Below are 115343 nucleotides of genomic sequence, written 5' to 3' on the forward strand. Positions count from 1 at the left end.
AAAGAAGCCGTCGCTTCATGGCTTGATACACGGCACGGCTACCGGCCAGATCCCGCAAGCATCACGTTCAGCCCCGGAGTTGTGACGGCGCTCAGCATGGCCGTCCAGGCCTTTACCGAACCGGGAGATCAGGTGTTGATCCAGTCACCGGTATATACGCCTTTTTATCAGATGATCGAAGAAAACAAACGGCAGGTTTTACATAATCCTTTACGGGAAGAAAACGGAATCTACCGCATGGATTTTGAGGACCTTGAGAAAAAGCTGAGCGATTCCGGGGTTAAGCTGATGATTCTCTGTAATCCGCACAATCCGTCCGGCAGAGCGTGGAGCCGGGATGAGCTTTTGAAGCTCGGATCGCTGTGCGCCGCCCATAACGTCACCGTCGTTTCTGACGAGATTCACTCCGACTTGATGCTGTACGGAAAACCGCATACGCCTTTTGCTTCTCTGTCTGAGGATTTTGCGCGGATTTCCGTTACTTGTGTCGCGCCGAGCAAGACGTTTAATATTGCCGGCATTCAGGCATCGGCCATTATCATTCCCGACCGGTATAAGCGGGCGAAATTCTCCGCGGCATTGCATCGGAACGGGATCTCCAATCTCAACACATTTGCGGTTGCAGCAATCGAAGCGGCTTATACAAAGGGAGGCCCTTGGCTTGACGCGCTGATTCCTTACATTGAGGGGAATATGAAATTAGCTGAGGACTTTTTAAAAAAAGAATTGCCGAAAGTCCGCATGATGAAGCCTGATGCTTCCTATTTGATCTGGATGGATTTCAGCGAATACGGATTTTCAGACGCCGAGCTCAAAGAAAGAATGCTCAAAAAAGGGAAAATCATTTTAGAGCCGGGAACGAAATACGGACCTGGCGGCGAAGGATTTATGAGACTCAATGTCGGCTGTTCGGCCGCAGCTGTAAAAGAAGGGCTTGAGAGAATCAAAGCAGCGCTTGCTTCATAACGTAAAGAACGCCTTTATCAGAAGAGATAAGGGCGTTCTCTTTAGAGAAATATATACTTTTTTTGCCGGTAAAGATGTTATAATAGGTTCATATTTACATAAGAAAGGATTTCGCATAAATGGAGATTGTAAAGGATTATCTGCTTCACTTCTCTTTTCTTTTATTTCCTATTTTTCTCTATCAAGTCTTCTGGCTCAGCAAGCCCGATTTGCTTGTACCGAGAGCGAACCGTCTGCTGGTCGCCGTATTTGCAGCGGCATCTTCATTATTATGTACGGCTTTTCCCATCCAGGAGCTTCATTCCGTCCGTTACGGATTGCAGCTGATTCCCATTATCGTCTGCCTGCTTTATTCCGGAACTGCCGCGGGACTTGCCGCAGGAGCAGCGTCTGTTTTGTTCCAGCTCATATGGTTTGAACCTTCCGCTCTTTTTTTCTTATCCTTAATTCCTTTTTTAATCATCATCTCTATCCAGCTCCAAACGAAATGGCCCTTTTTTTCAAAGCGGAAGAAACTGATTTTCGCTCTTCTCATCGGCTGTACTGAAGCCGCCTTATTAACCGCATCTGTCTTCATCTATTCCGTGACCAATTTTTTCAACTTTCAAAATCTATCTTCCGTTTATTATGAGGCGGGAGTATCCGTTTTTTTTCAGGTCAGCGCTCTTTTGCTGTGCATTTATTTGATTGAAATCATTGATGAGAATGCGTCCATGCGGGCAAGGCTGATTCATTCAGAGAAAATGGCTGTCGTCAGCGAGCTTGCGGCAAGCGTCGCACACGAAGTCCGCAATCCGCTCACGGTCGTCAGAGGTTTCGTGCAGCTGCTGTTCAGCGGCGATCAGCTTCAGGATAAATCACACGCCGGGTATCAGAAGCTTGTGCTGTCCGAACTTGACCGGGCTCAGACGATCATAACGAATTATCTCGATATGGCGAAGCAGGATGATTACGAAAAGGAAAGGTTTGATATTTCTCTGCTTGTGAAGGAAACAGGTTCCTTAATGGAGTCATATGCCAATTTTAAATCGGTGACCGTTACTGTTCGAAGCGAGCCGGATTTATATGTGTTCGGGGATGTAAAAAAACTGAAACAAGCCTTCATTAATCTGATTAAAAACAGTATTGAAGCCGTGCCTTCTGAAAACGGCCGAATCGAGGTCTCCGTCCAAAAACAGGAACAGATGATTCTCATTCAGATTACGGATAATGGGATCGGCATGTCCGACGAAGAACTTCAAAAACTCGGCAAGCCGTATTATACGCTGAAGACTAACGGCACTGGGCTCGGGCTTACTGTGACATTCTCCATTATTCAGCATCATGAAGGCTCCGTCTATTTCACCAGCGGAGAGCATTCGGGCACCACGGCCTCTGTCAGGCTTCCGGCAGCTGTTCTCTAGCCAATCGCGTTGATCTTATATAGAATAAACAGAGAGGTGAACGCAATGAATTCATTTGAAATCGGCACAATCGTAAAAGGGTTTTATAAAACAGGAGTATACATAGGGGAAGTGACAGACGTCAGACCCAATCACTATTTAGTAAAAATTAAAGCCGTTCTGACGCATCCCGCTCAAGGAGATCTTCATCATCCGAAGCAGGCGGATGTTCCGTTTTTTCATGAAAGAAGAGCGCTGGCATACGGAGAACAGACAAACATACCGCATCATATGGTCAAACCGTTTGAAGGCGAAGTTCCTGATTATACGGCTTCCTTACAAGCGGCAGCTGCCCGGCTGAAAGATCAGCTCACAGCGGACGGCTCAGAATGGGCGGAACGTTCACTCGCCAACTTGGCCGCGTTAGAGCGCGACTATTTTAAAAGACGATGACCCAGTCGGCATGATTGGGTTTTTTTATGTGGCCCGGCGAAACAGTTCAGTCAGATCGACGCGATCGCCGATCGTCGGAGGTTTCGGTTTTTCAAGGTATTGTTTATCCCGTTCGACAAGCTTGAATAATTTATAAGTCGTCTGCGCATCATCAAGCGCTTTATGATGTGTGCCCGTCCCTTTATCGCCATACTCTTCAGCCGCTTTCCAAAGCCCGGTCAGTGTTCTGTCTCCGAAGAAGTTTTTATATTCAAGGGACAAATCCCGGAGTTCTCCTTTAAATGGAAAGGGGATGTGGTTAAACATGCAATTTTGCTTTAACACTTTCATATCCATATTGCCCCAGGTGACGATCGTGCAGTTTTTATCAGGGTCAAGCTCATTTAATTTGCGGATGAATTCATTAAACGTAATTCCGCCGTCCACGTCTTTTTGGGTGATGTTCAGAAAGGTTTTGCATCGTTTTGTCAGCTTCGGAAATTTTTTCGGTTTGATATAACTCGAAAACGTTTCAGTCACTTCATCATTCACTGTCTTGACAATCCCCGCTTCAATAATTTCGGGAAAGAAATTTTGCGGGCTGTATTTTCCGTCAGGCATCGTAAATTCAAAATCAATAATGAGCAGACTGCGCTGATCCACTTTTTTTACACCTGCCTTTCCTCCGATCAAAAATGATATTTTATGATAGTATATCAGTTTCCCCTCTGAAACTTTCTTCATTTTCTAAAAATAATGAATTTTCCTATATCCGCATCGGAAATACAAATACCGGATTCATTCCTATATACTTATAATTAGACGCACGAAAAGTAAAGAAGGTGATGTTATTTCTGTCCGTAAGAAGAACTTCGTTGTCATTTGGATTACAAATTTCTTTATTTCCGCCAGCATGACCATGATTGTTCCGTTTCTTTCGTTATATATCGAAACGATCAGCCCCCATTCGGGCGGGTATGTGCAGAGATGGAGCGGTTATGTGTTCGGCGTCACGTTTTTAATGGCGTTTGTGATTTCCCCGTTTTGGGGAAGATTCGGCGATAAGCGAGGCTACAAAAAAATTCTCTTGATTACAGGAACCGGCATTGCCGTCAGCATTTTATTGATGGGGTTTGTGACATCGGTTTATCAGCTGTTTGTCCTCCGGCTGCTTATGGGCCTTGTCACGGGCTTTGTTCCGACATCACTTGCGATGATTTCGGCGCAGACACCGAAAGAGACTGCCGGGAAAACACTCGGCACGCTGCAGATGGGTCAGGTGTCAGGCACTTTATTCGGACCGATGCTGGGCGGGCTGCTGGCTGACAGCTTCGGGTTTACGTACACGTTTTTTATTACGTCTTTTGTCATTTTCGCATCTGTGCTTCTCGTTTTATTTCAGGTTAATGAGCAGCCGCTCGGCGAGAAACAAAGCAAGCGGAAAACCTACTCCAGAAAACAGGTGCTCTCTTATATTTTTCACCAGCCCGCGCTTTGGGCGATGATGGTGCTTACTATGATCGTGCAGACCGGCAATTTCAGTATTCAGCCGCTGCTCGCTTTATATGTCAATGAGCTGCACGGGCCTGTTAATTTAGCTTTTTTCTCCGGAATGGCGTTTTCAGCGACCGGACTCGGAAGCTTACTGCTTGCCCGGAAATGGGGAGACCTCGGCGACCGCTTCGGCCACAGCCGGATCTTAATCGTGCTTTTGATTGCCTCAGCGGTGTTTTTTATTCCGCAGGCGCTCGCCTCCTCCCTTTCCATCCTTTTAGTCTTCAGATTTCTGTTCGGAATGGTCATGGGCGGGACGCTGCCTTGTATTACGGCAGCGATCCGCGTCAGGGCGCCGGGCAGCATTCAGGGGGAGGTGCTCGGCTATAACGTCAGCTTTCGTTTTCTCGGAAACGTAATCGGCCCTCTGCTCGGCGGTGCGGTGTCGAGCGGTTTTTCCATTTCGGCCGCTTTCTACGTCACCGCCTTTCTCTTTTTGGCAGGCGCGGGGCTTTTATGGCTGGCCGGACATTTGCAAAAAGATACAGCGTCTGATGCGGGCTGACCGATCAGCAATTACGATTTCTTCTAAATTTAACCTTCTCGTATTCTTAAAAGAATGATACGATATGGCTAGAAATCAGGAGAAAAGAGAGTGACCATGGTACGTAAAATAATCGGATGGATTTTGCTACTCGGCATTATCCCGTTGTTTGCATTTACAGTTATTGCTTCCGGCAAAGAGGTAAAACAAATCAAACCTTTTGATCAGGTGCTCGATAAACATATTGATTTAAAAGCGATCAACCTGGTTCAAAACAGTTACATGTATGACAGGGACGGAAGCCTTGTTTCTGAGATTGTCAGCGATCATGAGAACCGCGTGATCGTGCCCTTTAATAAAATACCGAATGAGGTAAAACAGCTGTTTTTAACCTCTGAAGACCGTCATTTTTATGAGCATAAAGGGTTTGACTTTATGGGGATGGTCAGAGCGGCCGCCTCCAATTTCAAAGATCATAAAATTGACCAGGGCGCCAGCACCATTACCCAGCAGCTGGCGAGAAATGTGTATTTAAGCCATGAACGCACCTTCAGCCGAAAACTGACGGAGCTGGCCTATTCCTATCAGCTTGAGAAAAAATACAGCAAAGATGAGATTTTGGAAGGCTACTTAAATACGATTTATTTCAATAACGGTGTATACGGTGTCGGTTCGGCGGCACAATTTTATTTCAGCAAGCCGCTGAAATCTCTCACCTTGGGAGAAATGGCCTTTATCTGCGCCATCCCTAATAACCCTACATTATATGATCCTCTCAAGCATTTTGACTATACGAAAAAACGACAAGTCAGATTGCTTAACGGATTAAAAAAAGCGGGTGTCATATCAGGAAAACAGCTGAAAAAAGCCGAAAAGGAAAAGATCAAGCTTGATATAAACGAAAAAACAAACAAATATCCTGACTATGTTTCCTATGTAAATGATGAATTCACACAGCTTGTTTCATCATCTGAAGGCTATGACAAACGCCTTGAAAAATCTTCAGGAAAGGCGAAACAAAAAATACAGAGTGAGCTTTCCGATAGAGTCGGCACATTGTTAAAAGACGGTGTGAAGATTTATACGGCGCTGAATCCGTATATGCAAAATCAGGTCGTCGCCCAAGTGAATCAAAATCTGCCGTATGCAGGCGTTCAGGGCGGAGCGGCCGTGATTAATCATCAGACGCATCAGATTATCGCGCTTTCAGGCGGGAAAGATTATCATAAATATGATTTCAACCGCGCCTATCAGGCATACAGACAGCCAGGTTCATCAATTAAGCCGCTGCTTGATTACGGGCCTTACATTGAAAAGACCGGCGCAACGCCGCACAGCAAGATTGACGCAAGCAAATTCTGCAGTTCGGATTACTGTCCGCAGAACTATAATAACCGTACGTACGGCACGGTTACGCTGGAAACGGCGTTTAAATACTCGTACAATACACCGGCCATCAGAATCATGGACCGCGTGGGCGTCAATAAGGCGTTCAGCTACCTTGAACCGTTTCATTTCGCGAAGCTGGTCAGCGCGGATTACCGTCTGCCTGCGGCGCTTGGCGGTTTTACAAACGGCATGACACCGCTTGAAATGACCAATGCGTACACCACGTTCGGAAACAACGGCGTTTATACGCCGAGTCACGCGATTACGAAAGTGACTGATTTAAAAGGAAAAACGATATTAAAATGGAAAGATGAGCCGACGCAGGTATTCAGCGTGCGGACCAACATGCAGATCAAAGAAATGATGAAAGCCGTCGTGAAAAGCGGAACAGGGAAAAAAGCGAACTTTAAAGCTCCGTACGTCGGCGGAAAATCAGGGACGTCAAATGACTATCACGATATGTGGTTTGTCGGCCTGACGGATGCTTATACGATGGGGGTATGGGTCGGCAAGGATACACCGTCAAGCGTCGAATATCTTCATGACGCAAGCCCTCAGCTTTCGATCTGGAAAAACACGCTGCAGGCAGCTTATTAAAGATAATGGAGGGGATCCGACTTGAAACCAGCTCAGCTTCCGGACCGCGTGCTTTTGTTTGACGGCGTCTGCAACTTATGCAGCGGCGCCGTTCAATTCATCATTAAACGCGATCCGGCCGGCCTGATCTCATTTGCATCATTGCAATCAGATACCGCCCGGGAGCTTTTGGCATCAGAAGGACTTCCGACAGAACAATTTGACAGCATGATTTTTATCGAAAACGGGCGGATATACAGAAAATCCGCAGCCGTATTAAAGGCTGCCCGGCATCTCTCCGGGGCCTGGCGGCTGTCAGCGGTTTTTTTTGCAGTGCCCCGCCCTCTCAGGGACAGAGCTTATTCTTTCATCGCCCGGCGCCGTTATAAATGGTTCGGAAAAAAGGAAGCATGCATGCTCCCCTCCCCTGAGATCAAAAACCGATTTCTATCCTAATAAAAATGGCTAGCTTACACAGGTAAGCTAGCCATTATGCTATTATAAAGCTTGATAAAGATGTACAAAATACCGATAACAAAAGTAAACCAAAACAGAATCTCAAGCAATATGAAACCGATCAGCGAAACGACCGAGAGCGTTGAATAGATTCTGTACACCATGAAGATCAAATAAACGAGCGTGACAACGGCAAAAAACGCCGCAATCCAGAAACCATTCTGCACAAGCGCAAAGGAAAGAATTCCGCCGCCTACATAAATTAAAGAGCCTAATCTGATTTTTTTCAGGTTTTCCCCTTCAGGGTCATTTGTGAAAAACAATAGAGACAGCTCTGTCACTGTGTTTGCAATCAGCTTCAAAGCCGAAAAAAGCATAAAATACACAAGGGCGAACGCTGCAAAAAGCGCCAGTCTGATCCCTTTCTCAGAGAAATAATCCAGCATTCCCTGATACATGCCGAGCGTCTGAAGCATCTTCATGACATAAAGCGAGGTAGAAATGGATAATGACGAACTAAAAAGCAGAATCGCAACGAGCGGAAAATAACCCGTCCAATAAGTATTTTTCATATAAAAAGTCCCTTTCTGTAATCTACTTCACTTATTATGGAGGACTTAAAACACATTGACAAGATAAAAAATTCCATTTTTCCTCACTTTTACGAAATAAGAGCCCGATCTTCACAAACCGGCTTTTTCGGAGTAAAGTAGAACGCGGGAATGATAAACGTAAGGAAGGCTGTCATGAAAAAAACATTAAAATTGCAAACCCGATTAACGATATTCGTCTGTATTGTCGTTCTTATCGCACTTTGTATCACCTTTTTCACCATCAGCGTCCAGACCGCAGACCGCGTGAAAGAAGAAGAACGGACAACCGCCCTGCGCACCGCAAAGCTGGTCGCGGAAACACCGAGTGTCGCGCAGGCATTGCAAACAAGAAAAGGGCTGAAAGAGCTCCGGGACTATACACTGGATGTCCAGCATACGACAGGAACCGAATTTGTCGTGGTGATGGATATGAACAGCATCCGTCTCACCCACCCCGACGCAAATAAAATCGGTAAGAAATTCACCGGCGGAGACGAGCAGCCGGCGATGCACGGCCATATCAAAACGAGCACATCAGCGGGAACGCTCGGGAAATCCATGAGAGCCTTCGTTCCGATCTACGGAAAAGATAAAAAACAAGTGGGCGTCGTTTCGGTCGGAATTTCGCTTAACAAAATACAGGATGTCGTCAGCCACAGTTTGAGACCGCTTTATTTCATTATCTGCGTAAGTATTTTTGTCGGTGTCATAGGAGCCGTTATTGTCGCCCGCACCGTTAAAAACATTATGTACGGTCTTGAGCCTTATGAAATTGCCACTTTGCTGGAAGAGCGGAGCGCCATGCTCGAATCCACGAAGGAAGGCATCCTCGCGGTTGACGCGCGGGGAAAAATTAAGCTTGCCAATGCCGAAGCGAAACGCCTCTTTATTAAAATGGGTATTCCGACTAATCCGGTCGATCAAGATGTGAACGATATTCTTCCGAAAAGCCGGCTGAAGCAGGTGATTGAAACGAAAAAACCGCTTCAGGACAGAGATATCCGCATTAACGGACTTGAGCTTGTTTTTAATGAGGTTCCGATTCATCTGAAGGGACAAACCGTCGGAGCGATCGCCACTTTCAGGGACAAAACGGAGGTCAAACATTTAGCAGAACAGCTGTCCGGTGTTAAAATGTATGCAAACGCATTAAGAGCACAGTCCCATGAATTCATGAATAAGCTTCATGTCATTTTAGGACTTGTCCAGTTAAAAGAATATGATGATCTCGGCACTTATATTAAGGATATCGCCATTCAGCAGAAGACGGAAACAAGCGAGATTATCAGCGACGTCAAAAGTCCGGTTCTTGCAGGGTTTCTACTAGGAAAACAAAGCTATATACGCGAACAGGGCGCTGACCTGGACATTCAGCTCGGCAGCATGATTCCGAATGCGGCGGATCCCGCCGTCATCCATGAGCTCATTACGATTATCGGAAATCTGCTGAACAATGCGCTTGACGCGGTGGCGCAGATGCCGAAAAAAAACATTACGTGTTCGATGCGGTTTCAGGACCGACTGCTTGATATAGAAATTACGGACACCGGGGCCGGGATGTCCGCCGAAGACCAAACCCGTATATTTGAACAAGGCTATTCCACGAAAGGGACAAACCGGGGATTCGGTCTCTATTTTACCCAGCAGGCAACAGAAAATTTAAAAGGCCACATGATTGTGACAAGTGAAAAGAATGAAGGAACGACTTTCAGTCTTCGCATTCCGTATGAACCGAAGGAGGAAAATGATGATTAATGTACTCATAGTTGAAGACGACCCCATGGTGGGTGAATTAAATAAACGCTATCTCAGCCAGATTGAAGGCTTTCAGCTGAAAGGGATCGCTTCATCCTTTCAAAGCGCGCTGCACGTGTTAGGCGAGCATCATATCGACCTCATCCTCCTTGACATTTATATGCCGGGAAAAAACGGTCTTGAGCTTTTAACGGAAATCCGCAAACAAAATGAATCGGTCGATGTCATCGTCATTTCAGCCGCAAGCGAGCTGGATGTCATCAAAAAAACACTTCGGTACGGCGCCGTCGATTATTTAATCAAACCATTTGAGTTTGACCGCTTTCAAACCGCCCTTTCCGACTACAGACGCAAGCAGAAGGTTTATCAATCACACAGAAGCATGACACAGAAAGAATTAGATGCGGAGCTTTTTCAAAAGAAAGTAGCGGCGGAAAAGGTCCACCTTCCGAAAGGACTGACAAAAAGCACGCTTAAACTCATCTGGGCGAGCATCGAATCTTTCGGCGACAGCTCTTTTACTACGGAAGACCTCGCCAAGCATACTGAAATCTCGCAAGTCTCCATCCGGAAATACCTTAAATTTCTTGAAGACATTCAAGTGCTGAACGTAGAAATGGCGTACGGCACGATCGGCAGACCCGTCTTTCAATACCATATCAACACCGGCAATGTCAGCACCATAAAACAATATTTATAATGTCAAAAAGCGCCGTTCCGCCGTGAACGGTGCTTTTTACTGTCATATCCCCTGACAAAAGGCTTGAGATTCCGTTTTGATATGCTATATAAGAATAATGACCCGAGGGAGCCGCCGGTGATTTATCCAAATGAGGAAGTAGATTCATAATATTGATATTTTTTTAAAAATAAGCAAATTTCTATTTATTTATGCCGGGTAAAATGATAAATTATGATTGGTTAGCTGATCTTTTCAGATATGACATAAGTCCCGGACTAACATGAGAGAGCCGCTCGAAGCGGGAAAAAGAGAGACGTCTCATCACTATTATCAGAAAGTTTTTTCGATTCTGTATCCTGTCGGCGGCTCAAGTCTGAAAAAACGGCATCATCCATATTTTACAGGGGGGTTATATCTTTGAAAAAACGCAAAATCGGAATGGCGGTTGCGCTCATTGCAGCGGCCGGAACCCTATTAAGCGCATGCGGTTCGAGTGACAAAGCAAACGGCTCCGGCAGCAAAAACTTTACCGTCGGCATGGTCACGGATATCGGCGGGGTCGATGACAAATCATTTAACCAGTCCGCCTGGGAAGGCATTCAGGCATTCGGAAAAGACAAGGGGCTTACAAAAGGCAAAAGCGGGTTTGACTATCTCCAATCAAAATCAGATGCAGATTACACAACGAACTTAAATAAATTAGCACGGGAACACTTTGACCTGATTTACGGCGTCGGGTACCTGATGCAGGATTCCATCAGCGAAATCGCCGATCAGCGCAAAGACACAAATTTTGCGATTATTGACGCCGTTGTCAAAAAAGACAACGTAGCGAGCCTTACATTTAAAGAGCAGGAAGGTTCATTCCTCGCAGGAGTAGCGGCTGCGTTATCGAGCAAAACGGGAAAAGTCGGATTTGTGGGCGGAATGGAGTCTGAATTGATCAAAAAATTCGAAATCGGCTTCCGCGCCGGTGTACAAGCCGCAAATCCGAAAGCGGCCGTCGAAGTGAAATATGCGGGCGGATTCGACAAAGCCGATGTCGGCAAAGCGACGGCTGAAAGCATGTACAAATCAGGCGTTGACGTCATTTATCACGCGGCCGGCGCAACGGGTACGGGCGTCTTCACGGAAGCCAAAAACCTTAAAAAAGAAGATCCGAAACGCAACGTATGGGTCATCGGCGTTGATAAAGACCAGTATGCGGAAGGTCAAGTTGAAGGCACAAAAGACAATGTCACGCTCACATCAATGGTCAAAAAAGTGGATACAGCCGTGAAGGACTTAACGAAAAAAGCAAGTGACGGCAAATTCCCGGGCGGCAAAACATTAACTTACGGATTGGCACAGGATGCAGTCGGCATCTCGGATCACAAAGAAAACCTTTCTGACGATGTCATCAAAGCAACAGACGATTGGAAGAAGAAAATCGCGGACGGACTCGAAATCCCTTCAACTGAAAAAGAATTGAAATCCTTCAAGGCTGAGTAAGAATCAGGGGATAAGGAGACTTCGTGCTTATCCCCTCTCTTTTTTGGAAAGAGCGGTGAAGGAAAAGCTGCATCTCTTGCAGCTTTTCTTTTGCCAAGCTTTTTCACCAAAGCATCTCTGAAAAGGAGCGTCAAATCGTGGATTATATCATTGAAATGCTTAATATACGCAAAGAGTTTCCCGGAATCGTTGCCAATGATGACGTCACGCTTCAAGTGAAAAAAGGCGAAATACACGCCCTGCTCGGGGAAAACGGCGCGGGGAAATCGACACTCATGAACGTTTTATTCGGCCTGTATCAGCCGGAAAAAGGCGAAATCCGGGTGCGGGGTGAACGTGTTCACATCAACAGTCCGAACAAAGCCAACGATCTCGGCATCGGAATGGTGCACCAGCATTTTATGCTTGTGGATACCTTTACCGTCTCAGAAAATATTATTCTCGGAAAAGAGCCGAAAAAATTAGGACGGATTGACAGACAGCGCGCCGACCGGGACGTACGCGATATTTCCGACCGTTACGGCCTGCAGATTGATCCTGAAGCTAAAGTTGCCGATATTTCTGTCGGTATGCAGCAGCGGGCGGAAATATTAAAGACCCTCTACCGGGGCGCGGACATTCTCATTTTTGACGAGCCGACCGCGGTGCTGACCCCGCACGAAATTCAAGAACTGATTCAGATTATGAAAAACCTGGTCAATGAAGGAAAATCCATTATCCTCATCACCCACAAATTAAAAGAAATCATGGAAGTCTGCGACCGTGTCACCATCATCCGGAAAGGAAAAGGCATTACAACACTTGATGTCGCACATACGGATCAGGATGAACTGGCAAGCCTTATGGTCGGACGCGCAGTTTCATTCAAGACGGATAAACAGCCGGCTGAACCGAAACAGGAGGTGCTTTCGCTTTCTGATGTAACGGTGAAAGACGCGCGCGGAGTTGAGGCAGTCAAACAGCTCTCCCTCTCTGTCAGAGCCGGTGAAATCGTCGGCATTGCGGGCGTTGACGGCAACGGCCAATCTGAATTAATCGAAGCCATTACAGGCCTCAGAAAAACACATGCCGGCACGATCACGTTAAACGGCAAACAGCTGCAAAACATGCCGCCGCGGAAAGTCACTGAAGCAGGAATCGGGCATATCCCCCAGGACAGGCATAAACATGGACTCGTTCTGGATTTTCCGATCGGAGAAAATATCGTCCTGCAAAGTTATTATCAAAAGCCCTACTCTTCTTTCGGCATATTAAATAAACACGCGATTTATGACAAAGCGCGAAGCCTGATTGAAGAATACGACGTCAGAACGCCTGATGAATATACGCCCGCGCGCGCACTCTCGGGAGGAAATCAGCAAAAGGCCATTATCGGCCGGGAAGTGGACAGAAATCCCGATCTATTAATTGCCGCCCAGCCGACGCGGGGGCTCGATGTCGGCGCGATTGAATTCGTCCATAAAAAGCTCATTGAGCAGCGTGACGCCGGTAAAGCTGTGCTGCTGTTGTCTTTTGAGCTTGATGAAATCATGAATCTCAGCGATCGCATCGCCGTCATCTTTGAAGGCAGCATCATCGCAAACGTCAATCCGCCGGAAACAGACGAGCAGGAGCTTGGCCTTTTAATGGCGGGAAGTAAGCAAATGGAGGCAGGGAACATACATGATTAAGCGACTTTCTCATCTGGCTGTGCCGCTGATTGCCATCATTCTTGGTCTGGCTGCGGGTGCGGTCATCATGCTTGCCAGCGGCTACAATGTCGCAAGCGGGTATTCCGCTCTTTGGAACGGCATTTTCGGTGAAATGTATTATCTCGGGGAAACGATCCGGCAGATTACGCCTTATATTTTATCCGGATTGGCCGTGGCGTTCGCATTTCGGACCGGCCTGTTCAATATCGGTGTTGAAGGACAGCTCCTTGTCGGCTGGACGGCCGCGGTTTGGGTCGGGACTTCCTTTGACGCCCCCGCTTACATCCACCTCCCGCTTTCGTTATTGGCGGCGGCTGCCGCGGGAGGCATTTGGGGGCTGATTCCCGGATTTTTAAAAGCCCGTTTTTTTGTTCACGAAGTGATTGTTACGATCATGATGAATTATATCGCTCTTCATTTAACCAATTACCTCATATCCGATGTCATGACGGACCACAGGGACAAAACAGACAAAATTCATGAAAGCGCGTCGCTCCGCTCGCCGTTTTTAGAGCAGCTGACAGACTACTCCCGCCTTCATTTGGGGATACTGATCGCTTTGTTTGCGGCAGTCTTCATGTGGTTTATCATTCATAAAACAAAAAGCGGATTCGAGTTTCGGGCTGTCGGCTTTAATCAGCACGCGGCACAATACGCCGGAATAAGCGTCAGAAAAAATATGATGTATGCCATGATGATTTCCGGCGCCTTTGCGGGGCTTGCCGGCGCGATGGAAGGACTCGGAACCTTTCAATACGCGGCGGTTAAAGGCGCATTTACCGGAGTCGGCTTCGACGGCATCGCGGTTGCGCTTCTAGGGGGCAGCACGGCAATCGGCGTGGTTCTTGCGGCCTGTCTTCTCGGCGGCCTTAAAGTCGGCGCCTTAAATATGCCGATTGAATCCGGTGTGCCTTCTGAAGTCGTTGACATCGTCATCGCCATTATTATTTTGTTTGTGGCATCAAGCTACGCCATCCGGCTCATCCTTGATAAATTGAAGAAAAAGGGGGCGAAGTAAGTGGACTTCCTCCAGATTTTATCCATTATTGTCCCGGCCACACTCGTTTATGCGGCTCCGCTTATTTTGACCGCTCTCGGCGGCGTGTTTTCTGAAAGATCGGGGGTTGTCAACATCGGTCTGGAAGGCCTGATGATTATCGGCGCCTTTACAAGCGTCATGTTCAACTTATTTTTCGGACGTGAGCTCGGCGCCGCTGCTCCGTGGCTCGCCCTGGCTGCGGCTATGATTGCCGGCGGGCTGTTCTCGCTGATTCACGCGGCTGCCGCGGTTTCTTTCCGCGCCGATCAGACGGTAACCGGGGTGGCGATCAATATGCTCGCGTTAGGAGCGACGCTGTTTATCGTTAAGCTGATATACGGCAAGGCGCAGACTGATAAAATCCCGGAGCCCTTTTACAAAACGAACATTCCGGGGTTAAGCAATATTCCGGTTTTAGGAAAGATCTTCTTTTCTGACGTATATTATACTTCGATTTTAGCCATTGTACTGGCCTTTGTTTCTTGGTTTATTTTATTCAAAACACCGTTCGGCCTTCGCATCCGTTCTGTCGGGGAACACCCGATGGCGGCAGATACGATGGGAATCAACGTGTTCGCCATGCGCTATATCGGCGTCATGATCAGCGGGCTGTTCGGCGGGCTCGGCGGCGGTGTATATGCTTCCACGATCGCGCTTGATTTCACGCACTCCACCATTTCCGGACAAGGCTTTATCGCTCTTGCCGCGCTTGTTTTCGGCAAATGGCATCCGATCGGCGCGCTCGGGGCTGCGCTGTTCTTCGGATTTGCGCAGAGTTTGAGCATTATCGGCTCGCTTTTGCCCCTGTTCAAAGACATTCCGAATGTATACATGCTGATGGCTCCTTACATTCTGACCATTCTCGCGCTTGCCGGCTTCATCGGCCGCGCGGATGCGCCTAAAGCCAACGGCATCCCTTATATTAAAGGAAAACGCTGATCAGCATACAAAAAGAGTTCCGCGCCCTGATGCCGGAACTCTTTTCATCTATAAACGATTCTGATATATTCACGCGGCTGAAACGGCTTTTGCATTGATTCAGCCGCACTCAGCTTGTCGTGCGCGTATTCTGTCCCGAGAAAAAAACACTCCCATTCATCTGCCTCCGTCTCCTGCCTCCCTTTGCAGAAATCGTCCGCTATGAATGTTCCTGCGATAATAGAACAAAATATTCCAATACAGGCTGCCGCCTTTCTTTTCATCTGACCAGCTCCTTTTGTAAAGCTTGATCTGAAAGCTAAATGTATATACAAAGATCCGGATATTTGATAAATTTATTTTAGGTTCAAAAGACCACAAAAACATAGAGAGGAATACATTATGCCATAGCAGGGTAAAAAAAAGTGCGATATAATTTGTACTGGGTCCTATGACCGTGAATTGATTTTTCACTCTTACATAAAGCAGTTGCTTGATGAAAAACAAGCAAAGGAGGTCTTCTGTTGCAGCTGTTACATTTCGCGATTTTGGCGCCTTTTTTATTTGCATTTATCGTTCCCTTTCTTTATAAACGGGTAAAACAAGTCCATACAGGCTGGTTTGTGCTGATATTGCCCGTTGTGCTGTTTGTTTACTTTATCAGCAAGCTCCCGCTGACAATGGCGGGAGAAACCGTCCGGTATGCGGCCGAATGGATTCCTTCCCTCGGCATTAACTATACCGTTTATATTGACGGACTCGGGCTGTTATTCGCTTTATTGATTACGGGCATCGGCTCTCTGGTGACACTTTACAGTATTTTTTACTTATCGAAAGACAAAGAAAAGCTCGGCCCCTTTTACGTGTACCTGCTGATGTTTATGGGCGCGATGCTCGGCGTTGTGCTCGTCGATAACGTCATTGTGCTTTATATGTTCTGGGAGCTGACAAGCCTGTCATCCTTCTTATTAATCGGGTATTGGCATAAGCGGGAGAAATCACGCTACGGTGCGGAAAAATCACTGCTGATTACCGTCGGCGGCGGACTGTGCATGCTCGGCGGCTTTATCCTGCTGTATCTGATGACGGACTCATTCAGTATCAGGGAAATGGTCAACCAGGTGCATATTATCGTCGGCCATCCGTTCTTTATTCCGGCAATGGTTCTCCTGTTATTGGGGGCCTTTACGAAATCAGCGCAGTTTCCGTTTTACATCTGGCTTCCTGATGCCATGGAAGCCCCGACTCCTGTCAGCGCCTACCTGCACTCGGCAACAATGGTGAAAGCGGGCATTTATCTGATTGCCAGATTCAGTCCGGTTTTTGCGTTTTCACCTGTCTGGTTTTGGACGGTTGCCTCAGTCGGTCTGATCACGATGGTATGGGCTTCCTTCAACGCGATTAAACAAACCGATTTAAAAGCGATTCTGGCTTTTTCCACAGTCAGCCAGCTCGGTATGATTGTATCGATGCTCGGCGCAGGAGCCGCCGCGCTTCACTTTCAGCATTCGGAGTATTTCACGGCGGCTGTGACTGCGGCTGTGTTTCACTTAATTAACCATGCTACTTTTAAAGGAAGTTTATTTATGGCGGTCGGCATTATCGACCATGAAACAGGAACGAGGGATATCCGCAGGCTCGGCGGACTGATGGCGCTCATGCCGATAACGTTTACCGTTTCATTGATCGGAACGTTTTCCATGGCCGGCCTCCCTCCTTTTAACGGCTTCTTAAGTAAAGAAATGTTCTTTACAAGTATGCTGCGGATTGCTCATGCAGATATTTTCAGCCTGGATACGTGGGGCATGCTGTTCCCCGTTCTCGCATGGATCGGCAGCGTCTTCACGTTTATCTACAGCATGAAGCTGTTTTTCAGAACGTTCAGTGGCGCGCGCAAAACGGATCAGCTTGAAAAGACGCCGCATGAAGCTCCGCTCGGCATGCTGATTTCGCCGGTGATTCTTGCCGCTTGCGCCGTCAGTCTGTTTTTCGCACCGAATGTTTTATCCTACAGCCTGATTGAACCGGCGATGAATTCCATTTATCCGGCTCTGTTAACCGGCGGGGATACATTCCATGTCCACATTTCCCAGTGGCACGGTTTGACCGCTGAAGTGCTGATGACCGTCGGCATTATCATTGTCGGCACGATCGGTTACGTGTCTCTGTCTAAATGGGAGCGGGTATACGGTCTGTTTCCGAAAAAACTGACGCTGAACCGGCTTTACAATGCGGTGACGGGCAGTATGGAAAAAAGATCTTACCGGCTGACGTCATCTTATATGACCGGATTTTTGCGGGATTATCTGCTGTATATTTTTGCGGCGTTTATCATTCTCATCGGAGCGGCGTTCGTGATGAAAGGCGGCTTTTCCATGACAACAAAAGGAATGGCTGAGATCGGTCTGTATGAAATCGTGCTGTCGCTCGTTATGGTGAGCGCAACGATTGCGACTGTGTTCGCCAAATCGCGGCTGACGGCCATTATCGCACTCGGAGTTGTCGGGTATACGCTCGCTCTGTTTTTCGTGATTTTCAGAGCGCCCGATCTGGCGCTTACGCAGCTTGTCATTGAGACGATATCCGTCGCCTTGTTTCTTCTTTGTTTTTATCATCTGCCGAAAATGCGGCGGAAAAAGAAGACCAGAACATTCCGGCTGACGAATTTTATCATTTCTCTCGGTGTCGGCGTCATCGTGACAATGCTCGGAATCGCATCTTCCAGCGAAAAAACACAAGACAGTATCGCCTCTTTTTTCACGGCTTACAGCCATAAGCTTGGCGGAGGCAATAATATCGTCAACGTCATCCTCGTTGATTTCAGGGGATTTGACACGATGTTTGAAATCACGGTGCTGTCGATTGCTGCACTCGGCATTTACGGCATGATCAGAACGAAAGTAAAAGAGGAGGGAGAAGAGCGTTGAGACAGCAAAAAACAAACGACATCATCCTTCAGACGGCAACGAAACTTGTATCTTTTATCATTCTGCTTTTCTCTTTCTATTTATTTTTATCGGGGCATAACGCTCCCGGCGGAGGATTTGTCGGCGGGCTGATTACATCTTCGGCCATTGTGCTTTTGCTTTTGGCCTTTGATTTAAAAACCGTCAAGTCGATTTTGCCCGTCAATTTTATTTATGTAGCGGGCGCGGGTCTGCTTATCGCGATTGCAACGGGTGCAGGTTCGTTCTTATTCGGAGCGCCCTTTCTCACCCATACATTCGGCCATTTTCATCTCCCGGTGCTCGGAAATACGGAGCTTGCGACGGCCACTTTGTTTGATTTAGGTGTGTATCTCGTTGTTGTCGGCGTGACGATGACCATTATTCAAACGATTGGAGAGGAAGAATAGTGGAAATCTTAATGTCTGTCATTGCCGGTATTTTGTTTATGGCGGCAACCTACCTGCTGCTTTCTAAAAGTCTTTTGCGCGTGATTATCGGCACCGCGCTTTTAAGCCACGGCGTCCATTTGCTGCTTCTGACCATGGGCGGACTGAAAAAAGGCGCCCCTCCCATACTGGGCGGAAAAAGCACATCGTTTGTCGATCCGCTGCCGCAGGCACTCATACTGACGGCGATCGTGATTTCGTTCGGCGTCACGTCCTTCCTGCTTGTGATGGCGTTTCGCGCCTATCAGGAACTGAAAACGGACGATATGGATCGAATGAGGGGAAATGATCAACATGAATAACTTTGTGATATTGCCTATTCTGGTGCCGCTGCTTTGCGCAGTGCTGCTGATTTTTATGAACAGGCACGTGATGCTGATGCGGATATTCAGCACTGCCGCTTCCTGTGTCTCCATCGCCATCAGCGCCGTTCTCGTTCAAACGGTTTTTACACACGGAATTCAGACGCTGACACTCGGCGGATGGAAAGCGCCGTACGGCATTGTGCTCGCCGCTGACCAGCTTGCCGCACTGCTTGTTTTGACAACCGCCATAATCGGGTTGCTCGTCATCCTTTACTCCTTCCGCTCTATCGGAGAAAAACGGGAGCGCGCTTTCTATTATTCAGGGGTGCAGTTTCTTCTGGCGGGTGTAAGCGGAGCGTTTTTGACGGGTGACCTGTTCAACATGTACGTCTTTTTTGAGCTTCTGCTTATCGCATCCTACATGCTGATCGTGCTTGGCGGAACGAAAATTCAATTAAGAGAATCATTGAAGTATATCGTGTTTAACATTGTGTCATCCGCGTTTTTTGTCATCGGTGTCGGTTACTTATATGCGGTGACGGGGACGCTGAATATGGCTGATTTAAGCGTGAAAATCAGCGAATCGGGCCAGACCGGGCTGATAAGTGTCATCGGCGTCCTGTTTCTCGTCGTTTTCGGTTTAAAGGGCGGGATATTCCCGCTGTATTTCTGGATGCCGGGCTCTTATTACGCCCCGCCGGCTGCGATTTCGGCCTTATTCGGATCTCTTTTGACGAAAGTCGGCCTGTACGCCATTTTGAGAGTATTCACCCTGATTTTCATTCACGATGCAGGCTTTACCCACCAATTGATGATGTGGCTTGCGATGCTGACGGTATTATTCGGCGTAATCGGGTCTATCGCCTTTTCGGATGTCATGAAAATCGTCATCTATAATATTATTACAGCCGTCGGCGTGATTTTATTCGGCATCGCCATGAACACCCCGGCCTCCATTCAAGGAGCGGTTTATTACTTGATTCACGATATGCTGATTAAAGGAGCGCTGTTTATGCTGGCGGGAACGCTTATCACGCTGACCGGCACGGCCAGTCTGCATAAAATGAGCGGCCTGATCACCCGTTATCCCGTTTTGGGCTGGATGTTCTTTATCTCCGCCATATCTTTGGCCGGCATCCCGCCATTCAGCGGATTTGTGGGCAAGCTGAAGATTGCTGAAGGCGGTTTTGATCAGGGGGAAACATTGTTTTCCGTATTGATTCTCTTGTCGAGCCTGCTTGTGCTGTATTCCGTGCTGAAGGTTTTTACGACGGCTTTTTGGGGAGAAGAAAAAGAAATCCCTGGCGCGGGCGGACGGTCCGCAAAAGGGCTTCTTTATCCGGCAGCCGCTTTTCTCCTTTTGTCGCTTCTGTTCGGGCTCGGAACCGAATGGGTTTCACCGTATGTCAATCAGACGGCTGAGAATCTGCTGAATCCGGAAAAATACATTGAAGCTGTTTTGAAGGAGTAGATGGCATGGCTTTGCAACTATTATTAAATGTTCTTCTCGCTGTTTGCTGGATGTTTCTCACAAACAGCCTCAGCGCGGCGGGATTTGTTACCGGATTTATCGCGGGCTTGGCGGCGCTGTTTTTTTTCCGGCGCTTCTTCTCGCGGCCGTTTTACATTTGGAAAATATGGTCGGTCATCAGACTGATGCTGATCTTTATAAAAGAATTATATCTGGCCAATGTCAGCGTGCTGAAAACCGTTATCTCGCCGAAGATGAACATCCGCCCGGGCATTTTCGCGTTTAAGACGGAACTGACGGAGGATTGGGAGATCACACTGCTCTCACTGTTAATCACTCTGACACCGGGTACGCTTGTGATGGATATCTCCGATGACCGGTCGATTCTCTATATACACGCCATGGACATTGAGGATGCGGAGAAAGCGATTCATGACATCCGCGTCTCTTTTGAGAAAGCCATTCAGGAGGTGAGCCGCTGATGTTTACGTTTATTCTGCAATTATCACTCGGCATTATGGCGGTTTCGACTCTTCTGTACGTCATTCGAGTCATTAAAGGGCCTACGATACCGGACCGGGTCGTCGCGCTTGATGGGATCGGCATCAATCTGATTGCCATGACCGCGCTCGTATCCATCCTCTTAAGAACAACGGCCTTTTTGGACATCATTCTGCTGCTCGGCATTTTATCATTTATCGGCACGATTGCCTTCGCTAAGTTTTTGGAGAAAGGAGAGATTATCGAAAATGATCGAAATCGTTAAATGGGCCGTCGCCGTTTGTATTCTGATGGGATCGCTGATCTGCCTGGTCGCGTCTTTCGGCACACTCAGACTTCCTGACATGTATACACGCGCCCACGCCTCTTCAAAAGGCTCGACACTCGGCGTTAATTTGATATTGCTCGGGGTGTTAGGTTACTTGTGGATGCTGACCGGAGAAATTTCCGTAAAAATACTGCTCGGCATCATTTTTATCCTGCTGACGGCGCCGGTCGGGGCGCACCTCATATGCAGAGCCGCGTATAACTCGGGAACGGCGCTTGATAAACGCAGCGTTCAAGATGATTATAAAGGGATCAGAAACTTTGTGATCAAACGAAAAGAAGATTCATATTTGTAAAAACAAACAGCCGGACGATTCAGGGTTCCGGCTGTTTGTTTATTTTGTTATAACAGCCAGCGTGCAGCGGGACACACAGATCAGTCTTTCTCTTTCATCGAAAATGTTAATCCCGTACACAATGGTTGTCCTGCCCGTGTGAACGGGTTCCGCAATCGCCGTGACCGTACCGCCCTCTTTCACGGATTTTAAATGATTGGCATTAATCTCAAGCCCGACACACGCCTGTTTCGACTGGTCGATAAAATGCTGGGCGCCGATGCTTGCAACAGTCTCCGCCAGCGCTGCGGAGGCGCCTCCGTGCAGATATCCGAAAGGCTGCACCGTCCTCTTATCCACCGGCATAACCGCGACGCATCTCCCCGCCGTGTTTTCAGTGATTTCAATGCCGAGTGCGCCGAGCAATGTATGATTCAGATTCATAGATCATTCTCCTTTCAAAGTTTATAGTACATTATCTGACTTGGCGATCAGCACCGCTTCAGTGCGGGAGCCGACATTCAGCTTATTAAAAATGGATGTCAGGCTGTATTCAATCGACCGCTTGCTTAAGTGAAGCGCATCGGCGATTTCCTGATTGGTCAAACCTTTTTCGACCTCTTGGAGAATATGGCGCTCTCTCGGAGTTAACCGATCCTGCTCACTTTGAGGGGAAGAAGACGTTTTTGTTTTTTGCTGGGTCATCAGCTGTTTGAAATAGGAGAAATCAACTAAAATCTGTCCGTTGAGCACGTGATATATGTATTGCATGATTTTCTCTTTAGATTCGGTTTTGCTGATGGCGCCATGCAGGCCCGCGCGGATGGATTCTTCAAAATAATCTTCAACTTCATAGCCTGTGTAGACAATGATTTTACAGAGAGGATTCTCTTTTAAGATTTTCTTGGAAAGCTCTATGCCGCTGAGGTCATCACCCAGATTTAAATCCATTAATATGAGATCGTAAGCTGAAAAATCATGCCGGAGAACGAACTGTTCACTGGCATCGGGACTGAGGCAATCGACAGAAAGATTCGTGTCCGTTTCCAGAATCGTCTTGGTGCCCTCCATGACAGCCGGATGATCATCAATCACTAGTATCTTTTTCATGGTTTCCTCCCTTTTACTCATTCATTTCCATTTTATTAAAAAGACTTGGCTTCTGCCAAGTCGATTTGGTGATAAATTGGTTACAATTCCATTTCAATATCCGCTTTAAAACCATTTCCTTCACTTGTGTCGATTTTCATCCGGCCGTCAAGCGCCCGGACGCGCTCCTTAATGCCCGAAAGCCCCATGCTCATCGACTGTCCGCCGCCTTCTTCCTGATTGCACCCGACCCCGTCATCTTCATAATGCAGAATCACTTTATTTTGAATGCTGATCAGCATAATCAGCACCTCATTGGCCTGTGAATGCTTCATGGCATTCGAAAGAAATTCCTGAATGATGCGGTACAAATTCAGCTGCGTATCCAAATCCAGCGCCGCCGTAAACCGGCCCGTATTCAGACGGATATGAAACGGCGCACGCTCCTGCTGCTGCGCGGCAAGCTTGGATAACGCCTTGACCAGACCCAAATCATACAGCAGCTGAGGCCGAAGCTCATGGCACGTCTCCCGGGTCATCAAAATGACATCCGACATCTGCTCATTCATCTGATGAAGCTTGTCCTGCACCTCTAAACTGGCAAGGCTCTTCTCTTTTAAAATCAGCCAGAAACAGCTCACACTGACGCTTCAAAGAAATCAAATCCTGCAGCACCGAATCATGCAGATCACGGGCCAGATCCGACCGCTGCTTTTCCTCGATCGTAAACATCAGCTTTTTGAGCCAGACCGGGTTTGAGCCTTGTTGTTTTAGGTCTTGTAAATGATTCATGAGTTCTTCGATCTGCAATATGTTTTCCATCGAAACACTTGTATAAAAAGACAATGTCTTTAACCAAGATATCTCATCTCTTGTCAGTCTCGGGGTATTAATGCTGGATAAACAGAGCAGAATGTATGAATTGGCGCCTCTTTCTCCGATCTTCATCAGAAAACCTTGATTTACTTCAATAATCTTCCCAATCTCTGATGTAACTTTATCAAATTCTTTTTTATACGGCTGCCAGTTCGGTTCGATGTTCTGTTTATCAAAATACAGAATGTCTCCGTCAGAATTGATTTCAAATATATAAGCTTTACTAACAGGCAAGACGTCCAAAATAGTCTTTTTCAAATTCATAAACACTTGATTTAAAGCTGATACGCTTTTAAGAAGCTGTGTATATTTAAATATGCTGTCTTGGTAATTGTATTTTTCAGAGAAACGCTTTAAGCGAAACTTAAAGTCTAGAACTTCTTTGAAATAAAAAACGGCTAGCATGATTAGAAATACAAACAATGTAATTTGGAAAGTGTCAAAATTTTCATTTTTGTTGATGAATACTACAAATACCCAAACGATTCCTATCGTCGGAATAACTGCTAACAAGCAATAATACCTCAAACGGCCTAACAAGAAATCAATGTTGTAAATCTTATTTACGACAAATTGATATACCAATGCTAAAGGTATGAGCAGAAGAAAAGGTGCAGTAACTACAGCGCTATATACATATTGTCCAAAAATAATCAATGGAGCAATATATAATAAAGAAAAGGGGAAAAAAGCAATTGTATTAGAAACCAGAAGTACTTTTAACAGGTAAGAGAAATCCCTTTTTCTATGTTTTATTTGATATAATATGAGACTAACATAAACTACAATCATTTCTAATAAAAATGTTAAAAGGTTAAGGCTTACAATTAAATGATGACCTATTCTATCTCTAAATAATTCAAGCAGGATATTGATTAGAGGAAGAAGGTACAATAAACCAACGTAAATTCCTCTCGAAAATTCCACTTTAAGTTCTTTGAAATATTGATGCAAGAAATTTAGATATAAAACAGGCACAGCTAAAAAGGTGTAAAGATTAATGTACCTATTAATACGATAACCTCTTGTAACCCCTCCTGCGCTTAAGTATGCAATAGAAATACACAGTAAAAAGCAAATAAGTATATACGCTGAGACGCTATCTTTTCTTAGGTTGACTTTAAATATATAAAATATGCATATTAAACTAAGAAGAAAAAAGATACACGGAATAATATACGAAAAGAAACTATATGGACTATCTAAATAAATGAATTCAATATTTTTAAGTTCTATTAAACGCCCGTCTCTCTCAACTTTTAAATACTTAATTTTCGCAAGGTATGAACCATAAATATTTTCTTTTTTAGGTTTTCCGCCATTTATTTCAGTAATTCTGTCCCCAATTTTTAGACCCATTATTCTTCCATAAGAAGATTTTGAAATATCCACAACTTTTAATTCTTGGTTAGAAGACTGAACTACTTTTGTTCCTATTAATATTCCATTCTGAGTATAATAAATTATAAAAGTAAAATAAAAAATTCCGAACAATAATAAAGCAACCGTAAAACATTTCAGCAATTGTCTCAAGGAACCACAACTCTCTTGTTTTTTTAAGTAAACCAAGCTGGGTCATTTTTTCTTATTTTTACATTATTATCAAAAATCTCAAGAATAGTTGGGATAAGTGAATTTGGGATACTAAGTAAACTAACTTCTTCTTTTTTTAATTTCTCTAGTACTTCTGGGTTTTTCATTAAATAATTTACGATGTCTTGATTCATTATACTGTGCCCTCATTCAATGATTTGTAATGCAATAACTCAATTTCAATATTTATTTTGTTTAATTCATTCATTATTTTATCTTCATATAATTTAATCATGATAGAAATATATTGAATCACCCCAGCATCCCAAAGCTTTTGTTTGAACGCGTCTTTATCTGAAAGCAATAATTGATATTCCTGGTTTGAATTCATTATTTTAAGAATTAATACTGACATCGGATTAAATTTTCGTTTTAAGTATAATAAAACTAAGTTATTTCTTTTTTTGTTAATATCACTGCGTTCTTTATTAAATAACCCATAATAATCATTCTCTATTTGTTTCACAATTCCTAACAAGTAAGAATAATTCTCAACAGTCTCGTTATATTCCCCGGATGCAAGCATTGTTCCCAGTACACATGGCATCGCAGTAAGTGAACCTGATTTATGTTTTATCATTTCGAGGCACTCTTCTTCAGTCTCGGCCACATTCCTTAAGTCATCATGCTGCCCCTGCATTGCTTCTAATGCATATTTTAAGGCTAACTGAGAAAATTCAGAAACTGTACAAAGCGAATTAATGAGATGGAGACTAATTGTATAGAGAGATGTTGATGCATTTAGCGAAACTGAGCGGTCAATTTTCATCCAAAGAGCACTGTCATTATCCTCATCTTCATGGTCATCCAAGATATCAAATGATAAAATCAACAATTCAATTCCAGCAGCCAGTAGCTCTATTTCTTTGAAATTTTCTCCATGGAATGCTATGTAATGCTGATAGGCCAGGTTTCCAAAGAGGAAGGAATCTTTAGTATCAATGAAAGAGCACAGCAGACTGATCAAATCTGAATTGTAAAGATTATCATTTACAATTTCCTTCATCTTCTCTTTAATCGTTTCGGCATCTAAACACATTTGCTCAATAATTGTCTTCACCCTCCCATTCTATTTTACTAAATGCAGGTGATGAAAGACAGCAGGTTTTTCGTTTTTTAACAATCGTATAATACTTTATCCATGAAATGGGTGAAAAATGCACAAAAAAAAGACTTGTTTCCAAGTCTTTTTAAGAAATTTTCATTGCATATGAGAATTTATCGAGCTGATCAATGCTTTTGTTAATGTTTCGTAAAGAGTCGGTTGTTTCTCTGATATCATTTTCAAGTCGGAATAATAATTGCTTTACTTCTTCTAATTTCTTTTCCACCGTTTCCACACTCCTTTTTTTGAAAGATCAATGAATTGTGTATGGTGAACGAGTCCTAGGTATTTGATCTGTTACTAATAGTGTAAACGTTTTTGCGGGATTTTTCACCGAAAAGTATGTGTAAAAGTATCTGCGTGACACCGCAAACCTCGATAATCCTATAGTCCCGAACAGAGCGTTTAACGAACAGGACTATATAACTACGATAAAGGCAGACGTTTGGGATGAAGCAGATCAATTTTGTGGTTCTGCTGTTTTTTTAACGGTTTTCCGACAAACCGACAAGGACTATAGTCCCCGTCGTCGCAATTTCAAAACAGAATGGGCGAACAGCGTCGCATATCCACCGACAAACACCGAAAAGACCGCAACCCCCGCATTGTGGTCTTTTTGCATGTCATAACTCGTTATCACGCGGCCTATACTCATATATAACGAATGTTATCTCAGAAGGAGGCCGCCGCATGCATTATGTGTATCTATGCTGCCCTGTTTTCGCCGCTCCGTACCGCCATCCTGCGCCTAGCCCCCAGGCTTCCGCAAATATTTTGACAACGTCCGCAAAAGACGCTGCGGGCATGCTGGAGGATGCCCGTCTGCTTCTTGCGCGGCTGTCGGCGTCAAAAGAGCTTGCGCGCCGCATCCTCACCGCAGCGGAATCATCTGACGCCGCAGCAGTCAAGCGGCTCATTAAGCAGACCGGCATCAAAAATGACTTTGACGTGACATTTAATCCCGACGGCATCCGCGTCAGTCTGATCAGGGAGCAAAGCCGGTTCATCATCGCCCTCAGGTGGTCAGCTTAAAGCATCAATCCACGATCAGCTGCCGGCACCATTCGATTGCCTGCAAGTAACATTCATACGCTGCTTCTTTGTCCAGTTCTTTTCCCCATTCGTCACAGTCCCAGTTGTTGCATTCAATGGCTTTGACGAGCCCGAGCATCTTATAATAATCGTTTTCATAACCGAGCAGCGCCTGTCCGACTTCATCAATTAAAGGCAGTTCTTTGACGATATCCTCCAGCTCCCTGTGGAGAAGCGTATCGATGAGTGAAAACATGCCGATCAGCATGTAGGAAGCGGGCTGCGGTCTTCCGGTCCTTTTCGCAAGCAGTTCGCACAGCTTGGCCCTGATTAAGGAAATCTTAATGATTTCTTTTTGGCTTGAGTGGCTTTTCGCCGTTAAATCTCTGAATGAAAGAATGTAAATCAAGCGCTTAATCTCATTCAGCCCAAGCATCATGATGGCCTGCCGTATGCTGTCTATCTTTTTTTTCAGCCTTGTCTGCGATCCGTTTAAAAAACGCAGAATCTGATACGATAATGTAACGTCCCGCTCTATGTATTCCGTCACGCGCTCTATATTGGGCTGGTCTTGGTTTAATTCGTTTAAAAGCTGGTAATAAGAATGAAAATGAAACGTCAGATCATTCCCGCTGATGACACGCGGTTCACTGAAAAAATATCCTTGAAACAGGTGAAAGCCGTCTATGGCCGCCTGTTTGTAATCTTTTCTTGTCTCCACTTTTTCCGCTAAATAAATCAGGCTTTTACAGCTGTACGTCTGAATGATTTTTTTGCGTTCCAGACGCGAGGATTGCAAAAAGTCGATTTTTAAAATATCAATATATTTCATCAGCTGTTCCAATAATTCTTCATTTGCCGGATTGATGGCGTAAAAATCATCCAGTGCTAATGTATATCCTAATTTCTTCAGCTGTCTGCATCTTGAGATCAGAGCCGGAGTGATCGGTATGTCCTCAAGAATTTCGATAATGAGCTGGTCAGGATCAAAGGAGGTAGGGAGATCTGAAAACATCAGGCTTTCTGTAAAATTCACAAAGCAGCGTTTTCCCTCAGTCAGCTTTTCGATTCCGATGTTGATAAAGCTGTTAATAATGAGATCAGTCGTAGCTTTATCTCCGTCTGCGGCCGAATAACGGTTCTCTTCGCTCTCCCGGTAAAGAAGTTCATAAGCAACAACCTGTTCATTCCTGTTGAAGATAGGCTGTCTCGCAACAAACACCTTCATTCATTTACCCCCTTAGATGCGGCCTTCGAACATAAGTATATCAAATAATTTGACGAAATTTGTCTAAATGTGAAAAATATTATCGCAAACAAAAAGCCTTTCCAGAGAAAGGAAAGGCTGCTTTGTCTTCTATTCAAGCTCCCGTTTCAGCTTGCTTTTGATCTCATGAATCCGCTGCATCTTGTTGCTCCAGCAGTCTTCGCTTAAATCAACCGGATATTCTTCCGGCTTGCTGATCCGTTTGTATTCCTCCCACAAAAGTTTGAGGTTATCCTGCACGTATTGCTGGATGTCGGTAATTTCGGGATTATCATAGCATAAAACGCCGTTTTCAAAAATCGGCTCATGCAGATCTTTCGCATAGAAATCAGTGACGAATTTGCTGACGAACGTGTGAACGGGATGGAACATTTTTAACCGTTTCTGGTCATTTACCCGCTCGTCATAAAGAGCGATATAATCCCCTTCCGAGTGGTGGTTCAGCTTGTTGATAATCCGGTATACTTTCTTTCTTCCCGGTGTTGTCACTTTTTCAGGGTTCGACGAAATCTTGATGGTGTCGGTCAGTTTGCCGTCCTCTTCAATGGCGACAAGCTTGTAAACCGCGCCGAGGGCCGGCTGATCGTATGCGGTAATCAGCTTTGTGCCGATTCCCCATGTATCGATTTTCGCTCCCTGCGATTTCAGATTTAATATCGTGTGCTCATCAAGGTCGCTTGAAGCAATGACCTTCGCGTCTTTGAAACCCGCTTCATCAAGCATTTCACGCGCTTTTTTTGACAGGTACGCCAAGTCCCCGCTGTCTAAGCGGATGCCGATGAAGTTGATCCGGTCGCCGAATTCTTTTGCGACTTTAATCGCATTCGGCATGCCTGAACGGATCGTATCGTACGTATCGACGAGGAACACGCAGTCTCTGTGCGTCTCCGCATATTTCTTAAAAGCCGTGTACTCATCGCGGTACGCTTGCACGAGTGCATGAGCGTGCGTGCCGGATACCGGTATATTAAAACGCTTTCCGGCTCTTACATTACTCGTCGCGCTGAAGCCGCCGATCAGAGCCGCTCTCGCTCCCCACATAGCCGCATCCATTTCATGGGCGCGCCGCGTGCCGAATTCAAGGGCGTCTTCATCACCGACTACGCCTTTAATGCGGGCCGCTTTCGTGGCGATTAATGTTTGGTAATTCACAATGTTAAGCAGAGCCGTCTCAATCAGCTGCGCTTCAATGAGGGGCGCTTCGACCCGCATAATCGGTTCGTTGTTAAAGACGAGCTCTCCTTCTTTCATGCTGTAAAGAGATCCGGTAAATGACAGATCCCGCAAATAATCAATGAAATCATCAGCATAGTGCAATTCCGTTTTTAAATAGTTCAGATCGCTGTCGGTAAACTTGAAGTTCTCCAAGTATTCGATTGCTTTTTCTAAGCCCGCAAATACCGCATAGCCGTTTTCAAAGGGAAGCTTTCTGAAAAAAAGCTCAAAAATCGCTTTTTTCTCATGAATGCCGTCTCTCCAGTACGTTTCGGCCATATTAATTTGATAAAGATCTGTATGTAAAGACAAACTGTCGTCTTTAAAACCATGCTCCACCAAAATTGTTTTCCCCTTCCTTACTCTGCCACTTGCGCTCCGATGCTGTTCTTAAAATGGGACAGCGCCCATTCATGCCCTTCCGGATTAAAGCTTGCCACAGCGTTTTGATGAATGACGATCTGAAAGCCCTTGTTGTAGGCGTCAACCGCCGTGTGAAGAACGCAGATGTCGGTGCACAGGCCCGCAAGATGCAGTTCAGTGATCTGCCGTTCCCGCAGTTTCAGCTCTAAATCCGTTCCAGCAAAAGCAGAATATCTCGATTTTTCCATGTAGCTTACGTTTTTTGCGTGTTTATGTTTCTCATAAAGAGGCGAGAGCTTTCCGTACAGCTCTTTGCCCTCCGTGCCGTTGATATTATGCGGAGGAAACAGGCGTGTTTCCGGATGAAAGTCATCGTCTGCATCATGTGAATCTACCGCAAAGACAACGTAATCACCATTTTCTATAAATGCTTGCGTCAAACTGACAATCTTATCCTCAATTTGCCTTGCGGGTTCTCCGCAGGTTAAGGCTCCGTTCTCTGCTGCAAAATCATTCGTATAATCAATGCAAATAAATGCTTTTTTCATAGCCGGCCTCCCCGCCATTCATATGAAAACCATTATAACCTATCTCCACCTGTAAGTGAATTGGCAATATAAAATGACACTTGCTCTACTAAGATTTCAGGAGTGAGCGCTTGAAAATGTCATCCTGAACGTAAATGCCTTTAAGGTTCACGGCATAATCGGCGGCAAATACCAGGCCGAGCGGCGTTTCGAATTGAAGATCCGAGATCACGGAGCTTCGGACACCTTCCAGTGCGGCAAGCTTCATATAGGGTGAATAAGCATGATACGGGAGCCTTCCGTTTATATAGAGCACCGCGTCTTTTCGTTTTTTCAGCGCCTGTTTCACTTCTTCATACGGCTTCTTTTGCAGCACCTGCCCTTTCGTCAGGGCAATGATGACCCGTTCACGCAGCGAGCCTAAAAATAAATGCCGTTCATCCGGTTTCGTCTGCAGAGGGCCGTACATACCCTGCTGTAAATAAAGGTCAACCGTTTTGTCGCTCATCGGCCTTCCCTCCTCAGCTTGTTTTACAATTATCGCCCCGGACGGGACGCGGTAAACCGTCTTCGTTACATTTCAGCCGCCCAATGGGAGATCTTGCCTGCGAGCTCTCCGGCGGGCTCTTCATCCATCAGCTTGCTGAATGATTGTAAAAGCCGCTGCGCCAGCGCCTTTTTCTCTTCCTCATAGGAAATGATCGTGCTCCACTCAAGTTCGGGAACGGCTACGAGGGTATGCTGTTCTTTTTTATTTTCATGCAGATACACGTCGCCGATCATTCCGGACTGAACGGTAATATTCGCTTTTCTGATTTTCATAAAAATTCCCCTTTTATAAAAGACTGATTCTATTATACTACAAAAAAGCGACAGCCTCCTAAAAGGAGGCTGTCACGCGTTAAACCAATCAGGTTCGTCAAACAGATCGATGTCTTCAAAGAGCGTTTTGCTGTATTTATTATTGATTTTGGTAAAATCTCCGGAATGAAACGCCCCTGCCCCCGCGCCTGAGTGGTCAACGGCTTTGGGAGAAATGGCGAACACGTCACCGAAGCTCGCCGCAGCGTCTCCGGCTAAGCTCATAATATAAATCGGTCCCACAATTGCAGGCATACCCACACCTCCGCTTTTCTTTACAGCAGTTTATGCGCTGCGTCTGGAGTTGTGCCCGTTTTTATTTCGGCTTGCGGCTGTCTTCGTGCTTTAACCGCTGACGAAGTTTGATAAGCCGGACGATATTTAAGACGAAGGCTTTTAAGACCGCGTACACCGGCACGGCCAGAATCATTGCGAGAATGCCTCCAAAACTGCCCGCTCCGATAAGCAGAAGAATAATGGTGAGCGGATGGGTATTGAGCCGCTTCCCGATAACAAGCGGAGAAAGCAGGTTTCCGTCAAGCTGCTGGACGACAACGACAACAATCACGGCAAACAGCGCCTTAGCCGGAGAATCCATAAACGCGATAATGACCGCGGGCGCCGCCCCGAGAAACGGTCCCAGGTACGGAATGATATTGGTGACGGCGATCACCATCCCGAGAATTAACGCATACGGCAGGCCTATGATCCAATAACCGATAAAGCATGCCGTTCCGACAAAGAGACAAATCAGCAGCTGGCCTTGGAAATATGCGGCCAATGTGACGTATAAGTCGTTAAATATTTTCCGGCCCTCCGCCCGGTAGGAAGAAGGCAGAATTTTAACCGCCAAAAGCGGAAAACGCCGGCCGTCCTTCAGCATATAAAACAGAATGAACGGAACGGTGATGACGACAAGCGTAATATTCGTAACGACGCCGAACACGGCCGACAGGCTTGCGGTAATATTTCGCGGAAGACTTTGTAAAAACCCCGTCAGAGACTGCCGGATTTTTTCTATCGACACATAATCCTGCGTCATCATCCACGTGAACCATTTGGAATGGGATAATTGTGTAATCAAGCTTTGAATCTGATTAATGTAATCAGGGAAATTGTTAATCAGCCCCGTGACCTGAGAAGCCACGATCGGTCCGATTGCGGTGAACATAAAGGCGATCAGCCCGATGAAAACGAGATAAATGAGCAGGATCGCCAATGTCCGGGGGATTTTTTTCTCAAGCAGGCGGACGATCGGATTAAAAATGAAAAACAAAATGCCTGAGATCAAAATCGGAAAAAACAGAGTGGTGATGAAACCGAAAAACGGCTGAAAAATAAACGAGACTTTCGTTGATACGTAAATAATGAGCAAAACGAGCAAAATTTGCAGCGTCCAAAAATGGACCTTTGATTTCAACAAGCGGTTTCCTCCTATTGTCATGTGAACTTGTACTGTGATTGTACCAAAAAAAGCCGCCGTGCATCTATGTATCTCAAAAAGAAGACGCACCGGGGTTCTGTAAGGGCCGCCTCCGGTCTGCGCCTTATATGGGCTGTTACACACGTTCGGTATAATCAGGCATGACAGAAACCACATGGCGGTTCCTGATATATAATACGCGGTCATGGGTTTCTTCAATAGCGATATGATCCGGAGCGGCATCAATCAGCCGTCCCCTGACAATCCGTCTGACGGTTTGAATGATAAACCTTGAGCCGATAAGCTTATGGATGGTCTGATAAACGTAAGGATCTACTAACGAGACGAGTTGCGGGCTTCCTTGATGGGCCATTTTCGCTGATCCCCTTTACTATGTTTTCCTTCAACATATGCGGCGGACAAAGGCTTTGACACAGTACGTCTATCGGAGCGGAAAAGGAGTTAGTGAGATGCGGGGTTATGTAAAGCGGAAAAGGCCGCATGAGTGGCCTAGACTGAGCTTCTTATGGGATATTGGGCTTGGTCAATTAACTGATCAAGCTTTTGGATTTGTTTGAGCGCGGCCGTGTGATCCATTTGGCGGTAATGATGATGTCCGCCAGGTTCTTCATCGAGTTCGTCCGCTTGTTTCACGATTTGCTGGAGCGTATTCTTGTCCAGTTCACCTTCAGGCAGATAGGAATCGGTGTGGAGCAGAATCGCCAGCGCAATGTCTTTCGCCGCTTTCGGTTCTTCACCGAGCCGGATGAGCAGCTTATGCGCCCGTTCCGCGCCTTTTATGGCATGGATATCGTTTCTTCTGTACTTTTCATAATCCCATTTGCCGTCTGTGTACCATTCGTAATGGCCGACATCATGCAGTAAAGCCGCTTTCGCCGCAAGATCGGGGCTGACACCCGCTTTTACGGCAAGACGGTATGCATGAAACGCGCAGGCAATCGCATGGGCGACACCGGAACGCTGTAAATACTTTTGTGCGATTGGATGGGTGAAGACATCCATTAACGTTACATTTCTCATGGAAACCCCTCCTTAATTATATTTTTAGAATCCTAACATAAATCGAGAAGAAACTCAATTCATCTGATACATTTCTTATACCCCTTACACGGTGTTTCATTCATGATATGCCGCCGGGCGCCGAAGTGATTGTACAAACAAAAAAAGAGCAGCGTAAAAGCTGCTCTACAAAAACTCTTTGATATCGTATATCCGTCCGTTTTCCGGCTCGCCCGCGATCAGTGAGTGAATGACGTCGGCGATGTATTCAGGACTTCTGAGGTTTTTCGTTTCTTTCAGATTGCGGAACCGCTCGATGTCATGGAAATCTTCTTTTGACGAAGAACGGATGACGGCCTGCATGTCTGTATCCATCACTCCCGGCGAGAATGATATCATGCGGACCGGCAGCTCTTCATCTTCCTGTTCAAATCCGAATGTTCTCGTAAACATATCAAGGCCCGCTTTTGAGCTGCAATACGCACTCCATCCTTTATAGGGATTTTTCGCAGCGCCAGATGTGATGTTGACAATTGTTTTGCTGCCGCTGAACGCTTCGAAACGCTTTGTGAACATTTGGCTGAGCAAAACGGGCGCCGTCAGATTAAGGGTGTAGTGGCGGTTCAATTCTTCCGCGGAAGCCTCTTTCGCCCGCTTGATCGGTTCCACCATGCCGGCATTATTGATCAGTGTGACGGCGGAATACCGCTTCTTCTCAGCTTGATCTAGAATCGCCTTCATCTGCCGCTCTGTATCTGCCAGATCGGTTAAATCAACACTGTATTCTGTCAGTCCCTCACGCTTTTCCCCGCTTATCGTTCTTGAAAGCGCGGCGACTTCGGCTCCTTCTTGCAGCGCCTGTTCCGTCAGCGCCCGTCCCAATCCTTTTGACGCGCCTGTTATAAGAAAAAACTGCATGAAACTCCTCCTTTTTTTCTTATTTTACGGGCTGTCTTCCCGCAAACACAAGCGATCCGTTTACCGCTTTGCCTTTTCCTGCGCCGTGACCTTCGGAATCAGATAGATCATTGCCGCGATGCCGAGGAGGATCAAGACGGCATAAATGACAGGCAGCAGAAAGGAAGTCTTTTTCTCATCCGTTTCCATGTCTGCTGAGGTATGCCGCACCGCAGGCTCGGCAAATGTGATACCCAGTTTTTTCGATTGCGCTTTGATCGTATTCGGCTCCGTTTCTGACGATGTAAACAAATTTGATATCAGTTTTTCATCCGGGTTTTCTGCCGGCTGATCGAACGTGATGTCCTTCTGCTCTTTCGGAAGCGCCGTTTTTTCCTCGGAATAGGCATCGTCATGAAGATAATCTGTACGAATTTCAATGTCTTTCTTTTCATATTCATTCGGCTTGACATCAGTATTGTCCTCATTCGCGGCTGCGGCTTGCGGAAGGAAAAGGAAAAAGGAGAGAGCAAACAGCAAAACGCCTTTTTCCACGATTGTGTTACGCCTCATAAGACTGATCACTTTCCTCCGTTTTTTCCGCAAGCAGCCGAATGATGAGCGGAAGCGCCGCCGCAATCAGCGTAATGATCGCAAGAACCGTTATCCCCATCGCAAACAGATGGCCCGTTCCGTATTGAATATCGATATACACTTTCGATACCGGGCTGTCAAAGCTGAAGTTCGGCATAATCAGGTCGATCAAAGGCGCCACATAAAAGAGAATGAGCGCTGATGAAGCGATCCATCCGGTGATTGAGCCAAAGACAAAGGCTGCCCGGATGAAAGCTGAACTCGCCGCAAGCAGGAGAATCGTAAAGACTGACCATTTAATCGTCTGATCGTCCGGAAGCGAGTAGATATTCAGACCGAACAGACTGATCATCAGTCCGACCATTATGTTTAAAATCCCAAAGAGCGCGCCTTTGACAAGAAGCGGCGCCTGCTGATAATACGAGCTGAAATAGCCGATCAGAAGACTGCTGATCAGAACGATTACCAAAATGACGACCGGCGGAACATTCTGAGCCCGGTCTTCCGGCACCTCTCCGCTGATTTTAAGCGGATTGGCAAGATAATCATAAACATATCCGTTTTCCTGTCCGTCAACGAGCGCGTTCCCTAAAATGCCGTACACGTCATTTCTGATCAATTTCGTGGAATCGACGTTTTTGCCCCAGTTGCTGTTCAGGGTGTCCGCTTTATGCTGGACGTCATTTACGCTTTGCTGCATATTGTCGGTATAGCTGATGATGCCGGACTGGCGTTCTGACAGATGGCCCATCGTGTCAGACATTTGCAGCACTTCGCGGCCGACGGTATCCTGAGCGCCGAGCGCCATCGTTCCGGTTAATCCGTCTCCGCTGAATGCGGCCGCTTCCTGCACAGCGCCTTCAGCCAGCTGATCGGATGCTTTAGCCGCGCTGTCTGAAATGCTGGCGAGCTCATTGAGCACTTCGGCTTGTTCATCTCTGATATACGAGCTGTAGTTATCCGAGAATTCGGTCATGCCTTTAATGAAATGGCTGATGTCTTCATCTGTCTGCATCTTATTGTTTTTCAGGTTTTCCCAGCTTGCCGTTTCCACCGGTTTGATGGCGAGAACGGTTTGAACTTCGCCTTGCTGGGCTTTCAGCACCCTGTTTTTCACATTAGGCAGCGAGCCCGCGTCAAGAGAGTGATAGAGTGTCGCCTCATACAGGGATAAATCATTATAGTAACTCATTAAATCTGATATCTTTTTTGTATTAATGTCAGCGGCAAATATCTGTTCAAGAGCAGATTTGCGGCCGCCATCCAATGACGGGTAGTTCAGAATGTTCTGTTCTGTTTTTACAATCATTCTGTAAATGGTATTGAAGTCTTTTTGTCTCGTCTCTTTTGATTCTTCCAGCTGTTCACGTAATTTGTCCGCTCGTTTTTTCGCGTCATTAATTCTGTCTTTAAGGCCTTGGATTTCTTCATCAAGAGCATCGAGACGTTTTTTCAGTTCTTCATTAAGAGTCTGCTGTTTCTCTTCCAGCTCTTTTTCAATTTGCTGAATGCGCTCCGCGGCTTGGTTCAGCCTTTCTTTCGCGTCAGAAACTCCCGTGCCGCCGTCTCCTTCTGAATCGTTTGAATCATCCGTCGGCTCAACAGCAGGCGGGGTGACATTTTTAGCGGCCGATGCGGTTTGGACGGTTTTTGGCTCTTCGCCGCCTGTGTTATCGGAATCAGGCTGCTGATCTTTTGTGCCGTCTTCCGTTTTTCCGTCTTCTCCGGGAGCCGTTCCGTTATTCGGATCGGTACCTCCGGGTTTTTCACCGTCATCGCCTTGGCCCGGTTTTTCAGGGTCAGGATTTTCTTTTTCCGGTTCTTTTAGTCCGTCTGAAATTTGATTGATTTCAGCGGAGATGCGTTTTAATTCGTCACGCTGATCGTCAAGGTCAATTTTCAGATCGCCGGGTTTTTCTTCTTCCGGTTTTTCTTCTTCTTTCGGTTCATCTGAGCCGTCATCCCCCGGATCATTTTCCGGAACGGTTAATGCCTGCCGGTCCCTTTTCATCAGGGTTTGGATGCTGTTCAGTGTTTCAAATCTTGCTTGAGCTTTATATTGAGTCAAATAATTGTCCAGTAAATTGGATTGAATATTTGCCATCCCGCGTTCCTGATCAGGCACCTGCGCTTCTCTCACCTGCTGGGCGGCAGACAGAGCCGCTCCTGTCTGGTCAAGCTGTGTCTGCGCCTGGTTTATGCCTGAAGACAGCCCGTTCATCATGGCGCTGAACTGATTGGCGGCCTGCTGTGCTTTAATGGCGTTCAGGCCGGTTGTGATTTGCTGTTGATTTTGTTCCTGCGCGGCCATCAGCAGTTTTTTCTGATTTTCCTGATATTGTTTATAGCGCTCAACCGTATCGGCAAAGTTTTTGAGCGTGTTTTTGGCTTCATCTGCCGAAGTCAATTTTTCTTTGGCCGCGCCTTGTGCCTCATTCATTGATTTTTTCAGTTCGTCAATCAGGTCTTTTTGCCGTTTGATTTCACCCGCCAAGTCATTGGAGCTCGGCTTGTAAAAGTTGTACATGACGTTTTGAAATTCTGATTCTTTATTGACGATCTTGTCAAAATCGCCTCTGACATTGTTCACTTTTTGCGAGACGAAATTCCAATACAATGCCGACATTTTTTTATTCATTGATTTTTGGGCGTCTTCAAGCTCGCGCTGCACTTTTTCTTTGTTGACGGCGTTCAGGCTGCTTTGAATATTGAATGTCAGCGTGGCTTTTTGCGGACGCTCTTTGTCATAGCTTAAAATGTCTTTTGAAAAATCGGATGGAATGTAAACGACGGCGTCATACTTCTTAGCCGCCAGACCGTTTTCAGCCGCGCTCCTGTTGACAACCGTCCAGGAATAATCCGGACGGCCGCCGAGAGCCGCTGCCACTTCTTTTCCGAAATGGACGGATTCCTGCCCCTCATTTTCATCTGTTTGTAAGCCCATGTCTTCATTCACGACTGCGATTTGGCGGGTGGCATTGATTTTTTGTTTTCCCGGGTCATCGCCGATAAATCGGAAAAACAGCACCGGCAGCACCAGAATGATAACGACCGCGGCTATTAATTTGATCAGGCTTTTTCGTTGTTCTGTCATCTGACGGCCTCCCTTTCCGCTGAACATAGAGGTATTTGGATTTTTTGCTCCTTCCCGTTTTCAACCAAATAGCCGAAGCCCGGCTGAATGTCCGGTTCCTGCCTTTGGTAAGGCAGCGGAATGACGTTTTGTTCGGATTTTTTCACAAGCAGCATTGCGTGGCGGATCTGTTTCATTTCCGTCGTTAAGGAATCATAGCCTTTTGAGAATTCGCTGTGATTGCCCGCCGGGATAAAACTGAAGCCGACATGCGCGTAAGATTTCATAAACATCGCCAGCTTGTCCTGAATGGCGGTGTCGATTGTCTGCTGGAATCTTGTAATGCCGTCGGCCATTAACACGATCGGAGAGAAACTGAGTTTGTGCACATCACCATTTTTAACGGCCTGTGCATACTGGGCTTCACGCTCCGTGAATATGGCTTCAGCCGATTCGATCCACTGCTGTATGTCTTCTTTTGTGTCCAGATAACTGACCTTTGTTTCCTGCGCATATTGCGACAGTCCGCGGTCAATTGAGTCAAACAGTCCGATCTGTTCCGTTCCTTCACGCAGCAGGTGATTCAGCATGACTTTCAGGATGTTTGTTTTTCCACGCTGTGTCTGTCCTAAAATGAGGCAATGTTTATATTTACCCAGATCAAAGTACACGGGGCTGACCTTTTCCTCATGCAGCCCGACAGGAATTCGGAACGGTTCCTGACCCGGTTCGAGACGGAGCGAAAATTCGCCGGCCGTCAGCATGTCCGGGAGCATCGGAATCGGTTTTGGACCGGCCGTTCCGGCATGGCGAACAGCTAAAGCTTTGACATCGTCTTTCAGCGCTTGGAACATCTCGAGGTCATTTTCCGCTTCTGCCGGAAGAAACATTTGCGCGAAATAGAGTTCTTCTTTTTGGATCATGACGCGGCCCGGAATCGGTTCGAGACTGAACGGCGGACGCCCGTAAATGGAGTATCCTTCTGACTGATCCATTAAATAATGAACGACTTTCGTTTTTAAGTTGTTTAACAGCGACTGGCGGACGGCGTTTACCCTCGTTGCGGTCAGCAGGAAGTAAATGCCTAAGCTTTGCCCGTCGCGTGAAATCTGGATGAACTCCGTTTCCAATTCATGCATTTCGTCTTTGACGATATCGAAATTATCAATTGTGATAAAAATGAACGGCAGCTCTTCTTCACTGAGTGAATTGTACATTTTAATATGGCTGACTTCTTTTTCTCTGAACAGCCGTTTCCGCCGCTCGATTTCTTCCTTGATGCGGATCATGAATTTTTCAATCTTTCTCATTTGATCCATTAAGAAATAATCTGCGGTGTGCGGAAGCTTTGCCAATGGCAGAAGCGTTCCGTTGCCGAAATCAAAGATATACATGTGAAGCTCTTGTGGCGTGTACCCTTCCGCGAAGTTCATCAGGAACGTGATGGCAGAAACTGACTTTCCGTAGCCGGATGAGCCGAAAATACCGATGTTGCCGTCATCCATCATCGTATAAGCGAGAGGCGCCTGTCTTTGCTGATCAGGCTCATCCACGCAGGCGATGAAGAAGCGGTCTTTTTCCTTCGCAGGATAAAGCGTGCGCGGAATACGTTCGGCAAGCGGCGGCAGCCAAGGGCTCGGCAGCTTTTCAATGCCCATTTCTTTTTGAATCCGCTCGATTTCTTCGACTACGGCCTCTATTTCTGCCGGGGCGTCTTTTTTCGCCGCATCATCCGCATCGACCTCAGACAGCGGAATTAGGCCGGTATCGGTAACAATGGCAATGTCATCCTCGGTGCCGTATACATCTTCCATGTAAGGGGCGCCGCTCCAGGCAGACTGGAACTGCTCATACACTTCATTATTTCCGACTTGCAAATAGCCGCGTCCGGTGACGGTAATATTCGCCGCATCACTGTTTTTCAGGATTTCTTTACTGTCGCTTGCATCCTGCACTTTCAGCGCGACCTTAAAGCGTGAGTTGCTCCATATCTGGTCGTCAATGATGCCGCCCGGCTTTTGCGTGGCGAGGATTAAATGCACACCGAGGCTCCGCCCGATGCGCGCCGCGCTGACAAGCTCCCTGATAAAGTCAGGCTCTTCGCTTTTGAGCTCGGCGAATTCATCTGAAATCAAAAACAGGTGCGGCATCGGAATATCCGTTTCTCCCTGTTTATACAGTTTTGTATAGTCATTGATGTGATTGACGCGGTATTGATCAAACAGCCGCTGCCGTTTTTTCAGCTCGCTTTTGATGGAGGCAAGCGCCCTGATACTGAAGTTTCTGCTTCCTTCGATGTTCGTAATGGTTCCGAGAAGGTGCGGCATCTTGCGGAACGGCTGCGCCATTCCTCCGCCCTTATAGTCAATCAGCAAAAACGCCGCTTCATGCGGGTGGAAATGAACGGCCAATGACAGAATATACGTTTGCAGAAATTCACTTTTCCCGGAGCCGGTCGTTCCCGCCAGCAATCCGTGCGGCCCGTGGGCTTTTTCATGCAGGTTTAAATACACGATATCGTCTTTTCCCTTGTAGCCGATCGGAACAGCCAGCGATTTAGCAGACTCACTTGTCTCCCACTTCTGCCTGATGCCGATTTCTTTTACTTCCTTCGCATGAAACAGTTCCAGAAATGAGACCGTTTCAGGAATGGAATTCGTCATCCCGACCTGATGGTGCAATGTCCGAAGCGTCCGGGAAAACCGCTCGTTGTCTGTCCGTTCATGCCTGTCCAGCTTAAACGGGATCTGCACCGCTTTTTTCTTCTGAATGAGAATGTCGCCCTCATCCTCATTAATGTAGCGGACGAGGGTGTGAATGTTTTCTGCCAGGCTTTCCTTCGTTTCCGCGGCGATGATCGCCGAGATGCCGAGATGCTCATGCCGGCCTTCGATATATTCTAAAATGACGTGCTCTGCAATCAGCTGCTGATTTGTGATGACAAAAACAAAATGCGGCTGGAAGATCTTTTTTTCTTTCTCGTCTTCCAAATCCCGCTCCCGCAGCAGCTCATAAATGGACGATAACAATTGATCGCGCGTCTGTTCATTGTAAATAAACCCTTTCGCATACATATGAGGCAGCTGAAATTGCGGCAGCCACTTCATCCATTCCCAATCCTTATATTCCTCTTCATGAAAGATAAAGACAAACCGCAGGTCATGGTAGCTGTTGAAGAAAGCGAGCTGGCCGATCAGCTGATGAATTTCATTTTTGACGATCTGGGGTTTCCCGACGAGCCCCATCGGCCCTTCTTGTAAATCAACGGTCACGGGCGCATGGCGGATATCTTTATACACACGCTGCATGTGCTGCGACTGCTCCATCAAATCATCGACATCCCGGTTCGCCAGGTCTCCGCCGCTCATCGAAATCTCGTAGCTTGCCGGAACCGTGCCCGTTCCGAGCCGGAGCATCAGGAAATCTCTGCTTTCCAGCGATTTCTCCCAAATGCGGCCGCTGATTTCAGAGGTTAAATACTTCATTTTTTCAAACGGGGGAAAGTGATGCGTCAGCACTTGCAATTGCTTTTCCGAAAGCGTCTGAAGCTCTTTCCGTTTGTTTTCTAAATACTGCTTATACACACGCTCCCGCTTTTCCTCCCGTTTTTTCCGCTGCGTTTTTTCTCGGAAATACTGCACGGTGGACGTAATGAGCGTCATCATAAACATCGCCAAAGAGACGAGGATGAAAATGCCCCTCGGCTGTATAATGGCGACAACCCCCATTACAATCAGCATGACCACGGGAGGCAGAATGACGAGCCACAGCCCCCGGTTATTCTGTTCGCTTTCCTGCGAAGGGAAACTGAATGACACGCGGTCTTCGGGAAGATCGTAGACCATCCGCGGCGTTCTTCGATATTGCGGGTATTTCTTTTTCATTTCGGTGCTTGGCTTTATCGTTTTGATTAAGCCGCTTTGAAACGGTTCGTGATGAATGACTTCTAAAAGGTCGTCCTCGGTCAGCCTCACACGCAGAAAATTCCACAGCAGCTCATCTCCCGTCCGAAGCTTTTCAGGAGCTTTTGTGAGCTCTCCGTTCAGATAAATTTCCCGGCCGCCAGGAACAACAGACCAGCTTCCTCCCGCTTTTCGCAGATAAAAATCGCCTGTTTGAGCGGACGACGGCTCTTTGTATATATCCGCTTCCTCTGTTTCTGATGAGAAAACGATCTCGTCCTTCCCGCCGATAAAGTAAACGGAGGATTCTTCCTGATCAGGAGTGAGAAGAAACCGCAGCGTCTCTTCTTCAATCCGGCAGGGCATTTCATTTCCTATTGTCAATTCGCCGGCACAGTTATTTCCCAGGAAAACTTCGTAACGATCTGTTTCCTTACGATAAAGGGCTGCGGCAGGTTGCCGTAACGGCAGTGTGCCGAACGTGATCGTATCCTTCATTTCCGGGCCGATCGTAATCGGCTGAGACGGCGGGAGTTCAGACAGCTGAATCTTTTGTACGTGCTCCCGGTAAAAGACCCATAACAGACTCATATGGCGAACCTCCTGACTGCCTGATCGTTACCTGCGGCCTGTTGATATACGCGGTTATTTTTTTTCATCTTTTTTCTCATCTTTCTTATCGCTCTCTTTGTTATCCTTTGCTTCGTCCTTTTTGCCGTCTTTATCCTGTCCTGCGGAAGCTTCAGCGGTGTTTTCGTCCGCTTCTTTTTTCTGCTCCTCCGCCTCTTTTTTCGCCTTCTCCAGCTCGCTTTCCACGGCGTCCAGTTCTTTCTGCTTTTCGTCGTCTTTCATACTGTCATCCGCCAATAATTGCTGCTTATATTTTGTAAGCCCCAGCCAGATATACGGGTTGTACTCAAGATTGCGGCCGATATTGATGGCTTCTTCATTTTCCCCTCGCCCGATATCGATCCAATAAAGGAAGTGCTTCGGATCTGATTGCAGGGTGACCAGATTTCCGATGTTTTTCCGCTGTTCTTCCCTCAGATTTTCAACTGCCACATAAGAAGAAGCAAGCTCGTACTGCACCGATTCAGGAAGGCTTTCCGCATCGTATTTGGCGAGTGTGTCAATGACTTTGCTGTACTGCTGATTTAAAAAATAGCGGTTGCTTTCGGTGATTGCCTCTTGCTTCGGCTGGGCGAAAAACAGTGCGTACAAGGAATACAGAAGTGCCGGCACAAGGAGGACGGCTAGCGCCAGTCCGGCGTATCTTTGGATTTTCCATTTCTTTTTCGGCAGTTTTATGTATGTCTTGTCCCTTGCTTCGAGGGAATCAATTACGGTTAGAATGGTTTCTTCCAGTTCTTCAAACGTTTCCGCTTCTAACACGCTTTTTACCTCGGGAGAGAATTGAAGCGTCTCCTTGTACTTCAAATATTCTTCGAAGGTGAAAGCCCCGTCAGCCGCAAGCGCCGCACATGCTTTGAGCTCTTTTAACACCCTTTCTCTGTCTTCTTCATAAGGCGGGAGGCTCTCCTTTACGCCGTAATGAAGAAAGTAAGGTGTCAGCGCTTTATCAAACACGATATTTTCCGGGGCGGCAATCAGATTGAGCCGTTTCAGCTTATGCTGTTTCACGGCTTGAACGAGACGGTAGGCAAATTGCCACCTGCTTTTCTTATCTTTTCCTTTTATATAGCGGAAAGCCTGGTAAGAAGAAGGGGGGCTGATCGTTATGGTTACTTCGTCTTCTGAGACTGAAACCTCTTTTTGAAAAAAAGGATCAGCCTCTTTAATCACGTTTGCTTCCAGCCCGTCAAGAAGCTTGACTTTTTCCCGCTGGAAGGTGAACGTGAAGCCTGATTCGGTTTCTTCCCGAACGGCGTCCAGTTCTGTTTCTAAATAAGATCTGTTATGACCTGTCATTCCACCATGTCCTCTCATAAAATTTCAAGGCGGTCTCCGTTCGTAATGCCGCAGTCAGATAATTTTTGCTCTCCGGAAAAAACCGTTTCTTTATTGACCACTCTGATCCAATAGCCTTCACGCGGCGGAACGGATACTTGCTGAGCCTGCCGGGCAATATCAATGACTTTTTTCACAGAATGGTAATCTGACAATCTGAGATCGAAGACGCTGCCGTTATAATGTGTTAAATCTATTGTAATATCGATATACATATTCATATCACCCTTACATAGAAAGAGCGCCGTCTTCTTGATTGAATCAGGCGCTCCGTTCTTCATTCATCTTATTATCCGCGAATTTGGTTAGCGATATCTTGGTCAGTAGACTCAAGCGTATTTGCCGTTTGATCGAGCTGATGATTCACATCTTGAAGCAATTCAGACATTTTAATAAATGAAGGTTTCAGCTGCTCATATTGATCCGCGAATGCTTCACTTGAAGCACCTTCCCACATGCCTTTCAAATCAGAAATCATGCGGTTCAGGCGGTCAACCTGATTCATGACTTCCTGACTTTCAACGCCATATTGCTTAGCCATCGCTCTTAGCTCTTCGGGTGTGACACGAATTAATCCAGACATATTCCTTATACCCTCCTGTGTCATCAGCCTAAATATGGGCTAATTCACTTATTTTTTGAACGTCATTATTATAAAAACAACAATTCGGCACAGTCAAACAAATCTGTTTTAATTTTACAAAATGAGTCTTATGATATATTGGATTTTTCGTTATATTTACACATTTTGTAAATACAATAGTATGATTATCTTATTCTTTTCCATTTTTTCAAATGATCCTATTTTCCTATTTCATTTCCGTTCAAAGATGCCTTTCAGTCTGAAAAACAAGATGGTAAGATCAAGATATGAAGCTATGAAAAAGTAGGGATACAGATGACCAATCCAAAAGATCCATTTAAGTACAGTTTCGACAGGCTTGAAGATGTAGCCGACCATATCAGCGAGGTCCTTCAATGCCCCATTACAATAGAAGACGTTAATCATAAACTGCTTGCATACAGCACGCACAGCGATTGTACAGATCCGGCCCGGACGTCAACGATTATCGGGCGGAGGGTGCCTGAAAAAGTCATCAATAAACTGTGGAAAGACGGAACCATTCCGGCCCTTTTAAAAACGGACCAGCCGATCAAAGTGAAAGAAATTGACGAGGTAGGCCTGAGCAACCGTGTGGCGATTTCCATCTGGAAAAACAGTCAGGTTCTCGGATTTATTTGGGCGCTTGAGATCAAAAAAAAGCTCAATGACGAGGATCTGAAGACGCTTCAGCTGGCAGCCAAAGCGGTGCGGAACAAGCTTTTGCACCTGCAGATCCGCAAAACGAAAATCGAAGAGCGGGGCCAGGAGTTTTTTTGGAAAATGCTGACCGGACATATTTATCAAGAAGCCGAAATGGCCGAAGGATTTCATAAGCTCGGAATGGCGCTGCCGTCCGTGTTCAGCGTCATGATCATCCGTTTGCATGAGGAGCTGACTGAAAAGACGGAACAGCAGCTGCAATATTTGCAGGAAACGACACAGCAGATTCATGTCATGCTGGCGACTGTCGATTCAAATGAATTAATCCTATTAACCGCGCCGAAAACCGATCAGCCTTTTAAAGATTTAAAGCAATTCGCCCTCCATGTTCAAAAACAGCTGAAAGAACGATATAAAATTGAGGATGCGTCGATTGCTATCGGCGGTATTTACGAATCAATTTCTTACGTTTACCGCTCCTACCAGGAAGCGCTCTCCGTGTTAAAAGCGAAAGAACGGTTTGTGAGAGAAACCAAACACCTTTTCAGCTTTTCTGAACTCGGCATTTATCAGTACCTTGATGTGTTGGATGAAAAACGTAAGCACAGCGGCTATATGAACTATTCCCTGTCAAAGCTTGAGCAGTATGACAGAGAGCATCAGGCCGATATGGTAAAAACGCTCGAACATTTCATTGATGCCGACAGCAACGTCAACACCGCCGCTAAAGCGCTTAACATTCATGTCAATACATTGAATTACAGGCTGAAGAGAATCAGCCAGATCGCAGAAATCGACTTAAAAAACGTGAATGAAAAGTTTACGATTTACCTTGATATCAAGCTTCGCAGCATGGGTTCGTGAAATTTCACAAATCCGTGTTTTTTTATTTTCTGTTTCAAACAAAGAATTTTCGCAAAAATCGCGCTACACTTGAAGTATCACACAAACATTGGGGGAAACAGACATGATTATCGGGGTTCCAAAAGAAATCAAAAACAATGAAAATCGAGTGGCATTAACACCTGGAGGCGTTTCACAGCTTATCGGAAACGGCCATCGGGTTCTTGTGGAATCCGGAGCGGGACTCGGAAGCGGTTTTACTAATGAAGATTATGTATCTGCAGGCGCGGAAATTCTGGAGGACAGACAGCAAGTATGGGATGCGGAAATGGTCATGAAGGTAAAAGAACCGCTGGCTGAGGAGTATGCGTATTTCCGTCAGGGCCTGATCTTATTCACTTACCTTCATTTAGCCGCAGAGCCGGAATTAGCTAAAGCGCTTACAGAAAAAGGCGTGACAGCTATTGCGTACGAAACGGTAACGGACGGACGTTCACTTCCGCTGCTTACGCCGATGTCTGAAGTGGCCGGAAGAATGGCCGCTCAGATCGGTGCTCAGTTCCTTGAAAAACCAAAGGGGGGAAAAGGAATTTTATTAGCCGGCGTACCGGGTGTATCCCGCGGGAAAGTCACGATCATCGGAGGGGGCGGCGTCGGGACAAATGCCGCGAAAATGGCTGTCGGACTCGGTGCCGATGTGACGATGATCGATTTGAACGCAGACCGCCTGCGTCAGCTTGATGATATTTTCGGGCATCAGATTAAAACACTGATCTCAAACCCTGTAAATATTGCAGACTCTGTCGCGGAAGCGGACCTTCTGATCTGCGCCGTGCTCATACCGGGAGCCAAAGCGCCGACTCTCGTTACGGAAGAAATGGTCAAACAGATGAAACCGGGTTCCGTCATTGTTGATGTCGCCATTGATCAGGGCGGCATTGTGGAAACCGTTGATCATATTACAACACACGATAATCCGACTTACGAAAAACACGGCGTCGTTCATTACGCTGTCGCCAATATGCCGGGCGCCGTACCGCGTACATCTACGCTCGCATTAACGAATGTGACCGTTCCTTACGCGCTTGAAATCGCCAATAAAGGCGCGGCAAAAGCCATTGCCGAGAGCCCGGCGCTTAAAGCGGGGCTGAATACGGCTAACGGACATGTCACGTATGAAGCGGTAGCCAAAGACTTAGGCTATGACTACGTGCCTGCTGAAAAAGCGATGCAAGGTTCAGCTGCAAAAGCTTAATAGATATGAAGAGGACAGCCTGATCAGCGGGCTGTCCTTTTTTCTTTCTCATAAAAGGAAAAACGGACACCTGTCTCGAATATCAATTCATATCCCGGAAGAAAAAGGAGGATTCATATGGCTGTTCAGCAATATGGTGTATTAAAAGGCACTGTGTTAGATATGAGAAGGGAAACAGATGATGATTCTCCGCATTTTCAAGTCGAGGTGTTAGGCGAGCCTGATACGCACTATCGCTGTGCGATCAATGTCATGTCAAGTTCAAAAGAATCAGAGGTTCTGTATGCGGCGCGCGATCATTTTGACGCAAGCGCGATCACCCTGCTGCCGAACATACCGTATGGGTACACCCCAATTGATGAAACGAGCCGTGAGCTGGCGCTGGATTATGTCCGCGGCGGATTGTTTGATCCCCGGAACATGGCGCCGCTCCCGCATGAAGTCACCGGGCCTGATAATGACTTAAATGATTTTATTGAGACGTATATGCAAAAAGCCAAAGCAGAAAAAGCCGTTGTCTATATTTACGGCTCTAAATTCGGACCGGAGCCGGGCGCTGATAAGATTTTCGGGTTCAAACCGACAAACGGCATGCATAATATTCATATGAATCAGGGAAATCCAATTGACACACGCTGGAAGAAGGATAACGGAACGTGGCACGACGGCGGTATTTTAATCCAGTTTGCAGACCAGTGGGCCGCGGTCTTTTTGGCTTTTCTGTCTCAGTCATGGTGCACGAATGAAGAAGGACACCCTTATACATTTTGTGATCATACACAGCTTAACAGCTGATGTCCGTATAAAATATAAAAAGCCTGCCGAAATAGCGGCAGGCTTTATTTATTACATCTTAGCGGCTTCGGCCTGTTTCAGGCTTTCCGGCCTCATATCACGCCAGTTTGTTTCAATATATTCGAGACAAACGGAGCGGTTTTCATTCATCAGGCGGGTTTCCCAGCCGTCCGGCACATCCAGATAGGCCGGCCACAGTGAGTACTGGCCTTCAGCATTGACTAGGACATGATATAAGCTGTCTTCCCGTTCAAATGGATTTGTCATAGCAGATTGATCCTTTCTTTACCGGACTGTACGCCGTCCGTTTAATTTCTCTGCCAGAATCGCGCCGATGTCGGCAAGCGGTCCCGGCTGGCACATATCCTTATGGCGGCAGTCTAAATCATACCGCTCGATTTTTCCCGTAATATACGGTTTCCAAGTATCCGGCTCAATCGGGTCAAACCACTCCGGAATAATCGTGGATCTGAAGAACAGTACATCTCCATGGAACGGCTTCGGCTTGTATGTTCCTAACAGCCCGACAGAATTAATGTACGTGTCTTTCAGGTTCATCATCACCGACTCGTCCAGACTGGCTAATGCGCTTCCCTCACGGCGGAGAATGGTCAGCGCGGTGTCAAAATCAAGCGGCTGATCCCCGAGGCTGTCCGGGTCGTACCCTCCCAGGGCAAGCAGCGCAATGACGGCTTCCTCGTCATCAGGCGCATTTTTTATCGGCAGAAAATGATTCGGGTACGCGTCAAGCATTACCAAAAGCGAAACCTCCTCGCCCCGGCTCTGTAATTGTGTCGCCATGGCCTGAATGACATTTCCCCCGAGAGACCAGCCGAGCAGACGGTACGGCCCTTTCGGCTGCACGGTGCGGATCTTTTCAATATAATCCGCCGCCATGTCATCAAGGCTTGCGGGAAGCGGTTCTTTTTTTCCGATGCCTCTCGCCTGTAAACCGTATATCGGATAATCGGCTGCTAAAGAAGACATCAGCCCGGCATAACACCAGCTGAGACCGCCGGCAGGATGGACACAAAACAGCGGTGTTTCTTCTCCGGCTGTTCTGAGCGGCAGAAGAACATCAAGCGCGCTTGTCCCTGTGCCCGTCTCAAGCCTTTCAGCAAGACTTGCCACCGTAGGAGCTTCGAATAATGTTCCGATACTGAGCTCGGCTCCCATCGCTTCCCGAATACGGCTCATTAAATGGACCGCAAGCAAAGAATGGCCGCCTAAATCAAAGAATCTGTCATCAATACCGACACGCGGCAGGTGCAGCACCTCTGCGAACAGCTCACACAGCATTTCTTCCTGAGGTGTTCTCGGTCCCCGGCCGGAGACCTCCATTTGGAAGTCAGGCGCAGGGAGCGCTTTTCGGTCAAGCTTTCCATTCGGTGTCAGCGGCAGTTCATCCATTTGGACAAAAGCAGACGGAACCATATAATCCGGCAGGCTTTCTCCGGCAAACCGGCGAATCTCTCCCGTATCTAAGCTGCTGCTGTCAGAGCGGACAAGGTAAGCGGCGATCCGTTTGTCTCCCGGCCGGTCTTCACGGACGACTGCGGCCGCGTCCTCAACTCCCGGATGTTTGACGAGAACCGCCTCGATTTCTCCCAGTTCAATCCGGAATCCGCGGATTTTTATCTGATGATCCGCCCTTCCCATATAATCAAGAGAACCGTCCGTCCGCAGGCGGGCTAAGTCCCCCGTCCGGTACATTCTCGTTCCCGGCGGGCCGTACGGATCAGCCACAAAGCGTTCCGCGGTCAGGCTTTGCCGCCCTAAGTAACCGCGTGCCACACCTTCCCCTGCAACATACATTTCGCCTGTGATGCCCGGAGGCACAGGCTCAAGCCGGTCATCAAGCACATATACGTTCAAATCAGGAATGCCGCAGCCGATGAGGCTGTTTGCCTTCAGTTCCGCAATGTTTTTGTCTAATTCAAGATAACTGACGTGCACCGTCGTTTCCGTAATGCCGTACATATTTATGAGCACCAGCTTATCATCCGGATGGCGGCTGTACCAATCTTCAAGCCGGCCCAGCTCAAGCGCCTCGCCGCCGAAGATGATATATCTGAGTGCAAGCTTGCGCCCCAGCTCTTCGTTTTCTTTTTCCGCATGCATCAGCTGGTAAAACGCTGACGGCGTTTGGTTAAGCACGGTCACTCGCTCTTTCACGAGAAGATCCAGAAACGCTTCCGGCGATCTGCTGATGTCATGCGGCACGACAATGAGACGACCTCCGTGAAGCAAAGGCCCCCACATTTCCCAGACAGAGAAATCGAATGCGTAAGAGTGAAACATCGTCCATACATCATCAGAATTAAAGCGATACCAGTGCTGTGTCGACTCAAACAGCCGGATGACATTGCTGTGCGGGATGATGACCCCTTTCGGCACACCGGTCGATCCCGACGTGTAAATGACGTAAGCCGGATGAAGCGGTGACAACGGACAAATCCTGTCTGCGTCAGTCGGATTCGTAACGGCATATTGCTCAAGTGTTTCTTTTTTCTGCGGGTCATCCAAAATGAAGGACGGCATACCGCTATCGGCAGGAAACTTACTTGCGCCTTCACAATTGGTAAGCATAAATACAGGCTTGGCATCCTGTAACATAAAAGCGATGCGGTCCGACGGATAATCGGGATCAAGCGGCAAATACGCAGCTCCCGTTTTCAGGACGGCTAACAGCCCGACAATCGTATCTAAAGAGCGCGGCAGGGCCAGCGCGACAAACTGCTCCGGGCCGACACCGCGGGCGATCATCATATGTGCGAGCTGATTGGCTTTTTGATTCAGCTCTTTATAAGTGAGCCGGCTCTCTTTATATACGGCCGCCGTTTCATCCGGTTTTTCGGCGGCCTGTCTTTCAAACAGTTCAGGCAATGTCTTTCGAGGCTGAGTGTGCTGTTTATTCCGTTTAACCGGCAATAGCTTTCGGCGCTCTTCATCAGAAAGAATCGTTAAGCTTCCGATCGGCTTTTCCGGATGCGATGCGGCATCTTCGAGCAGAAGAAACAGACGCCCCGCAAGTGCTTCAGCCGTTTCTTTTTTAAATAGGTCCGTGCTGAATTCCAAAAGACCTTCAATACCGGCAGGCGTCCCGTCGTTATGGCGCTGCTCGGCCAATTCCAGCGTCAAATCAAATTTGGACGCTCCGACGCTGCTGATTTGCAGGCTTGTTTCCATGTCCGGAAGGCTGAGTACAGGATCAGGCGTATTTTGGAATGCGAGCATCACTTGGAACAGCGGATGTCTTGACCGGGAACGAACCGGATTCAATTCCTCCACGAGACGTTCAAACGGCACGTCCTGATGTTCATATGCGGCGAGATTTATCGTCCGGACCCTTTCAAGAAGCTCACAAAAGCTTGGATCGCCTGAGGTATCGGTTCTCAGCACGAGAGTATTAATGAACATGCCCACAAGGTCGCACAATGCGTCATCACTGCGGCCGGCTATCGGGCTTCCGATCGGAATATCGGTTCCGGCCCCGAGCCGGGTCAGCAGTGCGGAAAGCCCTGATTGAAGCACCATAAACAGGCTTACGCGCTGATTTCTGGCAAGTGAGAGAAGACGGGCATGAAGCTCTTGGCCGATTTTGACCGGAATGACGCCGCCTCTGTAGCTTGATTCGGCGGGTCGCGGAAAATCAGACGGCAGCTCCAGCTGATCCGGTACATTTTCAAGTGTTTTCTTCCAGAAATTCAGCTGGCGTGCTATTAAGCTCTCAGAATCAGATACGCTTCCTAAAAGCTGCTGCTGCCAAAGCGCATAATCCGCATATTGAACCGCTAGCGGCGGCCATTCTGCTTTTTTGCCTGTTTGGCGGGCGATATAGGCTGCGGATAAGTCACGCATGAGCGGATTCAAGGACCAGCCGTCACCTGCGATGTGATGCAGAAGAACCATCAGCGCATATTCGCCGTCACCAAGATCAAACAGCTCAGCCCGTACGGCCGGCTCTTTTGCAAGATCAAACCGGTAGCGTGCCGCAGCGGCAAGCATGTCTTGAAGCTCGTTTTCGTCTGCATGTGTCACTGTAAACACGGGACGGGCTTCTTCAGCAGGCAAAATGAGCTGATGAGACGAGCCCTTATTTTCCGGAAAAACGGTGCGCAGGCTTTCATGGCGGCTCACAACATCATAAAAGGCGTGTTTCAGCGCTGTTTGGTTAAGCTTTCCTGACATACGGACAATCACCGGAATGTTGTAAGTCGGGCTCGGACCTTCAAGGCAGTAGAGAAACCAAAGACGCAGCTGCGCGAATGACAGCGGGATATGCTGCGGCCGGGCAAACGGCTTGAGCTTTGGCCGCGCATTCTTTGCAGTGTCCAGCTGTGCGGCGAGCCCGGCAACCGTCGGCGTATCAAACAGACGGCCGATGCCCAGCTCTGCGCCCATCGTCTCCCGGATCCGGCTCATCAGGCGTCCCGCTAAGAGTGAATGGCCGCCCAGTTCAAAGAATCCGTCATCAATTCCGACCCGTGCGAGACCGAGAACCTCGGCAAACAGCTCGCATAATATTTCTTCCTGCGGCGTCCGCGGCCCCCTGTCACTCAGGACAGCGGAAAAATCAGGTGCAGGCAGAGCATTGCGATCGATCTTCTTATTCGGTGTCAGCGGCAGTTCCTCCAGCTGTACAAATGCGCCCGGCACCATATAATCCGGCAGGCTTTCGCCCATATATGCACGAAGGCCGCCGATATCAAGGAGGTGATCCGCGACAGCATAAGCCGCCAGCCGCTTGTCTCCCGGCTGATCTTCACGGACAATGACAGCGGCCTGCGAAATACCCGGATAGTTCGACAGCACCGTCTCAATTTCCCCTAATTCTATCCTGAATCCGCGGATTTTAATTTGATGATCGGCTCTGCTGATATAATCAAGTGAACCGTCCTCACGCCAGCGCACGAGATCCCCCGTCCGGTACATTCTCGCACCTGCGAGGCCGTACGGGTCGGCAATGAATCTTTCCGCTGTTAAATCTGGCCTGTTAAAATAGCCTCTGGCAAGCCCCTCGCCCGCGATATAAAGCTCACCCGCAACTCCCGGCGGGACGGGCTGCAATGCGGCATCCAGCACATATACCCGCGTGTTCCAAATCGGCTTTCCGATCGGGGGCGTCCCTGTATAGCCTTTTTCAAGCGGCTGTGCGGCCGACCAGATTGTTGTTTCAGTCGGCCCGTACAGATTCGTCACTGTACAGCCTAATTCAAGCAGGGCATGCATTAACGCTTTCGGGAGCGCCTCACCTCCGACAAGCACCTGAAGCGACCGAAGTGAATCCGGTTCATTTGTGACTAATGAATGCCATAATGTCGGTGTTGCCTGCATGATGGAAATACCGTATGAGTGAATCATGTGTGCAAGCGCCTGCGGCTCCTGAATCGTCTCTTTTCGGGCAATGACGCACCCTGCCCCGCTGATGAGCGGAAGGAAGAGCTCAAGCCCGGAAATATCAAACGCCGCAGTCGTAACGGCAAGCAGGCGGTCTTGTCCGCCAAGCGGGAACAATTCGCGCATGGATAAGAGAAAATTGCTTACGCTTTTTAATGTGACGACAACGCCTTTCGGTCTGCCCGTTGAGCCCGAAGTATAAATGATATAAGCAGGGTTTAAAGGTGAACATTCCGCCTGAGCAGGACCGTCAGCATTTTGACCGGCAATGTTTTTTACCGTATCCGGGTCATCAAGAATAATCCTTTTTGCATTGCTGTCTTCCGGCATGCAGCCGGATAATTCCATCGTTGTAATCAGACAGACAGGCTGCGCATCTTTGAGCATGTATGTGATCCGCTCAGAAGGAAAATCAGGATCAAGCGGCAGATATGCGGCTCCTGTTTTCAAAACGGCCAGCATGCTCACGGCCAAATCCTGTGACCGTGGAAGCAGTAAAGCGGCAAATTGTTCCGGCCCGAGCCCTTTTTGCTTTAACATGCCGGCAAGCTGGTTTGCGCGCTTGTTCAATTCGGCATAGGTGAGCTCTTCGTTTTCCGTGATGATTGCCGGGCGGTGCGGTGTTTTTACGGCCTGGTCGTAAAACAGCTCCGGGAGACTTTTCTGCTTTTCAGGTTTGCACGTGTCATTCCAGCTTTTCAGCACGCGGAGACGTTCGCTTTCAAGCAGAAGATTGAGTGTGCCGATTTTTTGTGTCTGGTCTTTCACAGCTGATTCCAGCAGCAGCAGGAAGCGTTTTTGATGGTTTTCAATATCTTCGGCGCTGTACACTTCCGGATTCGCATCAAAGTCCACACGCAATCCGCTGCCGTCGGCTCTGTCGTAAACGTTAATTGACAAATCATCAACGGGCCCTGCTGATAAGTTATGAACGGTCCCCCGCGCTCCGGCGAAATCAAGCGCGTAATCAAACGGCATCACATTGACTTGCGGACCGAACAGCCTGCGGTTTTCTCCTAATAATTTAAGATCGCGGCGCAGGTCTTCATGGCGGTATTTCTGATGACGCCGGATGCTTCGGATTTCTTTTGCCACTTGGCTGACCGCCTCGTGAAAACTCATATCCGGGCGGAGAGAAAGCCGCAAAGGCAGCAGATTCATCACCATACTCGGAATATTCAGTGAAATCGAGCCGATCCGTCCCATCATCGGCAAACCGAGCACGATATCCCCGGCGCTTGTCATCCGATGAACATATACAGCTACCGCGGCCGTGACCGCCTCATGCCAGTTCGGAATCGCTTTCACATGCTGTACAGCCGTTTCAGAAAGGTAAGCCGTACTCCTGTGAAAGCTTGCTGACGTTCTCGGCGCTCTTTCTGCCAAGCTGACGACATCAGGTTCATCTGCAAATTTCTCCATCCAAAATTCCCGATCTTTCAGGAATTGATCAGACGCGCGGTACTCTTGATCTTCTTTTACCAGATCCTCCAAAGAACCGAAGGAGCGCCCGTTATCCGGACGTCCCTCCCGTATTGCGGTGTACATTTGCGCCGTACGCCGTGCCAGCAGTGAAAAACCGTAGCCGTCTATCGCGATGTGGTGAATGCGCTGATACCAGAAAAAGTGTTCCGGTCCGGCTTGGAATAAAATGTCGCGGTACAAGGGACCGGCCGCCATATCAACGGGCTCAGCCAAATCAGTCTGCATGATTCTGAGTGCGGCCTGCTTCGGATCAGCCGCTGCGCTCACATCTATGACATCAATCGTTGCCTCACAAGAAGGAGCGATCGTCTGTCTCGGTCCGTCTGTTCCCTCTGTGAAGCGGGCGTGTAATGACGCGGCTTCGGTCAGCACACGTTCAAGAGCCGTTTTAAATATATTCACATCGAACGCGCCATTTATCTCAACATACTCGCCTGTATTGTAAATCGGATTATCAGGATCAAGCTGCTGCGCAAACCAGATACCGGCCTGTGCGCCTGTCAGAGGCAGCTGTTGTGTATCATGCATTCTATTCTCTCCCTTATAAATAATCTGCATTCGGCAAGACTTTTTGAGATCGGGAAGAAAGCAGTCTCCACCACTCTTCAAGCGTCGGATTCTCCGCCAGTTCCACAAACGTCACTTCAGCTCCGTCACGGCGCCATTGTTCGACAAGGCTCATGATTCTGACGGAGTCAAGGCCTCTGTCCAGCAGGTCTTCCTGATCCGGAATATCGGACGGGGATTCTTGAAGAATCGCCGCAATTTGCTCCCGGACCCGTTCTTTTGTCAATGCGGCGGGAGTCTTCTCTTTTTCGTCAGAAACCGGGGAGCCGCCCAGCACTTCCAGCACTTCGTTTGTCAAAGCCGTGTAAGCGCAGCGCTGGGACGCATATTCGATGGCCATCTTATGTTTTTCTGAAGAAAAGTCAGCTACGGCGTCCCCGATAAAGAAGCTTTGAATATCATCCATAAAAGCTTCACAGGCTGTGACAAGGCAGCCGATGTGTGCGTAAATTCCCGTAATAATGAGCTGATCTCTGCCCTTTTCACGCATGATATCAAGGAGATTCGTCCGTTTAAACGCGCTGTATCTCCACTTTGTGAGGACAATGTCCTGATCTTCGGGGGCAAGCTCCGGAATGACCTTTTCTTCATAAGGACCGCTTTTAAGTCCCGGCCCCCAAAAATCCGTCAGCAGGGCGCGGTCTGCCGGGTCTTGGCTGCCCGGCTGCGCGGTATACACCACCGGAATGCCGAGCGCTTTGCATTGCTCTTTTATTTTCTTGATATTCTGAGCCGCCTCCGTGATCGGAGCCTTCCCTTTCTCAAAAGCATCGACGAAATAATTCTGCATGTCATGGATTAAAAGCACCGCGCGTTTCGGGTTCAGCGTCCACGATACTTTATTTTCAGGCATATCTGACGCTGTCGGCAGCGCATATGCGGGAATAGCCGGTATAGCCAATATAAACACTTCCTTTTTTTATGATGGTTTGATTTCAGCAGGCTTCAATTTTTGGGCGATCGTTTCGCGAAGGTCCTTTTTGCTGACCTTGCCGACGCCGGTTTTTGGGAAAGAAGCGATAAATTCAACCCGGTCGGGAATTTTATATGCCGCCAGCCCGCGCTCCCTTAAAAACGCTTTCAGCTCTCCCGGTTTCGGCGCTTCTCCTTTCGGAATGACGAACACACAGGACCGCTCTCCGAGAAAATCATCCGGCATTGAAACCATGGCCGCATCATGAACGGCAGGATGAGCCAGAAGGTGATTTTCCACCTCTTCAGCGGCAATCTTTTCGCCGCCCCGGTTGATTTGATCTTTCGCGCGGCCTTCAACGACGATATAACCGTCCGCCGTCAGTTTGACGAGATCGCCGGTCTGATAAAAGCCGTCGTCTGTGAATGATCTTTTATTATGTTCAGGCGCTTTATAATATCCGCGAATCGTGTAAGGGCCGCGTGTAAACAAATGTCCGGTTTCCCCGGGAGCCACGTCCCGTCCGTCATCATCTAAAACCCGCACCTCATCAAATGGTGACATCGGTCTGCCTTGCGTATTGACAATGATCTCCTCGGGATCATCCAGTCTCGTATAATTCACCAATCCTTCCGCCATTCCGAAAACCTGCTGAAGAGTGCATCCGAAAGCGCTTTTCACACGGCGGGCCGCTTCCGCGCTGAATTTGGCGCCTCCAACCTGAAGCACTTGAAGGCTTGATAAATCATCACGTCGCGAAGCGGATGCTTCCATCCACACCATCGCAAGCGGCGGGACGAGCGCTGTAATCGTGACACGCTCTTTTTCAATTAACGGGAAGCAGTCATCCGGACTCGGCGCAGGTGACAGAACAACCCGGCCCCCGGCATATAAAGTTCCCAGCACACCTGGCGAGCTGAGCGGATAGTTATGCGCTGTCGGCAGAGCGGCCAAATAAACGCTGTGATGATCCAAGCCGCATATTTCCGCACTGAGGCGCAGACTGTATATGTAATCATCGTGTGTCCTCGGAATCAGCTTGGACAGCCCCGTACTGCCTCCTGAAAGCTGTAAAAAGGCGACTTCCGCCGGGCTGACGTCTTCCAGCTGGACGGGCTCTCTATGCAGGCTGCTCAGTTCCTGAAATTCCTCAGCCTCGCCGGCCACAATGACATGCGCCAAAGCCGGAAGTTTGTCTTTCACCTGCCTGGCAAGCGTTCTGTAATCAAAGCCTGAATGCGAATCAGGAATGATGTATGCTTTCGCCTCCGCAAACTCGCAGAAATACGTAATCTCACTGCTTCTGTGAGAAGGCAGCGCGAAAACAGGCAGCGCCCCGAGCCGGAACAGCGCAAAAATCACTTCAAAAAACTCAGCGATATTCGGCAGCTGAACGACAACGCGGTCTTCCTTTTGAATACCGAGCTTGTGCAGTCCCGCCGCCAAACGGTCAGCCCTTTCATCCAATTCTTTGTAGGTCCAATGTACATCTTTACACGTCACGGCAGTTTGATCTCCGTATAAAGCCGCACGCTCTTTCAGCATCCCTCCGAACGTTTCACCCTTCCAGCAGCCGTCTTTGCGATATTTGTCAGCCCATTCTTCCGGCCATGGCGTAAATCCAGTCAGCACGATCCGTTTCCTCCTTTTTTACATCTCATCTTGATAAAGCCCCATCGCCCGGAGCATGGTGCGGAATTTCGCCGATGTCTCGTCCAATTCGTCCTGCGGCTTTGATCCGGCGACAATCCCGGCACCCGCAAAGAGCCGGAGAGACCTTGTTTCCGCTTCGGCGCAGCGGAGTGCGATAATCCATTCTCCGTCACCTTCAGCATCACACCAGCCTGCCATTCCCGTGTAGAAATTGCGGTCAAACGGCTCAATATTCTGAATCGCTTCTCTCGCCGCATCCGTCGGCGTTCCGCATACAGCGGGCGTCGGATGAAGAGCGATGGCCAGCTCAAGCGATGTCGTTGACGGATCACTAAGCTCTCCCTTCACCTCGGTGGACAAGTGCCACATCGCCTCAGTTTTAATGAGTGACGGTTTTTCCGGCACATCAAGCACACGGCAGAACGGTTTAAGTGCGGCGGCAACTGCGGTAACAACTACGGCATGTTCATGCAGGTCTTTAGCTGATTGCAGGAGTTCCTCCGCTCTTCTCTGATCCTCAGCCGGATCTGTGCTTCGCGGTCTGGAACCTGCCAGCGGATTGGACAGAATCGATGTTCCGTTTTTCGACAGAAGCAGTTCAGGACTCGCGCCGAAAAGCGTTTTTCTTGTTTCTGACGTTCCCGTCACATCTGCAGCGAATGTATAGCCGCGCGGGTTGTGCTGCGCCAAATGCTTGACGGCCTGGGGAATGTCGATATCTCTTTCAGCGGTCAGATGCAGCGTCCTTGACAGTACAATTTTGCTGAGCGGACCGTCCGTAATGTTTAAAACGCCTTGTTCCACACCGCTCATAAAGCCCTCAGGGTCAGGAACGGGCCGGATATCATATGTATTCGCTTGGGGTTTTTCTGCGGAAGCTTCCGTAAACGAAAGCGGACCTGTCGTAAGGACGGCTTTCGGTACAAAAAGCCGCGAAGCTTTTCTGCCGTCAAACGGAATGGCGCCGGCCGCAATCGGATGTTTAATGCCGGCTTGCTTTGCCTCAAGAAGCGTCTGTCTCACACGTTCAGGCAGTGAGTCCAGCTGATTCTCCGCGTCTGTATCCGGCACTTTTGCAAACACACCTTCTGCAAGGAGCGTACTTTTCGGGGAAGCTAAAAAGAACGCCCCGGGCTTGTAAGCGTCCAGCACCTCTTTTGCAGACACTTCCGTCAATAAATGTTGATTTGTCATGATTGTCCCTCCTTCTCGTTACATCAAATGCCTAAAGTAGCGCCGCCGTCCACGCATAAATCATGCATCGTGATATGGCTTGCCTGTTCAGAGGCCAGAAACAAAACAGCATTTGCAATATCAGAAGGCTTTGCCAGCTTTTGAAGCGGAATTCCCGTTTTATATGTATCAAGCGAACCTCTGATAACGTCCTGTGCTCCGTTTTCATCCCGCCACAGCGCCCGCTGCATGTCGGTTTCCGTTGAACCGGGAGATACGATATTGCAGCGGATATGATAGGCCGCAAGCTCCAGTCCGAGGCATTTCGTAAACATGACGGCAGCCGCTTTCGACGCCGCATAAGCCGCCATGGAAGCACGCGGAACTCCGGCTGCATTTGAACCGACCGTTACGATGGCGCCTTTTTTCCGCTCCATCATGTATCGGCTGACAGCCCGTGACACATGAAATACACCGGTCGTATTTACTGAAAATGTTTGATCCCACTCTTCATCACTGAGGGAATGCACCGGCCCCGGCCGCAGCACGCCCGCAACGTTCGCCAATATTTCAATAGGACCCATGTCGCGTTCAACGGCGGCGATGATATCATTGACAGCGGCACTGTCTGATACATCTGCTGCGAAAGCCTGTGCCTGCACGCCTTTTTCCCGGAGTCTCTCAGTAAGCCCCCGAAGCAGGCCTTCGTTCTTATCTATAGCAGCCACATTTACGCCTTGTTCAGCAAGGGCGAGCGCTGTTGCTTCTCCGATGCCTTGAGCGGCGCCGGTGACAACCGCCGTTTTCCCTCTCATTCCCAATGCGTCCATATTATCATTCCCTTTCTATATTGATAATGATTATCATTATCAATTATGATTCAAGACAATCATATCCAAATCAAAACACTCCGTCAATTAGAAAATTAGAATCAGCCGCATTTAGTTCGAAGGGCCTGTTTTTTTCAGGCAGGAGAATACGGGGTATGCGGCCCTCCCGGATTCAGGCAGAAACGCAGGGCCCTGCTGATTAAAACGGGCAGGACAGAGATATGGCCCTCTCCTTCAAACTCGCGGTATTCAGCGCGGACTCCGCCACCTTCAAACTCAGATAGTACAGAATACAGCGCCTCTGCGTGCTGCGGAATTCTGCTTTTATGTGTCTTTTCAATTTCTCCCGCCGCCAGCAGTACGCTGACTTGAAGATTGTCCTCAGAGAGCCGGTCTGATAAACGCTCCGCTTCTTCCTGAATAAAACGTTTGTTCCAGTGAATGGACGGACTCCCGGCAACATAGATCTGGAACATATCCGGTCTCGTCAAAAGCACTTGCAGCACAAAAAGACCGCCCAGCGAATGGCCGAAAATCGTCTGTCTGTCTCTGTCGATCGGATAATCCCGCTCCACCGCGGGCTTTACTGCTTCTTCTATAAATGCCAGAAATGCTTCCGCTCCTCCCTGTTCGGGCCACGCCGCGCCGCGCGGATGCACCGGCAGTTCTGATTCAGAGAGCGGCATCGTAAAATCACTATGGCGTTCGGCGGAAAACGGCTGATCAGTCGGGTAGCCGATTCCGACAATCACCGCCGGGACAACGCCTGTTTTTTCCGGCCGGCGGCTTTGCACCCGCAACGCTTCGGCCATTGTACCGAACACGGAATTCGCATCAAGCAGATAGATGACGGGAAAGCCGGATGGAGGCGGTTCTTCCTGAGGAAAAGAGACAAAGATACGATACGTACGGCCTCCTTTTGAACGCATTTCTCTTACTTCTGTACCCGGAATCGCGTATCGTCCGGCCTGCGCGAGACCCCGCTTTGTTTGTTTTCCGTCCATTATGAGTTCATCCCCTCTATGACATTCGCTCCGCTTATTGATAATGATTTTCAATATCAAAAGACACCTCAAATAATAGATTTTTTGCCAAACAAAGTCAATGGATTTTGGATATAAAAAAAGCACCTTATTTCAATAAGGTACCTAAGAACTATATGATGATATGTGTTTAATCCCATGTAAAGCGCTGATTTTTCCATGGATCTCCCCTCATATGGTAGCCGTTTTTCTCCCAAAAGCCGGGGTGGTTTTCCTTTGTGAACTGAATGCCGCGCAGCCATTTGGCGCTTTTCCAAAAATAAAGATGGGGGAAAACGCCTCTGAGCGGATAGCCGTGCTCGGGCGTTAACGGCTCGCCGTTATGCGCATATGCCAGCAGGGATGTCTCCCGCGTAAAATCAGAAAGCGGCAGATTGGCCGTCCAGCCCTCTTCAGCGTGCAACATGACGAAACCGGCTTCTTTGTGCACACCCGCTTTCTCAGCGATGTCTTTCGCGCGTATGCCCTGCCAGACGTTATCAAGACGGGACCAGCCCGTGACGCAATGAATATCATTTTTCAATTCGGCTTTCGGTAAGGCTTTAATATCGTCAAAGCTTAACAGCATAGGACGATCGACAAGCCCGTACACCTGCAGGTTCCATTTTGACATATCTTCATAATAAGGAACATTTCCAGCGTGAAGCACGGGAAACTTCGTTGTGACATTTTGGTTTGGCGGAATCCGATCCGACTGTCCTGTTTGTTTCGTTTTCCCGAAAAACATATGGCTCCCTCCATTTAGTAAACCTATATAAAATTCGTGTTGACAATTAATTATCCTTCGATTACGCTAATCTGGTACAAGTGTAAGGGGGAAAAACAAATGAAACAACGCAACCTTCGCGCGGGCGATATGGCGCTTATCGGCATGTTTGCCGCACTGATGGCCATCGGCGCCAACATTACATCAATGGCTCCCTTTTTGCAAGTTGCGGGAATTCCGCTATCGCTGCAGCCTTTCTTTTGTCTGTTAGCCGCGATGCTTCTCGGCACAAGACGGGCCGCCATTGCAATGACGGTATACGCATTGGCCGGACTCGCGGGAGCTCCCATCTTCGCCCAATTCTCAGCAGGCTTTGCGCCGTTTATCGGAAAGAGCGGGGGATTTATTCTCGCTTACATCCCGGCGGCATTTGCAGCCGGCTGGCTGCTGGAAAAGACAAAAGAACCCGGCCGTCTGCATTATGCATGGGCCTCTTTGATCGGTACCGCGGTCATTTATATCATTGGCACGACCTATACGTATATTGCGCTGAAATTATGGCTTCATGCTCCGATCAGCTACGGAATGGCCTGGTTTTATATGATTTGGTTTTTCATAAAAGATATCATTTTAGCACTGGTATTGGCATCTGTCGCGCCTGCCGTTTACAGGTCCATTCATAAAGCGACGGGCTTCAATCGAAATCCGGCGTAAGTTTTTTCAGCATTCAAAAAGGCTCCCCTTCCCGGGAGCCTTTTTTCACAGGACAACTGCGGCAATCCAGCCGAATATTACAAGCGGAATGTTATAGAAAATAAATGTCGGGACGCACGTATCCCAAATGTGGTGGTGCTGTCCGTCAGCGCTGAGGCCTGACGTCGGCCCGAGCGTACTGTCACTTGCAGGAGAACCCGCATCACCGACCGCAGCAGCCGCTCCGATGACGGCGATCGTCGCCATCGGGCTGAATCCGAGCTGAGCGCACAGCGGGACAAATATGGTCGTAATGACGGGTACGGTTGCAAATGACGATCCGATTCCCATCGTGATTAATAAACCGACGATCAGCATCAGGAGCGCGCCTAACGATTGGCTGTGGCCGATAAAGCCTGTTGATGCTTTGACCAAGGAAGCCACATCGCCCGTTTTGTTCAATACATTTGAAAAACCGGCCGCAACAAGCATGACAAACCCGATAAAGGCCATCAGAATCATGCCGTCTGTGATCAGCTTATCCGCTTCATTGCGCTTCATGACTCCGCTGATAAACAGCGTAAACAAGCCGGCGAGCGCGCCCATGATCATGCCTTCCACGCCGAGCACCTGTGACAGGTAGAGCTGAACGGCAAGCGACACGGCAATGGAGAACAGGGCGATGGCAATGCTTTTCTTCGTATAAGGAGAAGACGATAATCCGGCAATCTCCTTCGTCTCATATTTCTTCGGTTTCCGGAAGAAGATGACGGCTAAAATTAAACCGACTGCCATCCCCGCCGTCGGGATAATTAAAGCATATGGGATATCACTGAGCGGCACCTTTAAACCGGCTGACGCCATATTATCTCTCAGCATTCCCTGGAAAATCTGTCCGAAACCGATCGGCAGAACGATGTACGGCGCAGTCAGTCCGAATGTCATCACACACGCGACCAGCCTGCGGTCCATTTCAAGTTCGTTAAATATTTTTAAAAGCGGCGGAATTAATACCGGAATAAACGCAATGTGAACGGGCACCACGTTTTGCGAGAAACAGGATATGATTAAAATAATCAGTACGATTAATACTTTAGACAGTGCTTTTTTCCGCGAATCTTCCTTTTTACCGATTAGTTTGACAGACGCTTCGACCATTGCATCGGGAAGCCCCGTCTTTGTCAGCGCCGCGGCAAATGCTCCGAGCAGCGCGTAGCTGACCGCGACGGTGGCATTTCCGCCGAGACCGTCCGTAAAAGCCTTCACCGTCTCTCCGAGGCCTAAGCCGCCTGTCAGTCCGCCGGCAAGCGCTCCGATCATTAAAGCTATAATAATATTGACACGCAGCAGGCTTAAGACGAGCATAAGCAATACTGCGACAACAACAGCATTCATTGATGAGTCCCTCCAAAAATCCTTTAGTTTGCTAATGTAGTAGATAATTAAAGTTAACATACATTCCGCGCTTTAGTCAACTAAAGATTTTGGAGATCAAAAAAACCCGCTGCATCAAGGCAGCGGGTGCTGTTATCTTTCAGGCGTAAACCGCTCAGTTAAAACGGCCAGCGTCCTTGCCATGACGCCTGTTGCGCCGGCAGGGCCGAAGCATGTCGCTTTATTCGCCGTCGCGGTTCCCGCAATATCGAGATGAACCCACGGGGTGTTTTCCGCGAATTCACCAATGAATGTGCCCGCCATAATCGCGTGGCCTTCTCTTCCCGGAGAATTGTTCAAATCAGCCATCTGACTGTTTCTCACGCGTTTTTTATCCTTTTCTGTAATCGGAAGCTGCCAGATCGGCTCTCCGGATTCCTTCGCCGATTCTGCCACCTGCTTATAAAATCCGGCGTGATTGGTCATGGCGCCCGTCATTTCGTTTCCTAAGGCGACAATGACACCGCCCGTTAACGTTGCGACGTCTACGAGGACAGAGGCTCCGTGCTGCTTGGCATATGTGATGCCGTCGGCAAGCACGAGGCGGCCTTCCGCATCGGTGTTCAGAATCTCAATGGTTTTTCCGCTGAGCGAGACGATGACGTCATCCGGCTTCATCGCATCAGACGAGATCATGTTGTCCGTAGACGGAATAACGGCGAGCACATTTTGTTCAGGCCGCAGTTCGCCGATAATTTCCATTGCGCCCAATACCGAAGCCGCCCCTCCCATATCGCTTTTCATGCCGACGATGCCGGTTTTCGGCTTAATTGAATATCCGCCGGTATCAAAGGTAATTCCTTTTCCGACCAGGCCGATGACATCTTCCCATTCATCTTTGCCCTGATACTTCAGAACGATCATTTTCGGCGGTTCGGATGAGCCTTTGTTAACGGCTAGCAGCCCGCCCATTCCGAGCTCTTCCATTTCTTCTTTTTCTAAAATTTCACACTCAAAATCATATTTTGCCGCAAGCTCAGCGGCATATGACGCCAAATCGGTGGCCGTCAGCATATTTCCCGGCATGTTCACAAGCGTGCGGGCTGAATTCGTCCCTTGGCCGTATGCCGCGCCGACGTTCAGGCCGGCCTGCACTTCCCTCAGGTCTTCTTCGGTCACGGCGCAGACGGAAGTCAGTTCCTGATCCGGTTCATTCGATTTATGTTTATAATCCTGCACCTCATAAACCGCAAGCAGACAGCTTTCCGAAAGCGCATGAGCGGCATCGGCGGCAGGCACTTCACCGGAGACGAACGTATCAAGCAGAACGGATACTTCTTGTTTTTTATCTTGGTGAATCTGCTGAAACACGCGTGCGAAGCATTCTTTCGCATCTTCAAACGAATAATCCGCTTCCCTTCCCAAGCCGATAAAGTAAATACGTTTCATACCCGTCGCAGCCGGAGGGTATACTTTTGATACACGATTGCGTTTGGCAGACACATCACCGTCCTTTAACAGCTGTGTCAAATGTCCGTCCAGTTTATCATCCAATTCCTTCGTAAATCCGCTCAGCGTGCTTTTTTGAAAAAGACCGATGACAAGGGTTTCGGGATGCCGCAATTGATCAGATGCATAAAACATGAGTACACACTCCTTATGTGGGTATTTGTTATGTAAAGTGGTATAATGAAAAAACATTTTTCCATTGATTTTATTTTACCAAACTAAGGGCGTTTTCTGCAGTTTTTCGATATGATCGGACTTTCGCAGATACAGAAAGGATGTCGCATATGGATGTACTTATGAATTTTCCTTTACTGGCGAGTTTTGCTGCCATTATTTTTGCCCAAGTTGTAAAAGTGCCTATTCAATTTATCGTATCCAAAAAACTTGACTGGTCTCTTGTGACGAGCACCGGCGGCATGCCGAGCTCCCATTCCGCCGCCGTCACCGCGCTGTCAACCGGAGTCGCTTTGGAACAGGGACTGGACTCGCCTCTGTTTGCAGTCGCCGCGATTTTCGCCGTCATTACGATGTTTGACGCTACCGGTGTCAGGCGGCATGCGGGTGAACAGGCGACGGTCATTAATAAACTGGTCATCGACTTTAATCGGTTTGTCAGCGAAGCGAAAGACTTTCAGAAAGCGGAAGAGAAAGAAAAACAGAAGAAACTGAAAGAACTGCTCGGCCATCAGCCGATCGAAGTGTTCTTCGGCGGCGTCACCGGCATTGTACTGACACTGATCTTAGATTATTTCTTTATGTAAAAAACGCTTCAGCGGATGCTGAAGCGTTTTTATTCTTTTACCGTTTTGTATTGATTTCTGAAGACTTGAAGTGACTTTGTTTCGTTCAGCTTTACAAGTTCGTCCTCGGTCACTTTGCCGTTCCCTTTTTTGACAATGTAGACATCAAGTGTTTTTTTGCCCCAGTTGTTATAGACGTCCTTTACGGTGTCAAAGTAGAGATCCAGGCGGCTGCCTTTAATTTTCGAGCCGGTATCGGCGACAACCCCGTATCCGTAATTCGGTATAAACAGAATCGTCCCGATCGGGAAAACAGACGGATCGGCCGCCACAGTTGAATATAAATCGCGTTTGACCTTCACGCCTGAATATGTAATTCCATACTGCGGATGGCCCGGAGATTTCCCCGTAGATTCCGCTCCTGCGGTATAACCGGTGGCGGTCACCTTTTTTGACGGATAGCGTTCCCAGTCAAAAGCTTCTTCCAGCGGTTTTACCTTGCCTGATGCCTTCTTTTCCGGCTGATTCTGTAAGGACTGAAACGGAGTGCCGATGTTTTTCAAAACGGCGCCGTGATGTTCCGTCATCCAATTTGTCAGATCCTTTGCTTCAACACCCGTTATGGAAAAGTATGTCGCATGGCATGCGCCAAAAAAGAGCGCGATCATGAATACGCGTCTGATTATCGTCAATCTGAAATCACTCTCCTCCGAGTCAGTGTTCCCAACCCGGTGAGGTGCTATACAAAAAGCGCCGAGGCACAAAAAAAGCTTTCTCGAATAAGAAAGCGGCTTAAAACATTTGATATCCTCTTTTTCTCAGCGCCTTTATGGCAATGCCTGACATGATCGCTCCCGCCAGTCCGCCTGCCAAAATCACGACATCCGCAGCTGCTAATGACATGATCCGCTGAAACAGGCTTTGAAATGATTCCCCCGGCGCCTGCACGTAACTGATCATCTTTTTATTGCTGATAATGAAAAGGCATACAATCGGATAGACAACAGCCATAATCCACGACATTCTCAGCAGCATGTTCAACAGAAAGCCAATGCCGAAAAACAGGACGAAAAATAGTACGATTGAGATCAGGACCACCGGCAAACTAATCACAAACATCCACCCCCTACAGCACTTTCAGTGTACCTCGGGGGCGGTAAAAAAGTCAACGTCTGGAAAAATCAGCGTCTCTCTTTGCCGCTTCCCTGGCAGGAGGGACATGTTTCGGAGCCGCCAAGAAGCAATTGAAAATACCCTTTACCTGAGCAGAACGGACACGCCGCCGTGCTTTTTGCTGTCGTTTTCATGCGGTTCACTCCTTTTTCTTAATTTTCTGATAATATATCATATTTACTTGTCAAGCAACAAGTCAGAATATGTAACAAATCATTTCATGTAAGCGGAAACATTCATTTTTTTCTCTTACATGCTTTATATAACGCTCTTTTTTGAAAGAAGAAAAAACCCGCGCCTGCGGGTTTTTCAGAAGAATTTAAACTTCCCTTTTTTCAGTGTCAGGCCGAGTCCGCCGATCATAAATAACGAGCGGTTGTCAATGACCTTTTTCATAAAGGATGCCGGCGTGCCTTTGAGCTTCCTGCCATATACGACACCGACCGCGTTATGCTCACCGAGGGAGGCGACGGTTCCTTTAATGTCCGGCTTGAACTCTTCAAGCTGGCCTCCTTTAATCAGACGGCCCAGGTTTTTAGCCGCGGTTTCTCCTTGCTGCATCGCGATCTGAGCAGTCGGCGGGTACGGCCGTTCCGTCTCTTCATTAATAAAGAGCGAGCTGTCGCCGAGAATAAAGACGTTATCATGGCCGGGCGCCCGAAGATCGGGATTGACTTTGACGCGGCCGCGCATATTTTCAAAGCCCGCTTCCTCCACGATCGGATGTCCGCGTACGCCTGCGGCCCAGACAACGGTCTGCGATTTGATTTCTTCCGGCTCTTCATCCTTCTTGCCGACTGTGACACCGTCCGCGCGGCATTCTTGAACCGCGGTGCCGATTTTAAACTCAACTCCCTTGCTCTCAAGGTATTGAACGGCGTAATCGACAAGCTCCGGATCAAATCCCGGCAGAACCGTCGGAGCGGCTTCGACGCAGACGATCCGGACGAGACTTTCATCTATATCATAATTTCTGCATAACTCCGGCTTGCGGTTCGCAAGTTCACCGAGAAATTCAATTCCCGTAAAGCCCGCTCCGCCGACGACGATGGTTAAGCGGTCGGGGCGTTTTTCGGCCTCCGTATTGTATGTCGCAAATTGGAGCTCAATATGGTCTTTCAGCTGACGTGACGTATTAATATTCGCGATCGGAAAGGCGAACTCTTTTAATCCTTTAATCCCGAATGTTTCAGGGACGGCGCCAAGCCCGATAACGAGATAATCATAAGGGATGTCCCCTTGTGAAAGCGTCACCTTTTTATTTTGCACATCTATTGCTTTTACGGTATCCTGCACAAATTTGACCCGTGATTCATTAATTACATCTTTCACTTGATATCTGCAGCGGTCATGGTGCAGCGTTCCTGCGCTCGCTTCATGCATCCATGTCGTTTCATAATGATAATTGTGTTTATTAACCAAAGTGATTTCGGCGTCATTTGCCCCGATATGCTTCGGAAGCCTTGTTACTGTCATTAATCCACCATAACCTGCACCTAGAACCACGATTTTGGGTTTATTCAATGCCATCACATCCACCTTCTTTTTTTTGCTGTTAGACGCATAATCAAATCAACATTTGTATTAGCTTCAGCTTATTGGCGGGATTTTATGAAATGAATTATAAATTTTTTAGAAAACCGCACATGTCTGCATATCACCATACTATCCGGAAGCATCGGAAAACATTCAGGAAAAAACAGATTGGAATTTGTCCCCATATTAGCGGCAGGCGCAATTTTTTTCAAGAATGAAGCGGCCGGGCGGTTTTCGGCACTCGTCATCCTTTCAAATTCTATGTTATAATTAATAACAATTTTCAATTAGGAGGCAATTTGGTATGCAAGAGGATTCAAAGGTTTATGATATTACGGTCATCGGCGGCGGCCCGGTCGGCCTGTTTACCGCTTTTTACGGGGGAATGAGACAGGCGAGCGTCAAAATCATTGAGAGCCTGCCTCAGCTTGGCGGCCAGCTCAGCGCGCTGTACCCTGAAAAATATATTTATGATGTAGCCGGATTCCCGAAAATCCGCGCCCAAGAACTTGTGAACAACTTAAAAGAGCAAATGGCAAAGTTCGATCAGACCATCTGCTTAGAGCAGGCCGTTGAATCTGTTGAAAAACAGGCTGACGGTGTGTTTAAGCTTGTCACGAATTCAGAAACGCATTATTCAAAAACAGTCATTATCACCGCAGGAAACGGCGCGTTTAAGCCGAGAAAGCTTGAGCTGGAATCAGCGGAACAATATGAAGGCAAAAACCTGCACTACTTCATTGACGACCTCAATCAATTCGCAGGCAGACGCGTTGCCGTTCTGGGCGGCGGCGATTCCGCCGTTGACTGGGCGCTTATGCTTGAGCCGATCGCCAAAGAAGTCAGCATCATCCACCGCCGTGATAAATTCCGCGCGCATGAGCACAGTGTCGAAAACCTGCACAATTCTAAAGTCAACGTGCTGACACCGTTTGTTCCGGCTGAACTTGTCGGTGAAGACCGGATCGAACAGCTCGTTCTTGAAGAAGTGAAAGGCGACCGCAAAGAAATCATTGAGATTGATGACCTGATCGTAAACTACGGCTTTGTTTCTTCTCTCGGCCCGATTAAAAACTGGGGCCTTGACATCGAGAAAAATTCCATCGTCGTCAAAAGCACGATGGAAACGAATATTGAAGGCTTCTTTGCCGCCGGAGATATCTGCACATATGAAGGCAAAGTCAAGCTGATCGCGAGCGGTTTCGGCGAAGCTCCGACAGCCGTGAACAACGCGAAGGCTTACATGGACCCGAAAGCGCGCGTCCAGCCTCTGCATTCTACAAGCATGTTTGAAAAATAATATAAAAAAGAGTCTGTGTCATACCGGCACAGACTCTTTTTTATTTAAACATCCACATATAATTCATGACGGTTCCGACAACGAGCGCAATGACAAGCGCCGACACGACCCAAATCGTGCCTAAAATAATCCGGTCCTGAATTTTCTGGGCTTTCGGGCTGTGCCCGGGCTGTTTTTGTTCCACACCGGCCCCTCCCTTCTTCTGCAACCAATCTATTGTAACAAATGTCTTACAAGAACCAATACTACTATGATAACCAAACTGCAAATGGATGACAAGCTGACCGCATATGAGGCAGCATGAAATCATTTGACATTCCTGACAAAACAAAGTACATTATAAAAAGACGAACATTTTAATTTAATTATAATTTTATCATTCGCTTTTAGGGGTGTTATTTATGGAAAATGTATTTGATTACGAAGATATTCAGCTGATTCCTGCAAAATGCGTTGTAAACAGCCGATCTGAATGTGATACATCAGTTACATTGGGCGGACACACATTTAAACTTCCGGTCGTACCGGCCAACATGCAGACGATTATAGATGAAAACATCGCAGCCTGGCTCGCGGAAAACGGTTATTTTTATATCATGCACCGCTTCGAGCCGGAAAAACGCCTGGCCTTTGTCCGGGATATGAAAGCACGCGGACTGATTTCCTCGATCAGTGTCGGCGTGAAAGACAACGATTATGAATTCATCCGCGAGCTGAAAGCACAGGAGCTTGTACCGGATTATATTACCATTGATATCGCGCACGGCCATTCCAATGCCGTAATCAGCATGATCCAATTTATTAAAGAACATGTGCCGAAAAGCTTTGTCATTGCAGGGAATGTCGGGACGCCTGAAGCTGTACGGGAACTGGAACGCGCGGGTGCTGACGCGACAAAAGTGGGTATCGGACCCGGGAAAGTATGCATCACAAAAATTAAAACCGGCTTCGGAACCGGCGGATGGCAATTAGCCGCGCTTCGCTGGTGTGCAAAAGCGGCAAGCAAACCGATCATTGCTGACGGCGGCATCCGCACGCACGGCGATATTGCGAAGTCCATCCGTTTCGGCGCGTCTATGGTCATGATCGGATCATTATTCGCCGGCCACGAAGAATCACCGGGGCAAACGATCGAAATCGACGGCAAGCTGTACAAAGAATATTTCGGCTCCGCTTCCGAATTTCAAAAAGGCGAAAAGAAAAACGTCGAGGGCAAAAAAATGCATGTCGAGCATAAAGGATCTCTGCAGGATACGCTGATTGAAATGGAGCAGGATCTGCAGTCTTCCATTTCTTACGCCGGCGGCAATAAACTCGAAGCCATCCGCAATGTCGACTACGTGATCGTAAAAAACTCAATTTTCAACGGCGACAGATTTTAACCCACAGCAGAGCCGCTCGGAAATAAAAAATGACATTCAACATGAATGTCATTTTTTATTAAATACCAAAATAAAGAGCCGCACTGGCCAACAGATTAATTACAAAAATAAACAAAAAGATGTAACGGATGAATTTGTTTTGCACCGGGGCAAATAAAAAGAGATACAGCCCCGCTGCCCCAAAAGTAAGAACAGGAAACAGCCATTCAAAGGATAAAGAAATGATATAACCGATAATCATAACAATCGGCACACCGATTAATGATAATTTACTTCTCATATGATTTCTGCCCCTTTTACTTAAAAATTGGTGTGATATAAGTTTCAATGATGGCGGCGGCGATCAGCAGACAAATAATAAACAGCACCAATATTCCGATATGCCTGAACATTGAGGCTATTATCCTTCTTTCTTTAGAAAAACACAGCCTAGTGACCAATTCAACGCCCTTAAAGCCAATGGCGCCACTTAATAATAACGCAGGAACTTCAAATATACCATGAGGAATTAGCAGTAAAATAATCTGATATAAAGGGATCCCGCCCTGCAGATTTTCGATAATAGAGCCGCTTAAAATAAATCCGTTGGTGAATAAATAAAAGATTGAGGTCAACCCAAAAGTAAAAAAACCTGCCGCTAAAAACAGACAAGCGATCGCATTATTCTTTAACAATTCAACTGCGCCTGACGAGCCATTATAAGACGCTGATGATACAAAGTGATCGGTAAAAACCGCAGCGATTGCACCGCCTGAAAAAAACAGCAATGACGCGGTTAACGGAATGGCGGACGTTCTGATTGCCGGCAAAATGCGGTTCATCATGTATAGATACGCTCAGCCATTTCTTCGATTTCTTCTAATGAATGCTCGGATGACTGATACTCCGCCGCAAAAACGCCGTCATGGATAATACCGATCGTATCGCACAACGAATGCGCCAGTTCCAGCAGGTGAGTCGATAACAGGACCGTATTTCCCTGTTTGACGTACTCCTTCAATAACGTCCGTATCGTTTTGCCGCTGATTAAATCAATGCCCGTCAGCGGCTCATCAAGGATTAAGATCTTAGGCTGATGAATGAGCGCGGCAGCGATTGATAATTTTTGTTTCATTCCGTGTGAATAGGTTTTAATCAGCTGATTTCCGTCTTGTGAAAGCTTCAGCGTCTCTAACATATTCTTTATATAATCATTTGTCCGCTGAGACGGCACTTGAAACATCTCCGCTGTAAAACGCAAGTATTCGACTCCCGTTAAATAATCATATAAAAAGGCATGGTCGGGCACAAAACCGATATCAGCCGATATTTGCCCTCCCTCTTCTGAATCTATTTCTTTGCCGTCAATCTCGACGAAGCCTGACGTCGGTTTAAGCAGGCCCGAAATGATTTTCAAAGTCGTTGTTTTCCCGACTCCATTGGTCCCGAGCAAAGCATAGATTGAGCCTTTTTTCACCTCAAAAGAAATATCCTTTAACACCTGTTTTTCACTATAGTTTTTTTGTATATTCACTAATTTAATCATTGTTCGCAAACCTTTCCGCCATATTAATTCTGCGAAGAAACAGAAACATGACTCCATAGTTTAATAGTGTGAACAGGACAAATATACCTGATGCAGAATGAATAAGCAGCGTTTCAAGTTCCGGCTTTTTATAAATAAAATATGACGTGATCGCAGCAATTTGAAGCGACACAATGAAAATCAAAGAGCCGTATAAATTGTTGTACGTCTTTGCTTTCCCGGCTTCTCCGATTTCGTACAGATGCTCCCAGTTTTTTTTAGGGTACAAGGCGGTGCTTGAAATCTGGACAAGACTGTATAAAAAACCCGAACATAAAAATACAATAAACAGGTAGACCGTCAGCGCAGCGGAGGACGGAAAAAACACCGTAATCAAAATGGTCATGATGAATGAATAGATAAGAGCCGCAAGATTATAAATACATACTTTCGGAAACACGAGCTGCCACGCATGTTTGATATTCCGGTGAAACAGATGCTGATTTTTTATTTCTCCGTCAACGGATAATACGGTTTTGAGCGCGTCCCCGACGAGCTGATACGAAAAGTTCGCAATGATAACCGCCGCGGATACGATGGCAGCTGCCGAATACCCGGTAAAATGATGAGAAAGCAACGGAACACAAAAACCTAAAAACAGCATGAACAAATAAAGCATACTGCCGAAATTCCTGATAAAAAACCCGTCAATTCTCGTTAAAAACAGAAGGTCCTTTTGAAAAACGGCATGAAATATTTTGTTATTCCTATATAATTTAAGCTTTGGTGCAAAAGCCGCGTTTGTCAAAAACATATAAGGAATAAGATCCATTTTCTTCAGGGTAGCCGCCCACAGCTTAAACAGTCCAGCCGTAAAAAGGACGGCGGCTGCAAATACTGCTGCGAAAACGAGCACTGAATCTGAGCGGAATACCAGCCATACATACGGTGTATTCATGAGGATGTTCCGGAAAGCCGGCGACTCCGTAAATCCGGAAATGTCCTTTACCGTATACTCCCCAAACACGAGAAGATAAACGGCATACCCCACTGCCAGCGGCACCAGCAAGCTGACGCTGAATAAAATGCCCTTCATGATTTTCAAGTAAAACCATTTGCTCCACATATTCGTAAGAAGATAAACAACGTAAGAAAACAGCATAGACAAAAATAAATTGAGAAGAAAATAAACGAAGCCCAGGAAAAATACGATGACCGCTGCAGATCCAGTCATGCCTGCGCCGGTTAAAAACAAAAAGACCGGAAAAACAAAAAGATACCATACGAAAATGGTTTTTTTGATCGCCTGGCCGGTAAAAACTGAAAACAGCTGTAAAAAACGAACCTTTTTTAATTGATGAATGACCTTGCGCGTATCCAGCAGAAAAGCATTTTGATGTTCTTTAAAGAAGCCGGCAGCCCAAAAAAGCTGCTCCAATGAAACGGCGATTAAAACAAATCGCCCCCACGCGCTGACAGGAAGCTTAATCAGTTTTGTCCCGAATACAACGCCGCATCCCAGTAAAATAAGATAAACACCTAACAGAGAAATGATAATGGCAGACAGCAGTTTGCCGTTGAGTTGAGGAATTCCCCAATCTTCCTTTCTTTTGCGAAACGACGACAGAGTATTATATTTGATAAGAGCTGTAATTTGTCTGACTATCATACTTTCAATCCTTACATATGTATTTGGGAGAGAGGCTCTTTTTGCAGCTTGTACAAAAAGAGCAATTATTTATCGATCGATTTTACCAAGCAGCTGCGTATTTTTTGCCGTATTTCTTAATCATTGTTTTTGCTGTTGCAACGATTGCATAAGAAATCGCGCCTGCGCCTGTAACGATACCGATGAGAGAAATGATAGAAGCAATTGTTGATGCCGCATCAATGATATCAATTGCTTTTTTAGCTGCTGCTGTAGAGATACCGAGAGTCGAAGCTAATTCAGCATTGGCTGAGAATGCATGAGCCGCCGCCACATTTAATTCAGTTCCGGTTAATAAAAGTGCATAAACCAACGTCGCTGCAGCAAGAGCCGCGCCAAACAAAATGAAAGATTTTTTATTAGATTTTACTAAGTTCATCTTAACATCTCCCTGCTCTGTTTTTAATATATAATAAAATTCAGCTTAATTGACTCTCTCCCGAGCTAAATTTTACCCGCCATAAAATAATTAAAGAAGATAGTGAAGAGTTTTAATAAAACAAAACATCCAGTTAAAATGATTCTCTTTCCTTTGCTGAGATCGGTAAGTTTTCCTGCGGCAGTATAAAGAGCCGCGATTGACAGAAGCAGAAATGGATCCAGCAGCTGTAAACTCAGTTTGGTGCCGCCGGCAGAATATATAAGTGAGGAATCAGCCGTTAAGTAGTTAACAACTGACAGAATCAACATTTTAAATGCCGAGATTAAAGAAGTCAGCGTATATAGAAGCAAATATATTTTTTTCGGTTTTTTTGTACCGAGAATAAAAGCGGCAACGAATAACAGAAACCCGCCTATCAAAATTTCCACAAAAGTGGTGAAGATCATGAACCCTTGCAGAAACATGACAATCGTACGAACACTTTTTTCCCCGATATCGTAGGTATTTTCTCCGACAGAAGAGTAATAAGACTGCAGCACTTTATCTGAAATACTGAATTGGAAGAGTAATGAACAGATCAAAATGATGAAAAAAGAACTTAAAAATATTTTTTTATTGCTCAATTGACCTATCATATTATCATCCTTTTCTTACAAAATAAATGAACTATTCTATACTTTTACAATTTAGTTTATTCCTATCAAAAAATCAATATCCTTTCGAAAAATATGACTTTAGAACGTGTTGACAAAGAGCATATTTTTCATAGTTTTTGATGCTATATACCCTTTATTTTTTTCTGAATTTGCAAATAGTACGATTTGGACAATGGATTTGAGATATTAGAGAAGAATGACCTGCGGAATGAGACGCAGGATATAAAAAAGGAGGATATCGTTATGTATCCTCCGGTTGTATGATCGCCAGCACCTGATGATCTTCCCATTTTCCATTTATTTTTGCATTTTTTCTCGCAATGCCTTCTTTATGAAAGCCGGCTTTTTCGAGCACCCGGATTGACGCCTTATTGTGCGGCATGACTCCGGCTTCTATCCGATGCAGTTTCAGCTCATTGAATGCATATCGACTGCCAGCTTGACAGCCTTTGTCGCATAGCCTTTTCCGTTATGTTTGCCATCTAAAAAGCAACCCATGAAAGCGCTTTAGATCTTGCCCCGAACCACCTGAAAAAGGCTGATCGTGCCAATCAGGATCTGATCCTGAAGAAAAAGGCCGAAGCTGTATTCTTTGTTATTTTCCGCATTCTTCAGTGATTGTTCAATTCGTTTTTTCCAGCCTTCCAGCGTATAAAAATCCTCTTGTCTCGACATGGCAAACCGTTCAAAAAACATGCGGTTTTCCGTCTGCAAAACCAGTTCCTGCTCTGCATCATTCAGGCTGAGCGGCCTGAATCGCCGTCCTTTTGTTTTAATCAGAAACGTTTTTTAATTGCCTTTTTCCCATGTTGTACGGTACGCTTTACCGCATCAAGAAAAAGGTCCCAGAATTTGATCGGAAAAGGTTCTTTTGTTGACTTAAACCGCACTTTAAGCCGTATCATCATATTGTGACAAGGAAAGAATAGTTTTGGCGGGTTTCCCGATGATCCCAAAAAATATATTGATTGGATTGCAGCTGAAATGTTATCAAAAAAATGCAAAACAATTGGAAAAGAGGAGTTCATATGAAACTGACGGGAAATACAATACTGATTACAGGCGGAAATGCCGGAATAGGATTAGCTTTCGCAGAACGATTTTTAAAAGCGGGAAATAAAGTCATCGTGACCGGACGGCGTGAACATGCTCTTCAAAAGGCAAAGGAAAGATTTCCGGATCTTATTACCTATGTCAGTGATCTGAGCATCCCATCTGAACGTGTATCACTGTTTGATTGGGTGACAGAGAACTATCCGGAAGTGAATGTGTTAGTCAATAACGCGGGGATTCAACAACGTTTTCATGTGCTGAAAGCGGATGCGAAGGACAATTGGGACTATTTCAATAAAGAAATCACAACGAACATTGAAGCTCCCTTCCACCTGTCAATGCTGTTCGCTCCGGTGTTTGCCGGAAAAGAAGATGCGGCTGTCATTAACGTCACTTCGGGATTGGCTTTTACACCGCTTGCCATTGCTCCGATCTATTCAGCAACGAAAGCGGCGCTTCATTCATTTACAATGAGTCTGAGACACCAGCTTTCTGATTCAGCTGTAGAAGTGATTGAAGTTGCACCTCCGGCAGTCAATACAGATCTTGGCGGTGCAGGACTGCATACGCAAGGAGAACCGCTGGATGAATTCGCTGATGGGATTTTTAAAGGACTTAAAGAGGGCAAACTAGAAATCGGATATGGTTCTTCAGCGGAACGGCTGCGCATGTCCCGGGATAAAGCCGATGAACACACGGCAAATATGTACAATGCAATGAAACATACAATTGAATAACATTTTTGAAAAAGAAAACCCGCTTCTGTTGAGCGGGTTTTGCTTTTATTAAACAAACGCCATCGTTAAGAAAGACGTCATATTTTTTCATCCTAAGGATGGCGGGTTGAGCCCTAGCACTCTTCCGGCGAACCGGCGTTTTTGGCCGTGCGGAAAGAAGATCCGCAGCCGCAGGAAGCGATGGCATTCGGGTTGTCAATGGTGAAACCGCCGCCCATCATGGACTGCTTGAAGTCAATGATCGTGCCGTTCATAATATCAAGACTTTCGCTGTCAACCAAAACGGTAATTCCGTGCTGTTCAAACATGCGGTCTTTTTCGCCTTTTTCATGCTCAAATCCCATTCCGTAAGACAGGCCGCTGCAGCCGCCGCCTTTAACGCCCACACGGAGGAACGCGTTTTCTTCTTCATGCTCTTTCATCATATCTTTTATATGCAAAGCTGCTGCTTCAGTGATGGTTACTGGAACACTCATAGGTAGACCTCCTTTTTTAAAAACGAATACTGGTATCTATTATAAACCTTGAGAAGCGTATTTCTCAAACGAGCTGTTTACAAATAATAGACGCCGCTGCATACGGTTTCGGCGGGACCTGTCATCAGCACGTGCCCATTGTCCTGCCAATTAATCACAAGATCGCCTCCCGCCAAATGAACAGTGATATCCCGGTTTCGTTCAGAGACACCGTTCAATACGGATGCGACAGCCGCCGCACAGGCGCCTGTTCCGCAAGCCTGTGTAATGCCGGAGCCGCGTTCCCATACACGGAAATGAAGTTCATCCGCGCTGACGGTTTCCACAAACTCGACATTGACGCCTTCCGGGAATCTCGGGTCTTTTTCAATGATGGGGCCGAGCGTTGTAAGAGGCGCTTGACTGATATCTTCAACCGGAAAGACAATATGGGGGTTTCCCATTGATACGGCAGTTCCTGAAAGCTCCGTCTCTCCGAAGACAAAGGTCTCATCGATCGTCCGTTCATCTTCATTGCCGAGCATCGGCAGCTCTTTTTTGGTCAGGCGGGGTTCGCCCATATCAACGGCGACTTCACGCACAATCCCGTTGTCCTCCGTAATGTCTGCTTTTACAAGACCTGAGAGCGTTTCAATGAAAAAGGACGTTTCTTCTGTCAGCTTATGTTCGTATGCGTACTTTGCCACACAGCGAAGGCCGTTGCCGCAATTTTTCCCTTCTGAACCGTCATTATTAAAAATCCGCATTTTGACGGGCGCTTTTTCTGACGGACAGATGAGGATCATGCCGTCAGAGCCGATGCCCGTGTGAATGCTGGACACTTTAACGGCAATCTCAGCCAGCCGTTCTTCCGGCAGCTTTTCTTCGAATTGATTTACATATATATAACTGTTTCCAAGACCGTGCATCTTGGTGAAACGGAATGAATTCATATCGGCCTCCAACTTTTTTTCTTTTACTTAGTATAAAAGCTCTTCCCCTCGGACACAATACAAATATCCCCCGTTTTTCATACATAAAAGCTCCCTGCATATGCAGGGAGCTTTTATCGTTTACTAAATAAACATGCCGGCAATCGCCGCGCTGAGAAGGTTAGCGAGTGTTCCCGCAATAACCGCTCTTAATCCGAGGCGCGCGATGTCCGAACGGCGGCTTGGGGCCAAACCGCCCAATGTGCCGAGCATGATCGCAATGGAAGAGAAGTTGGCGAATCCGCACAGCGCAAAGCTGATAATCGTAGACGTTTTTTTAGAAAAGTCCGCAATATGGGGACCGAAATTGGAATAAGCGACAAACTCATTCAGCACAAGCTTTTGTCCGATATAGCTTCCCGCTCCGAGCGCTTCATGCCAAGGAACTCCGATAACAAATGCGATCGGTGAAAACACGTAACCGAGAATGGATTCTAATGTAATATGTTTGAAACCGAACCAGCCGCCGATTCCGCCGAGAATTCCGTTCACTACGGCGATGAGCGCGACAAACGCAAGCAGCATGGCGCCGACGTTTAACGCAATTTGAAGGCCGGTGGACGCGCCTTTTGCCGCAGCATCAATCACATTAGCGGCGCCTTCGCCTTCTTCGTCCATATTAAAGTCACCTTTAACCGTCTGCGTTTTTTCTGTTTCCGGTATTAATATTTTTCCGAACACGAGACCCGCAGGAGCCGCCATGAAGCTGGCCGCCAGCAAGTACTCGATCGGAATGCCTAACAGGGCGTATCCGAAAAGCGTCGAACCCGCTACAGCCGAAAGGCCGCTCGTCATAATCGTAAACAGCTCGGAACGGGTCAATCCCGCAATCAGCGGTTTAATAGCAAGCGGTGATTCAGACTGTCCGACAAAAATATTCGCAGCCGCCGCAAGCGATTCTGTTCTGCTTGTCCCAAGAAGCTTTGACAGTCCGCCTCCGATGACGCGAAAAATAAGCTGCATGATTTTCAGGTGATACAAAACGGCAATCAGCGCTGAGAAAAAGATAATGACCGGCAGAACACTCAGCGCGAAAGCCGGGCTGCTGCCCACTTTTAACAGCGGGCCAAAAATAAAGCTGATGCCTTCGTTCGCATAATCAATGAGAAGCTGCACACGGCTTGAGAACCATAAAAATACGGCCCGGCCGGCGTCCCACTTTAATACGATGAATCCGAAGGCCATTTGTAAACATAAACCGACAATGACGGTTCGCAGTTTAATTTTGCTTTTCTTCTCTGATAACAAAAAAGCAATGGCTAATATAGCAACTGCCCCGAGCAGCCCCCAAACGATATTCAATGAATCCACCTCTAAAATTTTATTTAAAAAAAGTCTTTATTAAGATAACAATATTTATTTTTGCTGTCTACAAATTTTTTATTTTGCCAAATCCCGGGGCGCATAAAAAAAGAGGCCCGTTCGGAGCCTCTGATTAAAACATCGGATTTTCTTCTATGAATGTATATATGTTGTCAACCAGTTCAGCAGGCGTGCCTCCCGTGACCACTTCGCCGTTAACCAGGGCGAACAGGGACTCCATGCATTTCCCGCAATAGCTTAAACAGCCGTATTCAAGCACGTCCAAGTTCGGATCCTTCTCTAAGATCTCAAGTGCTTCCTGGGAACCGCGCGCTAAATTGCTGACACAGAATTCAATCATCGGATTCATGCGGTTTCACCTCACATATGTACCTTATCCTAACGGAATTTCCTCTATTCGTCAAAGATCCGGTTTCACGCTCAATGTTATCGTAACATATTAATTCAGGTTAAAGGTTTTACTATTACGCGTTTTCTGGTCAATTTGTAGGTTATTTTAAAACTATTATTGTGGTTTTAGATCAAATTCGATATAATTCTAGATGTTATTTTACATAGTTCGTTATTTTGTAACAACATTGACTACCATATTTTTCGGGCAAAAGGGGAATCATTATGAAAAAATTGGTCTTGATCGGCGGGGGTTACGGAAACATGCGGGTGCTGCACCGCTTATTGCCGAACCAGCTTCCGTCAGATACATCCATCACGCTGATTGACAGAAACCCGTATCACTGCTTAAAAACAGAGTATTATGCGCTCGCTGCCGGCACGATTTCTGATCATCATATCAGAGTGTCCTTTCCAGAGCATCCGAATCTGGATGTTCAATACGGTGAGGTGGCTTCCATCGACACGAAAAACAAACAAGTTCTGTTTCATGACCGCGAACCGATTTCTTACGATGACGCGGTGATCGGACTGGGCTGCGAGGATAAGTATCATAACGTGCCCGGCGCGCCGGAACATACTTACAGCATTCAAACCATTGATCAGTCACGCGAAGCCTATCAAAAGCTGAACAACCTCGGCGCCAATGCATCTGTCGCTATCGTCGGAGCGGGATTAAGCGGCGTGGAGCTTGCCAGTGAATTAAGAGAGAGCCGTGACGATCTGAAGATTATGTTATTTGACCGGGGCGATCTGATTTTATCAAGCTTTCCGAAAAGGCTCAGCAAGTACGTTCAGAAGTGGTTCGAAGAGCACGGCGTCACCATTATCAATAATGCGAATATTACAAAAGTGGAAGACGGCATCGTTTATAATCATGATGAAGGAATACCGGCCGATGCCATCGTGTGGACGGCGGGAATTCAGCCGAATAGAGCCGTCAGAGAACTGGACGCTGAAAAAGATCCGCAAGGCCGCATCGTTTTGACACCGCACCATAACCTTCCGGGCGATGAACATGTTTATGTCGTCGGTGATTGCGCGTCCCTTCCGCATGCGCCGAGCGCCCAGCTTGCTGAAGCGCAAGCGGAACAAATTGTGCAGATCCTCCTGAAACGCTGGAACAATGAAGAGCTGCCGGAAACAATGCCGCAATTTAAGCTGAAAGGCGTTCTCGGTTCACTCGGAAAAAAAGCGGGTTTCGGTCTTGTCAACGACCGTCCGCTGATCGGGCGTGTGCCGCGCCTGTTAAAATCAGGTCTTTTATGGATGTACAAGCATCATAACGGCTGATAAGAAAAAAGCCGCTGATTGCGATCAGCGGCCGTTTTTATGAGCCCGCCACATAGCCGCGCTTTTCCATTTCTTCATATATATCTTTTAAATGCGGATTCCCTTCTCCTACAATGACATCTTCCACCAGCACAAGCGGATAGAAAAATTCATCGTTTCTGATTCGCTCCGCAAGCTCCTTTGTCTCCTTTTGCTGAGGCGGTGTGTCAATATCAATATACTGCATATTAAAAGGCTGCTCCGGATATTTCCGTTTCAGCGCCGCCTCCAGCCATTCAAACGTATCTTTGGCGCTCGGCATATTTACGCAGCTTGCGCAGAGCGTTTCAGCGCCGTAAACACTGAGCGTAACCGGCTTTGTCATGTTTATCATCCCCTTTCCACCAGTATACAAAGGACGGGGCAGCATTTGTATAAAAAACGGTTTTTATGTTCAAGTTTAAATATGCTATAATGAAGAAAGCAGCATTGCAAACCAAACATTAGATTTTTACCGTTACTGTGAATATAATGGTTTTATGCATATGAAAGGAGCGAATCTCATGACTGAGGTTGAAATGAAAGAGCAAGTACAGGAAGTATTGGATAAATTACGCCCGTTTCTGCTTCGTGACGGCGGTGACTGTGAGCTTGTCGACGTTGACGAAGGCATTGTAAAGCTTCGTCTCCTTGGCGCATGCGGCAGCTGCCCAAGTTCAACGATTACGCTGAAAGCCGGAATCGAACGCGCCCTTCTTGAAGAAGTGCCGGGTGTCGTTGAAGTAGAACAAGTATTTTAATAACAGAACCAGGCTGATGACAGCCTGGTTTTTTATTTTATTTTTGCAGATAGTCATTAAACCATGAACAAATATAACGGATGCGCTTGATCCGCTGTTCCGGATGGCCGCTTCTCGACAGCTCATGCGTGGCTTTCGGAAATCGGATGAACGCCGTCGTTTTGTTCAGCTTCTTCAATGCGATAAAGAGCTGCTCAGCCTGTTCTATCGGACAGCGGTCATCACGCTCGCCGTGCAGGATGAGAAGCGGCGTTGAAACGCGGGACGCATATTTTACAGGTGAACGGTCCCAAAGCTTATCCGCTTCCTCAAACAGATCATGCCCAAGCTGCCAGTCGGTAAAAAAGAAGCCGATATCGCTGACACCATGGAAACTGAACCAATTTGAAATGGAGCGCTGCGTGACGGCTGCTTTAAAACGGCCGGTCTGCCCGACAATCCAATTCGTCATAAACCCTCCGTAGCTTCCGCCCGTCACGCCGAGACGGCCGCTGTCAATAAACGGATACGCCTGAATGGCTTCATCCACCGCCTGCATAACATCACGGTAATCGCCGCCTCCGTAATCGCCTCTGACACGATTGACGAAATCCTGTCCATAGCCGTGGCTTCCCCTCGGGTTGACATAGACGACAGCATATCCTTGCGCGGACAGCACTTGGAATTCATGAAAATACGTATGCCCGTACATCATGTGAGGCCCGCCGTGTATGTATAGAATGAGCGGATAAGTTTGATCTTCTTCAAAAGCCGCGGGCTTTAAAAACCAGCCGTGCACTGTCAGTCCGTCTTTCGTTTCATATTGCAGCTTCTCCGGCACGGATATGATGCGTTCCTCTACAAAACAATCATTGTTGTTTGTCAATTGCTTCTCTTTACCGTTTTCAAATGAAATGCTGTAAAGCTCAGAAGGCCGCGCGGGTTTGGCAATTACGGCGATACAGCTTTTCTGATCGGGATGAAAAGCAAAACCGTTCACATACTCTTCTTCTAATCGGATCGGATAGACGAGGCCGTCAATCGAGATATAATAAATACCGGTGCTTCCCTGCTCGCTCCCGAGGACGTAAAATCCCTGCCCGTCATTTGTCCAAACCGGCCGGGGCGTCACTCCTCCTATGAGAGAATCGGCAATAAGCGCATCGCTCAAATGAACATCCAGCATGTCGGTCAGGCAGGACAGCCGCTCATTTTTCACATCGTACAGCCACGCCTTTTCTAAGGTTGCGTTGCGAAATTCATTCTCATGGCCCAGCATCGCGATATAAGAACCATCCGGTGAAAACACGCAGGAGCCGAAAGAACCGCTGTGCGGCGTAATTTGTTTGAGATTGCCGTCTGCGAGATTCATCAGGTAGACATCGCTCGGCTTTCCGGCGTCACCCGGCTCACATAAATTGGCGGTAAACGCAATCTGCTTGCCATCCGGTGAAAATGCCGCATCATCATGATCCGCTTCATGGTCTGTCAGCTGCTGAACCTCCCCCGTTTCAAGATGAATCAGCACAAGCTGTGTCCGGCTTCCGTTGAGCAGGCCCTTCCCGTCGCGTTTATATGTTAATGACTGAATGTCAATTGGCTCATATTCGTCATGCTTCTTTTTTTCTTTCTCATCGGCGCGCTCCGCTGATGTCAGGCTGACGGACACAAGCACGGATCTGCCGTCGGGGGCCCATATTGGATCTGACACGCCCCACGGGATATCAGATGCCTTTTCCGCCTCTCCCCCGGCAGTGTCTACGATGTACAGCTGAGGGACACCATCCTCCCTGTCAGAAATAAAAGCAAGGCGCCGTCCGTCAGGCGACCACCGCGGGCTTGTATTTTTACCGCTTCCGAATGTCCACGGTTTTGAGGTGCCGGATTCTGTGTCGTATACCATAATAGCTGAGGAATAAGAGTCCCGTTTATCATTGACTGTTGTCCGGACGTATGCGGCCCGTCTGCCGTCAGGGGCGTATTGGGGATCTGCCACGGATACGAGAGACGCAATGTCCTCCTCGGTTATAAGTTTTTTCAATCGTTTCTCCTCCTTTTCTCTTTTATTTCGCTTCCCTAAATAAAAATCCTTCTCCAGAAAAAGAAAGCGTCCTTCTCTGATGGGAAGCACGCTTTTTACCATTATACACTTTTCATTTGCTTTAAAGGATTCCGTTCGATTACGCTTCCTTCTGACGGAACGGTAAGCGACGCAATCTCACAGTGCGGAAAATGCTGAGAAAGGTGGCTTCTCAGCTCTTCTCCTTTTCCTTTTGCAGTCAGGACAAGAATCGTCGGGCCCGCTCCGCTTAGCGCCGTCCCATAAGCGCCTTTCATTTCTGCCGCATGCTCCACCTTCGAAAGCTCAGGAACAAGCATGGCGCGGTACGGCTGATGCAGCATGTCTTTTCTCATCATTTTCCCGGCGAGCGCCCAGTCATTTGACATGATCGCAGCAACAAGAAGGTTGCTGACGGCGCTTGCTTTAACGGCGCCGCGGTACGGCAGTTCTTTCGGGAGCACGTCTCTTGCGTCCCTGGTCAGCACTTCGTAAAACGGAATAACCGCAACAACGTCGATATCCGCTTCGGCAGTACGCACGATATGTGTTTCATCTTCTTCATGAAGGCCGATCACAAGCCCTCCTGCGAGAGAAGCGGCGGCATTATCAGGGTGCCCCTCTTCAAGACTGGCTAAGTGCAGCTTGTCGCTTTCCGGCAGCTGCAGGCCGCATAACTCATCTGCAAGCTCAATGGCGGCGACAATAGCGGCTGCGCTGCTGCCGAGGCCCCGCGCAAGGGGGATGTCACTCCACACCTTGACATGCGCGGGCGGCAGCTCTTTCTGGTAGCGGTCAGCCGTCCGTTTGGCGACTTGATAGATGAGGTTGTCCGTTCCTTGAGGGATGCCCGCGACAGTTTCCGTCTCCGCCGAAAACGTCCATTCATCATTTCGGAAAACCGAAAGCTTCAAATATCTGCTGAGCGCCATCCCGACGGAATCAAAGCCCGGTCCTAAGTTGGCGGTGCTTCCCGGAACCGTAATGGAAAACAGCATCTCCGCCTCATTCATACACGCGCCGCTCCATTTAAGTATTCGAGAATACTGTCTTCATCTGTCGGCAGCGTGATCGGTTTTATCTCAGATACGTCTACAGCCGTGTTCGGATCTTTCAGGCCGTTTCCGGTCAAGACTGCGACAACCTTGCTTCCTTTTGGAATTTCACCGGATTTCACCTGTTTTAAAACACCGGCGATGGATGCACAGGAGCCTGGCTCGGCAAATACGCCTTCTTCACGGGCAATCAGCTGATAAGCGTGAAGGATTTCTCCATCTGTGACTTCATCAATTTTTCCGGCTGATTCTTTCGCTGCAAGCACGGCTTTGTCCCAGCTGGCAGGGTTCCCGATCCGGATTGCCGTCGCAACGGTTTCGGGATTTTTAATGACCTCGCCGCGAACGATTGCCGCAGAACCTTCCGCCTCAAAACCGCGCATCTTCGGAAGTCCGGTGCCGTTTTTCTCATGGTATTCTTTGAACCCTTTCCAGTAGGCCGTAATATTCCCGGCGTTTCCTACCGGGATCGCCAGAATGTCCGGCGCTCCGCCGAGCTGTTCGCATACTTCAAAGGCCGCTGTTTTCTGTCCTTCAATCCGGTAAGGGTTTACCGAATTCACTAATGCAATCGGAGATTTTTCACAAATCGACCGGACGATGGCCAGCGCGTCGTCAAAGTTTCCGTCAATCGCGATGATTTCCGCTCCGTACATGACGGCCTGCGCAAGCTTTCCGAAGGCGATTTTTCCGTCCGGAATGATGACGATGCATTTCATGCCTGCTCTCGCCGCGTATGCCGCAGCCGCCGCGGATGTGTTGCCTGTTGAAGCGCACATGATGGTATCATTGCCTTCTTCTTTCGCTTTGGCGACCGCCATGACCATGCCGCGATCTTTAAAAGATCCCGTCGGATTAATGCCCTCCGTTTTCACATGCAGCTCAATTCCGAGCTTTTCGGAAAGCTTCGGAAGATGAATCAGCGGCGTATTTCCTTCATGCAATGTCAGGGCCGGCGTTTGTTCCGTCACCGGCAGAAATTCTTTATATTGATGGATGAGTCCTTTCCACATTAGCTCCAACCGTTCCCTTCTACGCGATATGTGCTTTTTACTTCCTGTACGACTTCGAGATCATTTAAGTTTTGGAGAATGTCGCTGAAATCTTCTTCTGATGTATGATGCGTGACAATTACGATTTCCGCAAGATCATCGTGGCCTTTGATCGGCAGCTGCAGAATTTTTTCAAAGCTTACGCCGCGCTCTGAGAAAGCGGATGTGATTATTGAAAAAGAGCCGACCTGGTCTTTGACGTGAATTCTTAAAAACTGCTGGGCGTAAATATCTGACGGCTGCTTCAGATTTCTTTCATACTGCGGGGCGACAAAGCTGTTTCCGTTTACGCCGAGACGCATGTTTTTCATAACCGCGACCAGATCAGAAACAACTGATGTCGCAGTCGGCATGCTTCCGGCGCCGGGGCCGTAAAACATCGTTTCTCCGACAGCTTCTCCGTATACGTAAACGGCATTAAACTCGTTATGCACCGCAGCGAGCGGATGATGATCAGGGAGCAGTGTCGGCTGAACGCTGACCTCGATTTTATTGTCATCACGCTGGGCGATGCCGATCAGCTTCATTGTGTAGCCGAGCCGTTTGCTGAAGCTGATGTCTTCATCCGTAATGCGGGAAATCCCTTTTACTTTGACATCGTCCAAGTCGACATTCATAGAGAAACCGAGACGGGCTAAAATCGCCATCTTGCGTGCGGCATCGAGTCCTTCTACATCGGCAGTCGGATCCGCTTCCGCGAATCCGAGATCCTGCGCTTCCTTCAGCACTTCTTCATACGGGCTTTTTTCTTTAATCATTTTCGTTAAGATAAAGTTCGTCGTTCCGTTGACGATTCCCATCATTTTTGTGATCCGGTCAGAGGAAAGCCCGTCTTCGAGTGTACGTAAAATCGGAATTCCGCCGGCGACACTCGCTTCATAATACAAGTCACAGCCATTTTCATTTGCGGCGGCTAAAAGCTCTGAGCCGTACACAGCGATCAGATCTTTATTTGCCGTCACGACATGTTTTTTCGCTTTCAAGGCGTCGAGCAGGTATTGCTTCGTCTGTTCGACACCGCCGATGACTTCAATAATCACGTCGACCTCAGGGTCATCGATCACATCATAGACCTCCGTCGTCAGCACTTCTTTCGGCAGGTCTGCATCTCGTTTTTTATCAATATCTTTAACTAGCACTTTTTTGATCGTCACCGGACAGCCGACCTGGTGCATAAGCTTATCCTGATGATCTTGTATAATTTTGACGACACCGCTTCCCACGGTCCCCAGTCCTAACAGTCCAATACGAATTGCTTCCAAAGAGAAACTCCACCTTTCTTCCTTTTGTCCACTTGAAAAGGACAATTGTTAACCCTTCACAGACATTTAAGTTACAAATATTATATAAGCCCGCTTTTGTTTTGACAAGCGGCTGAATATTGATTTCACGGTCATGAAAACGCTTAACACACTGATATGACAAGATTCTCTATTTTCTAAATATTTTTGCGTTATATTTTCTTACGACATGCTTCCTTTTCCGAGCCAGGCGACAGGCGGGACAAAAACCTGCGCCGCTCTGACATTCAGCATGTCGTGACATGTCTGCAAAAACTGTTCATAACGGGTGCAGTCGGCAAGAATGTAGTCCAGCTGCTCTTCATAAAAATGCTTTTCAGACTCATGGGAGATGTAATAGCTCTCCACCGTCTCGAAAAAATGGAGCGGAAACAGCAGGCGGCTGTAAAACAGGCGTTTAGAAAAGGAGGATAACGGCGTAACTTGCTCATATTCCTGCAAAAACAAAAACCCGTCATTGAGCAAGTCGTCACGATGATACAAATACGTACTGCGCATAAATTCCGCAATATCACGGGCTGCATGATCGAATACCCAATCTCCCGGAATGCGGATCAATGAATCAGCCGACCAGGTATCCCGCTCCATCCGCTGATGGCAGATCGTCCCCGAGTCTTCAGCGCCGGGATTGTCATCCAGCTCCGTATCCACTAAATATTGAATGGCATTTTCCGCTAAGCCTGAATAATAAGGAAATGCTTCGATCATTTTCTTTTCGAACGGTTCAAGCGGAGACATATGAATTTTCTGCATCCAAAATGATTCCAGCTGATCCACCCGTTTTCCCCATAAGTCCTTCCATTGGCCGATTCTGCCCGCTTCTTTCACTTCGTAAGGAAAGCCCCGCCCTTTTCTGTGGAATTCAGCAAGCTCCCCACCGACAGAAAACGACCGGTTTGAGACGGGAATCGGCGCTTTTAAGAGTGCATATGTTTTGCCTTCGTCCTCAAAGGTCAGTTCTCCTTCCTTCGTAAAGATAAACACTGAAACGTATGGGTCACTTTGTTCTTGTAAATACTGACTCATGTAATAAAGCTCCGTCAGCTCTGATTGCGAAAAGCCGGAGACGGGAATAATAAGAAAGAAGGAATTAGGCGTCTGGAAGCATTCGTATTTTCTGATAAACGGAAAGCTGTCTGACATGGATGCCGTATTTTTCTTTAATGATGCTTTTCATCATAATCACCTGCCTGAAAAATTAGAGCTATTCACATCGTAGTCATACGCCGGCGGAATTATGAATACATATTGTATTCCTTTGAATGAAGAGGAGAAACATCGTACACATCGGAAGGATGTTGTATAAACTAGTAAAAAAAGATTGGGTGAAGCAAATGTCAGAAAAGGAACAACTGAATCAGGTGGAAGCTGTCGCCAGAGCGCGTTTACAAGAACGGGGAGTTGAGACGGACGATATTGCCGAGCTTGTGTATTTCCTTCAGAAAAAATATCATCCTGATTTGACGATGGAGGTATGCAGGCTCAATGTGGACCGCGTCATCGCGAAACGCGAGGTGCAAAACGCGATTTTAACGGGAATCGAATTAGATGTGCTCGCCGAACAAAAAAAGCTGTCTGAACCGCTTCAGACCATTTTGGCGATTGATGAATCACTGTATGGGGTTGACGAGGTGCTCGCCTTCTCTATCGTGAATATATACGGCTCGATCGGCTTTACGAATTACGGTTATATTGACAAAGAAAAACCCGGCATTCTCGGGCGGTTAAATGATAAATCAACGGGTGAATGCCATACGTTTCTTGATGATATCGTCGGCGCAATCGCAGCAGCGGCTTCAAGCAGGCTTGCCCACAGCGCCAGAAATACAGAATAAGGACGGCCGTCATGGCCGTCCCTTTTTTTATAGATGTTCAATCCATTCAGTTAAAGAGTCAATCGCATATGTCGGCTTCTGATCGTAACCGGCCATATGCTCACGCTTTGTCACTCCGGTATGAACGAGCAGCGTATCCATGCCCGCATTGATGCCGGCCATAATATCCGTTGCATAGTTATCGCCGACCATGAGTGTTTCGGAAATATCCGTTCCGAGCACCCGCATCGCCTGTTCCATAATAATGGATTCCGGCTTGCCGATAAAGACAGGCTCGACGCCTGTGGACACCGTCAAAACGGATGTCAGTGAGCCGTTCCCCGGCAAAAGTCCTCTTTCAGTCGGAATAGCGACGTCGCCGTTTGTTGAAATAAACCGGGCGCCGTTTCTGATCGCAAGACATCCCGTGGCCAATTTTTCATATGTAATGCCGCGGTCAATTCCCACAACGACAAAGTCCGCGTTTTCTTCTCCGAAGCTCAGCCCGTTTTCTTCGATGGCCTGGCGGATGCCTTCTTCGCCGATCACATACACCGACGCATCTTTTTTCTGCTGGGCGATATGCTGCGCAGTCGCCATGCTTGTTGTGAAGACCTGTTCTTCAGAAGCCGGAATGTCAAAGCTCATCAGCTTGTCCGCCACCTGCTTCGGCGTCCGGGAGGAATTGTTTGTCACGAATAAATACGGAATGCCGCGCGCTTTAAGCGTTCTCACGAATTCACACGCTTCTTCGATTTTTTCCGTCCCGTTGTACATTGTGCCGTCCAAATCAATCAAATATCCTTTATAATCCTTCATACTCAACACTCCTGTGGATTTTCTCACTTGTTGTTATTTAAATGCGGAAACAGGGCCTAACTCTGTTTCAAGGTAGGTTCTTACGCGGGCCGGAAAGGCTTTCAGCACGTCTCTGTTTGACGAAATCAGTGTAAACAGCTCCTGATGATCGGCATGCTGATATTCCTGAACAAGCTGCTTTCTGGAAGAGATCAATTGCTTCAGCTTATTTCCTTCTTCCTCAGCTACCACCTTTTCGTCCGTCAGTATATCCATGATGTCGTCATAACTTCCCGGATCGCGCATGATAAAGCCGTCAATCATATCATTTCCGACATCGAGAATGCATTCGATCATAAGATGGCTGATCCGCTCAAGCGCTCTTTTTTCGATCTCGCTCTGCCAAGCCGGCGTGCTGTCAAACAGCGCCAGCTGATTCTCAAAAAAACGGAGTGTTTGTTCGATATTATTTCTGTCAACAAAATACACGTGACAGCATCCCCTTCTGCATCAATTATTTTCTGATTCGTTTAAGAACAAAATACGAGCAGCCGAAATTGCAGTATTCGTAAATGTATTCGTCCAATGTGCTGATTTTCGTTTCAAAGGTTGCTTTTTGATTCTGGTCATCAAAGAAGCCTTTGAGCCGCAGCTGACTGTATCCCCAGTCCCCCACAATGTAATCATATTTATTTAATATGTCCGAATAGCGGGCTTTGAACGCTTCTTCATTAAAGCCGTTTTTAAAATCATGTACGAGTTCAAACTCGGCATTTTGAATAAGAATCATGTCTTCACCTCTTTTATCACTCTTTACTATCATAATTCATTGACTTCTGTGCATCAATTGCAAAATGAGACGCTTCGGATTGCGGAGAAGATTTTTCCCTTTTATATCCAGTTTAGCGGTTCAGACGGTCCTTATTCAAGAATGACTTTTTTTCGGCTCAAACGGCTCCATCACAAAAAACCCAAAACCTGCGGCGTTTTGGGTTTTTTCGGCTTATATTATGCTTGGGCCTGGCGTTTTTTAGACGCTTCGTTTACTTGTTCATCCGCATGATAGGAAGAACGGACAAGCGGGCCTGCTTCACAGTGGCTGAAGCCTTTTTGCATCGCGATTTCTTTCAGTTCGGCAAATTCGTCCGGATGATAATATTTTTGAACCTTTAAATGTTTTTTGGATGGCTGTAAGTATTGGCCGATCGCCATGATGTCGACATTATTCGCAAGCAGGTCGTCCATCACTTCAATAATCTCTTCCTTCGTTTCGCCGAGACCGATCATAATGCTTGATTTCGTCGGGATGTCAGGCTGCATTTCTTTCGCACGTCGCAAGAATTCTAAAGAACGGTCATATGTTGCACGGGCGCGGACTCTCGGTGTCAGGCGGCGCACGGTTTCAATGTTGTGGTTCAGAATATCAGGACGGGTATCCATTAATGTTTTCAGGTTGTCGTAATTTCCGCCCATATCGGATGGCAGCACTTCAATCGTCGTGAACGGGCTTTTTCTGCGGATCGCCCGGACCGTTTCCGCAAAGACGCCTGCTCCGCCGTCTTTCTGATCATCACGCGCCACGGCCGTGATAACGGCGTGCTTTAAGTTCATCAGCGCAACCGAATCAGCTACGCGTTCCGGCTCCTGCAGATCCAGCTCAGTCGGCAGACCCGTTTTGACAGCGCAGAAGCGGCATGCTCTCGTACAGACGGAACCGAGAATCATGAATGTCGCCGTACGTCTGACAGCCCAGCATTCATGGATGTTCGGGCATTTTGCTTCTTCACATACGGTATGCAGATTATTTTCACGCATTAATTTTTTGAGACCCGTATAGTTTTCATTCGTGTTCAGCTTTATTTTGAGCCATTCCGGCTTTCTCAGATGCTCGTCTTTCTTTGCCATTTCCCCATCATCTCCATTATCCCTTTATTCATGTTTGTGTGCGAAAAATTTCTATTTCACGATGGATATAAAACTCGCGGATTTCTATTCATAAGTCACTTTAACATAGGAAAAATTTCTCGACAAGGGAAGAGAATTACTTACATTTTCTCGGATTGTTGCCGCAAACTATTTGTATTCAATCCTGAAAGGAGATCATGTTGTGAAAGTTCTGTTATCTGCTCTTCTCCTTTTATCCGTTTTCTGTCCGGCTGCAAGCGGAAAAGAACAATCGGCTTCTGTCTACGACGGACGGATGCAATTGTACCGCAAAGCCGAGGCGGTCACACAAATTCCTTGGTATGTGCTTGCAGCGGTTGATCAATATGAAGAAAATGTCCGCTCGAACCGAAAGGATCTGCCTGAAAAAGCGGGAATCATCAGCATTTATATTCCGGATCATTTGTGGAGCGGGCCTGAAAATCCAAATCCTAAGGACGATGCGCCCCTCAGTATTAAAGTATTTGACGGCATCGGCCTGGACGGCGACGGCGACGGAAAAGCCGAGGTAAGCAATGATGAGGATATCCTTTATACATTTGCACAGTACTTAGCGGGATTCGGAACGGATCTTGACCATATCCGCATCGGCCTCTGGAATTATTACCGCCGTGATCAGACGGTCGGCATTATCACCGAATTCATGACACTGTTCAAGACATTCGGCCGCCTTGACCTCGGAGAGCACGCCTTTCCGCTTCCCGTAAAGACGGATTACAGCTACCGCAGCACTTGGGGAGCCGCGCGGGGGTTCGGCGGGCGCCGGATTCACGAAGGAACGGATCTGTTCGCTCATTACGGGCTCCCCGTCAGATCGACCTGCTACGGGATTGTCGAAATGAAGGGCTGGAACCGCTTCGGCGGCTGGAGAATCGGCATCAGGGATATCAATAACACGTATCACTACTTCGCTCACCTGAACGGCTTTGCAAAAGGCATTCATAAAGGCCAGATCGTCAAACCCGGTGAGGTGATCGGTTCTGTCGGCAGTTCCGGATACGGACCGCCGGGCACCGCAGGAAAATTTCCGCCGCATCTTCACTACGGGATGTATAAAGATAACGGCAGATCGGAATGGTCTTTTGACCCGTATCCTCATTTAAGGGCATGGGAACGGAAAGAAATCCGCAGGAAAAAGTAAACACACAGCCGCCAGAAGAGAATGCGGCTGTGTGTCTTTATTTGTCTTTCTCCTTTTTTTCATTCGGCAGCTGAACGGAAGGCGTCACACCTGATCCGCCACTTCCGTTATAAAACTGCGGCACCTCTCCTTGAATGGCTTTAATGGAGACCGGAATATTATTTGTCACGACTGATGTCTTGCTGGCAAACGGGATAATCACCTTCACTTTAATCTCCACGAAAATACTGATATCAATCAGGGCATTGTTGATGCCGTACGGCTTTATTTTTGTTTTCACGTCAGTTAACGCATCGCCGATCAGGTTAAAGCGCACGGGGATTTTCGGCCCGAGATTCCCAAGAATGCTGTTACCCGTGACCTGCCCTAAAGGGATGTTAATCATAATTGCATCGGCCGTTTTGGCGCCTTTTTCTGTTTCATGCTGCTTATTGTTCGACTCCGCTTCCTTCAGATGAGCCTGAAGCTGCTTTGTCACTTTCGCCTTCATGCTGTTGACCACTTGTGTATTAAAATCCATCGTTGTGACTTTTCCGTTTTCATCCGTTTTCATATCGACCATATCTTTCACATTGTCGCTGTGAGACATGTATTCTTCAATGGATTCTGTAATGACCTCTGTCGCCACCCGTTTTGTTTCCATTTCTCCGATGTTCATCAGCACCGGTTTGATTGAGGAGTTGATCATCCAAAGGCTGATGACCGTCGATATGATAAAAAAAGCAAACGACAGAAGAAGCACATACCGAAAAGGCAAAGGCCCTCTCTTGCGAAGAGTGCTCCGGTATCTAGGCAAGAAAAATCCCCCCTTACATATCACAATGTATGCTTGTAAGAGGGGACATAGTAATTTATTTTTACTCTTAAAAAGTCACGCTTTCCTTCATTCAAGTGCCCGCGGCAGAAATGGACCGGCGAACGAACACATCTGACATTACGGCTGCTGCGCAAGCTTCCAGGCGAGCAGATCTCTTAAAAACTCCGGCATAAAGTATTGTTTTTCTTTCGAATCACGGATCTCAGGGAACAGCTTGCCTAGTGTGAACATGTCGAGAACGGCAACCGAGTATATCCGGTCCGGATCAAGCTCTTCTCCGTTCACTTTCACATTGATGAGGTGCGTCACACCGTCTTCAAGGATGTCAGTCTGCACCTCTGCTCCGCCATATACCATCCTGCCCATGACTTCTCCGCGGAAGCCGAGGCCTTTAATCCGCAGCTGCTCCATTTTTTCAGAGGCAGCCTGGCTGATTGTTTCTTGAAGTTCCCTGCCTGAAAGACGCACGGCGACCGGATTGATCGGATGCGGGCAGATGCGGTGCAGATCAAGCTTTGTGACAGGCCCCTTTCTTAAAGGCCCCAAAATGACACCTGAATTCACCATGCTGACTTCACAGCCGCACCAGCTTTTCAGCGCTTCAGCTAAAAGAAGCGGAAGGGGCGATTCTTCAAACCACTTCACGCCGGCTTCTTCATTCAGATCGGCGACTTGTACAGAGAGCAGGTTTTCCGCTTCCCGTTCTTTTTCTTTCAGATAAGCCGCCGTATCTTCAGATTCACCGTGCCAATCAGCCATTTTCTGCACAGATGCCTGTTTGCTGACGATGGTTCTTGATTCACTTTCAATCGTCAGCTCGACACAGCCGACATAGTTCCCGTATTTCTCCGCACAGGCAAGCAGTACGCCGTTTATGTCCTGGCCGTCCTCAAGAAGGTGGTGCGTATGCGATTCAAGAATGACATCAATATCGGGGAATTTTTCCGCTGCGGCCCGGTCATCGATCAAGCCTAAATGCGAAAGCAGAATGATGATATCCGCTTTTCCCTTGATATCGTCAAGCGATTCTTGAATGCTTTTTTCCGCATCCGTCACCGTCCAGCCAAGCTTTTGATAGACGGGATAATACGGCACCGTGACGCCGAGTATGCCTGCGGTCATCCCGTTTTTCAGCGTTTTGATCACGTATGGCTCGGCCCATTCCGGCCGCTGTCCGTCCGCGTCAAACAGGTTGGACACGATGACGGGAAACGCGGCATGATTATATAAATCCGCCAGTTCATCGTGAGGCAGCGTAATTCCTTCATTATTCCCGACGGCGGCCGCATCAATCTCAAGACGGTTTAACAAGTCGACATTCGCTTTGCCGAAGGTCGCTTCCGTTATCATTTGAAATCGGTCCATATGGTCGCCGATGTCGAAAACGAGTGTTTCCTCCCCGTCTTTTTCATGCTCATTTTTCTTCTGCTCAATATAATGTACGATTTTCGGCCAATTTTCGAAATGGCTGTGCAAATCATTCGTATGATATAAACGGAGCTTCTCTAACATACCATCTCTCCTACCTTTTAGCTGAATATCCCTTGATAAATCAATTCACAGCCGATCAAAATCAAGACGATCCGCATGAAAAGCACGATTGTTTTCGTCTGCACCCGCTTGTTGACCCACGCGCCCATTTTACCGCCGAACCAAGCGCCCGGAATAAGGCACAGCGCATACAGCCAATTGACATGGCCCTCTGCGATATGTGACACGGAACCCGTCACGGAGGATAAGAAAATAATGAGCATTGACGTCGCCACAGCCACTTTCGGCGGGAACAAAAATAACAGCATCATGGCCGGAACCATAAGAGAGCCGCCGCCAATGCCGAAAAGACCGCCCAATAAGCCGACGAAAAAGGCAATCGCGATACCGGTAAACATACGGTACGAATATGTATAAAGCTCACCCGATTCATCCTCAAATGTCCGGATCATGCCTTTATGCGCTTTATTGACCGGTTTTGCTTTCGCCTTCAGCATTAATGTAATAGAAATCAAGATCATAAAAAGTCCGAACCAGACGGAAAACGTATGCGCATTAAAGAGTTTAGACAAATACGCGCCGATGATGCTTCCCGGGCCGGAACCGATAAAAAAGATCAGCCCGCTTTTGTAATCAACGGTTTTGTATTTCATATAGGCCAGAGTTGATGACAGACCGGTAAATATAATCACTAAAAGGGACGTGCCGATGGCAGTCTGCGGTGTTACGTCATGGAAAAACGGAGTCATCGTGCTTAAATAAAGCATTGCGGGCACAATAATAATTCCTCCCCCAAGCCCGATCAGGCTGCCGACCGTTCCCGCGATAAATCCTAATATAATTAAAATAAGATAAGACATGTGTCTTGAAACCTCTTTTCTAGCTGAATAGGTCAAGCTGCTTCGGAGCAAGCCCGGTATATTGTATATCTAGCATTTCAAGCATCTCAAGGCCGTTGTCGGCGGCGTCTCCGCCTGAGTTATTATTGAAGAGCACGTACAGATTGCGCGACTGCTTTTTCAGCTCCTGAAGATTGTTTTTCCAATCTTTGAGCTCCTGTTTATTATAGCGGTATAAATATCTGACCTCACGCCAGTTTTGCCCGCCGTCAGGTTTGACCCAGCCCTGCTTGTTCCGTCCGTGAAAACGGACAAGCGTTTTTTCTTCATCCGTTGCTTTCAGGACGGCCGGAATGCTGCCCTCGCCGATTTGCGGCTCGTCACATATGGTGTGAATCCAGCCTTCCGACTTCATAAAGGAAAGCGTCTGCTCGTAAAACGGCGGGGAAAACCATGACCTGTTGCGGAATTCAAGCGCGCACGGGATATCACCCATCTGCCGCCTGCACCATCTCAAATATGCGACGTTTTCTTTCTTGCAGTCAAACCACGGCGGGAATTGGAACAGCACCATGGCAAGCTTTCCATGCTCTATATACGGCGTCAATGACAGCTTAAACGCTTCAAACATCTCTTCCTTCGTTTCAAAAGGAATATCGCCGCGCTGATGGCCCGTCATCCCTTGATATGCTTTGATGATAAATTGAAAAGTTTCCGGCGTCTCTTTGACCCACCTCTCGTTATTGCGGGCGGGCTGTATCGCGTAAAAGCTCGCGTCCAGCTCAACGATGGGAAAATGGGAGGAATACGCCTGCAGTTTTTGCGGTCCCGCCGTTTTAGGCGGATAGATGCTGTCATGATCCCCCCAACCCGTCAGTCCGATATAAATCACATTCCTTCACCTCTCACTCTAGTTTATCACAGGTGTTTTTCTCTTTCCGTCTCCATGTTTTGTCTGAATGCACTTTTCAGATACCGGTATTGATGTTCATTGGTGTCCGAAAATGCCTCACTTCTGGAAGAAGAGATATGCTGATAGACGACCGGCTCCGAAAACTGTCCCCTCGTGAAATCATATATCTCCCCTTCTATTCGGTTATAAAAATGCCAGCTTGTGCCGGTTTTTGTTTTGAGAATGTCACCGCCGTAAACATCTTGGATGACTAAAGCCGTCACGCCGCACTGGCCTTTGGCCGGGCATTCTTCCGTCCATTTTGTACTGGACTTGCGCGACCAGGATGCCATTAATAGGTTCAAGATTTGATCATACAATGTGTTTTACTCCTTTTTATAAAAAGATACCACGTTGATGAAATTTTAAAAACAAGCAGGGCGGAAATCAAAAAAACCCGGCGGTAAAATCCGCCGGGCTTACGAAGGAACGACCAGCGCTCCGTCAATGCCTTCTTCTGCTTTCTTCCCGTCACTGTACACGCACCGGCCTTTGCTGTATGTAGCCGAAATGCGGGAGGGAAAGGTATGTCCTTCGTAAAGGCTTAGCTTATGCTTTTGAAACATCGATTCTCTTGTGACAGTGTACGGCTCCATGCTGACGAGCACAAAATCCGCATCACACCCCTCCTCAAGGCGCCCTTTTTTCTGAAGGCCGAATCGCCGCGCAGGTGCCGCCGCTGTCCATTCAGCGATGGTTTCAAACGGAATCTGATGCTCAAGGGCGAGTTCCAGCATCCCTAATAAAGTAAACTGCCCGCCGCTGATTCCGCCCCATGATAAAAACAGATTATCCTCCCGCTTCAAGGATGGACGGCAAGGGGAGTGGTCTGAGGAAACCATGTCAATGTGCCCCGCAATGAGCGCCTCGATCAGCGCTTCCTGCGACTCCCGCGGCCGGAGCGGAGGCGCGCATTTTGCGACAGAGCCCTTTTCCCGTAAATCGTCATGGCTGAACAAGACATAATGCGGGCATGTTTCGACTGAAACATCGAGCCCTTCCCGTTTCGCCTTTCTGATCAGCCGAACCGCTTTCGCCGTGCTGATATGAACAAAATGAACCGGGCAGCCTGTCACCCTCGCATACTGAATGGTGCGATATACCGCTTCAGCTTCAGCTTCCTCCGGGCGGGAGGCGGCATACGCATCCGCATCCACCTTTCCTTCATTGGCCAAAACCATCTGCAAATAACTTGTGATCGCGTCGCTTTCCGCGTGAAGAGCGAGGATTTTCCCTGTTGCCGCGATTTCTGCCATGCCTTTGAGCAATGTCCGTTCATCAACATAGCGGAACTCATCTGTGCCTGATCTTGATAAAAATGCTTTAAATCCGATCGCTCCCGCTTCAGCCATCGGGCGGATGTCCTCGATATGGCCGGGCACCAGGCCGCCCCATAACGCAAAATCCACGGCTGATTTTTGCCTGCCGAGTTCAGCTTTTGCGTGTAGATGCTCTGCCGTCACGGTTGATGGGATGCAATTGAGCGGCATATCAAAATAGGTGGTGCAGCCGCCTGCCGCCATCATTTGAGAACCTGTTTCAATCCCCTCCCAGTCCTCTCTGCCCGGTTCATTGAAATGAACATGGCAGTCTATCGCACCGGGAAAAACGTACTTTCCGTCTGCTTGGATGATTTCTGCCCCGCTTGTTTCAATGACAGAACCCACCTCGGCAATGATACCGTTTTGAACTGCGATATCAACTTCCTTCACACCATCTGGCGTAACTGCCTTCGCACCTTTTATTACCATATCGTAAGCCATACCGAACCCCCCATGTCAGGTTGACGATTTTTCATGTCAGTTTATGTAACACAATCCATTCTATTTTCAACAGTTTACTGCTACTATAATCGTATTACATCAGCAAAACCGCTAGAATTCCTATTGAAAATTATTCATCTTAACCAATCTTTTTATAGAAAAGGAGAATGCGCTATGAATATTTTTGATGTGATGAGAATACCGGCTTTTGAAAACGCCCATTTAATCGCTGGAAAAGCAGGAGGGGAAAGAGAGGTTCAGCATGTCAATATGATGGACGCACCCGATATCGCAGACTTCCTGCATAAGAATGAATTGCTCGTCACCACCGCGTATCACCTGAAGGATCACCCCGACCAGTTATCTGAATTGATTCGGCAAATGGCAAAACGCGGCTGCGCGGGTCTCGGCATTAAAACAAAGCGCTACTTGGAGGATATCCCGAAAGAAATCATCGAACTGGCCGATTCATACGCGTTTCCGATCATTGAGCTTCCGGAACACATCCGTCTCGGCGATATTGTGAATGCAACACTCAGCCGTATTCTCGATATGCGTTCCAGCGAGCTTCAGCAAGCCATTTACGCGCACAAAAAATTCACAAACCACATTATGAGCGGAAAAGGGCTGCAATCTCTCCTCAAAAAGGTCTCAGACCTGCTTCAGATACCCGTGCTGCTTCTGGACCAGCATGCCAAAATGCTGTCTGCGTCCCATCAGATCTCAATTGAGACCGAAAAGCTAAAAAGAGTCCTGAACACCGTATCCGGGCCGTTTTTCACTTGTTTTTCCGCAATCTCCGATCAGAAAACATATTCCGTCCTTCCTATTTATAATCATGAAAAAAACTGCGGCTTCCTGCTGATACCGGACATGGTGCAGGCCGGCGACAAAGGATTGATTCTCACCATTGAGCAAGCGGCCAACGTGATATCCTTTGAACTGCTGAAGGAAAATGCGCTGAAGCAATTCAGCCGGCGTGCGCGCAATGAGTTTTTCAGCAATTTTATTGAGCGCACATTTTCTTCAGACGATGAAATCAAAAACCGGGCGAAGGAATTCAAGCTGCGCTGGGATCAAAAATACATGTGCATCGCCGGCAAACTCGACCGGAATAACGATTCGATCAGCTTCACAGAAAATCAGCTCGCCTCCGACGGTGTCTTCGACTTTCTTGAAGGTGAATTATCAGCCTTCCCGTTTCCGCCCCACCTTTTTATAAAAGGAAATGTCGGCATTATTCTGATAGAAGCGACAGACAGCTGGAATGAAATGCACGCTTCGGTGATCAGCTTTTTAGAGCAGTTTCAAACACAGGTCAGAGCTCAGTTTAAGCGGACGGTTTCCTTTGGCATCAGCAATATATGCCAAAAGCTCATTGACGTTCCCGACGCTTTCACAGAGGCTTCTGATGCTCTGCACTCTGGGCATTTGTCAAGAAGCACGGAGTTTATCCAGGTGTATCACGCGAAAGATGTGCCCGAGCTTCTCCGCCTGCTCCCGGTTGAGGATTTGAAGAAGTTTTACCACTCCACACTTCAAAGCCTCGCTGAAAAACAGCAGGAGGATCAAAGCCTGCTTCATACGCTGTCCGTCTATTTAGAAACACACTGCCAAATCTCCGAGACGGCAAAGCGCCTGTACGTTCATCGCAATACGGTCATCTACCGCCTTGAAAAATGTGAGGATCTGCTGGGCAAAAGCTTAAAAGATCCTGAAACGACGATGCGTTTGCGGCTGGCCTTACGGATGCAGCGGCTGATCAGCTAGCATCCGTCACATAATCTTACAAACTAAATCGTTTTTCGTCACTTCCAGCAATAATGCCTGTCTTTTTCAGCTACTGTACCCAATGACACCCAAAAATCAGCACGCTATCATGTTACTAAAGTTTACATACAGGGAGGGACTATGTTGAAACAAAGATCGTTTGCGGTGTTTTCTCTTGGCCTTCAGCATGTGCTGGCCATGTATGCAGGTGCGATTTTAGTGCCCCTGCTTGTCGGCAGGGCGCTGAATGTAACCTCTGAACAGCTGTCATACCTGCTAGCGATTGACCTGTTAACGTGCGGCATCGCGACGCTTTTGCAAACCTTGCGCGGCGCACACATCGGGATCGGGCTTCCCGTCATGCTGGGCAGTTCCTTTGTAGCCGTCACCCCGATGATCGCAATCGGCGCCAATTACGGCATTCACGCGGTTTACGGTTCCATCATTACAGCCGGTGTGTTCATCTTTTTGTTTGCGCGTTTTTTCGGCAAGCTGACCGTGTTATTCCCTCCTGTCGTAACAGGAACCGTTGTGACCTTAATCGGGCTTTCACTTGTTCCGGCAGGTGTGAAAAATATGGCTGGCGGCGAAAAAATAAACGGCAGCGCCAACCCCGAATACGGTTCGCTCGAAAACCTTCTTCTCTCTGTCGGCGTCCTTGTCCTGATCTTAGTCCTCAACCGCTTTCTCAAAGGATTTGCCCGAACGCTGTCCGTTCTGATCGGAATCGCCGCCGGGACAGCGGCAGCAGCGATCATGGGAAAAGTCAGTTTTTCTGCTGTCGCTGAAGCCCCGTTCTTCCAAATCCCGAGGCCGTTTTACTTCGGAGCCCCTTCATTTGAAATCGGCCCGATCTTAACGATGCTGATCGTCGGAATGGTCATTATCGTTGAATCAACCGGCGTTTTCTACGCAATCGGCAAGATATGCGGCAGATCTTTAATCGAAAAAGATCTTGTCAAAGGCTATCGGGCGGAAGGAATCGCCATTCTTATCGGCGGGCTGTTCAACGCCTTTCCTTATAACACCTTTGCGCAAAACGCCGGCTTATTGCAGCTGACGAAAGTCAAAACAAGAAATATCGTCGTTACAGCAGGCTGTATCCTTGTCTGTCTCGGGCTGATACCGAAGATTGCCGCCCTTGCTTCTGCCGTTCCTGCTGCTGTACTTGGCGGCGCAACCGTTGTCATGTTCGGCATGGTGATTGCCTCAGGCGTTAAAATGCTCAGCACAGCGGATCTCAAAAACCAATACCACCTCTTGACCATCGCCTGCTCAATCGCACTCGGCATCGGCGCCAGCACGGTCCCCGGGATTTTTGCTGAATTCCCCGCTCCAATCAGAATTCTGGTCAGTGACGGCACCATCACCGGCAGCCTGACCGCCATCTTTTTGAATCTATTTTTCAGCCTGCGCGGCAAAAAAGAAAAAACAACACAAAAAACTGAACTTCCGGCATTAGATCATACACTCGCATTAGAAAAAGAGGTGTAAAAAAGATGAAGAAACAGCAAAATGCCTTTCAGCTGGCGGTGCTCGGACTTCAGCATATGCTTGCCATGTATGCGGGAGCGATTCTCGTTCCGCTGATCGTCGGAGCGGCGATCGGGCTGAGTCCGGGTCAGCTCACGTATTTAATCGCGATCGATTTGTTCATGTGCGGGGCGGCGACTCTTTTGCAGTTGTGGAAAAACCGGCTTTTCGGCATCGGCCTCCCCGTTGTGCTCGGATGTACGTTTACCGCGGTCGGCCCGATGATTTCCATCGGCAGCACATACGGTGTCTCAGCAATCTATGGCGCCATTATCGCCGCAGGGCTGATTATCGTCCTAGCCGCGGGCTTCTTCGGAAAGCTTGTCCGTTTTTTTCCGCCTGTCGTGACCGGCTCAGTCGTCATGATCATCGGCATCAGCCTGATTCCGACAGCAATGAATAATCTGGCCGGAGGTGAAGGAAGCAAAGACTTCGGCTCATTGGACAACGTGCTTCTCGGGTTTAGCGTTACGGCTTTTATCTTATTGCTGTTTTATTTCTTTAAAGGCTTTATCCGCTCCATTTCGGTTTTGCTCGGCCTTATCGCAGGTACAGCGGCCGCATTCTTCATGGGAAAGGTCGATTTTTCTGATGTCATGGAGGCGTCCTGGCTTCATATTCCGTCTCTGTTTTATTTCGGCATGCCGACCATTGAGCTGCCGGCTGTTGTGACGATGCTTCTCGTTGCGATTGTCAGTCTGGTCGAATCGACAGGTGTTTACTTTGCGCTTGCCGATATCACAAACCGCAGGCTGTCAGAGAAGGATCTGGAAAAGGGCTACCGGGCGGAAGGCCTTGCAATCGTACTTGGCGGCTTATTTAACGCATTTCCTTATACAGCTTTCTCGCAAAATGTCGGTATTGTCCAGCTGTCAAAAATGAAAAGTGTCAACGTCATCGCCGTCACGGGAATGATGCTGATGGCAATCGGACTGGTTCCAAAAGCAGCTGCACTGACAACAGTGATTCCAACCCCAGTTCTCGGCGGTGCGATGACCGTCATGTTCGGCATGGTCATTTCTTACGGGATCAAAATGCTTTCCAGCGTTGATCTCGACTCGCAAGGCAATCTGCTGATTATTGCCGCTTCCGTCAGCTTAGGGCTTGGCGCAACGACAGTTCCCGCGTTGTTTTCATCACTTCCGGGAGCGGCTTCAGTTTTAGCAGGAAGCGGAATTGTGATCGGCAGTTTGACGGCCATTGCATTGCACGCTTTTTTTCATACCAAACAGCCGGATCACGCTGAAATAAAAACGTAAAGGAAGATGCCAATGTTCACTATGGATGACCTGAATCAAATGGAAAGACACACACTGACAGACACGCTGGGATCTATTTTCGAACACTCTTCATGGATTGCGGAGGAAGCTGCGGAATTACGCCCGTTTTCTTCCCTTTCTGACCTTCACCGCAAAATGGCCGGCATTGTAAGAGCCGCGGACCGCCAGACGCAGCTTGATTTAATCAACAAGCATCCCAGACTCGGAACAAAGAACATAATGAGTGATGCCTCAGTAAGCGAGCAGCGAAACGCAGGGCTCAGCAAACTTGAACAAGAGGAATACGAGGAATTTCTCAAGCTGAATGAACATTATGATGAGCGCTTCGGCTTTCCTTTTATTTTAGCGGTAAAGGGAAAGACGAAACAGGACATTCACCGGGCCCTAGTGAAAAGGCTCGAGAACGAACAGGAAACCGAGTTCCAGCAAGCCCTTATCGAAATTTACCGCATCGCCCGCTTTCGGCTGGCGGATATCATAACTGAAAAAGGAGAGACGCAAATGAAAAGAACCATGTCTTACGGCAAAGGAAATGTATTTGCCTACCGAACGTTTTTAAAGCCGCTCACTGGAGTCAAACAAATCCCAGAGTCATCTTTTTCAGGGAGAGACAATACCGTTGTCGGCGTTGATGTGACATGTGAAATTGGCGGAGACGCCTTCCTGCCGTCATTTATAGACGGGGATAACACCCTCGTTGTGGCTACAGACTCAATGAAAAACTTTATTCAGCGCCATCTCGCTTCCTATGAAGGGACAACAATTGAGGGGTTCTTACACGATGTGGCTCACCGATTTTTAAATACGTATTCTCATATGGACACGATTACTCTGACAGGCGAAGAAATTCCATTTGAAGCAATGCCCGCATACGAGGCGCAAGAGCTCCGCACAAGCCAGCTCGTTTTCAGAAGATCGCGCAATGAACGGGCTCGGTCTGTGCTGAAAGCGGAACGAACCGGGGATACCATAACGATTAAGGAGCAATACAGTGAAATCATAGATCTTCAGCTCGTCAAGGTGAGCGGCAACTCCTTCGTCGGCTTTATTCGCGACGAATATACGACTCTCCCCGAAGACGGCAACCGCCCGCTGTTTGTCCATCTAAACATCGGCTGGCATTATGAAAACACAAATGACGCATACGCTTCTGATCCAGCCCGCTACGTCGCCGCTGAACAAGTCCGCGACTTGGCGAGCGCCGTATTTCACGAGCTTGAAACCCCTTCAATCCAAAATTTAATTTATCATATCGGCTGCAGAATTTTAACGAGATTCCCGCAGCTCACTGATGTCAGCTTCCAATCTCAAAATCACACATGGGACACAGTCGTGGAAGAAATTCCGGGGTCCAAAGGAAAAGTCTACACCGAACCGCGCCCGCCATTCGGCTTCCAGCGCTTTACCGTGACAAGAGAAGACGCCGAGAAAGAAAAACAGAAAGCCGATGAAGCCTTAGGGAGCCTGAAAGCCTGATGGGAAAGCTGACGACCCATATCTTGGATTTAACCTGCGGCAAACCCGCGGCGAACGTAAAAATTGAATTGAAGCGGCTGGGCGGCGGAGGCTTTAGGAAAGAGGCATACACCAACGCTGACGGCAGAGTCGATGCCCCGCTTCTCGCAGGTGAAGAGCTGGTGTCCGGAGATTATGTGATGGAGTTTCATGCAGGGGACTATTTCGCGAGTAAAAACGTGAACGCAGCCGCTCAGCCGTTTTTAACCATCGTCACCGTCAGGTTTCACATTGCAGAGTCAGATGCGCATTATCATATCCCGCTTTTGCTGTCACCGTTTGGTTATCAGGTGTATAGGGGAAGTTAAAAAGGAAGCCCACCGGTGAGGCGGGCTTCTCCATGGCAGCATTCACAGCTACAAGGAAAGAGATGTATTCACTGCTGTTTGTGCATGAATGAAAGCCGTATCAAATAATGGCACTTCAGAATCCTCGGCTTTTACTAATAATCCAATTTCAGTACATCCGAGAATAATCCCTTCCGCACCTCGATCCACCAAATGATTGATAATCTTCTTATACATGGTTTTAGACGACTGTTTGATTTCGCCTAAACACAGCTCCTGATAAATAATATGATTGATTACTTCTCTTTCCACATCAGCAGGCACAATGACATTGATATTGTGAGACTCAATACGTGATTTATAAAAATCTTGTTCCATCGTATACTTCGTTCCAAGTAAACCTACTGAACGAATACCTTGTCTCGTGATTTGATCGGCAGTTGCATCTGCAATATGTAAAATAGGGATGGTGATCATTTTCTGAATATAGCCAATCACTTTATGCATGGTATTTGTACATATGACGATAAAATCTGCACCGGCTTTTTCTAATGATCTCGCAGCTTCCCCTAAAGCTGCACCCGCCTTATCCCAAGCCCCTTCAGACTGATAGTGTTCAATCTCCTTAAAATCGACACTGTACAAAACGCATTTTGCAGAATGCAGCCCTCCTAGTTTCTTTTTTATCTCCTCATTGATCATTCGATAATATTCAGCCGAAGATTCCCAGCTCATTCCGCCAATAAGGCCGATCGTTTTCATATCACCACTCCTGAATTTTTTCAGAATATAATCAATTATTCTAAAGTATTGATTAGTCTTATACAATTATTTATTTTTCAGAAAATGGCCTGCGGAGAAAATATCCCGAAGTTAGATACTAAAAGTCCGCCCTTAACAGCCGAACTCCCTTTTCCCTCTGTTCAGCTCTCTTCTAATCCTCCAAGCCGACCGCATAATTCCGCCGTACCCAGTACATCGGCACAAATTCCCCGCCAATCCTTCTTCTATGTCTTCATCTGTGGGATGCGGGTTTTCTTCGAACAATGCTTTAAGCGCAATGATCATTCCGGGCGTACAGTAGCCGCATTGGAAGCCGCCTTCTTCCAGGAAAGCGGTTTGGCACATATCCAATTCTTCTATTTGGAGTCCTTCGATGGTTGTGATGGAGTGGCCGTCTGCTTGATAGGCCATCGTCATGCACGCATTGGCCAGCTTCCCGTCAATTAAAATGGAGCATGCTCCGCAGCGGCCGATTCCGCAGGACACCTTTGTCCCGGTCAGCTGAAATTCCTTTCTAAGCAGGTCGCTTAGACGAGCCGTGGGAATGGCTGCCGCCTCGCGCTCCTGCCCATTTACGGTCATTCGGTACTGTCCCTTTTTTACAGGAAGTGATCCAGCCTCTTTTACGTCCATTGCTTCAGCCCCTTTCTGTCTATCGCTTCAAGCAGCTCTTCTCTTGAAATCGGCAGCTTGTTTATCCAGCAGCCGACCGCATCATGTACAGCCTTTACAATCGCCGGAGTGATAGCGATCGTTCCGATTTCGCCGACTCCCCGCGGTCCGTATGCGTCTCCCTTCATTAGTTCTTCTATTGCGATCACCTTCATGAAAGGAACATCTTTGACGACTGGGATCAAATAGTGATCGAGATTTTCCGCGGCATAACGGCCGTCCGTCATTTTCGCTTCCTCCATCAGCGTATAGCCGAGCGCCATGGCGGCGCCGCCTTCAATTTGGCCCCGATACCCCTGCGGACTGACAACCGGCCCTGCCGCAATGGCGTGCTCACAATCTATCACTTTGACATCGCCTGTTAACAGATCAACTTCCACCTCAACAGCCGCCGCTCCAAATGAGTAAAGGAAATGGCCGCCCACCACGGGATCAGGCGTTGTCGGAAAATCAAATGCCGTTTCCTCTGCCAAAGGGCCTTTTTCAGCCAGCTCTTTATATGTCACCATGAGCTCCTCTGTGTTTTTATCACGCAAGCCTTTAGCGCCGGGAATAAGGGTTTCCGCTGAACAGCCGCTCCATTCTGCCGCCCGTTTTTTCAAGCGGGAAAGAAACGGCTTTTTCAAACGGTGAATTGCGTGCCATACCATGCTTGTGCCGCGGGATGCCGTGGAGGAGCCTGACTTCGGCACTTTTGCGGTATCCCCAATGACAATGGTAATATCCTCTGCGGCACACCCAAGCTCCTCTGTGACGATATGTTCAATCGCTGCCAGAATGCCCTGTCCGCATTCTTCAAATCCGAACGAAGCTATGATTTTTCCGTCACCTGAAAGGGACAAACGGCCTCCCGCCGCATCCATTCGGCCATAGCCCAGCCCGCCGCCGTGCATCGTTATTGCCGCTCCCGTGCCGCTCCGTATATACCCGGAGTACCGGCGTTTTCTTGTCAGAATGGGAGATTCAGAAATGGCATTCAGCACCTGTGCCGCTCCGTCAGTCGGTGCAATCCGATGCTCCAGCGGCCCTAAGTCATGCGGTTTTCTGATATTTTTTCTTCTCAGCTCCAGCGGGTCGATACCGAGCCTATCACTGAGACGGTCGAGATGGGTTTCAAGGGCAAATGTGATTTGATTGCCGCCAAAGCCCCGGAATTCTCCCGCCACCCCGTTGTTCGTAAACACAGATATCCCTTCCGTCCGGATATTCGGAATACGGTACGGCCCCGCGGCATGCTCGACTGAAAAATCAAGAACGGCGGGTCCAAGTGTGGCGTAAGCGCCTGTGTCCGCCACAATTTTTACGTCATGAGCCAAAAGCTGTCCTGTTTGATCAGCTCCCGTTTTTATTGTCACCTTCATCGGATGGCGCTTAATGCCAGAATGTACAGATTCCTTTCTCGTCTGATGGATTGTGACAGGGCATCCGCTTTTTCAGGGCCAAAAGCGCGGCATACGGCTGGATATTCAGCTCATCCTTTCCTCCGAACGAGCCGCCCATCGGACTCGACACCACCCTGATCTTCTCTTCAGGAATGCCAAAAATACGAGCAAGCTGGAAACGGTCTTTATAGCCGTGCTGTGTTCCTGCATACATCGTAAAGCCCCCATCATCCTCCGGAACGGCTGTGCCTCCTTCCGTTTCCATATACGTATGCATCTGCCGGGGCAGCTCATAGGTTTCTTCAAAGACTGTGTCACACACCCGAAACCCTTCTTCCGCATCACCGTGTGCAAAACATGCACGGTGCAGAATGTTGCCGTCCTCGTGCAGTCTAAGCGCGTCCGGCAGAAGCGCTTTTTCAGGTGAATCAATGACCTCCAGTTCTTTATATTCAACGTAAATCAGCTCCAGCGCAGCCTCCGCGATTTCCTCCGTTTCCGCAGCCACGGCGGCAATCGCATCCCCGACATACCGTACTCTGTCCTCGCATAAAACCGGCTGATCAGGGATGACGATGCCAAATCGGTTTAACCCGGGAACGTCTTTATGAGTGACGACAGCCCGCACACCTTCCATTTCTTCAGCTTTCATGGTGCAAATCGACACAATCTCCGCATGAGGATAAGCGCTTCTTAACACCTTGCCATACAGCATTCCGCGAAAGCTGAGATCGGTCATATATTTCAGTTCCCCTGTGACCTTTTCTCTTCCATCCGGCCTGACTCTTGACGGTTTGTTGATGACCATTTATTCTCCTCCCTCAGCCATCAGCTCTGACATAATGACGTTGGCAGCCGCTTTTTTTCTGTATGCCGCCGACATAAAAGCATCTGCGGAAAATGGCAGCTCATGGATAAGCGTTTCGTACAGCTCGTGCGGATCACACCCTGCCATCCGCTTCGCTTCACTTTCCAATAATCTTTCAGGTGTAATATCGGCATGGCCGGCGGCGAGACGAATGCCGCCGCCTTTCAAAAAACGTCCGGCCGCTACAGCAGCCGCTCCTGTAAAAGCCTGACGCCTCCCAAGCTTGCGGTAAAACACACGCTCTCCCTCCGCACGCGGGATGATGACACGCGTGACGATATCAGCTCCATCGTTTTCATTTGCGAGCCAATCGCCAATCGGCAGTCTGATCAGCTCCTTTTTGTACACAATCAGCTCCGCATCAAGCACGAGCAAGAGCGGAAGCAAATCGCCGATTTTACTCGCGATATTTCCGCCAATTGTGGCCCGGCTGCGGATACCCGGTGCGGCGACGGCGGAAGCAGCGTCGCTGAAACAGCGAAGCGCACTCTTGATGAAAGGATGCTTTCTGCATTCATTCAGTGTCGTGAGCGCTCCGATCGACACGTGGGTGTCACTGACGCTGATCCCCCTCATCTCTTCAATTCCTTCCAGACTGACAAGATGCTGTTTCGGAAGAATTCCCTTATCCCACTGAAGCTGAAGCAGTGTGCTGCCCGATGCGGCACACACATCCGGGGCAAACTGCTCTAGAAGCGAATAGGCTTCATCGAGCGCTGCCGGTTTCCATAATTGAATGTTCATTCTCGCTTTTGGCACTTGCCCGTTCATACCATCACCCTCCTCACCATCTCATATTCCTCCGGTGTATCAATATCGTTCAGCTCCGCGCTTTCCTTTGCCTCCAAAACGGCTCCTCTTCCAAGCTGCCCGTTTTTCAGAAGTCTGCGGGCCCCTTCATCTCCCTTTAGCTTCTTTATATAAGGAAAACACGCTGCTGAGAAATAGATTGGCGGGGCAGGAGCGCCTAAAGATGAAGACACGGCAAACGACTCAGGCGCCATTGCCGCAAGGGCATTGAGATGATCAACAGAAAGCTGCGGCTGGTCGGCTAACAAAATGACAACGCCGTCCGCTCCCATGCTTTCCGCTTTTCTCACCCCGCTGCTGACTGAATGCCCTTGACCTTTTTCTGCGTCTCGACAAACGTGCAGACTCCAGCGTTTTCGAAAAGGCGGAGCGTGATAGGGCGCTCCCATCCACTCAAGGGAAGCATGTTTTGTCCGCTCGACGATCAGCACGTGATCAAGGCCGGACAGAAGAGCCGTTTTCAAGGAAAGCGATCCGATCGTTTCTCCTTTTAGCGGCAAAGCCAGTTTGTTTCGGCCCATCCTTTTACTTTTGCCGGCAGCGAGAAACACGCCGATCAGATAGGGGCTTCTCATACAACCGCCAGCCGTTTTCTTGTTTGAATGATTTCGGCAACAACGCTGACGGCGATTTCCTCAGGGCCTTCCGCACCGATTGACAGCCCGACCGGACTGTAAAAGTGAGCCGGCGGCTGTTTTCCGTTCAGCAGCCGCTTCGTGCGGTTAGCCGAACCCAACAAACCGATATAATGAAGATGTTGAGAAAATAAAAAGTCGATGATCGCTTGATCGTGCTGAAAATGGTGGGTTGCCACAACAGCTGCATCCTGCGGCAAAAACTGAAATTCATTAAGCATTTGTTCCGGAAAAGCGGTGATCAGCCGATCCGCTTTTGGGAATAGAGAGGATGTGCAATAAACGGGACGCCAATCTGTCACGATCACAGAAAATCCTGTATCAGCCGCCAAATTGGCAAGCGGCACAATATCCGGCCCCGCTCCGAACAGAATGAGGCGCGGCTTCGGTTCAATCCGCTGCATAAACAGGTTGGCAGATGGATCAAAATGCGGTAAATGAAGCGCAGAAACGGTACGTTGTATGTCTTGCAGAGGCGCGCCCGGCCAATTCCCGAAATGCCCGTTTTCCGTCAGAAATAAAGAACGGGAGGAGTCAATCTGCGTAACAGCTGTTACTGCTTTGCCAGCATGAAGGCAGTCTCTCACTCTTTTATAGTGCCGTCTTTTTTCCTGAGTGATTGTTTCCGCATGAATATGAATCACGCCGTTACATCCGGCTCCCATGCCCCAGGAAAGATCGTCCTCCGCCCGCATATCATAAGAAATCAGCGCTGACGTCAGCTGATCACCCAGCTCACTGATTCTGTGGAATAAATCTTCTTCCACACATCCGCCGCTCAGCAGGCCGACCCTTCCCCCATTTTTCTTAAAGAGCATAGAGGCGCCTGCTTTTCGATATGCGGAACCTTCTACTTGAACAATGGTCGCCAGCACAGCCTCTTCCTGATCTTCCAGGAGCGCATCTACCATCATGTGCAAATTTGCCAATACTGTATCCCCCTCTCATACATTGCTGTGAGAATCAACAAGTTCAGCGTAATTTTATAGGTAACTTGTATAAAGAATAGATGATGGAAGAAAAAATGACTCATGCTTCGTCAGAAAATACAACACGGAGAAAGAAGATTTGTAAAAAGAGTCAAACGGAGAAAAACGGATTGGAGAAATAGCACATCATATGACTAAAAAAGCTTGCGGAGATTCCGCAAGCTTTTCTTTATACCGCCGCCTGACGGCCGGCGTTTTCATACACGTCAAGCGCCGCTTGGAGCGCTTTTCCCGCTTCAATCGCTGCACCATGTCTGAGCAGCACAGCCTCTAAGCCAGCAAGGACGAACAGCACGTTTTCTTTTCTGCAGCTGTAGCCCATCGTGCCGATTCTCCAGATCTTCCCCGCCAGCGGACCGAATGAGCTGGCAATTTCGATGCCGAATTGCGCCAGCAGCATGCGGCGGACAGACTCGCCGTCAATGCCGTCCGGAATTTCTACACAGGTGACAACAGGCATTTTGCAGCTGTCATCTCCAAACGGATTCAGCCCCATGGCCTGAATCCCTGCCGCTAATGCGTTCTCATGGCGGCGATGGCGCTCAAAGCGGGCTTCAAGACCTTCTTCAAGCACCAGCCTGACACCTTCACGCAAGGCATAGAGCATCGTCGTCGCTTCTGTATGATGATTAAGCCGTCTTTCGCTCCAATAATCCTCAAGCTGGCTCAAATCAAAATAATTGCTTGTGATCGGCCGGTTTCCCGAAAGCGCTGCCCTGTCCGCTTGTGTCGCAATCCCGCGCTCCACCTTTTTACGAGCCGCAATCACATCCGCCACCCGCTCATTATATGTAATCGGCGCCATTCCCGACGGAACCGACAAGCATTTTTGCGTACCGCCGATGGCCGCGTCAATCTTCCAATCATCGACTTTGACCTCGCAGCCGCCGATCGTCGCGACTGCGTCGACAACAAACAATGCATTGTGTGCGCGGCAGGCTTCGCCGATTGCTTTCAGCGGGTGAATCCGCCCTGTCGAAGTTTCGCCGTGCACCATCGCCACGATTTTCGGCTTCACTTTTGTCATTTCCCGTATGATGTCCTCCGGATCAAAAACCGTTCCCCATTCGCACTCAAGCGTATGAACATTTGCCCCGTACCGCTCGGCGATTTCAGTCAGCAAATAACCAAAGCGCCCGTAAATGGGGATGAGCACATCATCTTCAGGTTCAATGATACTCGCCAGCACCGCTTCGATTCCCGCCCGTGACGTGCCGTCAATCGGGTATGCCCAGCGGTTTTCCGTTTGAAACAGCTCCCGAAGCATTTCCATCGTTTCATTCATGATATCTGTAAACGCCGGATCAAATTGTCCGACAACAGGGGTGCCCATCACTCTTAATACACGCGGATCAACCTCAACGGGGCCCGGCGTCATAATCGTTCTTAACGGCGTGCATAATTCTTTTCTGCCTGACACAGCCATTCCTCCTTATCAATAAGCCAGTTTGTATAATAAATCAGTCAGTGCGCGGACGCCGATCTCAAGCTGTCTGGCTGAGGTATATTCCTTCGGTGAGTGGCTGATGCCGCTTCGGCTAGGCACAAACAGCATACAAGCCGGATGGCGCCGTCCGATCATTTGCGCGTCATGCCCTGCTCCGCTCACCATTTCCTCACAGCTGATGCCGTTTTCTGCCGCCGTTTCAAAAGCCGCATCCTTCAGCCTTTTGTCCATCGGCACAGGCTCTATCCGCATATATTCATCAATCACGGCGTGAATTCCTTTTTGATGGCAAATTCGGTTGATCAAAACAGCCATATCTTCATGAAATTGCTTCAGCACGCGCTGGTTTTGATGGCGTATATCGATTGAAAACTGCACCCGCCCCGGAATGACATTGGCTACATTGGGTTCGGCCGTTATTTTTCCGCATGTCAGACGGAGCTCATCCGGCTGCTCTTCTGCGCGCAGCAGCAGTTCATGAATGATGCGGCTGCCGGCTGCGAGCGGGTCCTTGCGCCATTTCATGGAGGTGGTTCCTGCGTGATTGCATTCTCCTTCGAGCGTGACGAGATATCGTCTCTGCCCCGCAATACTGGTCACGATGCCGAGATCCCGGCCTGACATTTCCAACGTCTGCCCCTGTTCAATATGCAGCTCAACAAATGCGCTGATATCTGTCCTATATGCTGACTGAAACACACCTTTGCCAAAACCGCTCTCATACATCGCTGTTTGGAGGGAGACTCCCGACTCGTCTCTTGGCTCTTTTGCATCTTGTTCTGAAAAAACACCCGTCATATTCCCCGACCCCCAATAGGTCATTGGAAAACGGCTGCCTTCCTCCTCACATAAGGAGACCGCCTCGAGCGTTTTTTTCGGCGCTCCGTATGTTTCCTTGAGCTGCTTTAACGCAAGCATTGCCGCCAGAACGCCATAAGCGCCATCATACTTTCCCCCATTGATGACAGTATCAAT

At 47.8% G+C, this 115343-nt stretch carries 108 protein-coding genes and 4 pseudogenes (2 of these 112 running past the window's edge); 37 read left to right on the forward strand and 75 right to left on the reverse strand.

Annotated features, from left to right (window positions below; translation table 11 throughout):
* The 3 genes from ACXN9U_RS14295 to kapB form a co-directional block, all read left to right on the forward strand.
* Positions 1 to 966 carry the 3' portion of a MalY/PatB family protein gene (locus ACXN9U_RS14295; RefSeq protein ID WP_060964438.1) on the forward strand. 201 nt of this gene lie to the left of the window's left edge, so the window shows 966 of its 1167 coding nt (coding positions 202–1167); its start codon lies off the left edge, out of view; its stop codon occupies positions 964 to 966.
* Between the two features lie 119 nt (positions 967 to 1085).
* Entirely contained in the window at positions 1086 to 2369 is a 1284-nt protein-coding gene (locus ACXN9U_RS14300; protein ID WP_489201809.1) for an ATP-binding protein, read from the forward strand.
* A gap of 45 nt (positions 2370 to 2414) precedes the next feature.
* Complete coding sequence (gene kapB / locus ACXN9U_RS14305; protein WP_060964436.1) at positions 2415 to 2801, forward strand: kinase-associated lipoprotein KapB; 387 nt, start codon at positions 2415 to 2417, stop codon at positions 2799 to 2801.
* A 24-nt stretch (positions 2802 to 2825) separates the two neighbouring features.
* Here kapB and kapD read toward each other — a convergent pair whose 3' ends face one another.
* Positions 2826 to 3443 (reverse strand): 3'-5' exonuclease KapD, encoded by a 618-nt coding sequence (gene kapD, locus ACXN9U_RS14310; RefSeq protein ID WP_029575323.1) that lies wholly within the window; start codon positions 3441 to 3443, stop codon positions 2826 to 2828.
* A 151-nt stretch (positions 3444 to 3594) separates the two neighbouring features.
* Between kapD and ACXN9U_RS14315 the strand changes: the two genes are divergently transcribed.
* From ACXN9U_RS14315 to ACXN9U_RS14325, 3 genes are all read left to right on the forward strand, one after another.
* Positions 3595 to 4839 (forward strand): multidrug efflux MFS transporter, encoded by a 1245-nt coding sequence (locus tag ACXN9U_RS14315; RefSeq protein WP_240621729.1) that lies wholly within the window; start codon positions 3595 to 3597, stop codon positions 4837 to 4839.
* A 90-nt stretch (positions 4840 to 4929) separates the two neighbouring features.
* Entirely contained in the window at positions 4930 to 6804 is a 1875-nt protein-coding gene (locus ACXN9U_RS14320) for a transglycosylase domain-containing protein (RefSeq protein WP_489201810.1), read from the forward strand.
* 21 nt (positions 6805 to 6825) lie between these two features.
* Positions 6826 to 7239 carry a thiol-disulfide oxidoreductase DCC family protein gene (locus ACXN9U_RS14325; RefSeq protein ID WP_489201811.1) on the forward strand — a complete coding sequence of 138 codons (414 nt, stop codon included), beginning with the start codon at positions 6826 to 6828 and terminating at the stop codon, positions 7237 to 7239.
* A gap of 14 nt (positions 7240 to 7253) precedes the next feature.
* On the opposite strand, the gene ACXN9U_RS14330 is transcribed toward ACXN9U_RS14325, so the two are convergent.
* The gene (locus ACXN9U_RS14330) at positions 7254 to 7811 is read right to left on the reverse strand and encodes a YufK family protein (protein ID WP_045925838.1); all 558 of its coding nucleotides are present in this window, start codon (positions 7809 to 7811) and stop codon (positions 7254 to 7256) included.
* Between the two features lie 174 nt (positions 7812 to 7985).
* On the opposite strand from ACXN9U_RS14330, the gene malK reads away from it, so the two are divergent.
* The 6 genes from malK to nupQ all read left to right on the forward strand — a co-directional run bounded on the left by malK (position 7986) and on the right by nupQ (position 15429).
* Positions 7986 to 9587: a malate sensor histidine kinase MalK gene (malK, locus tag ACXN9U_RS14335; RefSeq protein ID WP_060964434.1), complete on the forward strand. Its 1602-nt coding sequence runs from the start codon at positions 7986 to 7988 to the stop codon at positions 9585 to 9587.
* Entirely contained in the window at positions 9580 to 10287 is a 708-nt protein-coding gene (locus tag ACXN9U_RS14340; protein ID WP_060964433.1) for a response regulator, read from the forward strand. The genes malK and ACXN9U_RS14340 overlap by 8 nt, the downstream gene beginning before the upstream one ends.
* 399 nt (positions 10288 to 10686) lie before the next feature.
* The gene (locus ACXN9U_RS14345) at positions 10687 to 11760 is read left to right on the forward strand and encodes a BMP family lipoprotein (protein WP_016938129.1); all 1074 of its coding nucleotides are present in this window, start codon (positions 10687 to 10689) and stop codon (positions 11758 to 11760) included.
* A 137-nt stretch (positions 11761 to 11897) separates the two neighbouring features.
* Positions 11898 to 13430, forward strand: a complete 1533-nt coding sequence (locus ACXN9U_RS14350; RefSeq protein WP_198698070.1) for an ABC transporter ATP-binding protein — start codon at positions 11898 to 11900, stop codon at positions 13428 to 13430.
* Complete coding sequence (locus tag ACXN9U_RS14355) at positions 13423 to 14469, forward strand: ABC transporter permease (RefSeq protein ID WP_489201812.1); 1047 nt, start codon at positions 13423 to 13425, stop codon at positions 14467 to 14469. Before ACXN9U_RS14350 ends, ACXN9U_RS14355 begins: the two co-directional genes overlap by 8 nt.
* Complete coding sequence (gene nupQ, locus ACXN9U_RS14360; RefSeq protein ID WP_489201813.1) at positions 14470 to 15429, forward strand: guanosine ABC transporter permease NupQ; 960 nt, start codon at positions 14470 to 14472, stop codon at positions 15427 to 15429. It abuts the gene before it with no gap.
* Positions 15430 to 15473: 44 nt separating this feature from the next.
* On the opposite strand, the gene ACXN9U_RS14365 is transcribed toward nupQ, so the two are convergent.
* Complete coding sequence (locus ACXN9U_RS14365; RefSeq protein ID WP_489201814.1) at positions 15474 to 15692, reverse strand: hypothetical protein; 219 nt, start codon at positions 15690 to 15692, stop codon at positions 15474 to 15476.
* Positions 15693 to 15932: 240 nt separating this feature from the next.
* Between ACXN9U_RS14365 and ACXN9U_RS14370 the strand changes: the two genes are divergently transcribed.
* From ACXN9U_RS14370 to mnhG, 7 genes are read left to right on the forward strand one after another with little or no spacing between them, the layout of a single operon-like run.
* Positions 15933 to 18335 (forward strand): Na+/H+ antiporter subunit A, encoded by a 2403-nt coding sequence (locus ACXN9U_RS14370; RefSeq protein WP_489201815.1) that lies wholly within the window; start codon positions 15933 to 15935, stop codon positions 18333 to 18335.
* Entirely contained in the window at positions 18332 to 18763 is a 432-nt protein-coding gene (locus tag ACXN9U_RS14375) for a Na(+)/H(+) antiporter subunit B (protein ID WP_007613424.1), read from the forward strand. Before ACXN9U_RS14370 ends, ACXN9U_RS14375 begins: the two co-directional genes overlap by 4 nt.
* Positions 18763 to 19104, forward strand: coding sequence for a Na(+)/H(+) antiporter subunit C (locus ACXN9U_RS14380; RefSeq protein WP_003152063.1), 342 nt, complete (start codon positions 18763 to 18765; stop codon positions 19102 to 19104). Before ACXN9U_RS14375 ends, ACXN9U_RS14380 begins: the two co-directional genes overlap by 1 nt.
* Entirely contained in the window at positions 19097 to 20578 is a 1482-nt protein-coding gene (locus tag ACXN9U_RS14385) for a Na+/H+ antiporter subunit D (protein WP_060964426.1), read from the forward strand. Before ACXN9U_RS14380 ends, ACXN9U_RS14385 begins: the two co-directional genes overlap by 8 nt.
* A 5-nt stretch (positions 20579 to 20583) precedes the next feature.
* Entirely contained in the window at positions 20584 to 21060 is a 477-nt protein-coding gene (locus ACXN9U_RS14390) for a Na+/H+ antiporter subunit E (RefSeq protein ID WP_060964425.1), read from the forward strand.
* On the forward strand, positions 21060 to 21344 hold the full coding sequence (locus ACXN9U_RS14395; protein ID WP_016938120.1) for a Na(+)/H(+) antiporter subunit F1: 285 nt from the start codon (positions 21060 to 21062) through the stop codon (positions 21342 to 21344). The genes ACXN9U_RS14390 and ACXN9U_RS14395 overlap by 1 nt, the downstream gene beginning before the upstream one ends.
* The gene (gene mnhG, locus ACXN9U_RS14400; RefSeq protein WP_016938119.1) at positions 21328 to 21702 is read left to right on the forward strand and encodes a monovalent cation/H(+) antiporter subunit G; all 375 of its coding nucleotides are present in this window, start codon (positions 21328 to 21330) and stop codon (positions 21700 to 21702) included. The genes ACXN9U_RS14395 and mnhG overlap by 17 nt, the downstream gene beginning before the upstream one ends.
* Before the next feature lie 39 nt (positions 21703 to 21741).
* Here the strand turns inward: mnhG and ACXN9U_RS14405 are convergent, their stop codons facing one another.
* The 6 genes and pseudogenes from ACXN9U_RS14405 to degQ all read right to left on the reverse strand — a co-directional run bounded on the left by ACXN9U_RS14405 (position 21742) and on the right by degQ (position 26570).
* Complete coding sequence (locus ACXN9U_RS14405) at positions 21742 to 22125, reverse strand: hotdog fold thioesterase (RefSeq protein ID WP_060964423.1); 384 nt, start codon at positions 22123 to 22125, stop codon at positions 21742 to 21744.
* A gap of 21 nt (positions 22126 to 22146) precedes the next feature.
* The gene (gene comA, locus ACXN9U_RS14410) at positions 22147 to 22791 is read right to left on the reverse strand and encodes a two-component system response regulator ComA (RefSeq protein ID WP_016938117.1); all 645 of its coding nucleotides are present in this window, start codon (positions 22789 to 22791) and stop codon (positions 22147 to 22149) included.
* Between the two features lie 80 nt (positions 22792 to 22871).
* Positions 22872 to 25179 (reverse strand): annotated as a pseudogene (locus ACXN9U_RS14415) (sensor histidine kinase).
* A 23-nt stretch (positions 25180 to 25202) separates the two neighbouring features.
* Positions 25203 to 25373, reverse strand: a complete 171-nt coding sequence (comX, locus tag ACXN9U_RS14420) for a competence pheromone ComX (RefSeq protein ID WP_269774383.1) — start codon at positions 25371 to 25373, stop codon at positions 25203 to 25205.
* A complete protein-coding gene (locus ACXN9U_RS14425; protein ID WP_269774452.1) occupies positions 25373 to 26278 on the reverse strand; it encodes a polyprenyl synthetase family protein in 906 nt (301 codons plus the stop codon). The genes comX and ACXN9U_RS14425 overlap by 1 nt, the downstream gene beginning before the upstream one ends.
* A gap of 151 nt (positions 26279 to 26429) precedes the next feature.
* Positions 26430 to 26570, reverse strand: a complete 141-nt coding sequence (degQ, locus tag ACXN9U_RS14430; RefSeq protein ID WP_013353398.1) for a degradation enzyme regulation protein DegQ — start codon at positions 26568 to 26570, stop codon at positions 26430 to 26432.
* A 464-nt stretch (positions 26571 to 27034) separates the two neighbouring features.
* On the opposite strand from degQ, the gene ACXN9U_RS14435 reads away from it, so the two are divergent.
* The gene (locus ACXN9U_RS14435; protein WP_489201816.1) at positions 27035 to 27376 is read left to right on the forward strand and encodes a YuzC family spore coat inner layer protein; all 342 of its coding nucleotides are present in this window, start codon (positions 27035 to 27037) and stop codon (positions 27374 to 27376) included.
* Between the two features lie 4 nt (positions 27377 to 27380).
* On the opposite strand, the gene ACXN9U_RS14440 is transcribed toward ACXN9U_RS14435, so the two are convergent.
* From ACXN9U_RS14440 to ACXN9U_RS14515, 16 genes are all read right to left on the reverse strand, one after another.
* Positions 27381 to 28604, reverse strand: a complete 1224-nt coding sequence (locus ACXN9U_RS14440) for an EAL and HDOD domain-containing protein (protein WP_198698074.1) — start codon at positions 28602 to 28604, stop codon at positions 27381 to 27383.
* A gap of 129 nt (positions 28605 to 28733) precedes the next feature.
* Positions 28734 to 30200 (reverse strand): nicotinate phosphoribosyltransferase, encoded by a 1467-nt coding sequence (locus ACXN9U_RS14445; protein ID WP_489201817.1) that lies wholly within the window; start codon positions 30198 to 30200, stop codon positions 28734 to 28736.
* Between the two features lie 17 nt (positions 30201 to 30217).
* Positions 30218 to 30769 (reverse strand): cysteine hydrolase family protein, encoded by a 552-nt coding sequence (locus ACXN9U_RS14450; protein ID WP_016938111.1) that lies wholly within the window; start codon positions 30767 to 30769, stop codon positions 30218 to 30220.
* Between the two features lie 88 nt (positions 30770 to 30857).
* Positions 30858 to 31256 carry a YueI family protein gene (locus ACXN9U_RS14455; RefSeq protein ID WP_060964418.1) on the reverse strand — a complete coding sequence of 133 codons (399 nt, stop codon included), beginning with the start codon at positions 31254 to 31256 and terminating at the stop codon, positions 30858 to 30860.
* Between the two features lie 65 nt (positions 31257 to 31321).
* A complete protein-coding gene (locus tag ACXN9U_RS14460) occupies positions 31322 to 31570 on the reverse strand; it encodes a YueH family protein (protein WP_047476977.1) in 249 nt (82 codons plus the stop codon).
* Between the two features lie 72 nt (positions 31571 to 31642).
* Positions 31643 to 31864, reverse strand: a complete 222-nt coding sequence (locus ACXN9U_RS14465; RefSeq protein WP_060964417.1) for a spore germination protein — start codon at positions 31862 to 31864, stop codon at positions 31643 to 31645.
* Between the two features lie 61 nt (positions 31865 to 31925).
* Positions 31926 to 33032 (reverse strand): AI-2E family transporter, encoded by a 1107-nt coding sequence (locus ACXN9U_RS14470; protein WP_060964416.1) that lies wholly within the window; start codon positions 33030 to 33032, stop codon positions 31926 to 31928.
* 136 nt (positions 33033 to 33168) lie between these two features.
* Positions 33169 to 33405, reverse strand: coding sequence for a DUF2642 domain-containing protein (locus tag ACXN9U_RS14475; protein ID WP_016938107.1), 237 nt, complete (start codon positions 33403 to 33405; stop codon positions 33169 to 33171).
* Between the two features lie 137 nt (positions 33406 to 33542).
* Positions 33543 to 34073 (reverse strand): HD domain-containing protein, encoded by a 531-nt coding sequence (locus ACXN9U_RS14480; RefSeq protein WP_007613450.1) that lies wholly within the window; start codon positions 34071 to 34073, stop codon positions 33543 to 33545.
* Between the two features lie 165 nt (positions 34074 to 34238).
* Complete coding sequence (locus ACXN9U_RS14485; RefSeq protein WP_489201818.1) at positions 34239 to 34970, reverse strand: (S)-benzoin forming benzil reductase; 732 nt, start codon at positions 34968 to 34970, stop codon at positions 34239 to 34241.
* Between the two features lie 60 nt (positions 34971 to 35030).
* Positions 35031 to 35504 (reverse strand): type VII secretion protein EssA, encoded by a 474-nt coding sequence (gene essA, locus ACXN9U_RS14490; RefSeq protein ID WP_082761682.1) that lies wholly within the window; start codon positions 35502 to 35504, stop codon positions 35031 to 35033.
* Between the two features lie 7 nt (positions 35505 to 35511).
* On the reverse strand, positions 35512 to 38637 hold the full coding sequence (esaA, locus tag ACXN9U_RS14495; protein WP_489201819.1) for a type VII secretion protein EsaA: 3126 nt from the start codon (positions 38635 to 38637) through the stop codon (positions 35512 to 35514).
* Positions 38634 to 43109 (reverse strand): type VII secretion protein EssC, encoded by a 4476-nt coding sequence (essC, locus tag ACXN9U_RS14500; protein ID WP_489201820.1) that lies wholly within the window; start codon positions 43107 to 43109, stop codon positions 38634 to 38636. The genes esaA and essC overlap by 4 nt, the downstream gene beginning before the upstream one ends.
* A gap of 54 nt (positions 43110 to 43163) precedes the next feature.
* On the reverse strand, positions 43164 to 44447 hold the full coding sequence (gene essB / locus ACXN9U_RS14505) for a type VII secretion protein EssB (RefSeq protein ID WP_489201821.1): 1284 nt from the start codon (positions 44445 to 44447) through the stop codon (positions 43164 to 43166).
* Between the two features lie 14 nt (positions 44448 to 44461).
* A complete protein-coding gene (yukD, locus tag ACXN9U_RS14510; protein WP_016938101.1) occupies positions 44462 to 44701 on the reverse strand; it encodes an ESX secretion system protein YukD in 240 nt (79 codons plus the stop codon).
* A gap of 74 nt (positions 44702 to 44775) precedes the next feature.
* Positions 44776 to 45069 carry a WXG100 family type VII secretion target gene (locus ACXN9U_RS14515; RefSeq protein ID WP_003152013.1) on the reverse strand — a complete coding sequence of 98 codons (294 nt, stop codon included), beginning with the start codon at positions 45067 to 45069 and terminating at the stop codon, positions 44776 to 44778.
* 315 nt (positions 45070 to 45384) lie between these two features.
* On the opposite strand from ACXN9U_RS14515, the gene adeR reads away from it, so the two are divergent.
* The 3 genes from adeR (at position 45385) to ACXN9U_RS14530 (ending at position 48643) form a co-directional block, all read left to right on the forward strand.
* The gene (gene adeR / locus ACXN9U_RS14520; RefSeq protein WP_060964409.1) at positions 45385 to 46614 is read left to right on the forward strand and encodes a sporulation transcriptional activator AdeR; all 1230 of its coding nucleotides are present in this window, start codon (positions 45385 to 45387) and stop codon (positions 46612 to 46614) included.
* Positions 46615 to 46717: 103 nt separating this feature from the next.
* A complete protein-coding gene (ald, locus tag ACXN9U_RS14525) occupies positions 46718 to 47848 on the forward strand; it encodes an alanine dehydrogenase (RefSeq protein WP_049627275.1) in 1131 nt (376 codons plus the stop codon).
* Between the two features lie 117 nt (positions 47849 to 47965).
* Positions 47966 to 48643 carry a DUF2278 family protein gene (locus tag ACXN9U_RS14530; RefSeq protein ID WP_489201822.1) on the forward strand — a complete coding sequence of 226 codons (678 nt, stop codon included), beginning with the start codon at positions 47966 to 47968 and terminating at the stop codon, positions 48641 to 48643.
* Positions 48644 to 48694: 51 nt separating this feature from the next.
* On the opposite strand, the gene ACXN9U_RS14535 is transcribed toward ACXN9U_RS14530, so the two are convergent.
* The 8 genes from ACXN9U_RS14535 to ACXN9U_RS14570 all read right to left on the reverse strand — a co-directional run bounded on the left by ACXN9U_RS14535 (position 48695) and on the right by ACXN9U_RS14570 (position 62434).
* The gene (locus ACXN9U_RS14535) at positions 48695 to 48910 is read right to left on the reverse strand and encodes an MbtH family protein (protein WP_060964406.1); all 216 of its coding nucleotides are present in this window, start codon (positions 48908 to 48910) and stop codon (positions 48695 to 48697) included.
* Positions 48911 to 48928: 18 nt separating this feature from the next.
* Complete coding sequence (locus ACXN9U_RS14540; protein WP_489201823.1) at positions 48929 to 56056, reverse strand: amino acid adenylation domain-containing protein; 7128 nt, start codon at positions 56054 to 56056, stop codon at positions 48929 to 48931.
* 13 nt (positions 56057 to 56069) lie between these two features.
* Complete coding sequence (locus ACXN9U_RS14545; protein WP_489201824.1) at positions 56070 to 56996, reverse strand: isochorismatase; 927 nt, start codon at positions 56994 to 56996, stop codon at positions 56070 to 56072.
* An 18-nt stretch (positions 56997 to 57014) separates the two neighbouring features.
* Positions 57015 to 58640 (reverse strand): (2,3-dihydroxybenzoyl)adenylate synthase, encoded by a 1626-nt coding sequence (locus tag ACXN9U_RS14550; RefSeq protein ID WP_489201825.1) that lies wholly within the window; start codon positions 58638 to 58640, stop codon positions 57015 to 57017.
* Positions 58641 to 58658: 18 nt separating this feature from the next.
* On the reverse strand, positions 58659 to 59855 hold the full coding sequence (gene dhbC / locus ACXN9U_RS14555) for an isochorismate synthase DhbC (RefSeq protein ID WP_489201826.1): 1197 nt from the start codon (positions 59853 to 59855) through the stop codon (positions 58659 to 58661).
* A gap of 23 nt (positions 59856 to 59878) precedes the next feature.
* A complete protein-coding gene (locus tag ACXN9U_RS14560) occupies positions 59879 to 60664 on the reverse strand; it encodes a 2,3-dihydro-2,3-dihydroxybenzoate dehydrogenase (protein ID WP_060964401.1) in 786 nt (261 codons plus the stop codon).
* A gap of 134 nt (positions 60665 to 60798) precedes the next feature.
* On the reverse strand, positions 60799 to 61668 hold the full coding sequence (locus ACXN9U_RS14565; RefSeq protein ID WP_489201827.1) for an alpha/beta hydrolase: 870 nt from the start codon (positions 61666 to 61668) through the stop codon (positions 60799 to 60801).
* A 169-nt stretch (positions 61669 to 61837) separates the two neighbouring features.
* A complete protein-coding gene (locus ACXN9U_RS14570; protein WP_060964399.1) occupies positions 61838 to 62434 on the reverse strand; it encodes a sulfite oxidase-like oxidoreductase in 597 nt (198 codons plus the stop codon).
* A gap of 99 nt (positions 62435 to 62533) precedes the next feature.
* On the opposite strand from ACXN9U_RS14570, the gene ACXN9U_RS14575 reads away from it, so the two are divergent.
* A complete protein-coding gene (locus tag ACXN9U_RS14575) occupies positions 62534 to 63127 on the forward strand; it encodes a biotin transporter BioY (RefSeq protein WP_489201828.1) in 594 nt (197 codons plus the stop codon).
* A 45-nt stretch (positions 63128 to 63172) separates the two neighbouring features.
* Here the strand turns inward: ACXN9U_RS14575 and ACXN9U_RS14580 are convergent, their stop codons facing one another.
* Together ACXN9U_RS14580 and ACXN9U_RS14585 are read right to left on the reverse strand one after the other, a co-directional pair.
* On the reverse strand, positions 63173 to 64501 hold the full coding sequence (locus ACXN9U_RS14580; RefSeq protein ID WP_060964397.1) for a Na+/H+ antiporter NhaC family protein: 1329 nt from the start codon (positions 64499 to 64501) through the stop codon (positions 63173 to 63175).
* Positions 64502 to 64633: 132 nt separating this feature from the next.
* Positions 64634 to 66124, reverse strand: coding sequence for a leucyl aminopeptidase (locus ACXN9U_RS14585; protein ID WP_060964396.1), 1491 nt, complete (start codon positions 66122 to 66124; stop codon positions 64634 to 64636).
* Positions 66125 to 66273: 149 nt separating this feature from the next.
* Between ACXN9U_RS14585 and ACXN9U_RS14590 the strand changes: the two genes are divergently transcribed.
* A complete protein-coding gene (locus tag ACXN9U_RS14590) occupies positions 66274 to 66750 on the forward strand; it encodes a divergent PAP2 family protein (RefSeq protein ID WP_021495380.1) in 477 nt (158 codons plus the stop codon).
* A 29-nt stretch (positions 66751 to 66779) separates the two neighbouring features.
* Here ACXN9U_RS14590 and ACXN9U_RS14595 read toward each other — a convergent pair whose 3' ends face one another.
* The 4 genes from ACXN9U_RS14595 to ACXN9U_RS14610 form a co-directional block, all read right to left on the reverse strand.
* A complete protein-coding gene (locus ACXN9U_RS14595; RefSeq protein ID WP_489201829.1) occupies positions 66780 to 67421 on the reverse strand; it encodes a 3D domain-containing protein in 642 nt (213 codons plus the stop codon).
* 100 nt (positions 67422 to 67521) lie between these two features.
* Positions 67522 to 67842, reverse strand: coding sequence for a YuiB family protein (locus ACXN9U_RS14600; protein WP_029575317.1), 321 nt, complete (start codon positions 67840 to 67842; stop codon positions 67522 to 67524).
* A gap of 68 nt (positions 67843 to 67910) precedes the next feature.
* Positions 67911 to 68036, reverse strand: a complete 126-nt coding sequence (locus ACXN9U_RS14605; RefSeq protein ID WP_007408708.1) for a YuiA family protein — start codon at positions 68034 to 68036, stop codon at positions 67911 to 67913.
* Between the two features lie 175 nt (positions 68037 to 68211).
* Entirely contained in the window at positions 68212 to 69432 is a 1221-nt protein-coding gene (locus ACXN9U_RS14610) for an NAD(P)/FAD-dependent oxidoreductase (protein WP_060964394.1), read from the reverse strand.
* Positions 69433 to 69742: 310 nt separating this feature from the next.
* Between ACXN9U_RS14610 and yumC the strand changes: the two genes are divergently transcribed.
* Positions 69743 to 70738: a ferredoxin--NADP reductase 2 gene (gene yumC, locus ACXN9U_RS14615; RefSeq protein WP_003151984.1), complete on the forward strand. Its 996-nt coding sequence runs from the start codon at positions 69743 to 69745 to the stop codon at positions 70736 to 70738.
* A 40-nt stretch (positions 70739 to 70778) separates the two neighbouring features.
* Here yumC and ACXN9U_RS14620 read toward each other — a convergent pair whose 3' ends face one another.
* Positions 70779 to 70922: a hypothetical protein gene (locus ACXN9U_RS14620; protein ID WP_167388666.1), complete on the reverse strand. Its 144-nt coding sequence runs from the start codon at positions 70920 to 70922 to the stop codon at positions 70779 to 70781.
* A gap of 217 nt (positions 70923 to 71139) precedes the next feature.
* On the opposite strand from ACXN9U_RS14620, the gene guaC reads away from it, so the two are divergent.
* Positions 71140 to 72120: a GMP reductase gene (guaC, locus tag ACXN9U_RS14625; protein ID WP_060964393.1), complete on the forward strand. Its 981-nt coding sequence runs from the start codon at positions 71140 to 71142 to the stop codon at positions 72118 to 72120.
* Between the two features lie 58 nt (positions 72121 to 72178).
* Here the strand turns inward: guaC and ACXN9U_RS14630 are convergent, their stop codons facing one another.
* The 7 genes and pseudogenes from ACXN9U_RS14630 to ACXN9U_RS14660 all read right to left on the reverse strand — a co-directional run bounded on the left by ACXN9U_RS14630 (position 72179) and on the right by ACXN9U_RS14660 (position 77150).
* A complete protein-coding gene (locus ACXN9U_RS14630) occupies positions 72179 to 72400 on the reverse strand; it encodes a DUF5970 family protein (RefSeq protein ID WP_045926054.1) in 222 nt (73 codons plus the stop codon).
* A 16-nt stretch (positions 72401 to 72416) separates the two neighbouring features.
* On the reverse strand, positions 72417 to 72944 hold the full coding sequence (locus ACXN9U_RS14635) for a stage II sporulation protein M (RefSeq protein ID WP_060964392.1): 528 nt from the start codon (positions 72942 to 72944) through the stop codon (positions 72417 to 72419).
* On the reverse strand, positions 72941 to 73645 hold the full coding sequence (locus ACXN9U_RS14640) for an ABC transporter ATP-binding protein (protein ID WP_060964391.1): 705 nt from the start codon (positions 73643 to 73645) through the stop codon (positions 72941 to 72943). The genes ACXN9U_RS14635 and ACXN9U_RS14640 overlap by 4 nt, the downstream gene beginning before the upstream one ends.
* Positions 73638 to 75293, reverse strand: a complete 1656-nt coding sequence (locus tag ACXN9U_RS14645) for a hypothetical protein (protein WP_101605398.1) — start codon at positions 75291 to 75293, stop codon at positions 73638 to 73640. The genes ACXN9U_RS14640 and ACXN9U_RS14645 overlap by 8 nt, the downstream gene beginning before the upstream one ends.
* Positions 75294 to 75375: 82 nt before the next feature.
* Positions 75376 to 75711: an uberolysin/carnocyclin family circular bacteriocin gene (locus tag ACXN9U_RS14650; RefSeq protein ID WP_003151973.1), complete on the reverse strand. Its 336-nt coding sequence runs from the start codon at positions 75709 to 75711 to the stop codon at positions 75376 to 75378.
* A gap of 65 nt (positions 75712 to 75776) precedes the next feature.
* Positions 75777 to 76349 carry a hypothetical protein gene (locus tag ACXN9U_RS14655; RefSeq protein WP_060964390.1) on the reverse strand — a complete coding sequence of 191 codons (573 nt, stop codon included), beginning with the start codon at positions 76347 to 76349 and terminating at the stop codon, positions 75777 to 75779.
* A 262-nt stretch (positions 76350 to 76611) separates the two neighbouring features.
* A pseudogene (locus ACXN9U_RS14660) lies at positions 76612 to 77150 on the reverse strand (GNAT family N-acetyltransferase).
* A 248-nt stretch (positions 77151 to 77398) separates the two neighbouring features.
* Here ACXN9U_RS14660 and ACXN9U_RS14665 point away from each other — a divergent pair.
* Positions 77399 to 78160: an SDR family oxidoreductase gene (locus ACXN9U_RS14665; RefSeq protein ID WP_060964389.1), complete on the forward strand. Its 762-nt coding sequence runs from the start codon at positions 77399 to 77401 to the stop codon at positions 78158 to 78160.
* Between the two features lie 113 nt (positions 78161 to 78273).
* On the opposite strand, the gene ACXN9U_RS14670 is transcribed toward ACXN9U_RS14665, so the two are convergent.
* The 4 genes from ACXN9U_RS14670 to ACXN9U_RS14685 all read right to left on the reverse strand — a co-directional run bounded on the left by ACXN9U_RS14670 (position 78274) and on the right by ACXN9U_RS14685 (position 81279).
* Entirely contained in the window at positions 78274 to 78636 is a 363-nt protein-coding gene (locus tag ACXN9U_RS14670; RefSeq protein WP_060964388.1) for a HesB/IscA family protein, read from the reverse strand.
* A 77-nt stretch (positions 78637 to 78713) separates the two neighbouring features.
* A complete protein-coding gene (gene dapF / locus ACXN9U_RS14675; protein WP_047476942.1) occupies positions 78714 to 79568 on the reverse strand; it encodes a diaminopimelate epimerase in 855 nt (284 codons plus the stop codon).
* A gap of 123 nt (positions 79569 to 79691) precedes the next feature.
* The gene (locus ACXN9U_RS14680; RefSeq protein WP_016938070.1) at positions 79692 to 80909 is read right to left on the reverse strand and encodes a NupC/NupG family nucleoside CNT transporter; all 1218 of its coding nucleotides are present in this window, start codon (positions 80907 to 80909) and stop codon (positions 79692 to 79694) included.
* Positions 80910 to 81042: 133 nt separating this feature from the next.
* Positions 81043 to 81279 (reverse strand): YuzB family protein, encoded by a 237-nt coding sequence (locus ACXN9U_RS14685; protein ID WP_007408721.1) that lies wholly within the window; start codon positions 81277 to 81279, stop codon positions 81043 to 81045.
* 266 nt (positions 81280 to 81545) lie between these two features.
* On the opposite strand from ACXN9U_RS14685, the gene ACXN9U_RS14690 reads away from it, so the two are divergent.
* Positions 81546 to 82613: an NAD(P)/FAD-dependent oxidoreductase gene (locus ACXN9U_RS14690; protein ID WP_438420552.1), complete on the forward strand. Its 1068-nt coding sequence runs from the start codon at positions 81546 to 81548 to the stop codon at positions 82611 to 82613.
* Positions 82614 to 82650: 37 nt separating this feature from the next.
* On the opposite strand, the gene ACXN9U_RS14695 is transcribed toward ACXN9U_RS14690, so the two are convergent.
* The gene (locus tag ACXN9U_RS14695) at positions 82651 to 82977 is read right to left on the reverse strand and encodes a YuzD family protein (protein ID WP_045926049.1); all 327 of its coding nucleotides are present in this window, start codon (positions 82975 to 82977) and stop codon (positions 82651 to 82653) included.
* Between the two features lie 79 nt (positions 82978 to 83056).
* Between ACXN9U_RS14695 and ACXN9U_RS14700 the strand changes: the two genes are divergently transcribed.
* On the forward strand, positions 83057 to 83392 hold the full coding sequence (locus ACXN9U_RS14700; RefSeq protein WP_173363134.1) for a NifU family protein: 336 nt from the start codon (positions 83057 to 83059) through the stop codon (positions 83390 to 83392).
* Between the two features lie 37 nt (positions 83393 to 83429).
* Here the strand turns inward: ACXN9U_RS14700 and ACXN9U_RS14705 are convergent, their stop codons facing one another.
* From ACXN9U_RS14705 to cotNH, 5 genes and pseudogenes are all read right to left on the reverse strand, one after another.
* On the reverse strand, positions 83430 to 85412 hold the full coding sequence (locus tag ACXN9U_RS14705) for a S9 family peptidase (RefSeq protein WP_489201830.1): 1983 nt from the start codon (positions 85410 to 85412) through the stop codon (positions 83430 to 83432).
* Positions 85413 to 85513: 101 nt separating this feature from the next.
* Entirely contained in the window at positions 85514 to 86443 is a 930-nt protein-coding gene (gene thrB / locus ACXN9U_RS14710; RefSeq protein ID WP_060964384.1) for a homoserine kinase, read from the reverse strand.
* A complete protein-coding gene (gene thrC, locus ACXN9U_RS14715; RefSeq protein ID WP_060964383.1) occupies positions 86440 to 87498 on the reverse strand; it encodes a threonine synthase in 1059 nt (352 codons plus the stop codon). Before thrC ends, thrB begins: the two co-directional genes overlap by 4 nt.
* A complete protein-coding gene (locus ACXN9U_RS14720) occupies positions 87498 to 88799 on the reverse strand; it encodes a homoserine dehydrogenase (protein WP_060964382.1) in 1302 nt (433 codons plus the stop codon). Before ACXN9U_RS14720 ends, thrC begins: the two co-directional genes overlap by 1 nt.
* A 201-nt stretch (positions 88800 to 89000) precedes the next feature.
* Positions 89001 to 90018, reverse strand: a pseudogene (gene cotNH / locus ACXN9U_RS14725) (spore coat-associated protein CotNH).
* A gap of 154 nt (positions 90019 to 90172) precedes the next feature.
* Between cotNH and ACXN9U_RS14730 the strand changes: the two are divergent.
* Complete coding sequence (locus ACXN9U_RS14730) at positions 90173 to 90673, forward strand: phosphatidylglycerophosphatase A family protein (protein WP_029575315.1); 501 nt, start codon at positions 90173 to 90175, stop codon at positions 90671 to 90673.
* A gap of 27 nt (positions 90674 to 90700) precedes the next feature.
* On the opposite strand, the gene ACXN9U_RS14735 is transcribed toward ACXN9U_RS14730, so the two are convergent.
* From ACXN9U_RS14735 to lipA, 4 genes are all read right to left on the reverse strand, one after another.
* A complete protein-coding gene (locus ACXN9U_RS14735; protein WP_013353455.1) occupies positions 90701 to 91471 on the reverse strand; it encodes a TIGR01457 family HAD-type hydrolase in 771 nt (256 codons plus the stop codon).
* Between the two features lie 33 nt (positions 91472 to 91504).
* Entirely contained in the window at positions 91505 to 91939 is a 435-nt protein-coding gene (locus tag ACXN9U_RS14740; RefSeq protein ID WP_045926045.1) for a DUF86 domain-containing protein, read from the reverse strand.
* Between the two features lie 25 nt (positions 91940 to 91964).
* The gene (locus ACXN9U_RS14745; protein WP_060964380.1) at positions 91965 to 92240 is read right to left on the reverse strand and encodes a YutD family protein; all 276 of its coding nucleotides are present in this window, start codon (positions 92238 to 92240) and stop codon (positions 91965 to 91967) included.
* A 218-nt stretch (positions 92241 to 92458) separates the two neighbouring features.
* Positions 92459 to 93355, reverse strand: a complete 897-nt coding sequence (gene lipA, locus ACXN9U_RS14750; protein WP_003151923.1) for a lipoyl synthase — start codon at positions 93353 to 93355, stop codon at positions 92459 to 92461.
* A gap of 202 nt (positions 93356 to 93557) precedes the next feature.
* On the opposite strand from lipA, the gene lytH reads away from it, so the two are divergent.
* Positions 93558 to 94535 (forward strand): L-Ala--D-Glu endopeptidase, encoded by a 978-nt coding sequence (lytH, locus tag ACXN9U_RS14755; protein ID WP_060964379.1) that lies wholly within the window; start codon positions 93558 to 93560, stop codon positions 94533 to 94535.
* Positions 94536 to 94572: 37 nt separating this feature from the next.
* Here the strand turns inward: lytH and yunB are convergent, their stop codons facing one another.
* The 6 genes from yunB to ACXN9U_RS14785 form a co-directional block, all read right to left on the reverse strand.
* Entirely contained in the window at positions 94573 to 95331 is a 759-nt protein-coding gene (gene yunB, locus ACXN9U_RS14760; RefSeq protein WP_076982791.1) for a sporulation protein YunB, read from the reverse strand.
* A 138-nt stretch (positions 95332 to 95469) separates the two neighbouring features.
* Entirely contained in the window at positions 95470 to 96864 is a 1395-nt protein-coding gene (locus ACXN9U_RS14765) for a bifunctional metallophosphatase/5'-nucleotidase (RefSeq protein ID WP_489201831.1), read from the reverse strand.
* A 17-nt stretch (positions 96865 to 96881) separates the two neighbouring features.
* Positions 96882 to 97703: a sulfite exporter TauE/SafE family protein gene (locus ACXN9U_RS14770; RefSeq protein ID WP_016938058.1), complete on the reverse strand. Its 822-nt coding sequence runs from the start codon at positions 97701 to 97703 to the stop codon at positions 96882 to 96884.
* A gap of 19 nt (positions 97704 to 97722) precedes the next feature.
* A complete protein-coding gene (locus ACXN9U_RS14775; protein WP_060964377.1) occupies positions 97723 to 98574 on the reverse strand; it encodes a DUF72 domain-containing protein in 852 nt (283 codons plus the stop codon).
* A 26-nt stretch (positions 98575 to 98600) separates the two neighbouring features.
* Positions 98601 to 98954, reverse strand: coding sequence for a YunG family protein (locus ACXN9U_RS14780; protein WP_060964376.1), 354 nt, complete (start codon positions 98952 to 98954; stop codon positions 98601 to 98603).
* 99 nt (positions 98955 to 99053) lie between these two features.
* Positions 99054 to 100397 (reverse strand): allantoinase, encoded by a 1344-nt coding sequence (locus ACXN9U_RS14785; protein WP_060964375.1) that lies wholly within the window; start codon positions 100395 to 100397, stop codon positions 99054 to 99056.
* A gap of 174 nt (positions 100398 to 100571) precedes the next feature.
* On the opposite strand from ACXN9U_RS14785, the gene pucR reads away from it, so the two are divergent.
* From pucR to uraH, 5 genes are all read left to right on the forward strand, one after another.
* A complete protein-coding gene (gene pucR / locus ACXN9U_RS14790; RefSeq protein ID WP_060964374.1) occupies positions 100572 to 102167 on the forward strand; it encodes a purine catabolism transcriptional regulator PucR in 1596 nt (531 codons plus the stop codon).
* A gap of 144 nt (positions 102168 to 102311) precedes the next feature.
* Positions 102312 to 103661, forward strand: a complete 1350-nt coding sequence (locus tag ACXN9U_RS14795) for a nucleobase:cation symporter-2 family protein (protein ID WP_060964373.1) — start codon at positions 102312 to 102314, stop codon at positions 103659 to 103661.
* 5 nt (positions 103662 to 103666) lie between these two features.
* On the forward strand, positions 103667 to 104959 hold the full coding sequence (locus tag ACXN9U_RS14800) for a nucleobase:cation symporter-2 family protein (RefSeq protein WP_060964372.1): 1293 nt from the start codon (positions 103667 to 103669) through the stop codon (positions 104957 to 104959).
* Between the two features lie 12 nt (positions 104960 to 104971).
* On the forward strand, positions 104972 to 106456 hold the full coding sequence (gene pucL / locus ACXN9U_RS14805; protein ID WP_060964371.1) for a factor-independent urate hydroxylase: 1485 nt from the start codon (positions 104972 to 104974) through the stop codon (positions 106454 to 106456).
* Entirely contained in the window at positions 106456 to 106803 is a 348-nt protein-coding gene (uraH, locus tag ACXN9U_RS14810) for a hydroxyisourate hydrolase (protein WP_060964370.1), read from the forward strand. Before pucL ends, uraH begins: the two co-directional genes overlap by 1 nt.
* Before the next feature lie 48 nt (positions 106804 to 106851).
* On the opposite strand, the gene ACXN9U_RS14815 is transcribed toward uraH, so the two are convergent.
* The 8 genes and pseudogenes from ACXN9U_RS14815 to allC form a co-directional block, all read right to left on the reverse strand.
* Positions 106852 to 107544: an aspartate/glutamate racemase family protein gene (locus tag ACXN9U_RS14815; protein ID WP_060964369.1), complete on the reverse strand. Its 693-nt coding sequence runs from the start codon at positions 107542 to 107544 to the stop codon at positions 106852 to 106854.
* A gap of 132 nt (positions 107545 to 107676) precedes the next feature.
* The gene (gene pucE, locus ACXN9U_RS14820; protein ID WP_060964368.1) at positions 107677 to 108198 is read right to left on the reverse strand and encodes a xanthine dehydrogenase subunit E; all 522 of its coding nucleotides are present in this window, start codon (positions 108196 to 108198) and stop codon (positions 107677 to 107679) included.
* Positions 108189 to 110427: pseudogene (pucD, locus tag ACXN9U_RS14825) on the reverse strand (xanthine dehydrogenase subunit D). Before pucD ends, pucE begins: the two are co-directional and overlap by 10 nt.
* Entirely contained in the window at positions 110428 to 111258 is an 831-nt protein-coding gene (gene pucC / locus ACXN9U_RS14830) for a xanthine dehydrogenase subunit C (RefSeq protein WP_489201832.1), read from the reverse strand.
* A complete protein-coding gene (gene pucB / locus ACXN9U_RS14835; RefSeq protein ID WP_489201833.1) occupies positions 111255 to 111872 on the reverse strand; it encodes a xanthine dehydrogenase accessory protein PucB in 618 nt (205 codons plus the stop codon). The genes pucC and pucB overlap by 4 nt, the downstream gene beginning before the upstream one ends.
* A complete protein-coding gene (locus ACXN9U_RS14840) occupies positions 111869 to 112861 on the reverse strand; it encodes an XdhC family protein (RefSeq protein ID WP_489201834.1) in 993 nt (330 codons plus the stop codon). The genes pucB and ACXN9U_RS14840 overlap by 4 nt, the downstream gene beginning before the upstream one ends.
* A 229-nt stretch (positions 112862 to 113090) precedes the next feature.
* The gene (gene pucG / locus ACXN9U_RS14845; protein WP_489201835.1) at positions 113091 to 114341 is read right to left on the reverse strand and encodes a (S)-ureidoglycine--glyoxylate transaminase; all 1251 of its coding nucleotides are present in this window, start codon (positions 114339 to 114341) and stop codon (positions 113091 to 113093) included.
* 15 nt (positions 114342 to 114356) lie between these two features.
* On the reverse strand, positions 114357 to 115343 hold the 3' portion of the coding sequence (gene allC, locus ACXN9U_RS14850; RefSeq protein WP_489201836.1) for an allantoate deiminase. The gene runs 252 nt beyond the window's last position; only the last 987 of its 1239 coding nucleotides appear in the window; its start codon lies off the right edge, out of view; it ends in the stop codon at positions 114357 to 114359.

This window comes from Bacillus sp. BACIII, from assembly GCF_057836745.1.

Coding starts and splice junctions, on each gene's coding strand:
- ACXN9U_RS14300 (WP_489201809.1), top strand. CDS start 1,086: ATGGAGATTGTAAAGGATTATCTGCTTCACTTCTCTTTTCTTTTATTT.
- kapB (WP_060964436.1), top strand. CDS start 2,415: ATGAATTCATTTGAAATCGGCACAATCGTAAAAGGGTTTTATAAAACA.
- ACXN9U_RS14330 (WP_045925838.1), bottom strand. CDS start 7,811: ATGAAAAATACTTATTGGACGGGTTATTTTCCGCTCGTTGCGATTCTG.
- malK (WP_060964434.1), top strand. CDS start 7,986: ATGAAAAAAACATTAAAATTGCAAACCCGATTAACGATATTCGTCTGT.
- ACXN9U_RS14340 (WP_060964433.1), top strand. CDS start 9,580: ATGATTAATGTACTCATAGTTGAAGACGACCCCATGGTGGGTGAATTA.
- ACXN9U_RS14355 (WP_489201812.1), top strand. CDS start 13,423: ATGATTAAGCGACTTTCTCATCTGGCTGTGCCGCTGATTGCCATCATT.
- ACXN9U_RS14365 (WP_489201814.1), bottom strand. CDS start 15,692: ATGAAAAGAAAGGCGGCAGCCTGTATTGGAATATTTTGTTCTATTATC.
- ACXN9U_RS14385 (WP_060964426.1), top strand. CDS start 19,097: ATGAATAACTTTGTGATATTGCCTATTCTGGTGCCGCTGCTTTGCGCA.
- ACXN9U_RS14390 (WP_060964425.1), top strand. CDS start 20,584: ATGGCTTTGCAACTATTATTAAATGTTCTTCTCGCTGTTTGCTGGATG.
- ACXN9U_RS14395 (WP_016938120.1), top strand. CDS start 21,060: ATGTTTACGTTTATTCTGCAATTATCACTCGGCATTATGGCGGTTTCG.
- mnhG (WP_016938119.1), top strand. CDS start 21,328: ATGATCGAAATCGTTAAATGGGCCGTCGCCGTTTGTATTCTGATGGGA.
- ACXN9U_RS14405 (WP_060964423.1), bottom strand. CDS start 22,125: ATGAATCTGAATCATACATTGCTCGGCGCACTCGGCATTGAAATCACT.
- comA (WP_016938117.1), bottom strand. CDS start 22,791: ATGAAAAAGATACTAGTGATTGATGATCATCCGGCTGTCATGGAGGGC.
- comX (WP_269774383.1), bottom strand. CDS start 25,373: ATGAATCAAGACATCGTAAATTATTTAATGAAAAACCCAGAAGTACTA.
- ACXN9U_RS14425 (WP_269774452.1), bottom strand. CDS start 26,278: ATGTGTTTAGATGCCGAAACGATTAAAGAGAAGATGAAGGAAATTGTA.
- ACXN9U_RS14435 (WP_489201816.1), top strand. CDS start 27,035: ATGCATTATGTGTATCTATGCTGCCCTGTTTTCGCCGCTCCGTACCGC.
- ACXN9U_RS14440 (WP_198698074.1), bottom strand. CDS start 28,604: ATGAAGGTGTTTGTTGCGAGACAGCCTATCTTCAACAGGAATGAACAG.
- ACXN9U_RS14450 (WP_016938111.1), bottom strand. CDS start 30,769: ATGAAAAAAGCATTTATTTGCATTGATTATACGAATGATTTTGCAGCA.
- ACXN9U_RS14455 (WP_060964418.1), bottom strand. CDS start 31,256: ATGAGCGACAAAACGGTTGACCTTTATTTACAGCAGGGTATGTACGGC.
- ACXN9U_RS14460 (WP_047476977.1), bottom strand. CDS start 31,570: ATGAAAATCAGAAAAGCGAATATTACCGTTCAGTCCGGAATGATCGGC.
- ACXN9U_RS14465 (WP_060964417.1), bottom strand. CDS start 31,864: ATGCCTGCAATTGTGGGACCGATTTATATTATGAGCTTAGCCGGAGAC.
- ACXN9U_RS14475 (WP_016938107.1), bottom strand. CDS start 33,405: ATGGCCCATCAAGGAAGCCCGCAACTCGTCTCGTTAGTAGATCCTTAC.
- ACXN9U_RS14480 (WP_007613450.1), bottom strand. CDS start 34,073: ATGAGAAATGTAACGTTAATGGATGTCTTCACCCATCCAATCGCACAA.
- ACXN9U_RS14485 (WP_489201818.1), bottom strand. CDS start 34,970: ATGCAGTTTTTTCTTATAACAGGCGCGTCAAAAGGATTGGGACGGGCG.
- esaA (WP_489201819.1), bottom strand. CDS start 38,637: ATGACAGAACAACGAAAAAGCCTGATCAAATTAATAGCCGCGGTCGTT.
- essC (WP_489201820.1), bottom strand. CDS start 43,109: ATGAGTCTGTTATGGGTCTTTTACCGGGAGCACGTACAAAAGATTCAG.
- essB (WP_489201821.1), bottom strand. CDS start 44,447: ATGACAGGTCATAACAGATCTTATTTAGAAACAGAACTGGACGCCGTT.
- yukD (WP_016938101.1), bottom strand. CDS start 44,701: ATGTATATCGATATTACAATAGATTTAACACATTATAACGGCAGCGTC.
- ACXN9U_RS14515 (WP_003152013.1), bottom strand. CDS start 45,069: ATGTCTGGATTAATTCGTGTCACACCCGAAGAGCTAAGAGCGATGGCT.
- adeR (WP_060964409.1), top strand. CDS start 45,385: ATGACCAATCCAAAAGATCCATTTAAGTACAGTTTCGACAGGCTTGAA.
- ald (WP_049627275.1), top strand. CDS start 46,718: ATGATTATCGGGGTTCCAAAAGAAATCAAAAACAATGAAAATCGAGTG.
- ACXN9U_RS14530 (WP_489201822.1), top strand. CDS start 47,966: ATGGCTGTTCAGCAATATGGTGTATTAAAAGGCACTGTGTTAGATATG.
- ACXN9U_RS14535 (WP_060964406.1), bottom strand. CDS start 48,910: ATGACAAATCCATTTGAACGGGAAGACAGCTTATATCATGTCCTAGTC.
- ACXN9U_RS14540 (WP_489201823.1), bottom strand. CDS start 56,056: ATGCATGATACACAACAGCTGCCTCTGACAGGCGCACAGGCCGGTATC.
- dhbC (WP_489201826.1), bottom strand. CDS start 59,855: ATGACAAATCAACATTTATTGACGGAAGTGTCTGCAAAAGAGGTGCTG.
- ACXN9U_RS14560 (WP_060964401.1), bottom strand. CDS start 60,664: ATGGACGCATTGGGAATGAGAGGGAAAACGGCGGTTGTCACCGGCGCC.
- ACXN9U_RS14565 (WP_489201827.1), bottom strand. CDS start 61,668: ATGGACGGAAAACAAACAAAGCGGGGTCTCGCGCAGGCCGGACGATAC.
- ACXN9U_RS14570 (WP_060964399.1), bottom strand. CDS start 62,434: ATGTTTTTCGGGAAAACGAAACAAACAGGACAGTCGGATCGGATTCCG.
- ACXN9U_RS14575 (WP_489201828.1), top strand. CDS start 62,534: ATGAAACAACGCAACCTTCGCGCGGGCGATATGGCGCTTATCGGCATG.
- ACXN9U_RS14580 (WP_060964397.1), bottom strand. CDS start 64,501: ATGAATGCTGTTGTTGTCGCAGTATTGCTTATGCTCGTCTTAAGCCTG.
- ACXN9U_RS14585 (WP_060964396.1), bottom strand. CDS start 66,124: ATGTTTTATGCATCTGATCAATTGCGGCATCCCGAAACCCTTGTCATC.
- ACXN9U_RS14590 (WP_021495380.1), top strand. CDS start 66,274: ATGGATGTACTTATGAATTTTCCTTTACTGGCGAGTTTTGCTGCCATT.
- ACXN9U_RS14605 (WP_007408708.1), bottom strand. CDS start 68,036: ATGAAAACGACAGCAAAAAGCACGGCGGCGTGTCCGTTCTGCTCAGGT.
- ACXN9U_RS14610 (WP_060964394.1), bottom strand. CDS start 69,432: ATGGCATTGAATAAACCCAAAATCGTGGTTCTAGGTGCAGGTTATGGT.
- yumC (WP_003151984.1), top strand. CDS start 69,743: ATGCAAGAGGATTCAAAGGTTTATGATATTACGGTCATCGGCGGCGGC.
- guaC (WP_060964393.1), top strand. CDS start 71,140: ATGGAAAATGTATTTGATTACGAAGATATTCAGCTGATTCCTGCAAAA.
- ACXN9U_RS14630 (WP_045926054.1), bottom strand. CDS start 72,400: ATGAGAAGTAAATTATCATTAATCGGTGTGCCGATTGTTATGATTATC.
- ACXN9U_RS14635 (WP_060964392.1), bottom strand. CDS start 72,944: ATGATGAACCGCATTTTGCCGGCAATCAGAACGTCCGCCATTCCGTTA.
- ACXN9U_RS14640 (WP_060964391.1), bottom strand. CDS start 73,645: ATGATTAAATTAGTGAATATACAAAAAAACTATAGTGAAAAACAGGTG.
- ACXN9U_RS14645 (WP_101605398.1), bottom strand. CDS start 75,293: ATGATAGTCAGACAAATTACAGCTCTTATCAAATATAATACTCTGTCG.
- ACXN9U_RS14650 (WP_003151973.1), bottom strand. CDS start 75,711: ATGAACTTAGTAAAATCTAATAAAAAATCTTTCATTTTGTTTGGCGCG.
- ACXN9U_RS14655 (WP_060964390.1), bottom strand. CDS start 76,349: ATGATAGGTCAATTGAGCAATAAAAAAATATTTTTAAGTTCTTTTTTC.
- ACXN9U_RS14665 (WP_060964389.1), top strand. CDS start 77,399: ATGAAACTGACGGGAAATACAATACTGATTACAGGCGGAAATGCCGGA.
- ACXN9U_RS14670 (WP_060964388.1), bottom strand. CDS start 78,636: ATGAGTGTTCCAGTAACCATCACTGAAGCAGCAGCTTTGCATATAAAA.
- dapF (WP_047476942.1), bottom strand. CDS start 79,568: ATGAATTCATTCCGTTTCACCAAGATGCACGGTCTTGGAAACAGTTAT.
- ACXN9U_RS14685 (WP_007408721.1), bottom strand. CDS start 81,279: ATGAATCCGATGATTGAATTCTGTGTCAGCAATTTAGCGCGCGGTTCC.
- ACXN9U_RS14690 (WP_438420552.1), top strand. CDS start 81,546: ATGAAAAAATTGGTCTTGATCGGCGGGGGTTACGGAAACATGCGGGTG.
- ACXN9U_RS14695 (WP_045926049.1), bottom strand. CDS start 82,977: ATGACAAAGCCGGTTACGCTCAGTGTTTACGGCGCTGAAACGCTCTGC.
- thrB (WP_060964384.1), bottom strand. CDS start 86,443: ATGAATGAGGCGGAGATGCTGTTTTCCATTACGGTTCCGGGAAGCACC.
- thrC (WP_060964383.1), bottom strand. CDS start 87,498: ATGTGGAAAGGACTCATCCATCAATATAAAGAATTTCTGCCGGTGACG.
- ACXN9U_RS14730 (WP_029575315.1), top strand. CDS start 90,173: ATGTCAGAAAAGGAACAACTGAATCAGGTGGAAGCTGTCGCCAGAGCG.
- ACXN9U_RS14735 (WP_013353455.1), bottom strand. CDS start 91,471: ATGAAGGATTATAAAGGATATTTGATTGATTTGGACGGCACAATGTAC.
- ACXN9U_RS14745 (WP_060964380.1), bottom strand. CDS start 92,240: ATGATTCTTATTCAAAATGCCGAGTTTGAACTCGTACATGATTTTAAA.
- lipA (WP_003151923.1), bottom strand. CDS start 93,355: ATGGCAAAGAAAGACGAGCATCTGAGAAAGCCGGAATGGCTCAAAATA.
- ACXN9U_RS14765 (WP_489201831.1), bottom strand. CDS start 96,864: ATGTTAGAGAAGCTCCGTTTATATCATACGAATGATTTGCACAGCCAT.
- ACXN9U_RS14770 (WP_016938058.1), bottom strand. CDS start 97,703: ATGTCTTATCTTATTTTAATTATATTAGGATTTATCGCGGGAACGGTC.
- ACXN9U_RS14785 (WP_060964375.1), bottom strand. CDS start 100,397: ATGGCTTACGATATGGTAATAAAAGGTGCGAAGGCAGTTACGCCAGAT.
- pucR (WP_060964374.1), top strand. CDS start 100,572: ATGAATATTTTTGATGTGATGAGAATACCGGCTTTTGAAAACGCCCAT.
- ACXN9U_RS14800 (WP_060964372.1), top strand. CDS start 103,667: ATGAAGAAACAGCAAAATGCCTTTCAGCTGGCGGTGCTCGGACTTCAG.
- pucL (WP_060964371.1), top strand. CDS start 104,972: ATGTTCACTATGGATGACCTGAATCAAATGGAAAGACACACACTGACA.
- uraH (WP_060964370.1), top strand. CDS start 106,456: ATGGGAAAGCTGACGACCCATATCTTGGATTTAACCTGCGGCAAACCC.
- ACXN9U_RS14815 (WP_060964369.1), bottom strand. CDS start 107,544: ATGAAAACGATCGGCCTTATTGGCGGAATGAGCTGGGAATCTTCGGCT.
- pucE (WP_060964368.1), bottom strand. CDS start 108,198: ATGGACGTAAAAGAGGCTGGATCACTTCCTGTAAAAAAGGGACAGTAC.
- pucC (WP_489201832.1), bottom strand. CDS start 111,258: ATGAACGGGCAAGTGCCAAAAGCGAGAATGAACATTCAATTATGGAAA.
- pucB (WP_489201833.1), bottom strand. CDS start 111,872: ATGAGAAGCCCCTATCTGATCGGCGTGTTTCTCGCTGCCGGCAAAAGT.